73 protein-coding genes and 2 pseudogenes (1 of these 75 running past the window's edge) are annotated in these 115,343 nt (G+C 46.1%); 11 read left to right on the plus strand and 64 right to left on the minus strand.

Annotated elements, in window-relative coordinates:
• The first annotated feature begins 82 nt into the window (after window positions 1–82).
• The 4 genes from MHB72_RS11090 to MHB72_RS11105 all read left to right on the plus strand — a co-directional run bounded on the left by MHB72_RS11090 (window position 83) and on the right by MHB72_RS11105 (window position 3,316).
• Complete coding sequence (locus MHB72_RS11090; protein WP_020451642.1) at window positions 83–454, plus strand: DUF1360 domain-containing protein; 372 nt, start codon at window positions 83–85, stop codon at window positions 452–454.
• 425 nt (window positions 455–879) lie between these two features.
• Complete coding sequence (locus tag MHB72_RS11095) at window positions 880–2,427, plus strand: cellulase family glycosylhydrolase (protein WP_025809984.1); 1,548 nt, start codon at window positions 880–882, stop codon at window positions 2,425–2,427.
• 98 nt (window positions 2,428–2,525) lie between these two features.
• On the plus strand, window positions 2,526–2,783 hold the full coding sequence (locus MHB72_RS11100; protein WP_023857562.1) for a YnfE family protein: 258 nt from the start codon (window positions 2,526–2,528) through the stop codon (window positions 2,781–2,783).
• 26 nt (window positions 2,784–2,809) lie between these two features.
• Entirely contained in the window at window positions 2,810–3,316 is a 507-nt protein-coding gene (locus MHB72_RS11105; protein WP_026579642.1) for a GNAT family N-acetyltransferase, read from the plus strand.
• A gap of 599 nt (window positions 3,317–3,915) precedes the next feature.
• On the opposite strand, the gene MHB72_RS11110 is transcribed toward MHB72_RS11105, so the two are convergent.
• The 15 genes and pseudogenes from MHB72_RS11110 to MHB72_RS11180 form a co-directional block, all read right to left on the minus strand.
• Window positions 3,916–5,052 (minus strand): alpha/beta hydrolase, encoded by a 1,137-nt coding sequence (locus MHB72_RS11110; protein ID WP_095290649.1) that lies wholly within the window; start codon window positions 5,050–5,052, stop codon window positions 3,916–3,918.
• Between the two features lie 357 nt (window positions 5,053–5,409).
• Window positions 5,410–5,967 (minus strand): TetR/AcrR family transcriptional regulator, encoded by a 558-nt coding sequence (locus MHB72_RS11115; protein ID WP_026579640.1) that lies wholly within the window; start codon window positions 5,965–5,967, stop codon window positions 5,410–5,412.
• 21 nt (window positions 5,968–5,988) lie between these two features.
• Window positions 5,989–7,167: an MFS transporter gene (locus MHB72_RS11120; protein WP_216920695.1), complete on the minus strand. Its 1,179-nt coding sequence runs from the start codon at window positions 7,165–7,167 to the stop codon at window positions 5,989–5,991.
• 268 nt (window positions 7,168–7,435) lie between these two features.
• Window positions 7,436–8,842, minus strand: coding sequence for a right-handed parallel beta-helix repeat-containing protein (locus tag MHB72_RS11125; protein ID WP_105978836.1), 1,407 nt, complete (start codon window positions 8,840–8,842; stop codon window positions 7,436–7,438).
• Window positions 8,843–8,979: 137 nt separating this feature from the next.
• Window positions 8,980–10,296: a branched-chain amino acid transport system II carrier protein gene (gene brnQ, locus MHB72_RS11130; protein WP_095290657.1), complete on the minus strand. Its 1,317-nt coding sequence runs from the start codon at window positions 10,294–10,296 to the stop codon at window positions 8,980–8,982.
• A gap of 530 nt (window positions 10,297–10,826) precedes the next feature.
• A pseudogene (locus MHB72_RS11135) lies at window positions 10,827–10,926 on the minus strand (NADP-dependent alcohol dehydrogenase); the annotation flags it as partial.
• A gap of 348 nt (window positions 10,927–11,274) precedes the next feature.
• Window positions 11,275–12,375 (minus strand): MBL fold metallo-hydrolase, encoded by a 1,101-nt coding sequence (locus MHB72_RS11140; protein WP_216920837.1) that lies wholly within the window; start codon window positions 12,373–12,375, stop codon window positions 11,275–11,277.
• Between the two features lie 176 nt (window positions 12,376–12,551).
• A complete protein-coding gene (locus MHB72_RS11145) occupies window positions 12,552–12,959 on the minus strand; it encodes a hypothetical protein (RefSeq protein ID WP_254122147.1) in 408 nt (135 codons plus the stop codon).
• Between the two features lie 102 nt (window positions 12,960–13,061).
• Window positions 13,062–14,135: an enoyl-CoA hydratase/isomerase family protein gene (locus tag MHB72_RS11150; protein ID WP_216920697.1), complete on the minus strand. Its 1,074-nt coding sequence runs from the start codon at window positions 14,133–14,135 to the stop codon at window positions 13,062–13,064.
• Between the two features lie 15 nt (window positions 14,136–14,150).
• On the minus strand, window positions 14,151–14,936 hold the full coding sequence (locus MHB72_RS11155; RefSeq protein ID WP_020451655.1) for an enoyl-CoA hydratase-related protein: 786 nt from the start codon (window positions 14,934–14,936) through the stop codon (window positions 14,151–14,153).
• Window positions 14,937–15,016: 80 nt separating this feature from the next.
• The gene (locus MHB72_RS11160; protein WP_216920699.1) at window positions 15,017–16,471 is read right to left on the minus strand and encodes a CoA-acylating methylmalonate-semialdehyde dehydrogenase; all 1,455 of its coding nucleotides are present in this window, start codon (window positions 16,469–16,471) and stop codon (window positions 15,017–15,019) included.
• An 18-nt stretch (window positions 16,472–16,489) separates the two neighbouring features.
• Window positions 16,490–17,377 (minus strand): NAD(P)-dependent oxidoreductase, encoded by an 888-nt coding sequence (locus MHB72_RS11165; protein ID WP_216920701.1) that lies wholly within the window; start codon window positions 17,375–17,377, stop codon window positions 16,490–16,492.
• Window positions 17,378–17,392: 15 nt separating this feature from the next.
• On the minus strand, window positions 17,393–19,108 hold the full coding sequence (locus tag MHB72_RS11170) for an acyl-CoA dehydrogenase family protein (protein ID WP_216920703.1): 1,716 nt from the start codon (window positions 19,106–19,108) through the stop codon (window positions 17,393–17,395).
• Between the two features lie 462 nt (window positions 19,109–19,570).
• A complete protein-coding gene (manA, locus tag MHB72_RS11175) occupies window positions 19,571–20,527 on the minus strand; it encodes a mannose-6-phosphate isomerase, class I (protein WP_436967735.1) in 957 nt (318 codons plus the stop codon).
• 18 nt (window positions 20,528–20,545) lie between these two features.
• Entirely contained in the window at window positions 20,546–22,489 is a 1,944-nt protein-coding gene (locus MHB72_RS11180) for a PTS fructose transporter subunit IIABC (RefSeq protein ID WP_023857540.1), read from the minus strand.
• 254 nt (window positions 22,490–22,743) lie between these two features.
• Between MHB72_RS11180 and MHB72_RS11185 the strand changes: the two are divergent.
• Both MHB72_RS11185 and MHB72_RS11190 read left to right on the plus strand, forming a co-directional pair.
• A pseudogene (locus MHB72_RS11185) lies at window positions 22,744–22,908 on the plus strand (hypothetical protein); the annotation flags it as partial.
• A 122-nt stretch (window positions 22,909–23,030) separates the two neighbouring features.
• The gene (locus MHB72_RS11190) at window positions 23,031–23,345 is read left to right on the plus strand and encodes a YfzA family protein (protein ID WP_035338672.1); all 315 of its coding nucleotides are present in this window, start codon (window positions 23,031–23,033) and stop codon (window positions 23,343–23,345) included.
• A 571-nt stretch (window positions 23,346–23,916) separates the two neighbouring features.
• Here the strand turns inward: MHB72_RS11190 and MHB72_RS11195 are convergent.
• The 11 genes from MHB72_RS11195 to MHB72_RS11245 all read right to left on the minus strand — a co-directional run bounded on the left by MHB72_RS11195 (window position 23,917) and on the right by MHB72_RS11245 (window position 36,622).
• Window positions 23,917–24,255, minus strand: a complete 339-nt coding sequence (locus MHB72_RS11195) for a hypothetical protein (RefSeq protein ID WP_224146076.1) — start codon at window positions 24,253–24,255, stop codon at window positions 23,917–23,919.
• A 417-nt stretch (window positions 24,256–24,672) separates the two neighbouring features.
• On the minus strand, window positions 24,673–26,616 hold the full coding sequence (locus MHB72_RS11200; RefSeq protein WP_216920706.1) for a BglG family transcription antiterminator: 1,944 nt from the start codon (window positions 26,614–26,616) through the stop codon (window positions 24,673–24,675).
• Window positions 26,617–26,888: 272 nt separating this feature from the next.
• Window positions 26,889–27,545, minus strand: a complete 657-nt coding sequence (locus tag MHB72_RS11205; protein ID WP_216920708.1) for an ABC-2 transporter permease — start codon at window positions 27,543–27,545, stop codon at window positions 26,889–26,891.
• Complete coding sequence (locus MHB72_RS11210; RefSeq protein ID WP_035338678.1) at window positions 27,529–28,407, minus strand: ABC transporter ATP-binding protein; 879 nt, start codon at window positions 28,405–28,407, stop codon at window positions 27,529–27,531. The genes MHB72_RS11205 and MHB72_RS11210 overlap by 17 nt, the downstream gene beginning before the upstream one ends.
• A 2-nt stretch (window positions 28,408–28,409) precedes the next feature.
• Window positions 28,410–28,784, minus strand: coding sequence for a GntR family transcriptional regulator (locus MHB72_RS11215; protein WP_020451666.1), 375 nt, complete (start codon window positions 28,782–28,784; stop codon window positions 28,410–28,412).
• Between the two features lie 297 nt (window positions 28,785–29,081).
• A complete protein-coding gene (locus tag MHB72_RS11220) occupies window positions 29,082–29,954 on the minus strand; it encodes an SDR family oxidoreductase (protein ID WP_373367298.1) in 873 nt (290 codons plus the stop codon).
• A 16-nt stretch (window positions 29,955–29,970) separates the two neighbouring features.
• Window positions 29,971–31,041: a mannonate dehydratase gene (gene uxuA, locus MHB72_RS11225; RefSeq protein ID WP_216920710.1), complete on the minus strand. Its 1,071-nt coding sequence runs from the start codon at window positions 31,039–31,041 to the stop codon at window positions 29,971–29,973.
• Window positions 31,042–31,285: 244 nt separating this feature from the next.
• Entirely contained in the window at window positions 31,286–33,694 is a 2,409-nt protein-coding gene (locus MHB72_RS11230) for a glycoside hydrolase family 31 protein (protein WP_216920712.1), read from the minus strand.
• A gap of 19 nt (window positions 33,695–33,713) precedes the next feature.
• On the minus strand, window positions 33,714–35,009 hold the full coding sequence (locus MHB72_RS11235) for a TRAP transporter large permease (protein WP_023857530.1): 1,296 nt from the start codon (window positions 35,007–35,009) through the stop codon (window positions 33,714–33,716).
• 38 nt (window positions 35,010–35,047) lie between these two features.
• Window positions 35,048–35,563, minus strand: coding sequence for a TRAP transporter small permease (locus tag MHB72_RS11240; protein WP_026579627.1), 516 nt, complete (start codon window positions 35,561–35,563; stop codon window positions 35,048–35,050).
• A 54-nt stretch (window positions 35,564–35,617) separates the two neighbouring features.
• The gene (locus MHB72_RS11245; RefSeq protein WP_026579626.1) at window positions 35,618–36,622 is read right to left on the minus strand and encodes a TRAP transporter substrate-binding protein; all 1,005 of its coding nucleotides are present in this window, start codon (window positions 36,620–36,622) and stop codon (window positions 35,618–35,620) included.
• A gap of 465 nt (window positions 36,623–37,087) precedes the next feature.
• Here MHB72_RS11245 and MHB72_RS11250 point away from each other — a divergent pair, with 465 nt between their 5' ends.
• Window positions 37,088–38,098 (plus strand): LacI family DNA-binding transcriptional regulator, encoded by a 1,011-nt coding sequence (locus MHB72_RS11250; protein WP_023857527.1) that lies wholly within the window; start codon window positions 37,088–37,090, stop codon window positions 38,096–38,098.
• A gap of 255 nt (window positions 38,099–38,353) precedes the next feature.
• On the opposite strand, the gene arsC is transcribed toward MHB72_RS11250, so the two are convergent.
• The 4 genes from arsC to MHB72_RS11270 all read right to left on the minus strand — a co-directional run bounded on the left by arsC (window position 38,354) and on the right by MHB72_RS11270 (window position 41,362).
• Window positions 38,354–38,773 (minus strand): arsenate reductase (thioredoxin), encoded by a 420-nt coding sequence (gene arsC, locus MHB72_RS11255; RefSeq protein WP_023857526.1) that lies wholly within the window; start codon window positions 38,771–38,773, stop codon window positions 38,354–38,356.
• 22 nt (window positions 38,774–38,795) lie between these two features.
• Window positions 38,796–40,091, minus strand: coding sequence for an arsenic transporter (locus MHB72_RS11260; RefSeq protein ID WP_216920714.1), 1,296 nt, complete (start codon window positions 40,089–40,091; stop codon window positions 38,796–38,798).
• A gap of 122 nt (window positions 40,092–40,213) precedes the next feature.
• Window positions 40,214–40,561: an ArsR/SmtB family transcription factor gene (locus tag MHB72_RS11265; RefSeq protein ID WP_025810779.1), complete on the minus strand. Its 348-nt coding sequence runs from the start codon at window positions 40,559–40,561 to the stop codon at window positions 40,214–40,216.
• 207 nt (window positions 40,562–40,768) lie between these two features.
• Window positions 40,769–41,362, minus strand: coding sequence for a YdeI/OmpD-associated family protein (locus MHB72_RS11270; RefSeq protein ID WP_216920716.1), 594 nt, complete (start codon window positions 41,360–41,362; stop codon window positions 40,769–40,771).
• Window positions 41,363–41,485: 123 nt separating this feature from the next.
• On the opposite strand from MHB72_RS11270, the gene MHB72_RS11275 reads away from it, so the two are divergent.
• The gene (locus MHB72_RS11275; protein WP_216920725.1) at window positions 41,486–42,211 is read left to right on the plus strand and encodes an endonuclease/exonuclease/phosphatase family protein; all 726 of its coding nucleotides are present in this window, start codon (window positions 41,486–41,488) and stop codon (window positions 42,209–42,211) included.
• Window positions 42,212–42,233: 22 nt separating this feature from the next.
• Here the strand turns inward: MHB72_RS11275 and MHB72_RS11280 are convergent, their stop codons facing one another.
• The 14 genes from MHB72_RS11280 to MHB72_RS11345 form a co-directional block, all read right to left on the minus strand.
• On the minus strand, window positions 42,234–43,091 hold the full coding sequence (locus MHB72_RS11280; RefSeq protein ID WP_020451679.1) for a RhaT/GlcU family sugar-proton symporter: 858 nt from the start codon (window positions 43,089–43,091) through the stop codon (window positions 42,234–42,236).
• A 140-nt stretch (window positions 43,092–43,231) separates the two neighbouring features.
• Window positions 43,232–44,425: a glycoside hydrolase family 10 protein gene (locus MHB72_RS11285; protein WP_411801282.1), complete on the minus strand. Its 1,194-nt coding sequence runs from the start codon at window positions 44,423–44,425 to the stop codon at window positions 43,232–43,234.
• A gap of 91 nt (window positions 44,426–44,516) precedes the next feature.
• Window positions 44,517–45,719, minus strand: coding sequence for a DHH family phosphoesterase (locus MHB72_RS11290; protein ID WP_216920730.1), 1,203 nt, complete (start codon window positions 45,717–45,719; stop codon window positions 44,517–44,519).
• A 155-nt stretch (window positions 45,720–45,874) separates the two neighbouring features.
• Window positions 45,875–46,633, minus strand: coding sequence for a pyruvate formate-lyase-activating protein (gene pflA, locus MHB72_RS11295; protein ID WP_023857519.1), 759 nt, complete (start codon window positions 46,631–46,633; stop codon window positions 45,875–45,877).
• 60 nt (window positions 46,634–46,693) lie between these two features.
• Entirely contained in the window at window positions 46,694–48,919 is a 2,226-nt protein-coding gene (gene pflB, locus MHB72_RS11300) for a formate C-acetyltransferase (protein WP_216920732.1), read from the minus strand.
• Between the two features lie 275 nt (window positions 48,920–49,194).
• The gene (locus tag MHB72_RS11305) at window positions 49,195–50,694 is read right to left on the minus strand and encodes a glycosyltransferase family 4 protein (RefSeq protein WP_216920734.1); all 1,500 of its coding nucleotides are present in this window, start codon (window positions 50,692–50,694) and stop codon (window positions 49,195–49,197) included.
• Between the two features lie 137 nt (window positions 50,695–50,831).
• Entirely contained in the window at window positions 50,832–52,304 is a 1,473-nt protein-coding gene (dacB, locus tag MHB72_RS11310; RefSeq protein WP_216920736.1) for a D-alanyl-D-alanine carboxypeptidase/D-alanyl-D-alanine endopeptidase, read from the minus strand.
• 63 nt (window positions 52,305–52,367) lie between these two features.
• Window positions 52,368–53,084, minus strand: a complete 717-nt coding sequence (locus MHB72_RS11315; protein WP_103750463.1) for a hypothetical protein — start codon at window positions 53,082–53,084, stop codon at window positions 52,368–52,370.
• A complete protein-coding gene (locus MHB72_RS11320; RefSeq protein WP_145623908.1) occupies window positions 53,081–53,791 on the minus strand; it encodes a fluoroquinolone export ABC transporter permease subunit in 711 nt (236 codons plus the stop codon). Before MHB72_RS11320 ends, MHB72_RS11315 begins: the two co-directional genes overlap by 4 nt.
• Window positions 53,788–54,642: an ABC transporter ATP-binding protein gene (locus tag MHB72_RS11325; protein WP_079289105.1), complete on the minus strand. Its 855-nt coding sequence runs from the start codon at window positions 54,640–54,642 to the stop codon at window positions 53,788–53,790. The genes MHB72_RS11320 and MHB72_RS11325 overlap by 4 nt, the downstream gene beginning before the upstream one ends.
• Window positions 54,635–55,240 carry a TetR/AcrR family transcriptional regulator gene (locus MHB72_RS11330; RefSeq protein WP_023857514.1) on the minus strand — a complete coding sequence of 202 codons (606 nt, stop codon included), beginning with the start codon at window positions 55,238–55,240 and terminating at the stop codon, window positions 54,635–54,637. The genes MHB72_RS11325 and MHB72_RS11330 overlap by 8 nt, the downstream gene beginning before the upstream one ends.
• Before the next feature lie 186 nt (window positions 55,241–55,426).
• Window positions 55,427–56,605: an NAD(P)/FAD-dependent oxidoreductase gene (locus tag MHB72_RS11335; RefSeq protein WP_020451688.1), complete on the minus strand. Its 1,179-nt coding sequence runs from the start codon at window positions 56,603–56,605 to the stop codon at window positions 55,427–55,429.
• A gap of 36 nt (window positions 56,606–56,641) precedes the next feature.
• The gene (locus MHB72_RS11340) at window positions 56,642–57,076 is read right to left on the minus strand and encodes a DUF1641 domain-containing protein (protein WP_020451689.1); all 435 of its coding nucleotides are present in this window, start codon (window positions 57,074–57,076) and stop codon (window positions 56,642–56,644) included.
• A gap of 398 nt (window positions 57,077–57,474) precedes the next feature.
• Window positions 57,475–57,705, minus strand: coding sequence for an excisionase family DNA-binding protein (locus MHB72_RS11345; RefSeq protein ID WP_020451691.1), 231 nt, complete (start codon window positions 57,703–57,705; stop codon window positions 57,475–57,477).
• Window positions 57,706–57,798: 93 nt separating this feature from the next.
• Here MHB72_RS11345 and MHB72_RS11350 point away from each other — a divergent pair, with 93 nt between their 5' ends.
• Window positions 57,799–58,023, plus strand: coding sequence for a hypothetical protein (locus MHB72_RS11350; protein ID WP_020451692.1), 225 nt, complete (start codon window positions 57,799–57,801; stop codon window positions 58,021–58,023).
• Window positions 58,024–58,093: 70 nt separating this feature from the next.
• Here the strand turns inward: MHB72_RS11350 and MHB72_RS11355 are convergent, their stop codons facing one another.
• From MHB72_RS11355 to MHB72_RS11415, 13 genes are all read right to left on the minus strand, one after another.
• Complete coding sequence (locus MHB72_RS11355) at window positions 58,094–60,046, minus strand: AMP-binding protein (RefSeq protein WP_020451693.1); 1,953 nt, start codon at window positions 60,044–60,046, stop codon at window positions 58,094–58,096.
• A 31-nt stretch (window positions 60,047–60,077) separates the two neighbouring features.
• Entirely contained in the window at window positions 60,078–61,607 is a 1,530-nt protein-coding gene (locus MHB72_RS11360; protein WP_216920739.1) for an acyl-CoA carboxylase subunit beta, read from the minus strand.
• Window positions 61,608–61,627: 20 nt separating this feature from the next.
• Complete coding sequence (locus tag MHB72_RS11365) at window positions 61,628–62,410, minus strand: enoyl-CoA hydratase (RefSeq protein WP_023857509.1); 783 nt, start codon at window positions 62,408–62,410, stop codon at window positions 61,628–61,630.
• A gap of 21 nt (window positions 62,411–62,431) precedes the next feature.
• Window positions 62,432–63,343 (minus strand): hydroxymethylglutaryl-CoA lyase, encoded by a 912-nt coding sequence (locus MHB72_RS11370; protein WP_020451696.1) that lies wholly within the window; start codon window positions 63,341–63,343, stop codon window positions 62,432–62,434.
• A 17-nt stretch (window positions 63,344–63,360) separates the two neighbouring features.
• Window positions 63,361–63,573 carry an acetyl-CoA carboxylase biotin carboxyl carrier protein subunit gene (locus MHB72_RS11375; protein WP_216920741.1) on the minus strand — a complete coding sequence of 71 codons (213 nt, stop codon included), beginning with the start codon at window positions 63,571–63,573 and terminating at the stop codon, window positions 63,361–63,363.
• Window positions 63,574–63,590: 17 nt separating this feature from the next.
• The gene (locus MHB72_RS11380; protein ID WP_020451697.1) at window positions 63,591–64,931 is read right to left on the minus strand and encodes an acetyl-CoA carboxylase biotin carboxylase subunit; all 1,341 of its coding nucleotides are present in this window, start codon (window positions 64,929–64,931) and stop codon (window positions 63,591–63,593) included.
• Between the two features lie 238 nt (window positions 64,932–65,169).
• Window positions 65,170–68,973, minus strand: coding sequence for a non-ribosomal peptide synthetase (locus tag MHB72_RS11385; RefSeq protein WP_216920743.1), 3,804 nt, complete (start codon window positions 68,971–68,973; stop codon window positions 65,170–65,172).
• Between the two features lie 17 nt (window positions 68,974–68,990).
• Entirely contained in the window at window positions 68,991–79,781 is a 10,791-nt protein-coding gene (locus MHB72_RS11390; protein WP_216920745.1) for a non-ribosomal peptide synthetase, read from the minus strand.
• Window positions 79,782–79,803: 22 nt separating this feature from the next.
• Window positions 79,804–87,444 (minus strand): non-ribosomal peptide synthetase, encoded by a 7,641-nt coding sequence (locus MHB72_RS11395; protein WP_216920747.1) that lies wholly within the window; start codon window positions 87,442–87,444, stop codon window positions 79,804–79,806.
• Window positions 87,445–87,460: 16 nt separating this feature from the next.
• Complete coding sequence (locus tag MHB72_RS11400) at window positions 87,461–95,155, minus strand: non-ribosomal peptide synthetase (protein ID WP_216920749.1); 7,695 nt, start codon at window positions 95,153–95,155, stop codon at window positions 87,461–87,463.
• Window positions 95,156–95,181: 26 nt separating this feature from the next.
• Entirely contained in the window at window positions 95,182–102,837 is a 7,656-nt protein-coding gene (locus tag MHB72_RS11405; protein ID WP_216920751.1) for a non-ribosomal peptide synthetase, read from the minus strand.
• Window positions 102,838–103,344: 507 nt separating this feature from the next.
• Window positions 103,345–104,982, minus strand: a complete 1,638-nt coding sequence (locus tag MHB72_RS11410) for an AMP-binding protein (protein WP_145685513.1) — start codon at window positions 104,980–104,982, stop codon at window positions 103,345–103,347.
• Window positions 104,983–105,013: 31 nt separating this feature from the next.
• The gene (locus MHB72_RS11415) at window positions 105,014–106,174 is read right to left on the minus strand and encodes an acyl-CoA dehydrogenase family protein (RefSeq protein ID WP_216920753.1); all 1,161 of its coding nucleotides are present in this window, start codon (window positions 106,172–106,174) and stop codon (window positions 105,014–105,016) included.
• Window positions 106,175–106,404: 230 nt separating this feature from the next.
• Here MHB72_RS11415 and MHB72_RS11420 point away from each other — a divergent pair, with 230 nt between their 5' ends.
• Window positions 106,405–106,965, plus strand: a complete 561-nt coding sequence (locus MHB72_RS11420; RefSeq protein WP_020451705.1) for an NAD(P)H-dependent oxidoreductase — start codon at window positions 106,405–106,407, stop codon at window positions 106,963–106,965.
• Between the two features lie 34 nt (window positions 106,966–106,999).
• On the opposite strand, the gene MHB72_RS11425 is transcribed toward MHB72_RS11420, so the two are convergent.
• The 7 genes from MHB72_RS11425 to MHB72_RS11455 all read right to left on the minus strand — a co-directional run bounded on the left by MHB72_RS11425 (window position 107,000) and on the right by MHB72_RS11455 (window position 114,063).
• The gene (locus MHB72_RS11425) at window positions 107,000–107,350 is read right to left on the minus strand and encodes a winged helix-turn-helix transcriptional regulator (protein WP_216920755.1); all 351 of its coding nucleotides are present in this window, start codon (window positions 107,348–107,350) and stop codon (window positions 107,000–107,002) included.
• A gap of 208 nt (window positions 107,351–107,558) precedes the next feature.
• The gene (locus MHB72_RS11430) at window positions 107,559–108,830 is read right to left on the minus strand and encodes a glutamate-5-semialdehyde dehydrogenase (protein ID WP_020451707.1); all 1,272 of its coding nucleotides are present in this window, start codon (window positions 108,828–108,830) and stop codon (window positions 107,559–107,561) included.
• 25 nt (window positions 108,831–108,855) lie between these two features.
• The gene (gene proB / locus MHB72_RS11435) at window positions 108,856–109,977 is read right to left on the minus strand and encodes a glutamate 5-kinase (protein WP_020451708.1); all 1,122 of its coding nucleotides are present in this window, start codon (window positions 109,975–109,977) and stop codon (window positions 108,856–108,858) included.
• A 38-nt stretch (window positions 109,978–110,015) separates the two neighbouring features.
• Window positions 110,016–110,867, minus strand: a complete 852-nt coding sequence (gene proC, locus MHB72_RS11440; RefSeq protein ID WP_075213795.1) for a pyrroline-5-carboxylate reductase — start codon at window positions 110,865–110,867, stop codon at window positions 110,016–110,018.
• Window positions 110,868–111,218: 351 nt separating this feature from the next.
• Window positions 111,219–111,896: a DUF421 domain-containing protein gene (locus MHB72_RS11445; protein ID WP_020451710.1), complete on the minus strand. Its 678-nt coding sequence runs from the start codon at window positions 111,894–111,896 to the stop codon at window positions 111,219–111,221.
• A 302-nt stretch (window positions 111,897–112,198) separates the two neighbouring features.
• A complete protein-coding gene (locus MHB72_RS11450; RefSeq protein WP_023855744.1) occupies window positions 112,199–113,338 on the minus strand; it encodes an inorganic phosphate transporter in 1,140 nt (379 codons plus the stop codon).
• Between the two features lie 14 nt (window positions 113,339–113,352).
• Entirely contained in the window at window positions 113,353–114,063 is a 711-nt protein-coding gene (locus MHB72_RS11455; protein WP_020451712.1) for a phosphoadenylyl-sulfate reductase, read from the minus strand.
• A gap of 611 nt (window positions 114,064–114,674) precedes the next feature.
• On the opposite strand from MHB72_RS11455, the gene MHB72_RS11460 reads away from it, so the two are divergent.
• Window positions 114,675–115,343, plus strand: the 5' portion of a protein-coding gene (locus tag MHB72_RS11460) for a phosphosulfolactate synthase (protein ID WP_020451713.1). It continues 96 nt past the right edge of the window; 669 of the gene's 765 nt are visible here — the first part of the coding sequence; it begins with the start codon at window positions 114,675–114,677; its stop codon lies beyond the right edge, outside the window.

Raw genomic sequence — 115,343 nt, forward strand, 5'->3', positions numbered from 1 at the left:
TCGGGAAAAATGACAGAAAAAGCAATAAGTCAGAAGAAATCGGGAAATAGCTATAGATAACTTTTCATGTTGGAGGCCTGCAATGGAGCATTTATCCTGGCTTACATTTACGATGCTGATTCTCGCCAGTTACCGGCTAACTCATTTGATTGTTTTTGACAAGATCACGGAGTTTATCCGGAAACCGTTCATGAAGAAAAAGCAGACGGTTGATGAACAAGGGCATGTAGAAACGAAAAAAGTGCCGAAATCAAACTTCGGCTATTTGCTGAATTGCTATTGGTGCGCAGGGATATGGTGCGCTTTGATCATTGCTGTCGGGTATCTGATTGTCCCAAAAACGATATTCCCGTTAATTTTAATTTTATCGGTCGCAGGTGGACAGGCGATTCTTGAAACGTTTGTCGGTGTCGCAACAAAACTTGTCAGCTTTTTCTCTGATTTAAAGAAATAAACCATTCCAAGCGGATGGTTTTATTTTTTTGACAATAAAGTGACACAAACAGCAGAGAGAACATGTCCGCTTTGTGAACTTTTTACAGCAATTTTTTCCCGGTTGCCGCATTTTAGGCAGAGGGAAGACATTATTTTGAAGAAGAATCAGGTTTTAAAATTTCGAATTGAGAGAAAAAGGAAGCACAAAGTCCCCGGTCATACTTTTTTAGCTTTTCATCATTAGCATTCAGACCTCCCATTTCATACGAAAAGAGGAAATAGATAGATTTTCAAAACGAAAAAAACGTGAAATATGGTTGATAGACAATCAATGAATAGTTTTTTTACAATCAGTAACGTGCTACAAGCCAAGAAAGGGGTGAAAATGTCTGCCAGAAAGTGTTTTTGGAAAATAACATCATTGGAGGAAAAAGAATGTCATACATGAAACGTTCCATTTCTGTCTTCATCGCCTGCTTCATGGTAGCAGCACTCGGCATCAGCGGTATCATCGCACCTAAAGCGTCTGCCGCTTCTCAAACACCCGTTGCTGTAAACGGACAGCTCACCTTGAAAGGTACGCAGCTCGTCAATCAAAAAGGAAAAGCGGTTCAGCTGAAAGGAATCAGTTCACACGGGCTGCAGTGGTATGGCGATTATGTCAACAAAGACTCGTTAAAATGGCTGAGAGACGACTGGGGCATCAATGTCTTCCGCGCGGCTATGTATACGGGTGAAGGCGGCTATATTGACAATCCGTCGGTTAAAAACAAAGTGAAGGAAGCCGTCGAAGCGGCAAAAGAACTCGGAATCTATGTGATCATCGACTGGCACATACTGAGCGACGGCAATCCAAACCAAAACAAAGCGAAAGCAAAAGAGTTTTTCAACGAAATGTCAAGGCTTTACGGCAAGACGCCAAACGTCATTTTTGAAATTGCCAACGAGCCGAACGGCGATGTCAACTGGAACCGTGACATTAAACCTTACGCTGAAGACATTTTGTCCGTGATCCGCAAAAATTCTCCGAAAAATATTGTGATCGTTGGGACAGGCACTTGGAGCCAAGATGTCAACGATGCGGCGGACAATCAGCTGAAAGACGGCAATGTCATGTACGCGCTCCATTTTTATGCGGGTACGCACGGTCAGTCTTTGCGGGATAAAGCAGACTATGCACTCAGCAAAGGAGCGCCGATTTTCGTCACAGAATGGGGAACGAGCGATGCTTCCGGAAACGGCGGTGTCTACCTCGACCAATCCAGGGAGTGGCTGAAATATTTAGACAGCAAAAAAATCAGCTGGGTAAACTGGAGCTTGTGCGACAAACAAGAGTCGTCAGCTGCTTTAAACTCCGGCGCCTCTAAAAAGGGAGGATGGTCTCAATCCGACTTATCCTCATCAGGTAAATTCGTCAGGGAAAACATCCGCAGCGGATCAAACGGTTCGTCAGGAGACTCTGGATCGGATTCGAAAGGGTCAGATCAAAAAGACCAGAAAAAGGATCAGGATAAACCAGGTCAAGACAGCGGCGCTGCAGCCAACACGATAGCAGTACAATACAGAGCGGGGGACAACAATGTAAACGGCAACCAAATCCGCCCTCAGCTCAACATTAAAAACAACAGCAAAAAAACCGTGTCTTTAAATCGAATCACTGTCCGCTATTGGTATAAAACGAATCACAAAGGACAAAATTTTGACTGCGACTATGCCCAAATCGGCTGCAGCAAAATCACGCACAAATTCGTCCAATTAAAAAAAGCGGTAAACGGAGCAGACACGTATCTTGAAGTAGGATTTAAAAACGGTACATTAGCGCCGGGTGCAAGTACAGGCGAAATCCAGATCCGTCTTCACAATGACAACTGGAGCAATTATGCCCAAAGCGGCGACTATTCATTTTCTTCAGGTTCAAACACGTTTAAAAATACGAAAAAAATCACGTTGTATGAGAATGGAAAACTGATTTGGGGCGCTGAACCTAAATAACGGCACTTTAACGGACACCGAATTTGGTGTCCGTTTTCGTATATATTATAATGGAAGGAATGAGGAATATTTTTGTAAACATGAAAGGAGATGGATGTATGAATGAAACATTGCAGCAATACATGATGCTTGTCAAGGAAAACTACGACACGATCAATGGACCTGATTACGCAGGCAAAGAGGAAGACATTGAAAAGCGAAAAAAACAAATCGAGCTTTACGCCAAAACGCTCCAGCAAGGTTTTTCAACAGATGACGACTATGATGAATTCGCAGATGCCGTGATTAAATGCGCATACGGAGATCTGACAATGGAAGAATTAGAAACGGTTTATCGGGAATTAACGTCTTCATAATCAATAAAATAAGGGGGAGAAGAACCATGAAAGATACGATCATGAAGACAGACCGGATGATTTTGCGAAAAATGAGGCGTGATGACGCCGAAAACCTGCTCGAAATCTTTTCTGACCCGACAGCCATGGAATATTATCCATCGACAAAGAATGAAAAACAGACATTGCAATGGATCGACTGGACACTTGAAAACTATGAAAAACATGGAACCGGCCTGTGGGTTGCCGAACATAAACAAACAGGCGAATTTCTAGGTCAATGCGGCATCGTGCCACAGGAAGTCGAAGGATCGGACGAAATGGAAATCGGCTATTTGTTTAAACGGAGCGTCTGGAAAAACGGCTATGCAACCGAAGCAGCATCAGCATGCAAACAGTATGGATTTGAGGCATTTCACCTGAAAAAAATCGTATCTTTACCTGATGCGAAAAATCTGCCGTCCAGAAAAGTTGCCGAACGAATCGGCATGACTTTAGAAAAAACGATACATAAATGGGGAAAAGAAATTGCCGTATATTCAGTTTATCGATAAAATTTTTATTCTGTCTCACTAACTTGAGTATACTTTGAGATTGAGACAGAATTTCTTTTCAATCCTTAACTTCCGAGAATATATATTATGTAAACTAGAAAAAATGAAGGTCAGGATTATGCAATGTTCCTCCATCAGCTGTACGACACAAAACCCTTGGTTGCATTAGCCCATGAACTACTTTCACTAAACAGTTCTTTGACATAAAATGCAGCCATAATTTCCATTCCTATAACCCATTCTTCGCAAACTCCTTTAACTTACATTGTAATTTTGGCTGGTTCTTTCAACTTTACTTTACTGATTTGAAATGTTCACAACATTATATGTAATATTTCATTGACTTCAACATCAGCATTCACATGTAATGTATTAACTTCATTCCATACATTAAGCATGCAGTTTGCATATTCATTTAGTTTTAATTGGACGCGATTCTCCCAAATCAACACTCATCTCAGTATCTAGACAAAAGCTTGTATCACTTAAAAACAATGCCTGAAATATGAGAGAGCCGATAACCGCGTAATAGGGTTATCGGCTCTGTGTCTGTACGGCTAGCTCTTTGACATGCGTTTATCAGCAACCTCTCGGCTATGTCACTTGTTGCTGGTCTTCTTGATCAAGTCCACGCCATCGTATGCCAGACTTTCCACACTTGCAGCCTTCTGCAGTATGTAATGATCAAAAAAGTTCTTCGTATAGTTTGTAACAAGATTTCGCATCTCCATAGCATCCCGTTCGCCTCTGAGTTCCTCATTAACACTGGTAAACACGATGTCGCAGTAATCTAAATGCGCAACACGATCAACAGAGAAATAATAGGTTTCCATGCTGTTGTTAGCGCCAATGATCGCATTCATATTATAGTTAGGTTCAGAAAACAGTAGCAAAAAGGGTTTCTTCAGGTCGCTGTCGCGAAGGCCGAACGCACCGCTATCCAAGCCAATCCCGCAGGCGAACCGGTCGTCGTCCCGGCAAACAATCGCCGTCGTAGGCCCTCCATAAGAATGTCCGACTATGCCCATGCCGATGTCAAGCAACAATCTGCCCTTAAAGATGGAATTCAGTTCTCCAGAGTCCAGTTTGTAAAGATAATCGGCTACATACCTTACATCTTCTGCCTGTAATTCACTATACTCTGTTAACTTGGCAAGTATCGGCAGTGTAAGCACGTTACGGCACATCTCAATGGCAGTTTCATCGTCAGGCCGCATCTCCATCTTACCAGCCAACGCCAGCATCTCCGGATCTTCAGAAAACGCCATAATGGCATCCGAAAAATCCTTTGATACATTAAACAGGCGCCCATCTTTACGCTTATACATCGTGCTATTCTGATGGCCGATGCTTACCACAACATATCCCATGCTTGCCAAGTCTGTACAGATCACTGTACCCCATTCTGGAGAACCGCCCCCGCCGCATACATAGAATAACACCGGATAGCGCTTTTCCTTCCCGGAGAGAGCAAGGTCGTCGTAACACTGGGTCTTGATATCTATAGAGTAAGCATCCTTCAACGCAGTGAGAAGTGGCTGCTCATCAAGCATTTCGTAGACCTCAGGAAACATGTACGTTGATGCAGTCTTGCCTTCGCTACTGTCGGACGGATAGTACACAAACGCCGTCAGTTCTCTTTTTGAGTGGTCTGATGCCGTGTAATCAAAATCCATCTGGGTTCGACCGACAGTATAGCCGCCAATTGGTTCTGGAAATGCGTCATAAGTTTTCATTTTCTTGTTCCCCCTTAATTAATAAAAGTCAGCAAAGTACTTGCTGAAGATTCAAAGAAAAGCCACAATTTTATATAGACACTTCTTAATGGAGGTAACTTAAAATTAATTTGTTATTATAAAAATGGGGGACGGTAATAGACTAAAGTTAGTGAAATAAGAGCTTCTACAAATGAAATCGAAATGATAATCTTATGATTCACAGGTGATTTTCTAGATATTAACTTTTGACCGATATAGTTTAGGAAATAAAACACAAGAAAGAAGCATACGATTCCAAAAATAACTCCAGACAAGCGGCCTCCCCCCTTCTGCCTTTCAACCATGGATTCCAGCTCTAAATTAAATCAGATGCACCTACAATAGTCCGCGCCAAAAAATATCAAATGATATCTCTAAAGACCGTTCAAATGATTGTTTGTTTTCGTATACCAGTTGAATGTTAAGCCCGTCATAAAGCGTAATAAAGCCTATCGCACATTTCTCCGGCGGACAGTTCACATCCGATTCCTTAAAAACATTCGCTACCCGTTCTTTTAAAGTATGCAGATATAAAAGGTATTGGGCTGAAATAAAATCGCTTACTTCAGCAGGCGCCTTAAAGGACATTGCCTGCAAAAAAGCTACATTTGGCAATGCATGAAAACGGACTTGGGTTTCTTTTAAAAAGTCATATATTTGACTCTTTGCAGGCATATGTTTTCTTGAATCGAAGAATTCGTTGATAAATGAAATTTCCTCTTCCACAATCTCGGGGTATATTTCCATCAGCAGCTCTTTTTTTGACGAAAAATGATAAGCGAGAGATTGTTTTCTGATTCCTAATTCTTGTGCGATATGCGACATTTTGACTCCCTCATATCCCAATTCATTAAATTGGCGAACCGCTGTACGCTTTATATTCTCTCTGGTCAATATACCGTCCTCCCCTATTTTTCAGGCTGTTTTTCTCTTCATGCAGATATATAAAATATATAATAAAAGAAACAGAAGGTACATGAAAATGGCGGTAATATAGATCTCCCGATAGGAATAAACCGTCGCCACCAAACCTAATAATAAGGACCCTCCGCCAATCCCCATATCGAAAAAATTAAAGAACGTTCCCATTGCATCCTCATGTTCATGCTCTTCCACAAGATTGATACACCATGTTTGGATGGCGGGAAAAATTGAGCCGAATCCAAAACCGTAGCATATAGCCGCTGTAAAAAACATTGCATTTGTTTGCGCGAAATATAATATTGACAGCCCTGCTATTGAAAATAGCGAGGCGGGAATAAGGATGGCGGCAGCTCCGTATCGGTCAAATGTTCTGCCGGAAATAAGCCGTATAAAAAAACTGGCTCCTGCAATCAAAAAGAAAAACATCCCGACACTATGAAACCCCTTTTCGATTGCATAGAGCGAAAAGAAAGACATAATTCCAGATGCAGCAATACCAACGAATAAAATAAGTATTGACGGAAACAGTACACGTTTTTCCAATACTTTTAACTTTGCAGTTCCTTTTCCGCCAGTGCCAGTTGTTTCCGGCTGTCTTCGCACGAAAACAGCCATAAGTACCGCCAGCAAAAGAACGGACATCCCGCCTAAAAAAAGTCTTTGAAAATCATAAAGCTCCAGAGCCGCGATACCGATCATCGGTCCAACGGAAACTGCAATTGTCTCACCTACTCCTAAATATCCAATGCCTTCCCCTCTCCGCTCTTTAGGGATAATTTCGGCTGCGATTGTCGCAAAATAGGTCGTCGCCAATCCAAACCCGGCCCCATGTATTAAGCGAATCAATAATAAAACGCTGACATCAGACGCCAGGTAATAGGCTCTTGTTGAGAAAGCGCTGATCACAATTCCTAAAATGAGCAAATATTTTTTATTGAACCGTAAAGCCAATGCCCCTGCAAAAGGACGAACAGCAATTGCAGAGATCATAAAAATACCTGTAACATACCCGACTTGTTTTGCCCCTCCCCCAATAGCCGTCACAAACAAAGGCAATGTCGGCAATAACATTTCAAATACCATAAACAAGAAAGCATTTGCAAACGTCACAAAAACAAATGACAATGACCACATTTTTGCAGTATGTATTTTTTCTACATTCAATTCCATTTGGCTACCTCTCACTCACTGATTTTATTTTCCTTCTTAAGCATTCACTTTAACTGACCACGGTCAGTTTGTAAATATAATTTAAGCTATTAATAAGCAGAATTTAAAAAATAAAACTTGATTAAACTGACTGTTGACAGATAGAAGTTGAGTCGCAAAGGGTATCTTCCAATAAATAAAAAAGCTACTCTCAAAGAGTAGCTTTTGTGGTGCGTGCAGGCATTAAACTTCCATACGCTTCATAAATTAAACCTGTTTTCCTATGAAATTATTTAACGAGCGGCCAAGCCGGTGAAGCCGGATCTAATGTAAAGTCATAAGACGTCTCGTCGCGATACATCGGATCGGCATAAATCGAGTCTTGATCTTGATTTGTCGCATGTTGATACGACGAAAACGAGTCGTATTCATTCTGTTTCCAAATCCACAGACCGTCTTTGCCGGCTTCCTTGTGGTACACGTTATGATTTACTTTATTTCCTTCATTTTTCGTAAAATCGTTTGCGATAAATATTCGCGAATCGCTTGCTGTGATGATGTTCTTTTCAATTTTGTTGCTTTTTGTGTCATACTGGAGCAAAAGCTGTCCGCCGTCCAGCCCCTTTGTATCATTGCGGTAAACAATATTGTGCGCAATAACAGAATGGCTGGTGCCTCCCCGCTTTTGGTCGTATCCGCCGATAGAAATGCCCGTGTACGCATTCTCATACACTTTGTTGTCGGTTATTTGAATATCATCAGCATATTTCCCTTTATGTTCAGACGTTGCTTCTATCCCGATATCGTTGCCGTAGACCGTGTTTTTCTTAATGTCAATGCTTTGTCCTCCGTCAACATAAATTCCGCCCGCAGAGTAATCATCCCCATAGGCGGGATTTCCGTAAGTGGAGTTATTGTAAACCGTGTTGTTTTCTACGATACCGTTGCGCACAAAATCGTTTTGAGCGGCCGTTCCTTCATAACCGATCAGATCAATTCCAATGTTATTATTGTCGCGAACCACATTGCCTCTCACCGTGAAACCGTCAATGTTTCCGTTCAGCACAACCGCTTCACTCGCCCCGAGTGTCAGCTTTTCAACCGTATTGTCCTCGATCTTAATGTCTTTCATGCTGCCGGAGCCATAGACGGCAATCCCGTGGGCATTGCCGTCATCCGCTGTTGTTTTTATATCCCGGACGTGATTGTTTTTAATGGTGATATGACTGCTGGAGCCTGAAACATAAATTCCCATGGCGGTTGCTTCTTCCGATGAAACGGAAAGGTCTTGAATCGTCAGGCCGTTGATTGTGATGTACTGTTGATTGTGAATCTGAATGAGCGGTGTTTCATATTCAGCGTCCTGAATAGATTTTCCGCTGATGACGACTTTTTCATTCTCATAGTTTTGAAATGTGATAGGCTTTTCAGCCGACCCGCTCTCCCTCACATCAAGCGTTTCATGATACGTGCCTTCCCGAATCATAACAGTTGTGCCGGGGACAGCTTTTTTTGCTGCATGTCCCAGAGTTCGAAACGGCTTTTCTTTCGTTCCTTCATTTTGATCATTTCCATCGGGGGAAACATACAAGCTGTTAGCCGGTTCTGCTTCTTTTGCTCCGGTCTTATCGTAAGCAAAAGCGATGATAACAGAAACTAAAATACACGCTGATAAAATAAAATACCATTTTCTCATACTCAGCTCTCTTTTCTTTTCAAAATGGATAAACTAACACCATTATAGAATATCCATTTATGGAAAACCATCGCAAACATTTGAAAGAAAAAGGCAACCCTGTGATCAAAGGGTTGCCTCCATGTTTATGAATTTATTCAGCACTTCCGCAGTCTATGAATAATATAGCCGCCTATTCCTCCTAGAATCGCCGGAAGCACCCATCCTAATCCGATGTCATACATCGGGAGAAACTGATTGAAAAATTGATTAATAGCTGCAATTTTGAGTCCGGCAGCATTCAGGCCGTCAAACAAGCTGATGATAAAGGTCATTATCAGACTGCCTTGATACACTTCCCTCTTCCCTTTAAATAAGGGATGTAAAAATGTTAAGAATATTAAAGAAATCGCAATGGGATACAAAGTTGTTAAAACCGGCATTGAAACGTTAATCAGCTGTGTTAATCCTATATTTGCTACAAGGGTGCTGAACATTGATAGAATGACAGCAATTTTTTTGTAGGAGATGTTTGGAAACAAGCCGTGGAAAAACGAAGAGCATGCTGTGATGAGTCCCACACTTGTTGTCAGACATGCCACTGTGATCATTAAGCCCAAAAAAACGGAACCATATGGTCCGAAATAATAGGATGAAACCTTCGCTAAAACCTCGGCTCCATTTTCTAATAGACCCAGTTTTTCAACGCTGGAAGCCCCCATGTATGAAAGCGCTGAATAGATCAGAGCCAGGAGCGCTGCTGCAATCGCCGTCGATTTTGCACAAACGATCATGAGCTGTTTTTTGGAGACCGCTCCCTTCTCTTTCATGGCGTTCACAATGATGATTCCAAATACAAAAGCGACAAGGGCATCAAGTGTAAAGTAACCTTCTTTGAACCCTTTAAAAAACACGTGTGATGCATATCCTGCAGACGGAGCTTGAAAGCTTCCGATTGGATGAATAATTGCCGTAACGACGAGCAATCCGATAAATGTTAATTTAATAGGAGTTAAAAATTTTCCGATAACATCAATAATTTTAGTTGGATTCAGAGACAGCAAGCAGGCCACCGTGAAAAATAATACGGTAAATATGATTAAGGCGACAGGGCTTGCATCATGAGATAAAAAAGGTTTAACCCCTATTTCAAACGATACATTACCGGATCTGGGAATCGCGAAAAAAGGGCCGATTGCTAAATAGAGAACCGTCGTAAATACAATTCCGAACAATGGATGCACACGACTGGCCAGAGACTGCAAATCATTTTTTCCTGAAAAAACGAATGCGGTAATGGCGAGTAATGGCAATCCGACTCCGGTCACTAAGAATCCTGCATTGGCTGTCCATACATTCTCTCCGGCCATCTGACCAAGCATAGGCGGGAAAATGAGATTTCCTGCACCGAAAAATAATGCAAACAACATTAGTCCTATGATTAGGATAAATGAAAAAGGAATTTTTTTTGCCATCATGAGTCCTCCGATTCGGGTTAAGCTATTAGTGTGTTTGTAGTAGTCAGCAGTGTAGCACGATAAAAATTTCATAAATGAATGTCCTGAATTATCAGTAAATATTAAATAAAAGTACTATCCTACTATAGTAGCTGTTGCTTGTATTGTCAAAGGTTTCGTCTGTATATGCTTTTACTTTGAAATGGATTTACAAGTTTGTTACAACATGTAAAAATAATAACGGAAAGGAAATTCACATGTGGGAGGTTGTGAAATGCCATTAGGGCCTGCAATCATTTCAGTATTAATAGTATTCGGCATCGTATATGTCATCATGAGAGCTGTGAGAAAATCTAATTGATGGCAGAACGTCTCAGCTCTAACTCCCTTGTCGCAAACTGCTCTTTTTCAGAGACCCAAGCCCGCCAATTTCCAAGCGAGACATATAGAATGAAGCTGTATATCCATCCGCTCCGCTTAAATTGCCGGATCATGCGAAAAAAGGCCAGTCAAATAAAATGACTGGCCTATCTGGTATTACATATGATTTACAAAGTGGAGATATCAATCACGAATCGATAACGCACATCGCTGCGAAGTCGCTCATACGCTTCATCTACTTGGTCCGCCTCCGATGACTTCAATCTGATGAGTTTTCCACTCAATACTTCAAAGAAAATCCTGTTGACGTAGAACACTTGTTAAATAGATATTGACAACTACATACAAAGTAGTTTTGATGAGGGAAGCTTCAGTGAGCATGATTTAAGAAATGGCATAAAACTTATCCTTACTGATTCTCCAACCTATTTTATTACTTCAGTGAGCGAAACTCCAATTGATGAAAACAAGTTTCAGGTCAAGGCCAGGACAAAAGAACATAAGCTAAACTTTGCAGCCAAACAAAATAGAGAAAAAGCCGTCTCCAGCCTGCGCTGGAAACGGCTTTTTTTAGAGTTGCAAAGGGTGTGACTTGTATACGGATAAACGGCATGTTTACATATCCCACCAAAAGGATTCGGGAAGCGAGTATTGGCCGTTTAACAGGATTGTTTCACCAATCGCGGGAGCAACCATGTTGGCGCCTTTTTTCTCAGCTTCTTTCAAAGCACGTTCAATCGGCTCTTTCCAGCCATGATAGGCGAGGGTGAACGCGCCCCAGTGAATCAACATCATGTTCTTTCCTTTTACATCTTTGTGGGCCTGTACAGATTGTTCGGGTGTCATATGAATCCCGGACCAGCGTCTGTCATATTGACCGCCCTCCATTAAGGTGATATCAAAAGGGCCGTATTTTTTGCCGATTTCCTTAAAATGTTCATCATATCCCCCGTCACCGCTCGTATAAAAACGCGTATGCTTTCCGAGGATAACCCAGCCGCCCCACAGGGTCGTATTTCGATTCAACAACCCTCTACCCGAAAAGTGTTTGGACGGTGTCAAGGCTATCGTCAAACCTTGAAACTCCGTTTCATCCCACCAATTGAGCTCTGTGATTTTTTCTTTCTCAACTCCCCACCGTATCAAGTGTGCGCTGACTCCGTGGGGAACGAAGAAATGACCGGCCTTTTCCTTCAGTTTTAAGATGGATGGATAATCTAAGTGATCATAATGATCATGTGTGATCAAGACGGCGTCAATCGGCGGCATATCATCGACCATATGCAGGATGTCTTCGCTGTAGCGTCTGCTTCCGATAAATGATACGGGTGAAGCAATTGGCCCCAGCATAGGATCTACGAGTATTTTTTTGCGATCGATGCTCAGTAAAAAAGCGGAATGTCCAAACCACGTTAAACTGTCTTCGTTACTTTTAACTGTGCTCCAATCGATCTTAGAAACAGGGATTTGACCGGAAGGGTTGCGTTCCTTGCCGCCGGAAACAGCGTCTCTCATCATCGAGAAAACGCCGGAGATTCCACCCATATCCATCTTTTCCGGAGTCTGATTGACAAATTTGCCATCTGCATAATTGTCAAAGTTTTGATACAGCTTTTTTTGTTCTGTACTTGGATTTCCCCAAAACACGGGGTGTAAATTGATGAATAACAAAACACCCGCGCAAAATACGATGATAAAAATGAATAAAAACATCATGATTTTTTTCATTGTTCCTTCCTTTTTAGGATGATCTCTTGCTTCCTCTTATTCTACCGATTATACCTGCATCATCGCCAGTGTAACGCTGCTGTGTATGGAATCATACCATCGTAAATGTAAAGAACCCTCCCAATTTGGAGAGTTCTTTTTTATGAGGTAAATGCGTGCCGTAATTATTTGATTTTCACCAATAAAAATGTGTATTTGGTACCCTCCGGCTTGTTTTTCCAATAAATCGTTACCTCCGCATCGCCCTTTTGGCGTCCTTCGTAGTCTACCGAATTTAAGCCCGGATTAGCATATGCGTGAAGAATAAAGGGATCATCGACCGCAACCTCTAAATCGTCGTCCGAAAATTCAATTTGAGGACCGCCATTTATACTGCCGCAATAAAAGTGTGCACGTCCGGAACCGCCAATGCCGACTGTTTCGTCATATACGGTGAGAATATGAGTTGAGCATTCGCTCGGTTTAATGGTACCGACCGATGCGGCATCTACAGAGACGGCATGAAAGGACATCACCGTCGCGAGAGCCACGGCAAGGGACAAGAAATACTTGCTTAATTTTCCGATGTTCATGTTGTCAGCCTCCAACCAAATATTGTTAGTATACATATTCTCCAGATGGAAATATATACCTCTTTCATAAGGCTCTTACAAAAAAAGAGCTGACATTAATCGTCAGCTCCCGCTTTTAAAACCGGACAGATTCAGAGGGTTGAAAAAATGGTCCACCACTTCATCGGTTACATCTGAAACGTGCCGGTACTTGTAGTTCGGCGATTGATCACGGTCGATCAGGACGGACCGGACGCCTTCGAAGAAATCGTCGTGCTTCAAAAAGTTCTTCGCCAGCACCAGATCTGTTGCAAAGCATTCTTCCAATGTTTTTTGACGTCCGTCCGCCAGCTGTTTCAATGTGATTTTCAATGAAAATGGCGCTTTGGAAAGCATCGTTTTTTTCACATTCGAGCTAAAAGTGCTTCCTTCGCTTTCGAGCGATTGAAGGATCTCTTCGAGCTTATCATACTTAAAATGCCGGTCAATCGCTTGCTGATCACGGGCGACCGTGCTTTCTTGGGAGGGCTTCGTTTTCGATTCGCCGATCAGCTGATTGAGCTTTTCTTCAACGTTTACAAGACGCCAATCTGTTTGTTCCACTGTTTGGATCAATCGTTCTAAAGCGCCGCTCTCCATGTAGGCGTCTGCCCCATTGATATACAGCACGTCTGCCGCATGGATGACAGATGCCGTTAATCCAAGATATCTTCCTATGTGTCCCGGAGCTCTGTTTAAAAAATAGGCTGCCCCGACATCCGGAAAGAAACCGATATTCATTTCAGGCATCGCCCATTTTGTCCTCTCCGTGACAATCCGGTGGCTGGCCCCGTATGTCAGGCCGACGCCTCCCCCCATGACGATCCCATCCAAGCAGGCGATGATCGGTTTCGGAAATCGATGGACTGCCATATCGACTTCGTACTCTGTTTCAAAAAAGCACTCGGCTTCTTGCAGGGCCTGTTTTGACGAACGTGCTTCATAGAGTGCCTTAATATCCCCTCCGGCACACAGTCCTTTTTGTCCTGCACCTTTGATGAATACAACAGAAACGTTTTGATCTGTCTCCCACTCGTTTAACTTTTCACCAATCAGACGGACCATGTCGTATGTGAGGGAGTTGAGCGCTTTCGGGCGATTCAAAACAATCGCTGCGGCGCCGTTTTGATTAACGGAAAACAGCACATCATCGGACATCTGGATCCACTCCTTTTATGAATGATGAAAGTTTGGTTTGCGCTTTTCGACAAATGCGTGAATTCCTTCTTTGGCGTCTGAAGTGACAAACAGCTCGGCGAATCTGTTTCGCTCTCTCTCCAGTGCCTGTTCCATGCTTTCAGAGGCGCCCTGTACGACACATTCGACGGCGCGTCTCACGCTGGTCATGCTTTTTCCTTCGATAAAAGACGACGCGACCCCTTCTGCCGTCTTCATCAGTTCCTCCCCCTTTACCGCCATCTGCGCAATTTTCAGCTCTACCGCTTCTTGAGCTGAAAGCGTTCGGCCCGTCAGGATGAGATCGAGTGCTGTCGCTGTATCCGTTATATTGCGAAGCCGCTGTGTACCTCCAAATGCGGGAATCAAGCCGAGCTTTAATTCGGGAAGGCCGAGTGTTGCATCGTCTGATACGATTCTGAAGTGGCAGCTCATTGCGAGTTCCAGGCCTCCGCCAAGAGCCGGTCCGTTTATCGCCGCAATGACGGGCTTATTGGAAGCTTCGATTTCATCACAGAGCGCCTGGCCCCCTTGTGCGAGTGCCAGCCCTTGTTTTTGGTCCCCGAGTTTTGAAACGAATTCTTTTATATCCGCTCCCGCCACAAAAAATCGTCCTTCTCCTGTGACGATGATCGCTTTTGTCTCCTCGTCGCGGGCCAATTCCCGAAAAAGAGAGCGCAATTCGGCGATACAGGAAGAAGAGAGTGTATTTGCCGGCGGATTGTTCAACGTGACGGTCGTGATGCTATGTTCGGTTTTAAGTGTGGCATATTTCAAGTTCAATATGGATCCCTCCCTGTTGAAATAGAAAAGGCCCCTCTGAAAAAATCTGTTGCGCATGAGAGGGAGCCTTATGTTAAGAATTAGAACCAGCGTTCGGTGACGACCTTTTTGCGCGTGTAAAACTGGACGCCATCTTTTCCGTTTGTCCCAAGGTCTCCATAGAAAGAGGCCTTGTTCCCTGCGAAGGAGAAGAATGCCATCGGAGCTGGTACGTTGACATTGACGCCGATCATTCCGGCATCGATTTTGTCGCGGAACTGCTGGGCGCTTTTCCCGCTCGACGTGTAAATGACAGCGCCGTTGGCAAACTTGGATTGATTGGCGAGCTCGATCCCCTCATCAAGGTCTTGCACGCGGACGACGCTCAAGACCGGCGCAAAGATTTCGTCCTGCCAGATTTTCATCTCCGGTGTTACATGATCGAAAATCGTGGCTCCCACAAAATATCCTTCCTGAACATCCGGATTGCGTCCGTCCACGGCGAGTGCGGCTCCCTCTTTTATACCGCTGTCGATATAGTCAAGAACGCGTTCTTTATGAACTTCGCGGATCAGCGGGCCGACAAAGTGATCCTCTGATCTGCCATCCCCTGTCTTCAGCTTCCGTGTTTCAGACACGAGCATTTCCATGAAGTCATCGGCGATGTCATCAACGACCGCCGCGACGGAGCAGGCCATACAGCGTTCTCCGCTGCTTCCGAATGCCGCCCCGATGATGCCTTGAACCGATTTTTCAAGATGACAATCCGGCATCACAATCGCATGGTTTTTTGCGCCGGCCAGAGCCTGAACGCGCTTCCCGTTGGCTGTGCCCGTTTGATACACATATTTTGCGACCGGTTCTGAACCGACGAAGGAGACGGCTTTAATATCATCGTTCTCCAATATTCCGTTTACAACATCCTTTCCTCCATGAACGAGGTTCAGCACACCTTTCGGAAACCCTGCTTCATAAAACAGCTCGACAAGCTTTCCGGCAAGAATAGGAGTGCGTTCCGAAGGTTTCAGGACGAACGTGTTTCCGCAAGCAATGGCGAGCGGAAACATCCACAGAGGAACCATCATTGGAAAGTTAAACGGCGTAATACCGGCGACGACCCCCAAAGGATAGCGCCAAATCGATCCGTCGATGCCCCCAGCTATCGCGGGCAGGGATTCTCCCATCATTAAAGTAGGTGTGGCTGTCGCAAGCTCAACAACTTCGATTCCGCGCTGCACTTCGCCTCGGGCGTCTTTCAACGTTTTGCCGTTTTCTGTCGTAATGATGTCTGCCAATTGTTCTTTTCGCTCTTGAAGAAGCTGTAAATATTTGTATAAAAGTCTCGTCCGATTGGGGACAGGCACAAGTGACCAGGTCTGATAAGCGTGTTTGGCAGCCTGCACGGCACGATCTACATCCGCTCTCACAGATAGGGGCGCATAAGCGATGACGTTTCCGTTTGCAGGATTGACGACTTCTTCAGCTTCCGTACCTGAGGAATTCACCCACTCCCCGTCGATATGGTTCATTATTTTCTTGGCATTCGTTGTGATCATGTGCTTTCTCACCTCTCCTTACCGATAAGTTGTCTTCTGTTCGCTTATTTTTTTGTATAAAACAGACATATCTTTTTCACCGTATCCATTTTGATTAGCTTCTTCATAGATGCCGAAGAGAATCTTGCTCACCGGCAGTTCAACCTCATTTTTCTCAGCCAAATCCAGTGCAAAGCCAAGGTCTTTCAGCAGCAGCTTCAAAGAAAAGCCAGGTTCATAGTTTTCATTCGCTATGAAACTTTTATAGTTGCGCTCATAGATTCGGCTCTGCCCATAGCTGACGTTCAGCATCTCAAACAATTTTTCGAGATCGAGATTGCTGTTTTTGGCAAGATGCAAGGCTTCACTGACGCCGGCTGTATAAAAACCGATTAAGAGGTTGTTGATCAGCTTCGTATTCGTTCCGCTGTCGATGTTTTCGTTCACATGAAAAATATTCTTGCCCAATACGTTGAAAATAGGCAATGCTTTATCAAAAACAGACTTCGGCCCCCCGACCATAAAGGTAAGCGTCCGGTTGACCGCTCCGATTACACCGCCGCTGACCGGCGCCGCAAGAAAATCAATTCCTTTGCTTTTCGCTTCCTCTGCAATCCGGATATTCAGTTCAGGAGCGACCGTGCTTGTATCAATCAGAAGGACGCCTGGTTCAGCCAGGTGTACGAGCCCCTTTTTCCCCAGAAAAACCTCCTCTGCAGCTTTTGATGAAGGAAGGCTTGTCAGGATGGCATCACACTCTTTTACCATCTTTTCAACTGAAATCCCGATCGTTCCCCCTGCATGATGCAAGGCCAATTCAGCTTCTTTGTTAAGGTCCGTTCCATATACCGCAAAGTTCTCCTGAAGCAAATTTTTCGACATGGGCAGACCCATGTTGCCCAAACCGATAAACCCGATTTTTTTCAAACGGTTTCCCTCCGATCACACCGTATATTTTTCATGAGCGGCTATTTTCTCTGCGATTTCGCGTTTTTGAGCAAACAGATTGCTGAAAAGGGGCAAAGTAAGGCTGTGAACCTCTTCCAATTCGAGCTTTCTTTCAGCTTCATCAGATTCTATGCCTGATAAGGCGGTTACCGCCATCTCTTCGATTTTGCGGAAGCCTTCTTCACAAATAACGTTCGTCATCATTTCTTTCAACCGTGCTTTTTCGCTTCCGTATCTTTTGGTTGCCTTTTCGGTCCGGAGGGCGGCGGATTCCATCACATAGAGTTCTTTTTGCATGTCGGCGAGAATCCGCGCGTATTCCTGCTCCTTTTGAATGTTCACGTGGGAGCGTTTAAGCGCTTTTAATGTTTTGCCGAAAAGCCTGTTGGACAGCTGAATAAACCGCCGGTTTCGGTTTTCCCCGCTGCTTAATTGAGCTTCCGGCTCTGAGATGCCGTTTTGCTTCACTTCTTTCATCATCAGTTTGGCGATCGTCAAACGGTTAATCTCGTTTGTCCCTTCGAAAATCCGGCTGATCCTCGCGTCCCGGTACAAACGTTCGACTTCGTACTCCTGCATGTATCCGTAGCCGCCATGAATCTGTACCGCCTCGTCTGCATTTCGGTCGAGTATTTCGGAGCAGTGAACTTTATTGATCGCGCATTCGGATGCATAGTTTGTGAGTTTTCTCAGTCTGTCGTCTAATGGCTCAGCCGAATTTAAAACATGGTCCAGGCAGTCTGCCGTTCTGTAAGCAGCGCTTTCGGCGCCGAAAATCGAAATTGCCATGTCGGCAATCTTTTCTTGAATCATTGAAAAACCGATGATCGGTATGTTAAATTGTTTGCGCTGTTTGGCGTAGCTAACGGCAAGGTTCAATGCTTGCTTTGCCATTCCAATGTTCGAAAACGCGAGCTTTAAGCGGGCCATGTTTAAAATGTTCAAAGCGACGTGATGACCTTTCCCGACATGACCCAAAACATTGTCGTTTGGCACCTCGACTTCTTCGAGGATTAAGGTTGCCGTCGAAGACCCTTTGATTCCCATCTTCTTCTCTTCAGGTCCGATGGAAACACCTTTAAACGAACGTTCGACGATAAATGCTGTCATGCCTTCCGCCGTTTTTGCAAAGACAACATATACATCAGCTACTTGCGCGTTCGTAATCCACTGTTTTTCCCCGTTTAAAACCCAGGCTGTTCCTTCCCCATTCAAGACGGCCGTCGTTTTTGCGTTTAAAGCATCTGAGCCTGCGCCCGGCTCTGTCAGAGCATATGCTCCGATCCATTCGCCCGATGCCAGTTTCGGAAGGTATTTTCGTTTTTGTTCTTCTGTTCCATAATAAATATACGGCAATGTCCCGACGCCCGCATGAATATTAAAGGAGACGCTGAACGATCCGCCGGCTCCCATTTTCTCTGCTACTAACCCGGAAAGCTTCTTGCTGAGTGAAAGGCCACCGTATTCCTCAGGAACTTCGATACTGAGCAATCCGAGCTCTCCCGCTTTTTGAAACAATTTTTTCACGCTTTCGTGATCCTGCTGATCGATCGATTCAAGAAGGGGCATGACTTCATTTTTGACAAATGATTCTGTCGTTTTTGAAATCAGTTGATCTTCCTCTGTGAAATCTTCCGGCGTAAATCCTTCAGCAGCCGATTCGTGTTGAGAAATCAAGGGTTCATTCCATCGAATTTTTGCTTTCCCCATTGCTTTCCTCCTCGCTTCCGCTAAAAAGAGTGATAAACTGAGATAAAAAGACGATGAATCCGCTTACATTTTACCTGATACGAATCATCGTCTCCTTTTCTCATCCAGATAAGGACCAACCAATTATGAAGGGCACGGTTGTTTCGGTCATTTAGCAGGCTTTTCTTCTGCCTGTCGCCGGAACACAGCCCTGCTTTTTTGTTTCATGAAGCAACTGTTCCGCGAAAAGCTCCGGGCAGTGCAGCTGATGTGTAAGTTATGAAGCTTTTAATATCAGCTTATCAAATAATTGGAAGATTTCCAAATGTTTTTTTGGTTTACTCTATTTTACTTGTGAAAGCTTGGGAATATGCATTGTCCGCCTTGTGGCGAACGCGTTTTGGCAAGCCGGCATGCTTTTTTTGAAAAAATAAAACAGACCATCGTTTTGATGGTCTGTTTAGAAAGTGTACCGTTGATGGCTTATTCATTTGACAGGCTTGAGACGATACATTCTGCACGGCCGGCGATTGTAAATTCTCCAAAGCCCGCAGGCAACAGTATGTGATCTCCTTTTTTAAAAGAAAAGTCGTTGCCGCAAGACGCATTGATCTGCCCTTCCCCTTCTATGATGCTGACAAGAAGAAACGGTTTATCCTGTTTGAAACAGGCTGATCCTTTTACATCCCATTTTGCTACTGAGAAATAAGGACACTCAATCAGTGCGGCAGTCTTGACATTACCCGATGTTTCATATTGAACGTCTTCGCGGCCAGGCGAAGAGGGGACGTCGATCACTTCTATGCTTTTTTGCAAATGGAGCTCGCGCAGATTTCCTTCAGCATCTTTTCTGTCATAATCATATAGTCTGTAGGTTGTGTCTGAATTCTGCTGCGTCTCCAAAATCAAAATACCTTTTCCGATCGCATGGACGGTTCCGCTCGGTACATAGAAGAAATCTCCCGGCTTCACTTTGACGCGGCGCAAGAGCTCGTTCCATTTCCCGTGTTCGATCATTGAGACCAGTTCTTCCCGCGTTTTGGCATGGTGGCCGTAAATGATCTCCGCATCTTCTTTACAATCCATGATATACCAGCATTCCGTTTTTCCAAGCTCCCCGTTTTCGTGCAGTTTTGCATATTCATCGTTTGGATGCACTTGTACGGATAGGTCTTGGTCGGCGTCCAAAATTTTTGTCAGAAGAGGAAAGCGGTCTCCCTTTATATGTCCGAATAAATGGCGATGTTCATTCCATAATTCGCTGAGTGTGAGCCCTTTATACATGCCGTTTTTCACGACGCTTTGCCCATTTTGATGGGCGGCGAAAGCCCAGCACTCCCCCGTTTGTTCGGATGGAATCTCGTAGCCGAAAGAGGCTAAAGCTGTGCCGCCCCAAATTCTTTCTTTAAAAACAGGCTCGAAAAATAATGGTTCAGTCATGACGGGCATCCTCCTTTTTTAGATGATTTCATCCAGAAGTTTGTATGCTTCTACTTTTGTTTGAGCAGAGAGAAGCTTGTCCCTGTAGGTGTCATCCATCAGTTTTCGGGAGAGCATTTGCAGAAGCTTCAGATGCTCGTTTCCCCCGCTTTCTTTCGGGACGGCGATCATAAAGATCAGTTTGGCGTCAGTTCCGTCAAGACTCTTCCAGTCGACGCCCGAACGTTTGATGCCGAATGCTACACTCGGCTTCTTGACGGCGTCAGACTTCCCGTGCGGGATCGCGATGTTCATGCCGATTGCCGTTGTCCCCTCTAATTCGCGGTTCATGATCGCTTGTTTAAATTCGCTTTCCGAATGCAGTGCACCTTTACGGGACAATTTTTGAATCATTTCATCGATAATGTCGTCTCTCGTATCCCCTGATAAATGAGGTTCGATCAAATCTGTATCAATGATGTCTGTGAGCTTTTTAATTTCCGGTATTTCGGATTTTTTGCTTTCCGCTTTTATTTCGATGTTCGGCTGCGGAATGTCATGAACTGCAGCAGTCTCACTTGCCCCTGCAGGAGCGGCTGCGACCTCTTTTTTGAGTACATTGACCAAAAGAGCGGTGACCAGGGATCCGGCAATAACGGCGATGAAGAACATCAACACATGATCGACAGCGCCAAGCACTGCTACAATCGGTCCGCCGTGGGCGACTCTGTCCCCAACATTACCGATCATGGCGATCACAGAACCAGTCATTGAACCCGCCATAATACTTGGTATGACGCGAAGCGGGTCCTGTGCAGCAAACGGTATGGCACCTTCAGTAATACCGAATAACCCCATTGTAAATGCTGCTTTTCCCATTTCTCTTTCTTGCGCCTGAAATTTTCTTTTTCCTAAAAACGTTGCGATGCCAAGCCCGATCGGAGGAATACAAATGGCGACGGCGATCGGACCCATAATTTCATAGTTTCCTTCACCGATCATGGCTGAACCAAACAGGAATGCCACTTTATTGACGGGGCCGCCCATATCAAACGAAATCATCGCCCCTAAAATTAATGCCAGAAGAATCGAACTTGAGCCCTGCATACCAGCCAGCCAAACCGTCAAAGATTCAAAGATTTGCGCGACAGGCGCGCCGATCAGCAATACGAATGCCAAGCCGACAATAAGCGAGGAAACCACCGGTATGATGATGATCGGCATGATCGGCTGAATGGCTTTTGGCACTTTTAATTTTTTGATGGCCAGCGCCGCATATCCGGCTAAAAAGCCCGCGATAATGCCGCCGAGGAACCCCGCACCGCTTCCGCTGCCGTAAAAGCTTCCTGTCGCTGCGATGTATCCGCCGATCATCCCTGGCACAAGCCCCGGTTTATCGGCGATGCTGTAGGCAATATAACCGGCTAAAATCGGGATCATGAATGAGAATGAGGCAGCCCCGATTTGCTCAATCGTTTTCCAAAAAGATTCATCAGGAATCACTAACCCTTTCGGCGTTTTTTCACCTCCAAGCGTCAGTGCGACCGCAATCAATAATCCGCCGACGACGATGAAAGGAACCATAAATGATACACCGTTCATTAAATGCCGGTAAATCGGATTTTGTTTTTTCTCAGTTTGAGCTGAGGCTTCCGTTTTCGCAGCCGGCCGATAGACAGGTATATCGCCGCTGATCGCTTTTTGTATTAATTCTTCCGGTTTTCGGATGCCTTCCTGAACACCGACAGCCAGAAGTTTTTTCCCGATAAAACGGTCTTTGTTGACCGAGCGGTCTGCGGCTATGATAATCGCGTCTGCCTCGCGGATTTCCTGCTCGGTCAGCTCATTTTCCACCCCGATGCCGCCTTGTGTTTCGACTTTCATTTGAACACCCATTCGGTCGGCCGCTTTTTGCAAATTTTCCGCAGCCATATACGTGTGGGCAATTCCGTTTGGACATGATGTAATCGCTAACAGTTTCATGCGAAATCCTCCTTCTGAAACTAAAGTAGTGAGCAGCTCTTGTCATTACTTTATAATAAAAACGTGTGTGTAAAAGCGTTGTTTTTTACCGCATGTTCCGGAAAAACCGGCTTTTTTAAAAAAAACGGACTGCAATAAGGGGCGACTTGTAACACTTGGGACTGATTGTGAAAATGTGCCGTATTGCAACAATTGGGGACTGAAATTTTTCGAAGAGGTGTAAAGTGAGGACATTCCTCTTTAATGAAGGATATCTCGAAATCAAGAAAATCAAGGTTGAACTTGTCAGCAAATCCATTGCTGAACACGAAGATGTTTCCACTACAATGAAAAACTATGATCTTCGAATCAAATATTTATGTAAAATCACTCTTTTATTCAAAAACCAAGATCCCTTTCTTGAGGGGTTTTGCTTTTGAGTGAAATGTAAAAAAGAAGGTATTTCCTCCTATCATGTCAAGAGGATTAAATTTTGAAACTTATTCTTTAATTTTCCGTATATCAATATAAAAATGGTATCTAATGCGGGGGGGAATATTCGTTGGCTGAAAAGCAAAAAAGGGTTCCATTTTTGAAAAAATATTGGGTTTCTCAAATTGGTGTATTTTTATTGTCACAGATAATTTTTATTACATTTGAAACAACAGGATGGATACCTAATTATAGAGAGATTGATGGAACACTATTTGGGAGAATTACGGAATCGTCAATTTTTAAAGAATGGTTTACTTTTTATGAAACACCACAATTAAATTTACTTACTGTCTTTTTTGGCGTCTTCTTTCTTGTGCCAGGAATAATAAGTGCATTAAAAAACGTATTTTCGCCTAGACACTATAGTAATAGCTCTAAATAACCGTGATTAAAAATAAATATGGTTGATTAAAATGAATAAATTTGAGAGGGGTTTTGCTTAGACTACTGGGTGCGATACTTCAATAAAGAGGTATCTATAATGTCTGACATTAAATAAGAAACCCATATTATTAAGGGTTCCAATAAATATCTTGACTTTTAATAAAATACCTCGACTTAGACGGTTTGATTTACATACAATAATACTTGGTATCGCAAGGATGAAAGAAATCGAGGAGTCTTTTGACAATTCGAAGACAGTTCCCTGTTTTATAGCGGCAACTGTGTTTTATGCGTACTCAAGTTTTCAATTTTTATACAGATGATGAAAAATTTCAATTGATCTGTATCCAGGCTTTATTTTCTTCGTGTTTATATTCGTTATTAAAAATGGAAGTGATCATCGATCACGAGCAGCACAATATAGGAGCTACTTGAACAGATGAAATCGGAGAAAGAAAAGGCATCCTAATGGATGTCTCTTTTATTTTGAAATTGAAGGGGGGTGAAAATTGCAGAAACCGGAAATGATTCTGCCAGGATGGAACAAAAAAAGCAGGCCGTCCACCTGCTTAATCTGTCTTAGTTTTCTTCCATCTACTCTTAACAATCACCATGAACAAAATGTAAATCAATACAACGATGATATTATACTTAGGGTCAATTTTTAAAAAGAAAGTATTAAAAGTCATCACTAGAAGCATGAGGAGTGTTGTAATCCACCATACAAACTCATATTCTTTATCACCCTTCTCTTGGCTCTTTTTATGTTTAACCAGGTCAAAAATCAAACAAGCAGTCATAAGAACCACTAAAACAGTTGTTGTCACAGCAGACGAAAAATTTTCTCTAATAGTACTCATTATTATTCCAAACAGAGCACCACCTAAAAAAACCAAAAGAATTCTCATAAAATATCATGCCCTTCTTAATTTCTATTAAAAAATATTTAGGTATATCCAAAGAAGGTTTATATTTAAGCAGATGAGCGAACGACTCCCGTTGGATTGAAAGTCTCCAAGTGTTTACTCTATTGTTAAATTATACCAGAAGAGATGGATGTTAAACAGATCATTGAGATTGGTGGGTTAAACGAGCCCCTTCTGATTTACGAGAAACAGTTATTACGAACTAAAAAAGAGCAGTTTGCTCTCGATTGGATAAATTCCCCAGTGTATTTATCTGGATTCTTGCTCAGTTCAGCAATACAAAAAAGAATAGGATAAGCAGAACTGGTCACTGTTCACCTATCCCATTCTGTTGTCATTTATCAAATGCATATCGATATTTTCTTGAATTTTAATGAAGGTCAAGGCAGCGCCCCGCCTTTAATAATCCAAATAAGATAAAAATGTCATGACATTTGTTTCTTTCGTCAGCTTTTGGATGAAAGCAGGCTGCTCGCTCAAGCTGGACAGCTCTTGAAACAATTGTTTTGTCATGTTTTGATCCTCGTGTTTGACAGCCAGCATAAAGACGAGCGATACTTTTTCAGAGCCCCAGTCAAGCGGCTCTTTTAATGTGGCGATCGCAATGGCTGATTGTTTAATCAATTTGGCGTTCGCGTGAGGAATGGCGATGCCCGCTCCGATGTTTGTCGCCGACATTTTTTCTCTCATGACTGCCTGTACAGCATATTCTTTTTCTACATAGCCTTTCTCGTATAAAGCCATCGCCAGCTGTTCAATCAGCTTGTAGCGGTGTTCTGATTCTTGCTGCAGGAAGACGAGGAAAGGAGTTGTGTCATTCAGCACTTTAAACGTTTTTTGTATTTGCCGGGACGATTCACCGAGCTGATCCATAAAAGCGCTGAGCTTTTTCTCATCGGCCGACTCGAGCAGCGGAGATATAACGATATGGGGAATTGATAAATCCTCCAGGCTGACCGTTGATATGACAAGATCGATATCTTCATGTCGTGCAGTATAGTCCGCCAAATCAGCTTTTGCGATGCAGTCCATCACGGCAATTTGGTAGAATTTCCGTTCAATTTTTGTCCGCAGCAGCTGTGACATCCCGATGCCCATATGACAGACAATGATCGCTTTTTTATGCTTGTCTTTTCCATAGCTGAAGCGCTCGATCGCCGCTTGGAAATGCAATGTCAGATAGGCGGCTTCTTCCTCGGGAATCGAAAGTGAAAACGTTTGGTTGATGTCTTCAAGAACATCAATGACAGTATGAAACAGATATGGGTACATTTTTTTGATATCGTTGAGCATCGGATTTGATACGGAAAGGTCATAGCTCAGCCGGTTTAAAACGGTATTAAGGTGAATTTTCAATCCGTTAATCAAAACCCGGTTCTCGCGGAAATCCATCATTTTCAACTCTGAGACACGCCGAATTAAATATTCGACAACCTTTGGAAGCAAAGGGTTTTCCAGTCCGTTCTCCCCTTCTTTCCCAAATGGATAACGAACTTTGCCGCCTAATATATGCAATGTTAAATAGACGGCCTCTTCTTCAGGAAAGCGGATCGCAAAAACAGCTTCCAGCCGTTTTAAACAAGCAAACGTCCACTGAAATTCTTTTTTCTTTTTGACTGCATCTATTTCTTCCGGAGAAATGGTAATCGGCTGTTTCATTTTGATGCGGCGAATCATCAGCAGTGTATGCAACAGTAAATTTTCGAACGTTTCATCAGTGAAATATAAAGAATGTCGCTTTTGCAATGATCTGATTTCGCTTTTAACAAATTCCACTTCATGGCTTAAAAATTGGCTTTTAATAAATCGGCTTGTAAACTCCGGGTTATCAATCAACTCCGAGATGCGCGCCAGCGCTTTTCTCTTATTTTTTTCACTTCCTTCGATCTTTAAACCGAGGCGCTGCTTGGACACAAGAGTGAGGCCAAACCGCTGGAGCCAAACTTCGATTTGATTCAAATCCCTTTTAATGGAAGACTTATTCAAGAAGTGCTCGGCAGCCATTTCTTTTGCAGAAACCGGCTTTGGATTCATTAATAACTGATAAGCGATTTGCAGCATCCTTTCTTCATCGGATTGCTGCTGTGCGGCGTGATGTTCGGTATATAACTGCCGGCTTAAACGGACCCTTTCATGATCTTCAATATTCAAATAAACGCCCAGTCCCGGTTTGCGAATCAATTGAGCATCAGAGTGCTGATTGAGATAATCTTCAATCGTTTTTAGATCATTTCTGATCGTTTTTTCAGAACACTTTACCCTGTCTGCGAAATCTTGTACGACTAAATAGTCTTCAGGTTCAGATAACAACAGATTCAGAATGTCTTTTTGCCTTGTATTCATTTCTCTCTCACCTGTTTTTCTATCCTTCCCTAAAAAGAAATGATAGTATAAGTATACTACAAACGTAACCGTTTACATTATACAGTGAAATAAAAGGGCCAAAAGTTTCGTTTTTTACCGAAACTTCCGGAAAAAATGCTTTTATCAACACGGAAATTTTTCTTTTATAGGAATTTTTTATAATAGATGATAGTGGGAGGAAAGTAAAACAGCCGTACGGTTCTAAGCAACGAAAAAAGGATCAGCGAAAGCTCCTCCCGCTGATCCTTAAACTAAAATTCTCTTTTATTATAAAAGCTGAGCGATATCGCATATGAAACAGAAATCATCACGAGCAGTACGCCAACCAAAAGGATGAATGTGCCCGCATTTGACATTTCACTCAGAAAAGCCGTTAATTTTTGACTTAGTGCAAGGTTTTCCCCCGCATTTATAAATTTAAAAAAGGCCGTCCCTCCAAATATAATGACGAAAAATATGATGATATTGGCCATTTTGGACTTCAAATAGCCGTACTTAAAAATCAGCGGAAATGAGATCGAGCTAAATAAAGTGACAGCCACAACAGCACCCATGACGCCTGAAAGTGTCAATGGGAAATCAAGCGGCAAGTGCAGCATTTGTCCGATTGCATTGATCAAAGAATAGAAGAGAATGGCATAAGCCGCATAGACATAAACCGATACATATTTTGATAAGACGATGATGTTTCTTTTAATGGGCAAGCTGATCAGGATTTTATCACTGTTGTTTTTGTCTTCTAAGGAGCTTGCGCCTAATGCCAGCTGATATGTGACAGCCAAAACCGCCACTGTATATCCGACGAGCTCAAGCTGTGACAATGTAAAAGTAAAAAATATCATCAATAACAGCGATAGTTTCATTGCTCTTTTCTGCATTAAAATATCCTTTTTAATAAGATGATACATGTTGATCACTCCTGCCGGTTGAAAATACCAAAATATCCTCCAAAGTCGGTTTTTCGATCATGACCGAATCCCCGAAATGCTGAACGACTCCCCGCTTATCTTTGGAGAGCGCTTCGAAGCCATAGCTGTTTTTCTTAATGCCGATTAAGGCGTCTTCGTTTCCTTTATGCAGCGTATCGAGGTCTCCTTTTACAATGCAGTACTCCTCCAACAGCTCATCCTTTGTTTTGCTCAGCACGAGCCGGCCGTTATGAATGAAAGTGATATAGTCCGCTACTTTTTCTAAATCAGAGGTAATATGCGTCGAAAAGAAAATCGACTTGTTTTCATCCTGCAGCAATGTTTGCAGCACGTCGAGGAGCTCCGATCTGACAAGAGGATCGAGTCCTGATGTCGGTTCATCCATGATCAATAATTCGGCATGATGGGAAAGCGCGACCGCCAATGAGAATTTCATCTTCATTCCTTTTGACAAGTTTTTGATCTGCCTGTTTAAAGGGAGCTGGAAGTCTTTTGCGTACCGCTGAAAAACAGCCTCATCCCATTTTTTGTAAAACGGTCTGATGATTCCTTTCATTTCGTTCGGTGTCAGTTCTTCGTAAAAATGATTTTCATCGTATACAAAGCCGATCCTCTGCTTGATTTCGATATTGTGCTTTTCATTGTCGAGACCGAAAATGCTGATGTCCCCTTCGTCTTTTTTGATCAGGTTCATGATCAGCTTGATGGTCGTGCTTTTTCCGGCTCCGTTCGGGCCGATAAAGCCCATAATATATCCTTTTTCAAGCGAGAAGTTGATGTTTTTTAAAGAGAAATCTTGATAATGTTTTGATACATTTTTTAATTCCAGTATGCTGGTCATTTTTACCACTCCTCATAAACCAGTTTGAGCATCTCTTGAAGTTCCTCGTATGTAAAGCCGATTTGTTTCGCTTCAGTGACGGCTTCTGCTATGTGTTCTTCGATCAATTTGACTTTTGTTTCTCGAAGCACGTCTTTGTTGATCGCTGCGACATACGAGCCCTTTCCCGCGACTGTGACGATAAACCCTTCTCTCTCCAGTTCGTCATAGGCTCTTTTTGTTGTAATTACGCTGATTTTAAGCTCTTTGGCCAGGTTTCTGATCGATGGGAGCGCCTCTGACTCCGAGAGTTCTCCCTTGACGATTTGATCTTTTAATTGGTTGACGATCTGCAAATAAATCGGTTCATCCGATGAATTTGAAATGATGATATTCAATGCATGACATCCCTCTATTCGTTATAACTGTATATATACAATATAAACAGTTATAACACCTTTGTCAAACAATAACAAAACAATACATATTAGCAGCGGAAAACCTCCTGCTTCCTGCACGGCGGTAGTGATTCGGTAATATTGATGAAATAAGGAAGCAGATCATACAATTGTTTATCTTCTTGCCTGTAAAAAGGAAAAATTGAATTAATAAATCCCAATTTCTCAATGTGGCACAGAGAAATTGGGATTTTTTCAGTGTTGAAAATCAGCTTTTTGAAGCAATACCTCTCTTAGTTATACTCCAGAATAGGCGGAGAACCCTCCATCGACCGGTATGATGGTTCCAGTTACAAATCGCGAGGCTTTATCGCTTACCAACCATAATAACGTTCCGATTAGATCTTCCGGAACCCCAAATCTATCCAACGGCGTCTGGTTGATAATTTTTTGTGCTCGCTCCGTATATGTTCCGTCTTCATTGAGCAATAGGCTCCTATTTTGGGCGGTAAGAAAAAAGCCTGGGGCAATGGCATTGACACGAATTCCGACTTTTGACATATGCACAGCAAGCCATTGGGTAAAGTTACTGACGGCCGCTTTTGCACCGCTGTAGGCGGGAATTTTCGTCAGCGGCGTATTGGCGTTCATGGATGAGATGTTAACGATCACATTTCCGTCGTGATCAGCCATGTCTTTTGCAAATACTTGAGTGGTTAACAGTGTGCCAAGAAAGTTTACATCAAATACAGACCTTACTCCCTCTATTTCTAAATCAAAAAACGTAGTCAATTCTTTAGTATTCAAGTCTTTTTTATATAAATATTCTTTATCTGTTGTTCCCATTGGATGGTTGCCGCCTGCACCGTTAATTAGAATATTGCATCTGCCGAATGTTCTGTTAATGAGTTGTTTCGCTTGTTCAAGGCTTTGTTTATCAAGGACGTTTGCTGTAACGGCAAGTGCTTCGCCTCCGTTTTCTTGGATCTCTTTCGCTACTCTGTCTGCCGATTCAGCTCTTCGGCTGACTACTGCTACTTTTGCACCGCATTGAGCTATTGCTTTAGCGAAACAGCTGCATAAAATGCCGCCTCCACCTGTCACTACAGCCACCTTATCTTTCAAGTTGACATGAAAAGGAATCTGCACATTCATCCCTCGTCTCTGCATTTTAGTTAGTGCTTGTTCATTTATTGCATTCAAAGGCTATCCGCTTCTTTTCTTTCGTCAATGTTTCCCACATTCCATTTAAATACACTGCACCCAGCGCACGGTCATATAAACCATAACCCGGTTTACCGGCCTCTCCCCAAATCATTCTTCCATGATCCGGTCTGGCTGGTCCGGCAAAATCTATATCTCTTAATGCTCTTACGATTTCATACATATCTAAAGAACCGTCTTCTGAACGGTGGGAGGATTCTTGAAATGACTTTTCTCCGATGATCTTAATGTTTCTCAGGTGCACAAAGTTGACTTTTCCTTTTTTTCCGAAATAACGAATCAATTCCGGAATATCATTTGTTGAATTCACACCCAGTGACCCGCTGCATAAACACAAACCGTTAAAGGAGCTGTCATAGAGATTAATCAATCGCTCCAAATTCTCTTTGTTCGTTATGATTCGAGGCAGTCCAAAGATAGGCCATGGCGGATCATCCGGGTGAATCGCCATTTTGACTTGTTCATTTTCTGCCGCCGGTATAACCGCTTTAATAAAATACGAAAGATTTTCCCATAAATCCTCTTCCGTAATGTGCTGATATTGTTGAAAAAGATTCTTTAGCTGTCCATCTTCATAGCTTGTGTCCCAACCGGGAAGTTTTAGTTCACCATGTAATGGATTCATTTGTCTAACTTTTTTTTCTTCATAAATTAATGCTGTAGAACCGTCTTCTAGTGCATAGTCTAAAGAAGAACGAGTCCAGTCAAATACAGGCATGAAATTGTAACAAACGATTTTAACTCCCGCTTTTGCCAAGTTGCGTATCGTCGTTTTATAGTTTTCAATATATTGATCTCTTGTCGGAAGACCTAATTTAATATCTTCATGGACAGGTACACTTTCAATGACACTTAACGATAGACCATGATTTTCAATTTTTTCTTTTAACTCTACAATTTTCTCATAAGGCCATGCTTCCCCTACAGGAATATCATAAATGGCCGAAACAATTCCAGTAACGCCGGGAATTTGGCGAATATACTCTAATGTGACCGGGTCGCTGTCTCCGTACCATCGAAACGTCATTTGCATGGTTCTCCCATCCTCTTCCCTCTTATTATTTAACATTCGATATCATCATTTCGCATGACAATAACAATATATTGGAGCGGTTTTTTTCAAAAGAATTTGCCGATTAGTATCCGCTTACATAAATTTTCATGATCATGATTCATGTGTCGTGCTAGATGACAAAATTCAGCTGGCCGGGATGTAACCGCGGACAAAGATTCTTGCTCGATTAATGGAAACATCATCATCATGTGGCCTTAATCTTTTAATCACACGGCAAACTGTAAGAAAACGCTCCGTTCTTGCTTTCCAGCTCTGTGCCATTTACGATCAGTTTTCTCTTTTCTCCATTTGGTACGTGAAAAGTGAGTTGATCATACGATAACTCGTATGTTCCTTCCTTTTGTATTGAAAGATTGATCCCGTCTTCTGTTGTCTCCATATCGACATGTATAAAGGCAAATGTACGAGTATATTCATTTGTTAACCCATCATCTTCATACAAACGATAAGTCGATTTTCCTTTTCCTTTGAATGGGAATAACAAAAATCCTCTTTCATCTTGGTTCTTTGTTTGGAATGTCACTTTTGCACCATTTACCGGAACCATCGCTCCCGCTTTCGCTAATAGCGGAGTATAATGTAATGGTGCCGGCAGAACGACTGTCTTCCCTCCTTCATACCATGTTCCCGTATGGAAATCATACCAGCCTTTTTCATGGTTCGGTAAATATACCTCCCGCTCCGTCATTCCTTTTTCGACGACAGATGCAACCAGCAAAGATTCACCAAGTATAAATTCATCGTTCTCTTCAAATGTTTTCTCATCATGTTCAAAATCATAAAATGTCGGTCGAATGATCGGCTGATAATGTTCGTGCGCATCATATAGCGCGGTGTAAATGTAAGGGATGATCTTATGTCTAAACTTAATGAGTTCACGGATTTCATCGATTGTTTCAGGAAACATCCATGGTTCATTAACTGTCCCGTCATCGTTCCACGAATGAATGGTAAATCTCGGATGCATGATGCCGTTTTGAATCCATCTTACGAATAGCTCCGGTTCAGGGGCCGGTCCTGAAAATCCGCCGACATCATGGCCGAAATTGTAAATGCCTGATAAACTTAGACCGATGCCTGTTTTAATGTTAAATTTTAATGTTTTCCAGCTTGTTCGGTTGTCACCGGTCCAAGTTTGTGCATAACGGTGCATGCCGGGACATCCGGATCTTGAGATCAGGTACGGGCGTAATTCCGGGTTGTATTCTAGCTGAGCTTCGAAAGACGCTTTCATCATCAAAAGCGGATGAAGCGCGCGGATCAGTTCAAACTCCACTTCTTTGCCGAAGCCGTGACACTTGGCGTTTTGACTCCATATTTCAAACTCGTTATTATCGTTCCAAGTTGAATCAATTCCGTATTCCAACAGCTTTTCTGTTATTTGAGCCTTCCACCAGTCGAACGTTTGGCGCTTCGTGAAGTCTAAATAAGCTCCGATATCATCCCAAAATTGGGCCATTTCCGGTTTTTGTGTTTCTCTGTTTACAATGAACATGTCTTTTTCTTGTAGTTCATCAAAGTACGGATGATCCTTTAGCAAACACGGTTTAATGTTGGCGCATAAACGGACGTCCTTCTCATGGAAGTGTTGCACCATCTCTTTTGGAGCAGGGATTTTGATCTCATCCCAGTTAAAGACATAACGTTTGTCACCGATAGATGTGTATCCTGACGATAATTGAAACGAATCGCATAACATATCATGTTCTTCACAAAGACGAACGAAGTTTTTTAATTGTTCCTGTGCATTTGGCGCATCGGTATAGCTCATCGTAGAGCCTGAATAGCCCAGGCTCCATTTTGGCGGCAAGATCGTTTTGCCTGTCAGCCAAGAGAATGTTTCGACTACATCTTTTATTTTCGGACCGGCTATGAAGTAGTAGTCTAAATCCCCCTTTTCAGCCTGATAATAGCGGTACAGTCCATGATAGTTATCAAGCTCTGAACCCATATCAAAAATGGAAGCTGATAGATTATCATAGAACATTCCATAGGAGATGCCTGTTTTCTTATGACGTGTAATATAGAATGGGATATGCTTGTATAGCGGATCTGACCACTCTGCGTCGTACCCCATCGCATCGATATTTAACATCCGGTAGCGTTTCCCGTGTTTATCGACGTTTCCCGTTTTCTCGCCAAATCCAAAATATTGTTCCTGGACATCGCGTTGTAAATAATGGTATACGTCCTTTCCAAAAGCCCCTTCAAAATTATACCCTTGTGTTTGCCGATCGTTTGCAACATTGATCCATTCAGAACCATTGTGATAAAACCAGCTGATTCTAAAGCCGTTCAATTGAACATGAAGCTTGACCTTACCGGTTTTCACGATAAAAACATCTTTGACTTGCTGGAATTCGTATTGAGGCAATGTAAATCCGCTCATGTCTAAACGATGGCGTCCCTCCCATGGCACATCGATCTGTCCAGGCGCGACACTCCACGTTTTTTCAAGCGTTAACGCTTCTTCCTCCGTCAGTAAAATCCGAATTATATCTTCTTCAAGAATGAATATTTTCGCATGTGCATGACCGTCATTTAAATGAAAATGCAGCACATTTTTCTCTTCTTTCATAAATGTAAACATGTAGGTTTCTTTAATTGACATTAAATAGACGCCTCCTGTCTTAAAGTCCAAATAATTGAGGCAGCATTAAGCTGATTTGTGGAATGTAGGTAACAATTAAAAGGACGATCATGATCGCAGCATAAAATGGCAGAATCGGTTTAACCACTCGTTCAATATCAACTTTACCTATGCTGCAGCCCACAAACAGAGCACTTCCCACAGGAGGAGTGATATTGCCGATACAAAGGTTAAATACAATCATAATTCCAAAATGCACGGGATCCATGCCAAAGCTTTGAACAATTGGCAGAAAGATTGGAGTGAAAATTAATACAGCCGGAGTGATGTCCATAAATGTACCGATTATTAATAAGATGATATTCATCAACAGCAAGATCAAAATTGGGTTATCTGTAATCCCTAGAATTCCATTGCTGATTGCCGTCGGTATGCCTGTAAACGCCATGACCAATGAGAGCATCGTTGATGTCCCAACCAAAAACATAATAACGGCTGTGATTTCTACCGTTTCCAGCAGCATTTGGGGGAGCTGTTTCCATTTCAATGTCCTATAAAAGTGCGATAACAATAAGGAATAAGCCACCGCTATTGCCGCTCCTTCAGTTGCTGTAAAAACACCGGCGATAATACCCCCGATTACGATTACAATGAGCAACAGGCTTGGAATCGCATCGAGCAGCACTTTAAAACCTTGACTAATCGTAATTTTTGGCGCAACAGGGTACTTTTTCTTTTTTGCAATCATACAGGCGACAACCATCGTAGCCAGCCCCCACAAGATTCCGGGCAAATAGCCCGCCATAAATAAAGCGGCTACAGATGTTCCGCCGCTGACTAATGAGAAAATGATCAAAAGACCGCTAGGCGGAATAAGCAAACCAGTTGGTGCAGAAGCAATATTTACTGCGGCAGAGTAAGTCCGGTCATATCCTTCTTTTTCTTGCAGCGGCGACATGACCCCGCCGATTGCCGCCGCCGCAGCTACAGACGAACCGGAAATGGAACCGAATAACATGTTTCCGACAACATTTGTATGGGCCAGAGAACCGGGCAGCCTGCCGCTGATCAATTTTGCGAAGTTAATGAGCCGCATTGCAATACCGCCATTATTCATAATAATGCCTGATAAAATGAAGAACGGTACCGCTAATAAAGCAAAGCTGTCGATTCCAGTGACCATTTTTTGCGCCGAAGTGAAAATGGCAACATCAAAAGGAAAAATGGTAAGCATTGTTACAATGGATGCCGCCGCAATACTTACAGAAATCGGAACGCCGAGAAACAACAATATGAAGAATACTGCCGATAAAATGAGACCTGCTGCTATGGCCATATCATTTCACCTCTTTTTTAGTTTTCAAAAAGCCTCAGTCACATCTTTGCTGCTTTTTTTACATCATCACCTGACTTTTGTTTTGAATTGAATTCATGTAAAGATTCATATAAACCGGCCAAGTTGTATCCAATGATGAGTATGCCTGCAACAGGAAGTGATAGATAAACAAATCCCACCGGTATCCCTAATGCTGCTGAAGATTGCTCCATTGTGGTGATCACTGCTTTCGAACCTCCTAAGACCAACACAATCAGAGCAAAAGCAATCAAAAGAATCTGAATGAAAGTATGAACGAAAACAGCTGCTTTTATTGGAAGTTTTCGAACGATAAATTCTATCGCCAAGTGCTTTTTTTTCCAAAATGCATAGGCACCGCCCAACATAGAGATCCATATCAGTGAATAGCGTAAAAATTCTTCTGAAAACGTACTGGGAGAATTTAGTACATATCGCGTAAATACTTGCCATATCGCAACCAAAACCATGATGGCCATTAGTGTGCAAGTCAAACATTCAATCGTTTTATTCACTGCTTTTTTTAAAGCTAGCATATACATCCCCCCTTATCGAAACATATTCGAGTCCCTCATTCATCCAGAGTCATTTTACTTTTTTAGCTTTCGCACAATTTTCCTATAGTATTTTCCGATCAATTCTTTTTTGGCAAACTCATCATGAAGCGGGCTTACCGCTTCCCGGAATGGAGTCTTGTCTGGTTTGTGGAACTTCACTCCCATTTCCTTTGCCTTCTTAACCGCATTTTCAGTTTCTTCAGCCCAAACGATTTTGTGATACTCAGTAGATTCTTTCGCCGCTTCGATCACCGCATGCTGCTGCTCTTCGCTTAATTGATCCTTTTTGTCCAAATTCATGATTAAAATATCCGGAACGATCGCATGTTCTGAGTATGAATATTCTTTTGCCACTTCCCCGTGATTGCTGCTTGTTAAAGCCATTTCGTTGTTTTCGGTGCCATCGATTACACTTGACTGCAATGCTGTATACACTTCTCCATAAGCCATTGGAGTAGGTGCTCCACCCATGAGTTCCACCATTCGAATCGCTGTAGCACTCGGCTGCACCCGAATTTTTAAACCTTTAAGGTCATTTGGGTGCATAATCGGTTTGTTCTTTGTGTAAAAGTTCCGTGAACCGGCATCATAGTAGGTTAATCCAATAAAACCTATGTTTTTCGTTGTATCATACATTTCTTTTGCAATATCACTGTCCATGGCTTCATAGAAATGATGTTTGCTGTCAAATAAATAAGGCAGGCTGAAGATGGAGTAGACCTCTGAAAAACTTTCTAAAGCGCTCGCACTTACTTTAGCCAGATCGACAGCCCCGGTTTGTGTCAATTCAATCACTTCACGCTCTGAACCGAGCTGAGCATTTGGATACAATTGTACTTTAACGGTGCCATTGGTTTTCTTTTCTACGTCTTTTGAAAATTTGAGTAAAGACTTGTGGACGGGGTGCTCCTCATTATGGTTGTGAGCAAGCCGTAACGTTACGGTTTTATCGGTGCCTATTACATCGCTGCTTTTACATCCCGTAAGCATCCCAAAGATTAAAGCGCATACAAAAAACACGGATAGCATTTTTCTCATGAACTACCCTCCTTGAATCTCATGACCGTTGCATTCTAAGCAATGATTGATTGCGATTCATGATTTCTTTCATCGTCATATTTTTTGATAGCGTTTACAATTTCGCTCAAATAGTGAACGAATAAGTAAAATTATTGCATTGTATGTTTCGGTTTATCCCCTGAATCCCGTTTCCGATAATGTTCAGTAACAATTTGTGTAATATTTTATCGGTGCAAGACATTAGATGATCGTCTTTCTCACCCTTCCCCTCCTTTACAATAAGTTTAACAACGTTGTTAAAAATAAACGTTGCTTCATCATCCGAAAAACTCCTTTAACAACGTTGTTATTTTATTCGGAAGATGTATATGATTGTTATTTCATGATGTATCATTTATAATAACAACGTTGTTATTTATTATCATAAAATTATTTTCGAAAATTTGCAATAATATATTTTTAAGGATTTTTTGGAGGTCCAAAATGACTGTAACTATTAAAGACATCGCCCACGCTTCCGGAGTAAGCTATTCAACAGTCTCAAAGGCTTTAAGAAACAGCCCTCTTGTAAAACCGGATACAAAGAAAAAGGTCTTGCAAGTTGCCGAACAATTAGGGTATACTCCGAATTTTGCAGCGAGAAGCTTGGCATCTAAAAAAAGTCAAACGATCGGACTTGTCTGGCCTACAATTGAAAGAATCGCTTTATCGGCACTTGTTACAAAAATAAATGAAGTAGTCGAAAAGAACAGCTATTCAATGATTTTATCCGTTAACAGAGCTAAAGAGGCAGTGGAATTGTTCAAGAGTTTTCGCGTGGATGGGATCATGATTTTTGAAGAAGGCGGCGAAACTCAGCTTAGTGATGATACTGGATTAACGATTCCTATCTTATCTTACGGAGTGTCAGGTGAACATACACATCCTATTATCGATGTCAATCATAAAAAAGCAATTTACAAAGCCGTTGCGTATCTGTATCAACTTGGCCACAAAAACATTAGCTACGTCGGCGACCTTTCCCCTGCCGATAAGCGTCAGATTGAAAAAAGCAAAGGGTTTGAAGAGGTTATGATGGAAGCCGGTTTAAAGTTAAGTCGAAACAGTATTTTAAATACTAATGGGTTAAGCTGGTATAACGGTTACACCGCTGCGAAAAAACTGTTACAACAAACCTCAAAACCTACAGCTATTATTAGCGGAAGCTACGATATCAGTGTAGGGATTTTACGAGCCGTAAAGGAACAACAGCTCAGCATACCCGAAGACCTATCTTTAATTTCTTATGATAATATTCCTCAAATGGCAAGCCTTGAAACCCCGCTGACGAGCGTAGGGGTTCCAATCGATCAATTGGCTCACAAAATGGTCGATTCTCTGCTGTCTCTTATTCGTGAGCCGGGCTCAATACCATTAACTCAAAAAATGGACCCTGAATTAAACGTCAGAATGTCATGCGCTTCTCCAGCAGTTTTAGGTAAAGAAAACAATTAACATTTAAAACGAGTCTTTCAGGTCATCTTTTCTTATTAAAGTGAAAAATCCCCGGCCTGGGGGTTTTTTAGTGTTTGCCGGGAATCCCTTGGTACTCATTCAGCCTCTGGCAATGGATCTTACAGAATTTCTCGGTAAATTGATTTTTGAATTTTTACATGAACGGCCGCATGCCTTTTGGTACGTTCTTTCTTTATCAAAAATAGATGTTTCTAAAAAATACAAAGCTCAGGTAACAATACCTGAGCTTTGTATTTATTCGCCTGTCTCCGCAAAACGCTTGACCCGCTCTCCAATTTCATCGCGTACACGCTGAAAGAATGCCCATTTTTCTTCTTCTGTCCCTTCTGCTTTGGCGGGATCGTCAAAACCCCAATGCTCGCGCTTGACGTGCGGCGGTGTCATCGGGCATTTATCAGCCGCGTCCCCGCACAGCGTAATGACGAGGTCTGCGTTGTGTAAGATATCGGGATCAATGATATCGGACGTCTGCTCAGAAATATCGATGCCTGCTTCTCGCATGGCTTTGACCGCGTTCGGGTTTAAACCGTGCGCTTCAATCCCTGCACTGTAGACGTTCCACTCGTCTCCGAGGTGTTTCTTCGCCCAGCCCTCAGCCATTTGGCTGCGGCAAGAGTTGCCTGTGCATAAAAAATAGATGGTCTTTTTTGACATTTGTCATCGTCTCCTATCATGTTTAATGGATGATCAACAGCCACACATAAAGTCCGGCAAGCGTGATGAACAGGGTTGGAATGGTCAAAATGACACCTGTTTTAAAATAGGTTCCCCAAGAAATCTTTACGCCTTTCAGTGAAAGGACGTGAAGCCACAATAGCGTCGCCAAGGAGCCGATTGGCGTGATTTTCGGACCGAGATCAGAGCCGATGACATTAGCGTAAATCAGCGCTTCTCTGAGAATCCCGTGTGTGTCGGTATTGTGAATCGCAAGCGCATCAATCATCACCGTCGGCATATTGTTCATAAGTGAAGACAGAATGGCTGCGATAAAGCCCATTCCGATTGTTCCGATAAACAGCCCTTGATCGCTGACGGTCTGTATGACCTGTGAGAGAACGTCCGTTAAGCCGGCATTTCTCAAACCATATACGACGACATACATCCCTAGTGAAAAGAAAACAATCGCCCAAGGCGCTCCCTTCAGCACTTTCTTCGTTTGTACCGCGGGGCTGTTTTTCGCTGTGAATAAGAAAATGACGGCGATCGCACCTGCGATGATTGAGACGGGGATTGAAAACAGTTCGCTCATAAAGTAACCGCCCAACAGAACCGCTAATATCAGCCATGACAAACGGAATATTTTCCTGTCTTTAATCGCCTCTGCCGGCTGTTTTACATTTGTCATGTCATAATGCCGCGGAATGCTTTTTTTGAAAAACAAAAAAAGCACGATCATGCTTGCGATGAGGGAAAACAGGTTAGGAACTATCATTCTTGTTGCATATTCGATAAATCCGATGTTGAAAAAGTCGGCTGAGACAATATTGACAAGGTTGCTGACAACAAGCGGCAGCGATGTCGTATCCGCGATAAATCCGCTTGCGATAATAAAAGGAAAAACGAGCTTTTCTTGAAAATGTAACGCGCGTACCATGGCGAGGACGATCGGCGTCAAAATTAAAGCTGCTCCGTCATTGGCAAACAGAGCCGCTACTACGGCTCCGAGCAGGGAAACATAGACGAACATCCGAATGCCGTTTCCTTTCGCTGCCTTGGCCATGTGCAGGGCGGCCCACTCGAAAAATCCGATTTCATCAAGAATCAGGGAGATGATGATGATCGCGACAAAAGCCAAAGTCGCATTCCATACGATTCCCGTCACATCTAATACATCCTGAAAATTGACGACCCCGGCAATTAAAGCCAGCGCCGCACCTCCGCAGGCCGACCAGCCGATGGATAGATTTTTCGGCTGCCAAATGACAAGCGTGAGGGTCAGCAGAAAAATCAAAATGGCTAAGACTGTCGTCATCGCGTGTACGCCTCCTTCATAGGTTTCCTCTCCGGACACATCTTATAATAAAATCGTTATATAAGTCAATGCTTATATAAAAAGTGAAATGAAAAAGAGGGAACCGTCCTCCCTCTGCTTTTTTATTGGCACGAAACGGGTCTTTCTTTTCTTTTAACGGTTTGGAGAACCTCATCATGTTCATCGATCTGATTGAGAATGGCAAGGACCAATTCGCGCTCCGGAAAGTCGTCATGAAGCGAATAAAAACGCCATTGCTCCCTTCTTTCTTCCTTGATCATATTTGCACTTTTCAGCTTTCGTAAATGCTGGCTTATGGCGGGCTGGCTTGTTTCAAACATATCGACAAGCTGGCAGACGCAATATGGTTTCTCCTGGAGCAGTTTCAGAATCAAGAGCCGGGTAGAGTCGCTCAATATCTTCATGCAGCTCACCGTGCTTTTCGAATCAAGCTTCGTTTGTACGGTCATGACATTCCCTCCAATCTCAGGCGCTTTGCAGCCGGTATATTGCCTCCATTATATAAATGTCTTTTTATATAATCAAGCGGTGATCATCAAGGTATGGATCTCGTGCCATTCGAAAAATTGAGCGGCCCTTCACTAATCAATTCACCGCTTCTTCGGCCATATGGTTATGATTCGCCTCTCTCATGAAAACGGTAGTTGCGAAATAGACTAGTCATTCAATCCCTTTCCATCAAGAATTTGCTTTGTATATTTTTCAATCCTCGATTCTCGGGTTTTGGATTGTTTTGGTTTAGAAAAATAAAGAATATATGCTCTTTGCCGTCCCGGCGTCAATTTTTCAAAAGCCGTTTTTAAAGCCGGGATTTCAGCGAATTTTTTTTGCAGTTCTTCAGGAATCGTATATTCCGCAGCCTTTTTAAACTCTACTTCAAGACCGGCTTTTTCCACTTCAATCGCTTCATTTATGTAAGCTTTCAAGATGGTTTCCATTTCAGCTATTTCTTGTACATTGGTGAATCGAATCTGCCGCGCGGCTTGTACATTCTCCGTTTGCTGGATGAGAATCCCGTTGGGGTCCTTTAACAAGGCGCCTTTGTGAAACAAGAGCGCACAATATTCTTTAAATCCATGGATTAATACGATGTTTTTATTCTCGAACGTATAACAAGGATGTTTCCACTTGAAATCTTCGTTCAGCTCACAGTCAAGAACGATTTGACGCAGCTTCTCAAACTCTCCCTTCCACTTCTCGGCTTTGCTTAAAAATTCATCAACCTTTGGATTCGTTCTGCTATTTGTCATCAAGGAACACTCCTCTTTATATCATAATGTCATTTTAACCTAATCTCGTTCCGCCGACAGCAGAAATATTTTAATCGTTCCGGAGGTACAATATGCTTAGCTTAAAGAAGAGGCGGGTTGATTATGAAATTTGGCATCATGACATTTAATATCCATCATGGAAAAGGAAGGGACCGTCGCGTTGATTTAGAGAGAACAGCCGGTGTGATCGCCGAGAGCGGCTGCGACATCGTCGGCCTTAATGAAGTAGATCAGCATTTCTCCAATAGAAGCGATTACGAAGACCAAATCGGATCGTTAGCAGAACAATTGAACATGCACTATGCGTACTGCCCCTCCCTTTCATTGAGTTCCGGTGATTCTTCAGTGAACAGGCAATACGGGAACGCTCTCTTAACGCGTTTTCCGATTGTGAAAGAACGGCATCATTCATTCAACTTTGTCAAAGGGCTGATCGAAGGAAGGTCTCTTCTTGAGGCTGATGTCCGGATCGGTGATCGGCTCCTTCGCGTTTTTGTTACGCATTTGAGCCTGAATCCGTGGCTTCACGGCAAGCAGACGGATTTTTTAATCGAGAGGGTTCAAGAGAGCGATCTGCCAGTGATCGTCATGGGAGACTTTAATATGAAGCCTCATTCACGGGGATGGACAAAGGTCGCGGAGAAACTGGCCGACCTGTGGGATGAAAGACAATACGGACAGGGATTCACGCACCCTTCGCACCGCCCGAGACGACGCTTGGACTACATCTTCCTCAGCCGGTCTTTTCATGTGTCAGCGGCTGAAGTTGTCGCCGTTGATCCGAACGCTTCCGACCACCTGCCGCTTAAGGGCATCGTCACATATTAAAGGACGGCTTTAGAAGCCGTCCTTAAGCTTTTGCAATGCCCAGCAAAACGCCGGCTGCGACGATTAATATAATGCCGATGGCGATACCGATCAGCTGCCGCTTCGTTTTCTTTTCGCCGAGCAAAATAATGCCGCCGAGCGTTGAGATGACGATTCCCATTTGCGATAGCGAAAAACTGGTCGCTACGCCGACCCGCGGCTGGGAAATGAATAAAAACATGTTTCCGGCTGCCCAAATTAAACCTGGAATGATATTTTTGATGACGTAAAAATTAAACGGCTTATGCCTGAATGTCAAGATCAAGCCGCCGGCTACCATGCCGATAGCCTGAGGAAAAAGAGCCGCCCAGCCGCTGACATCGAAAAGCCGTACGACGACGACATACACGAGATAGCCGAATGTGGAAATCAGCAAAATCACGATTCCCTTTTTCATGTCGCCGGTTTTTTCCTCCGATTTTTGGCTGCGGTCTTCCAGCGATGTCAGCACGATTCCCACGATGATGAAAATCAGCGCCAGAATCCCGAGAACAATCGAGATTGTCGTCGCCCACTCGCGAAAAACAAGCACGCCGAACAAAGAAGTGGATACAAGCTGAAGTCCCGTTGAGATCGGCATCGTTTTAGACACGCCGATCAACTTGATGCTTTTCAGTTGATTGGTCTGACCGAGCGCCCAAAATAGTCCGGAGACGACGCCGACGGCAAATATACGGGGAGATAATTCAGGCTGGACGACGAAGTAGATTCCGATTGAAAAAATTAAAGCGCCAAATGTCGTACCGAGCACCTGGCTGTACGGTCCGCCCCCAAGCTTTACATTAAAGAGCACAATGCTTCCCCAGAAAATCGCTGGTAAAATCGCTAAGAAAATGTCCATTTGATTTAAACCTTTCTTTCCTTGTTTTTATCTATTAAGGTGCTCTATTCATGCGATTTTTAACACAAAAAATCCATTTTGAACATTGTCAAAATGGATTGGTACTGTTACCGGCGGCCGTATCACTAAAATATCAGTTTTCACTGTTTGCTGTTTACGCTGTCAAGCCAAGGCATACCGGGAATAGCTGCCGGTTTTTTGTACAAGTCCTGGATCAGCCTGTCTTTTATGCCGAGCGGGTTCCGGTTTAAATCTTTCAGGCTGAAATGGATGCTTCCCATCACATTTGAGGCGCGGTTTAAGGCAATCTGGCGCGGATATTCTTCAGGATCTGACCAGGAGGGATCTGAGTTTTGATTGATTTTATAGGCTGCTTGTCCGATGTATAAATGAACGGGGCGTTGGCTGACTTCATTTTTCCACCAGTCTACTAAAATGTCGTAGGAAGCCGGGGCAAAGCCGATGCTCCAGTAGATTTGCGGGGCGATGTAATCGATGTATCCCTGCCTGATCCATTCCCTCGTGTCAGCATAAAGGTCGTCATAGTTTGTCATTCCGGCGGCTGTATTCGATCCCGTCGGATCATCTGCTATATTGCGCCATACACCAAAGGGGCTGATTCCAAATTTGACCGATGCTCTTTCTTTTTTGACGGCGGCGTTGATCTGTTTGACAAGCTGGTTGACGTTGTCCCTCCGCCAATCTTCAATATTTGAAAAACGGTCCTTTCCATATTGTTCATACGTGCTCAAGTCGGGAAATTCGACGCCCGCAATTTTATACGGATAAAAATAGTCATCCATATGAACGGCGTCGACTTGGTAATTCTTGACGACCTCTGCTATGCCTTGGACAATGAATTCCTGTGCCTCAGGAATGCCGGGATTGTAATACAGCTGTCTGCCGTAGGCAACGACCCAATCGGGGTGCATTCTAGCCGGGTGATCCTGTGAGAGCCTGTTCAAATCCGTATGATTCATCGTGATCCGATAAGGGTTGAACCATGCATGAAATTCAAGCTTTCTTCGGTGGGTTTCTTCGAGCAAAAATGACAGCGGATCGTAGCCGGGGTCTTTTCCTTGAACGCCTGTTAAGTATTCCGACCACGGCCCGTATGCGGAAGGATAAAACGCATCCGCCGCCGGCTTAATTTGAACGACAACTGCGTTCATCCCCATGGCTGTCACAGCATCCAAAAGCTTCACATATTCTGTTTTTTGCTCTTCGATTGTCAGCCCTTTTTTCGAAGGCCAGTCAATGTTTGTGACGGTGGCGATCCACACGGCCCGAAATTCTTTTGTTTCGCAGCTTGTGTTCTTTTCTTTCATGAACATCTCCCCTTTTGGAAAAATCGGAACTTTCTGTTATTATATGCCAGCTGTTCTTTTTTGTATATGAAAAAACAGGCCAAGACTGTCGAAGTCTTTAGCCTGTCGTTTGGATCGCCTGTTTGACCTGCTGCATCAAATATTGGACAAACGCTTCATCCCTTGCGAGCCATGCAGCATAATTTCTTTTAATAAACCGTTCTGCCTCTTCGAATGAAGTAAATGTCTCATGCTGAGTCACGCCGTTTACTTGAATGTTCCAGCCGTGTTCTCCAGGAAAGAGAAAAAACCGGTCTTCGTCCCTGTTGATATAAAGGCTGCCGTTGTCCGACTCTTTTACATTATAGACGTTTTTAAAGGCATCCGCTCTCAAGGGCTCCAGCGGAAACGGTTCAGTCACATACAGCTTGAATGCTTCATCTGTCAGCGGGCACCCCGCTGCCTTGGCATGGCCGCCTCCGCCGAACGTGCCGGCGATTTCTGATACATCTGTTTCATCATGGATGGTGCGAAGGCTCACTTTTTTGCCGCCCATATTTAAGATGGCGATATAGTCAAGGTGCGGATACGTTTTTCCGAGTTCGTTCCCTACTTCGGAATGATAGGATTCCGCATGCACGATGCCGACGCAGTGTGCATTGATGAAGGTCTGAACGATTTCCCGCCGTTTCCTGCGGATATATCGTTCAATTTTTTCTTCTTCCATATCCAAGATTTTTTCTTCGAATTCATCAAATGAAAACGCGTCGCTTTCTTTAAGGCGCCGGACCATTTTTTCCTCAAATTCGTCAATGGAGACCATAAAAAACAGGTCATTCAGGCGCTTTGCTTCGAGCGCGTCCGTCTGTTCCCATTCCCATGTATCATAGAGGCGTACGAGTTCGACAAACTGATCCATCGCTTTTGTCTCTTGAATGTGGCCGTTGTCTATTAAGTATTCATAAAAAAGAGAAGTCGCTGAAGCGAGCCTGCCGTCCTCATATTGAACTTTTACCATGCCCCAAGAGCGTTCATTCAAATGAAGCGCAGTTTTGTGGTGGTCGATGAGTTTGACCTTTCCGCCCGCTTCAGCATATTGGTCCAGCCTTTCTTCATTTTCTTGATGAACGGACAAGTCCGTAATAAACAGGCCTTCATGCTGTTTTTCTTTTCCTTTTGTCCGTTCCAGAAAACGTCCGACTTGCATATCAAGTCCGGTGACCGAATTGTAGCGGACCTCGACCCGTTCGCCAAAGGCCACCTTTGCGAGAATTCCGCAGCCGACTCCATCCAAGTCGTTGTGAGAATACAAATGATACATGCTTCCCGCCCACCTTGCTGTTTTATTGTCGGCCTGCCGCAGCAGGCGCATCTTTCTCATCTTACTATTGTAAAAAAAGGGATTTTTTATACGGTTGTGCGGTAAGACAAAAAGGACAGCTTTTTGTTGGAAAAAGTCTGTCCGGTTAAAAGGGTTTATGTTTCTTGCAGCATGGCTCCGCCTTGCAAGTGGGCGGTGAGTAGTCTGTATGCGTTTTCGGCCCTGGCGGCACTTGGCGGTTCAACCCCTTTTAATGGATAATCCAGGCCAAGCGCTTCCCACTTGTAGACGCCGAGTTTGTGATAAGGAAGAACCTCCACCTTCTGAACGTTCCCCAGCGTGCCGATAAACGTGCCGAGGGCTGCTAAATCGTCATCGATATCAGAGATCCCCGGAACCAGTACATGGCGGATCCAGACGGGGACTTGATGATCAGCGAGAAACCGGGCAAAATCCAATATGTGGTCATTCGGCATTCCTGTCAGGTTGATATGTTTTTTCCTGTTGATATGCTTGAGATCAAGCAAAACAAGGTCTGTATACTGGATCAGCTCTTTGATCTGCTCTTGAAATGCCGGCGCCGCCGAATAGCATCCGCCGGACGAATCGAGCGCCGTGTGTATGCCATGGCTTTTACAGGCTTTGAACAGCTCGATTAAAAATGGCAGTTGTAAAAGCGGCTCGCCTCCGCTAACGGTGATGCCTCCGCCTGATGATTGAATAAACGGGAGATATTGCTGGACATCCTGAACGATTTCGGAAACCGTCATTTGTTTTCCGGTTCCGATTTCCCATGTATCAGCATTATGGCAAAATTGACAGCGCATCAGGCAGCCTTGTGTGAAGACGACATATCTGATGCCCGGACCGTCAACGGTGCCGAATGTTTCGATCGAATGAATATTTCCATCCATGATGAAGATCACCTCTTTTTATGGGGCGGAGCGCCTCGGCCGCGCTCCGCTTTATGCTCGTTACATCGATTCATGGAAGGTACGGCTGATAACGTCTAACTGCTGTTCTTTCGTCAGCTTAATAAAGTTGACCGCATAGCCTGAGACGCGAATCGTTAACTGCGGATATTCCTCCGGATGTTCCATGGCGTCGAGCAATGTTTCTCTGTTAAATACGTTTACATTTAAGTGATGCCCTGTTTTTGCGGCGTAACCGTCAAGGATGCTTGATAAATTGACGGCGCGGCTCTCTTCGTCTTTGCCAAGCGCTTTCGGGACGATCGAAAAGGTGTTGGATATGCCGTCGAGCGCATAGCTGTAAGGCAGCTTTGCCACTGAAGACAGCGATGCAAGCGTTCCTTTAGTATCGCGGCCGTGCATCGGATTCGCGCCTGGAGCAAACGGTTCTCCCGCCCGGCGTCCATCCGGCGTATTTCCGGTTTTCTTGCCGTAAACGACGTTTGACGTGATCGTTAAAATTGACATGGTATGAACAGACTGGCGATATGTCTGGTGCTTGCGCAGTTTTTTCATAAAGCGCTTGACAATGTCAACGGCGATCGCGTCGACGCGGTCATCATTATTTCCGTACTTAGGAAAGTCGCCTTCTGTTTCAAAATCGACGGCAATGCCGTTTTCATCGCGGACAACATTGACTTTGGCATATTTGATAGCGCTTAACGAATCGGCCACAACGCTCAAGCCGGCGATCCCGGTGGCCATCGTCCGCAAAATGTCCGTGTCGTGCAGCGCCATTTCAATTCTTTCATAGCAATATTTATCATGCATGTAGTGAATGACATTGAGCGTATTGATGTACAAGCCTGCAAGCCATTCCATCGTCTGATCGAATTTATGCATGACCTCGTCATAGTCCAGCACATCGGAAGCAACCGGAGGCATTTCCGGACCGACTTGCATTTTATGCTTTTCGTCTTTTCCGCCATTAATCGCATATAAAAGCGCTTTCGCCAAGTTGGCGCGTGCTCCGAAGAACTGCATTTGTTTGCCGATTGCCATTGCCGATACACAGCAGGCGATGCCGTAGTCATCCCCGTATTCAGGACGCATGATATCGTCATTTTCGTATTGAATCGAGCTCGTTTTAATCGACATTTTGGCACAGTAGTTTTTAAACTTTTGCGGCAGCCTGACAGACCAAAGGACGGTTAAATTTGGTTCCGGCGCCGGACCTAAATTGTCAAGCGTATGCAGGAAACGGAACGAGTTTTTCGTGACGAGTGCGCGTCCGTCGTGCGCTATTCCGCCGATTGATTCTGTCACCCACGTCGGATCGCCGCTGAACAGCTCATTGTAGTCAGGTGTGCGTGCAAATTTGACCAAGCGCAGCTTCATGACAAAATGGTCGACAAGCTCTTGGGCCTCCTGTTCTATTAATGCGCCCGTTTTCAAATCTCTTTCGATGTATATATCAAGGAACGTGGACACGCGGCCAAGGCTCATTGCTGCTCCATTTTGCTCTTTAATGGCAGCCAAATAGGCAAAATACAGCCATTGAAATGCTTCTCTTGCATTCGCCGCAGGCTCGGAAATGTCAAAGCCATAACTTGCTGCAAGTGCTTTAAGTTCATTCAATGCCCGGATTTGTTCTGACAATTCTTCACGAAGGCGGATGTTTTCTTCAGACATCACGCGAGAGGTGCCGGCCGCATCTTTTTTCTTTTCATCGATCAGGAAGTCCACGCCGTAAAGCGCCACTCTCCGGTAATCGCCGATGATGCGCCCGCGCCCGTAAGCATCAGGCAGTCCGGTAATGATTCCGACCTTTCGGGCGAGTTTCATTTCGTCCGTATACGCGTCAAACACGCCTTGGTTATGGGTTTTGCGGTAATCGGTAAAGATTCTTTCCACTTCTTCATTCAATTCAAAACCATAGGATTCACATGCTTGTTTCGCCATGCGAATGCCGCCGAAAGGCTGAAGCGACCGTTTAAACGGCTCATCGGTTTGAACGCCGACGACTTTTTCCAAGTCTTTGTCCAAATAGCCGGGACCGTGCGAGGTAATCGTTGAGACGATCTCTGTATCCATATCGAGGACGCCTCCGTTTTCACGCTCTTTTTTTGTCAAGTCCATTACGTGATCCCATAATGCCGATGTAGCTTCCGTCGGAGGTTCGAGAAACGATTCGTCACCTTGATATGGCTCAAAGTTCGAGAGAATAAAATCGCGGACATTGACTTCTTTTTGCCAAACGTTTGTGGTGAAACCTTTCCATTGTTCCATTTAAATCCCCCTCTTTTCAAGTTGAAATGATATAACAGTTGTTGCATTTATATCTTATGTTTAATATAACAGTTTTGAATGTGATAAAAATCACATATTTTGTGAAATAGTTAACAAATTTAAGAAAGTTCTTTGAACATCGCGTTTTTCCTAATATAGGATGTTGTTTGAAGCAATTTTCTTATTTGAATCTGTATTATAATAAAGACAAATAAAACGAAAACTGTTATATAAAAAACCGGCTAAACAGCCGGCTTGCACAGAAGTATTTATCATCAGTCGAGGGATACGAACTGATTGCCGAATGCTTCGATAGTGCTTTTCAAGACATAGCTGCCTCGGGGGAGCTGGTGAAATTCATAGCACCCTTTCGAATCGACCGCTTTTGTCTGCAGTAAAACGCCTGACAAATCATAAACATGAATGTAATGGTCCTCTTTTTTAAGTTGGCTTTTGAGATGTTCCGGGATTTCCCCGGCAATCGTGTACTCCGCTTCTGACGTTTTCTTTTCACCGATTTGTTCGAGGATTTCCAGGTCCAGCCCCTGCTCTTTTCGATGATTTTTGCAGGACCGCACTGCTCTTTTTTGTGTCTCGAATGTTTGATACAGGTTTTCGATCGACCTCATGTGAAAGCTGATATCCCAATGTTTCATAGCTTTTTGAAACGCTTGGCGCCCCAATTTTTGCCGGGTTTTGTCATCGTCGAGCAGCAGGCGCAGCTTTTCAGTAAGCGCTTCGCTGTCTGCCGGGGGAACAAGCAATCCGTTCGCACCGTCATCAATGATTTCTTTTACCCCGCCTACGTTTGCCGCCAGCACAGGTTTTGCGGAGAACTGCCCTTCCAGGATGACGAGCGGAAATGTATCGTGAAGCGACGGCAAAACAATGACATCACTAATATTCATTAAGTCGGGTATATCTTTTCGCTTTCCGAGAAAAGAGACCGCCGACGCGATACCGAGCTTTTCGGACAGGCTTTGCAGAGTTTCGAGCTCCGGACCCTCGCCTGCGAGAAGGCAGTGAAAATCATCCCTTTCGCACCGCAGTTTATAAAGCGCTTCGATCAAATAGCGGTGTCCTTTCACCGGAACGAGCCGCGCCGGACAGAGAATGATCTTTTTTCCTTGATGCGGGAGGCTTTTAGGGAGATTATTTTTCTTTTCGATAAAGGGTGTTTTTACAATTCCATACGGGATGACTCGGATGTTCGAAGGCGTCACACCAATTTGAATCAGCTCGTGTTTCAGCCATTCGCACGGAACGGCCACAACGTCTCCAGACATTGCGCCCAAACATTCTTCGATTTTCATGTATTGCTGTTCCTGGCCGCTTTTCTCGTCAAATTCCCCGGTAATCTTTGCTTCATGATATTTAAAGTTATGGAGGGACACGATTAAAGGCGTGTGCTGAGGTTTGGAACGGGCCAGTGCTCTTGCCGTCATAAAATCGTGGCAGTGGATCAAATCATACTTCTTAAGATCAAACTGTTTAACAGCTTGTTCCAAACTGTAGCGCTCCATTTCACGCCAATATATCCACAGGGGATATTTTTCGGTATAAGCTGTTTGAAGACGGTGAATCAGCTCATGTTTTAACCGGTGTTTATCGGCCGGCTGCTGATCGGCGACCTGAATGTTGAGCCATCGGGTATCGTGCGACATTAAATCGACAGAATGCCCTTCTCCTTCCAAGCTTTTTCTAAGGATATCAATATAGGTAGACGGGCCGTTTGTATGTGGAGAGTATCGATAATAAGCCAGCAAAATGTTCATATATTTCCCCCTGCCTGCTGTTAAACTTATAGAAAATGAAATCTCTTAGCATTATATGGCCTCAGCTGAAAAAAGTACGAAGTGAATGGAAAGCCTTTTCAATAAAGAAAACCCATTGCCTTAAGCAATGGGAGCTGTCATGAAGAAGCTAATATTTGAACGATTTTATCTTCAATATCCTTTCCTTTTTCATCATCCACGAGCTGATTGAGAAGAATGGAGAAAATCAATGTCTCGCCGCTTGCAGTATCGATATAGCCCGATAAGGTACTGACGGTTGAAAGAGAGCCTGTTTTCGCTCTGACTTTGCCTTTTAGAGCCGGGTCTTTCAGCCGGTTTCTTAATGTGCCGCCGACCATTCTGTCGCTTTCTCCCGCAACCGGGAGTGAACGGGTAAACGACGGAAACCATTTCTCTTCTTGAACGGAATACAATAGCTTTGTGATCTGGTCGGCAGAAATCAAATTGATATGCGAGATGCCTGAGCCGTCTCTGAGAACGATCTTCTCTGTGTCCATTCCAAATCCCTGCAGTTCTTTATTCAACACTTCCAGACCTTGATCCCAGCTTCCTTCACGGCTCGCGGCTTTTCCCATTTCCTTGATCAGTGTTTCGCCATGGCCGTTGTTGCTGAGCTTCATAAAGGGGATCATCAGCTCTGAAAGCGGCATGGATTGATGTGCGGTGATGCGGCGCGCTTTTTTTGGCGCTTTGCCGGTTTTAGTCTCTCCCAGGATTCGAATGCCTTGTTGCTGTAAAGCCTGTTTAAATAAATCGAGTGCATATTCTGACGACTCCCAAACCGCAACCCATTGTCTGACCCTTGAAGCGCCTTGTGGAATCGTCCCTTTGATTTGGATGGTATTTCCGCCGTGTTCCCTTTTAATCGTGATATCTTTTTTTCCGTCTACAGCAACGGTCTTGGCACCGTTTTCGATTTTGACATGATTAGTTTGCGGAGTAAGCGATACAACGGGTTTTTTCCCGGTTTTGCCGTCAGGATTCACGTCGATGATGACCGTTCCGGCATCATAGTCTTCGTTTGGCGAAGCTGTTAAAGCCGAGATCTGCGCTCCGTAGTATGCGTCTTCATCGCTCCAGGAAAGGTCTGGAGAGTAGCGGACCTCATCATACCAGGAATCATCGCCGACCAAGTCTCCCCGGATGACAGTGATCCCTTGTTTTCGGAGTGCCTTGGCCATTTGCTGAAAATCGGCTTTCAAAAGCGTCGGATCGCCTTTTCCTTTTAGATAAAGGCTGCCTTTGAGTGTGCTCGCAGATCGTGCGCCGTCTGTCATCACCTCTGTGGGAAAGGTATAGTCCTCACCCAGGACGGAAAAGGCAGCTGCTGCCGTTAAAAGCTTCAGATTGGACGCCGGTCTCATCCGTGTATCGCTCATATGGCCGTATATCATTTTCCCGCTTTCCGCGGACCTGACGCTGATGCCTGCGAGCGCTCCTTTTAAATCAGGCTCGGTCTTTAACAGCTGATCGATTTGCTCTTTGAGCCCGGCGCCTTTTTCCCCGGCGGCCAAGCCGTCTATGCTGCCGGCCAACGTCAATACAAAGATCATCATCATACACAGACAAAGCTTCATATTTTTCTTCATAGAATATCCCGCCTCCCGCTGATGGTTTTAATACTTTATTGCAAAACGCGGCGGGATATACTCCTATTGATCGGTTTTCACCAAAAACCTCCGGTATAAAAGCAGCAGTATCATTACATGCAGCACAACTCCGATGAACCCGAAAACGAAAACAAGCCCTTCATGAGAAGTTCCTGCCAAGTACGTTTTCGCTGTCCAGTAGGTCGGCGTGAAAACGCCGAAAAGCTGCCACGGCAAAGGAATAAAATAAACCGCGGCCGGCATGAAAGTGAGCAGGCTGAACCCTTTCATTAAAGCGAGCCCTTCCACTTTGTTCGAAGCGTAAGCGGCTAAAAGCAGCGTGTAAATCGGGGCTTCAAGCGTGACCATGATCAGGATGAACAAAAGGTACACAGAGCCGGGCGCCATTAAACCGCCGGATGCAAACAGCAAAATGCTGTAGCAAAAAGTCAGCGCCATTGGCAGGATGAGGCGTATCAAGACATATCCGCGCTTCGACAAGGGCGTCACGGCAAAATACTGAATCATATTTTCGTCGCGCTCATCAAGCAGGATAAACCCCGACATGATACCGAGAATCAGGGGGATGAAAAGCATGGCAAAGCTCATGATCAAATGACGGTATGGGGTGATATTGAATGCCGCCAGTTCCGCTGACAAAGGAATGCCAGCGGCTGTCACGATGATGAGCAGAAAAGGCGCCAGACCGTAAAAAGCAAGCATTGAATCACGTTTGATCTGTTTCATATCTCCGCGTATCAGCTGAATGATTTTCATCATCGTGTATCACCTCCGCCAAGCTTTAATGTGATGAACGTTTGAAGTGAATGCCTCGCCCAGAAATACGCGGCTCCGTTCCACAACAAGAGAGTGGAAATCGCGTAGACGAGCTCCCACTGCTGAAGGCCGGTAAAGGCGGAACCTAACAGCATTAATGAGGCCTTTGACGGCAGAGCGTAAAACAGCGGGCTGCTCCAAATGCCCGCTGTTTCAAACAAAGGCAGAACGAACACAAAGGTGCTCAAAGAAGACAAAAAGAAAAATCCGTTTAAGGTTTCACACCGCACCGCCAAACCTAAGCCGATCATCGTGAAGAAAAATGAAGTGCACAGCACGCCGCAAGCGAACAAACCGGAATTTGTTCCATAGCCAAACACACTGCTGTGGATGAAAATGCTCGATCCGAGAGACAAAACGGATAAAGACGCCGTTTTGGAAAGAATATACTCACTCGCACTTAGCGGCGTTACAAACAGGCTGTCATGGATGTTTTGCCCTTTCTCCAGTAAAACAAGACCCCCGATGAAGAAAAACCCCAGGAAGCTCGGGTCTGAAAACGTCAAGGCAATGTTCGCCGCCTCCCTGTAATCAGCTGGAAGAAACTGCAACACAGCGATATACACCGCGCTGATCAGCAAATAGGCATAATAAAAACCGTGCTTGAACTGAAGTTTGATATCATGGGAAATCGCTGATAAGATCCTCAACTTAAACGCCTCCCCGTCACATCGATAAAGATGTCTTCAAGCGATGCTTCTTGGGAATGAATGGTTTCCACAGGGTGCTCCTTGATCAAGTTCAAAAATTCCGGGCTGCTGCCGATCTGATCAAGGTCGAATTGAGCAGTTTCCAGCTGCCTGCGGCTGCGGTACTCCACTTTTACGTGCCTTTTTCCTTTTTGCACTTTTAAGGCGCGTGGAGAATCAATCAAAGCCACCCTGCCGTCAACGATGAAAGCTACGCGGTCGCAGATTTCTTCAGCTGTTTGCATGTGGTGCGTTGTGATCAGGATCGTCTTCCCTTCCGCCTTTTTGTTCAGGATAAGCTGTTTTAATTTTTTGGCATGCACGGGATCGAGCCCCGAGGTCGGTTCGTCTAGAAATAAAAGATCAGGCTGATTGATCAGGGCTCTCAAAAAATTCAGCCTCATTTTCATGCCTTTTGAGTAAGCGGATACCTTTGTCCGGCCGTACTCTTCAAGACCCGTTAAAGCGAGCAGCGTTTCCGGCTCCTCGGTTTCAGATGCATACAAGGAACGGAACAAATTTAAGTTTTCCAGTGCCGTTAATCGTTGATAGAAATTCGGAAATTCAAAGGCGACGCCGATTTTCTCATAAAAGGAGCTGTCGGCTTGACTCAATTCTTTCCCCATCACAGAAACCCGGCCTTCATATTGCTTTAAAATACCGATTAATATTTTTTGAATCGTGCTTTTTCCAGCGCCGGACGGGCCGAGAAATCCAAAAATTTCACCCTTTTGAATCGAAAAGTCGATTCCTTTCAATACGGGCGTTTTTTGTCCGGGGTATGTGAAGCGAAGCCCGCTGACTTCAATCATGGGATGCATCCTCCTTGGCCGAAAGCCCCTGTCCGATCAATTCGATAAGCAAATCCATCGTTTCGTCGTAGCGGTCTTCCCCAATATTTGTTTTTTGAAAGGATAAAAGAACAATGGCGCGAATCACACTGACGATCGTCTCCGGTTTTTTTCTGACAAGCCAGCCTTTTTCCTGGCCCATTTCAATTAAAGGCTTGAAAAAATCTTCGTCGCTGTCGAAATGCGCCTGCAGCTTTTCTTCGGGGAGTTTGCGGAAGAGTGTCTCGAGTAAGTTGTCATCGTAAACTTGGCGAATGTACGGGTTATCTTCCACCACCGCCAATGCTTCACGCAAAAACTGTGCAAATGTTTTCCCGCTTTCAGAAAATGATGCCTCAAGCTGGGCGCGGATCTTACTTTCTTCCTGCTGCAAAATCTCAAAATAAAGCTCCTCTTTCGAGTCGAAAAATGTATAAAATGAGCCTTGGGCAATTCCGGCCGAGGCTGTTAGCTCACCAACGCTCGTTTTTTTCAATCCAAGCTGCGCAAAAAGCTCTCTTCCGCTTTGCACTAAAGCTGAGCGTATCGCTTCCTTTTCTTTTTCGGTAAATTTCGGCATGTCAGTCTCTCCTTGTTTTATAAACATATGAATATTTTTATTTTATATTCATATAATGCGATGAGACCGTCTTTTTGTCAATGCATTTTGGTTCAAATTTACCACAATATTTTCATTTGCCCGTCAAATTTAAAGCAAAAAAAAGCACCACTTATAGTTTAAACTATAAGTAGCGCTTCATTTCCATTAATAAGCAAGGCTGAACAGACCTTTAATATGAGTCAGATAACGGACGTTGCTCGCTTCTTTCATCAATGAAGCAGGCAGGCCTTTAAGAGATGTACTGTTCGCGCCGATAACGGCAACTGCATCTTTGCGGCCAAGGCTTGCAAGCGTGCCCGAGTTGACAGGGCTGAACGTTTCCATTGATTTGTTTTCTAAGTATGCATACAGGTTGTAGCCGATCAGCTCGCCCATTTGCCAAGCGATTTGTGCTGTCGGAGGGTACGGACGGCCATCCGGACCGAAGACAACGGCGCTGTCTCCTGCAACAAATACGTCTTCATGTGATGTGGATTGAAGGAAATCGTTTACAGTTGCGCGTCCGCGGTTCACTTCAAGACCTGACTCGCCGATCAGCGGATTGCCTTGAACACCGCCGGTCCAGACAAATGTATTTGTGACGATTTTTTGCCCGTCTTTCAAATCAACAACGTTTCCTTCTACATTTGTGACAGGCAGTCCTGTCAAGAATTCAACGCCGCGTTTTTCAAGGCTCTTTGTCGCACGTTCGATCAGCTCATCCGGAAGAACCGGCAGGATTTTCGGACCGGCTTCAACAAGCTTCAGCTTGATTTCTTTCGGATCGACACCGTAGCTTCTCGCAAGGTTCGGCATGATATCGGCGAGTTCACCGACAAGCTCGACGCCTGTTAGTCCGCCGCCGCCGATTAGGATCGTAGCATCCGCTTCGTTTTTCGTTTTAGCGTATTCGCGCACGCGCTCTTCAACATGCTTGAAGATCTTGTTTGCATCGTTTGCAGATTTGAGCACCATGCTGTTTTCTTGAAGGCCAGGAATGCCGAAGTAAGCAGTGACAGAACCAAGACCGACGACAAGCGCGTCATACGTCAGGGTAGAGCCGTCAGAAAGAGCGACTTCTTTTTTGTCAACTGAGAACGAGTTGACTTTGGCGATTTTAAGATCGATGTCTTTTCCTTTGAAAAGCTTTGCAAGCGGCATCGCAATGGCCTGTTCTGACACGTTGCCCGCAGCAAGGCGATGCAGTTCTGTGATGATTTGATGTGTCGGGTATTGGTTAACAACTGTGATTTTTGCTTCTTCTTTTGTGTAGTGTTTGCGAACTGTTAAAGCAGACAGTAATCCGCCGTAACCAGCGCCTAAAATGACGATATGTTTTGACATCGTGAATCCTCCGTCCTTATTCTGAATGTATAGTGATTATTTTTGTTTTTCGCGTTCTGACATGATTTGCAGGTAGCTTTGAACAAAGCGGAACATCTTTTGGGCCTGCGGATCTTTAAGCATTTTCAGCAAACCGAAAAGTCCGATGACTTCATTGCTTTCGTCAGCGCGGTCTTTTGCTTCAATGGCGGTAGCCGCGATTTCTTTTGCCGTATCTTTGACAGGCTCAAGAATTTCTGTGATGGCACCGACCGTATCATTTTTTAATACTTCATCAGTTGCAACGGATTGTGCGAAATCGTAAGACTTTGTCAAAATGTTGACCAGTTCTGTCAGCTTTGGAAGCTGGTCGACTAAAACAGTCAAAGACTCCTGTACTTCAGGTTTTAGCAGTTGATCGATAAGATCGCGTTGGCTTTGGCTTACAGATTCGTTTGTTTGATCAGCTGTTTGATCGATTGTTTCCGGCATAACCAATTCTCCTTTTCAATAAGCGATGTGCTGTTTTTTGAAGGAACCCCTTTTTCACAGTTTGTGAATTTGTGCACAAACAAGTCCGCAAAAAGGTTCTCCCCTTTTGTGTTTGTTTTGCTGTTTTCAGTCTGGAATTCCCGAAAACCCGCAATCTCAAAACACGCTGTATTTTTTACTACTAAATGATAACACTTTTTGAACAAAAAATGAACGTGATTGTTTCGGAAATGAAATAAAATCATAGAAAACTTTATATATAGGGCTTCTTTCATCCCTTTCATTTCCTATATTGTGTCTTTTTTTACGAAACGTCCCATTCACACGTCATGATAGAGTCGTGCGAACATTTTCTAGAAACGCACCTAGTTTACATAATGTAATTATCGTTATCTTGGTTAATCTTCATCTTTAACATCCGGATCTTCGGGGATGGGTTCGTTCAGAACGGATTCCGCCCACTCTTTATACTTTTCCATCTGTTCCATATGGGTATTGAATTGATCTTTGTTGATTAAATGCTGCTGTCCGTCGAAGACGGTGCGAATTTTCTTTTCTCTCACAAGCTGTTCAACATATGCTTCTGAAAGCGTTAAATATTCTGCGGTTTCCTTTATCGTCAAGTACATGTTTTAGTTCCTCTCGTTTTGATTTAGGCGAACGTTGCGATTTTAGGATCATACGATAAGATATATCAGTTTAGATGATGGAGGCCTATTTCTATGTATTCAAAATGGAATTCTGAAACGTCTTATCCGCCTTCAGCCCCGCACATGCACACCGGCCAATCTTCTCAGCAGATGAATCAAAGGCTGAAAAATCTCGAAGATCAAATGGAATTGCTGATCAAACTCATGGAATGCAACAATCAGCTGCTGCGTTCAATTGAAGAGCAGCAAAACCGCGTCTGCGCGGCCGGCGGAGGTTCGGTTATCGTCAGAATGTGAGTTTTTGGTCTTAAAATAAAAAGAGGAAGGACGTGTCCTTCTTCTTTGTCTCCAAGCCTTATCCAGTATACTACAGATTTTTTTGCGCTGAAAGGCCGGCAATTTCATCGTATGTTTGACGATTTTCCAATGTTGACAAATCGCCTGCCGGCTCGTTCAAATAGGCAGCTCTGATCAGCCGTCTCATCACTTTTGCATTTCTCGTCTTCGGCAGACCGCTGACAAAGTAAACCGCTTTTGGCTTGATCGCTTTACCGATCGCGTCAGAGGCGAGGTTCAGCAAATCATCTTTTAGTTTTTCCGACGGCTTTTCCGACTGTGTGAGGACGACAAAGCAGACGGCAGCCTGACCTTTGAGCTGATCCGGAACGCCGATAACGCCTGCTTCCGCCACCGCTGGATGGCCGACCAGTACGGACTCTATTTCGGCGGGCCCGATCCTTTTCCCAGCAGTATTGATCACATCATCAGAACGTCCGCTGATCGTCCAGTAGCCGTTTTCATCACGTTTTGCCCAATCGCCGTGCACCCAGACGTCAGTCCAGCGGCTCCAATATGCTTTTTCATATCTGGACGGCTCCTTCCAAAAACCATTCGTCATGCCGACCCACGGCTTTGTCAGGACAAGCTCCCCGACTTCATTGACGACTTCCTCCCCTTTTTCGTTGAAGACATTGGCCGCCATGCCAGGCAGAGGCGAATTAAACGTCATCGGCGTGATCGGCCGCAGGAGCACATTGCCCAAAATGCCGCCTGAAATTTCCGTTCCTCCTGAATAATTAAAAATAGGAATCCGCTCTTTTCCAGCATGGCGGAACAGCCATATCCACGGTTCATAATTCCAAGGTTCTCCCGTTGAGCCGATTGCCTTCAGACTGCTCAGGTCGCATTGAAGAAGAAAATTTTCGCCGTGCTGCATCAGTGAGCGAATGAGCGTCGGAGAGACGCCGAGATGCGACACCTGGTGTCTGCTGACAAGCTCCCACAGCCGACTCGGGGCCGGGAAATCCGGTGCTCCGTCATACAGCAAAACTGCCGCTCCGTTTATGAGCCCCCCGAATATTAAAAACGGTCCCATCATCCAGCCCATGTCTGTAAACCAGAAAAACGTGTCCCCTTGTTTGACATCCATCCCGAAGCCCGCATCAAATGCAGCTTTCAGCGGAAAACCGGCGTGGGTATGAACCGCTCCCTTCGGCTGTCCTGTCGTGCCTGATGTGTAAAGCAGCATGAGCGGATCTGAACTGTCCATTTCTTCTGTCATCTGGAGAGGATCGCTTTTCATCAATTCATTCCAGTCTATATCTCTCTTATGATTCCAATCTTGTTCGCCATCGTGAAGCCGGCAGACGACAACTTTTTGGACAGTGGGGGCGCGGTCTGCTGCTTTGTCAGCTTCTTTCTTCATACAGACCTTCTTTCCCCTTCGCAAAAAGGCATCTGCCGTGACAAGAATTTTTGCTCCGGCAGCGCTGAGTCTCGCGGCTGCCGCATGGGCCCCGTAGCCTGAAAAAACCGGGGAGAATACCGCGCCGATTTTAGCGGCGGCAAGCATGGCGATGACCGTTTGCGGGATCATCGGCATGTAAATCGCAATGACATCCCCTTTTGATATGCCTTGTTTTTTAAAGCCTGCTGCCGCACGGGCGACTTTTTGATGTAAAGAAGAATAGGTGATCCGTTCTGTTTTTCCGTCTTCACTTTCCCAGATGAGGGCTGTCCTCTCGGCCGCATCAGGCTGTCGGGACCATTTTTCCACGGCGCTGCAAACGGCATTTAAGCGTCCGCCGGAAAACCATTTCGGCCATTTTATGCCTTTATCGAGATTCAATGTTTGGCTGTACCGCTTGTACCAGCTGATGCCGAGCGCTTTTTCGGCCTCTTCCCAGAACCAGGCGATATCGTCTGTACTTGCTTTCAAAAAATCATCATAGTCGGAAAAACCGAGAGCTGTCATCCATTGAAACAGCCGGGTCGCTTTTACAAATTCCGGATCAGGCTGCCAAACCGCTTTTTCGGCCATACCGTTTCCCCCCTTTTCGTTTCATTGGCCTTTAGACGGGATAAACAGGATGCTTCCGTTCCGTAAATATCATGTATTTGGTCATATATGCATTCAGCCGTTTGATGAGTTCCGTACGAAGCGAATCGGCCGGAATGACCCCGTCGACAATCATTTCTGAAGCAAGCCGGTAAATGTCTATGTCTTTTTGGTACTCTTCCCGTTTTTCGGCAATGAAGGCGGACCGCTCTTCTTCAGGCAATTGTGCGATTTTTTTGGCATAAACGGCATTTACCGCTGCTTCCGGACCCATCACAGCAATCTGAGCCGTAGGCAGCGCCAGACAGCAGTCAGGCTCAAAGGCCGGTCCCGCCATCGCATACAAGCCTGCGCCATAAGCTTTCCTGACGATGACGGATATTTTCGGCACGGTTGCTTCGGCCATCGCTGAGATCATTTTCGCACCGTGTCTGATAATACCCGCCCTCTCGACTTTTGTTCCGATCATAAAGCCGGGGATATCAGCCAGAAACAGCAGCGGGATATGATAGGCATCGCACAAATTGATAAACTTTGCGGCTTTGTCTGCCGAATCGTGAAACAACACACCGCCTTTGACCCGCGGCTGATTGGCGATGATGCCGACAGGCTGCCCGTGAATCCTCGCCAAACCGGTAATCAGCTCTGGCGCGAACAATTTTTTGATCTCATAAAAAGACGCTTCATCAATGATCCGGTCGATTAAATCCATCATTTGAAACGGTGCGTTTTGGTTTTTCGGAATGATCTCCTCCAACGGCCGGTCAAACGGACGAGCGGGTTTTGCTTCAATGACAGGCGCTTTTTCGGTGTAGTTCGGCGGAAAGTAGGAAAGATACCGGCGCGCCGACTTGATCGCATCTTCTTCCGTTTCGGCAAGAATGTCTCCGCAGCCTGAAACAGAACAGTGCATTCGCGCTCCGCCCATTTCTTCAAGCGACACTTTTTCGCCGATCACCATTTCCGCCATGCGCGGCGAGCCTAAATACATCGAGGCGTTACCTTCGACCATGATAACGATATCGCAAAAAGCCGGTATGTAGGCGCCGCCTGCCGCTGAAGGACCGAACAAAAGACAGATTTGCGGGATGCGCCCGGATAATTTGACTTGCTGATAAAAAATCCGCCCTGCTCCTCTTCGCCCCGGAAACATGTCAACTTGATCCGTAATCCTTGCGCCTGCTGAATCGACCAAATAAAGAAGCGGACAATTCAGCTTTTCGGCTGTTTCCTGGATGCGGATGATTTTTTCGACGGTTCTCGCTCCCCATGATCCTGCTTTCACCGTTGAATCATTAGCCATGACGCAAACGGTTCGGCCGCCGACTTTTCCGATTCCCGTGACGACTCCGTCTGCCGGAAGCCCGTCTGCCATGCAATTGGCAAAAAAAGCGTCCTCAAGGTCGAGGCCTTCGTCAAGCAGTAGCTTTAATCGGTCTCTGACAAATAATTTTCCTTTTTTCTCATTAGCTTCATGGTATTTTTGCGCTCCGCCTTCCTGAATCCGGCGAATGCGTTCATACAATTCCTTTTCGGCCGGCATCGGCTGTCCCCCCGTTCGTTTTATTCTCCCGTATAATACGGCTTCCGCTTTTCTGTAAAAGCTTTCAGCCCTTCTGTTCTGTCTTTCGTCGGAATCGTCAGCTCGTAGGCTTTTTGTTCTATCGCGAGTCCAGTTTCGATATCTGTCTCAAGCCCTTGATTGATAGCGAACTTCGCCTGTCTGACGGCAACCGGTCCGTTCGCCGCAATGTTCGCTGCGATATTTTCGGTTGTTTCCTTTAACTTTTGAAGCGGAACGACATGTTCAACTAGGCTGATCTTTTGCGCTTCTTCGGCGCTGATGCGGCAGCCGGTATAGATCATTTCTTTTGCCTTTCCCCTGCCGATCAAGCGGGGCAGCCGCTGTGTTCCCCCTGCCCCGGGAATGATCGCGAGCGTTGTTTCGGGGAGGCCGAGTTCAATATGTTCGGCTGCGATCCTGATGTCGCACGCCAATGCAAGCTCCAGCCCCCCTCCCAAAGCGCTTCCGTTTAATGAAGCGATGACGGGCTGCGGCAGTTTTTCCGTCTGGCTGACCACTTGTTGAATCATGGAAACGGCCTGCTTCGCTTCTGTGGGGCTCATGCGGGCTCTTTCCTTTAAATCGGCACCTGCACAAAACGTCCTGTTCCCTACTCCCGTTATAATGACACAGCGGACGGTCGGGTTTGAACGGATATCGCGAAGGATATGCTGAAGGTCGTCGAGAAGTCCGAGCGAGAGGGCATTTGCAGCTTGCGGTCTGTTCAACGTCAACACGGCGACCGCCTGCTCGTTTATGGAATAAAGAACATTGGGCTCCATTCGGTCTTCCTCCTCCTCAATCTATGAAAAGCAATTCTTTGATTTCGCCGCCTGCAAATTTCGGCTTGGTAGCTCTCTCCCGGTTTTGTCTTCGATCCATTTGGCAGCTGAAAGCAGCTTGCTGAGATCAACTCCGGTTTCGATGCCCATCTGGGCGCACATGTAAATCAAATCATCAGTTGCCGCATTTCCCGTGGCTCCAGGGGCATAAGGACAGCCGCCCAGCCCGCCGCATGATGCGTCAAATACGGTGATTCCCATATCCATCGCTGTGATCATGTTGGCGAGCGCCATCCCTCTCGTATCATGAAAATGAAGGGCGAAACTCTCTTTCGGAAAGCGTTTTAAAAGTACGTCAAGCACCTTTTGAACTTGCACGGGATTCGCTGCGCCGATTGTATCTCCGAGAGAAAGTTCGTCGATGCCCATGTCGAACAACGCATCACAGAGGCGTATGATTTGTTCTAATGGCACATGATGCTCATAAGGACAGCCAAATACGGTGGACAGGTAGGCTCTAGTGGTGAGGCCTGCTTGTTTTGCTGTCCCGGTGACTTCCTGCAAGACTGGAAGCGTTTCTCCGATCGATTTGTTAATATTTTTCCGGTTGTGTGTCTCGCTTGCCGACATAAAAACAGAAGCTTCATCGATCCCTCCTTCGAGAGCCCGTTCCAGCCCTTTTCGGTTCGGAATGAGGGCTGCGTAGGTGACGCCCGGCTTCCGGTTAATGCCTTTGGCGACGTCAAGGGCATCAGACAGTGCAGGAATCCATTTAGGATGAACGAATGAAGTGATTTCGATATATGAAAGCCCTGTTTGGGAAAGCATGTCGATCCAGGTTATTTTATCGGCTGTCGAGAGTGCGGTTTCTTCATTTTGCAGACCGTCGCGCGGCCCGACTTCTTTAATGAAAATTTTCTTCGGTACATTCATTTGCCATCCTCCAGACCTTATTGAAGCTCCAATAAGACATCTCCTTCATCGGCAAAATCACCTTCGTTTTTTCTGACGGTTTTGACGGTGCCGGCCGTTTCGGCGACAATCGGAATCTCCATTTTCATCGATTCTAAAATGGCGACTTCCTGCCCTTTTTCGATTTCGTCTCCTGCTTTCACTAATATTTTCCACACGTTTCCCGCCATATTGGTGACAACAGTATTCATGGCACGCCTCCTTAATTTCATTTTGACTGATAACGACTGATAAAATCGGTTTGGACCCCGCCTTTTCGGAATTCGTCAGAACGTACGATGTCTTCAAGCAACGGAATATTTGTCTTAATGCCTTTCACTTGATATTGTGAGAGCGCTTCGGCCAATGTGCGGATGGCTTCATCTCTGCTATTTCCTTTGACGATCATCTTGGCGATCATCGGGTCGTAATACGGGGTAATGTTCATACCTGGGGCTGCTGCGCATTCATGACGGACATTCGGGTGCTCAGGCAGCTTTAGGTCAGTGATCCGTCCCGGCGAAGGGAAAAATGTTTTCGGATCTTCGGCACAGATTCTGACTTCGATCGCATGTCCGTCACGCCGAATGTCTTTCTGCTTATACGGAAGCGCTTTGCCTGCTGCGATATTGAGCTGTTCTTCGACAATGTCGAGCCCTGTAATTTCCTCTGTCACCGGGTGTTCGACCTGCAGGCGGGTATTCATCTCGAGAAAATAAAAATGATTCTTGCTGTCTACTAAAAACTCGATTGTCCCGGCGTTGGCATAGCCGATCGACAGCGCGGCTTTCACGGCCGCTTCACCGAGCTTCGCGCGCATGTTTTCATCGAATAACGGAGCAGGTGCTTCTTCGATGATTTTTTGCTGGCGTCTCTGAATCGAACAGTCCCGTTCCCAAAGATAGACGGCATTTCCGTATTCGTCTGTTAAAATCTGAATCTCGATATGTCTTGCATCTTCGATATATTTCTCGATGTACATAGCCCCGTCTCCGAAAAAATCGGCGGCTCGTTTTTGGCTGCCTTCATATGCTTTTGCTAATTCGCCTTCATTGCGAATCAGCTGCATTCCGATGCCTCCGCCTCCAAAAGAAGCCTTGAGCATCACGGGATAGCCGATGGATTCGGCAAGAGCCTTGGCTTCATTCAGACCGGCCAAGCTTTTTGTCACGCCGGGAACGACGGGAATCCCGGCTTGTTCCATCGCTAGCCTTGCTTCAATTTTGCTCCCCATTTTGGCGATCACATCGGACGGCGGACCGATAAACGTGATATTTTCCTGCAGGCATCTTTCGGCAAAACGGCTGTTCTCGGAAAGCAGGCCGTATCCCGGGTGGATGGCACAGACCCCCGCTTTTTTAGCGGTTTCGATGATTTTTTCGATATTTAAATAGCTTTCACTGACCCGCGGTTTGCCGATCAGCCAGGCTTCATCTGCAGCTTTAACGTGCAGGGACTCAGCATCCGCTTCAGAGTAGACGGCAGCTGTCTGAATACCGAGCCGTTTACAAGTTCGGATGATCCGAAGTGCGATTTCGCCACGATTGGCGATAAGCAATTTTTGAAACAAAAAAATGCCCCCTTTCATATTCAAAAGTGTCTGAAATAGAATTTGAAAGCGCCTTCATTTATTTATTGTGCGAATTCGAAAGTGAAGTAGCTTATCCTGTTTCCTGCCATAGGTTCAGCCAGGTCTTGTCTGTTCTTTACAGCTTATGATGATTTGAAAGAAAAAAGTCCTAAAGCTTAAGAAATCGCTTTAGAACTCTCAATGTTTTGGCTCGGGCCTGTTGGTGTTTGGACGGCTTTTACCGAGAATGCTCTGCATGTTTGCCGCTGTTTGTGAGGATATGTTGAATGATCTCGGCGTTTTTTGACAGAAAGGCAGTTTCGAACATATCCTGATGCGGCCCGGCTCCTTTATACTCTTGATAGTTTCTTGTTGTGGCGTCGGCCCATTTTTGCAATATGAATCTGTCAATTTGATCCGTCTGAATGCCGGCTTCAATAAAGTGGATGTTTGCGTTGATTTGGCCGCCATTGATTAATTGTGCCCAATATTTTTGATAGTTTGCCGTCTTTTTGATGACTGCTTCCCTGAGGTGAGCGGGAACATGTTCTGCCGAGGTGCTGCTTGGCTGTGGCGGCAATGCTTGTTTCTTTTGATATGCATCGACAATAATGAGATCGCTGACCTCCAAACCACGGTTTTCCATTTCTTTTACAGTCTCAAATGCCGTGTTGCCTCCCGCTGAATATCCCAGCAGGATATAAGGACCCCGAGGCTGTTTTTGGATGATGTTGTTCACGTATTGTTCCATACGGCTGTCTTCTTCAATAAAGTTAAATCCGTACACAGTCGCTTTGCCGTTTAGCTTGGCAGCAAGATCTTTATAAAATATCCCGAAGCCCGAAATGGGAGGAAAGCAGAAAAGGTTCACTCCGGTCGGCGGATTCAGTCTGCTGACATGCTGTACGGCCGAGGCGCGCAGCTCATGTGAAAACAGCTTTTCGGCCAATTGTTCAATTGTTGGATTCTCGAATAATAATTCAATCGGAATATCGATCCCCTGGCTGTTTTTCAGCTGGTGAATGACTTGAAGAGCTTTTAGCGAATGACCGCCAAGTTCGAAAAAGTCATCTTTAATACCGAGCTCCTTCACGCCAAGGATAGGTTTCCATATGTCAATCAGTTCTTTTTCGACCCAGTTTCTTGGCGGCACAATCTGTTTCAAAGCCGTTTTTTGATCAGGTGCAGGCAGCGCGCGGCGGTCGATTTTGCCGTTTGCCGAAAGAGGCATGCGGTCCATTTTAACCCAATCATGAGGAATCATATAGTCGGGAAGCTGCCTTGATAGTAATGAACGGATCGTTTTTTCCTCTGTTTGATCATCGCTTACATAATATGCGATAAGGAATGCTTCTTCGTTTTTTTCTACAATGATGACAGCGGCTTCTTGAACGCCTTCAATCTCGATGAGCCGCGCTTCTATTTCAGCCGGTTCAGTTCGTTTGCCGCGAATTTTGATTTGCCGGTCCATCCGGCTGATATATTCCAAGTTGCCGTCTGGCAGCCAGCGCGCCAGATCGCCGGTTTTGTACATTTTTTCCCCTGGTTGAAACGGATGCTCTACAAATGCTTGACTCGTCAAATCAGGTCTGTGCAAATATCCTTTTGCAACCCCATCGCCGCCGACGCAAAGTTCGCCGGGAACGCCGATCGGCGCGAGCTGACCGCTCTCGTCAACAATAAAGGCATTTGAATTGCTGATCGGTTTTCCGATGGGAATCGCTTGTGAAAAATCTTGCTTGACTTCATAAAATGTAGAGAATGTTGTATTTTCCGTCGGACCATATATGTTATAAAGCTTCAGGTTTGGGCACTGATGTCTGACCGTATTCATCAGTGCAGGCGTCAAAGCTTCCCCGCCGACATATAAAGTGGAGAGCCCTGAAAACATGTCCGGCTGGGCTTGTGCCAGCTGGTTAAAGAGAGCCGTTGTTAAAAACAGCACTGTGATATCATGGTGAAGCAAATAGCTGCCAAAACGGGCAGGAGTCAACATCGTCGAGCGGTCGATAACATGAAGAGATGCTCCTTTCAGGAGCGCTCCGAATATTTCAAATGTGATGGCGTCAAAGCCCAGTGAACCGGTTAAGATTAATCGGTCATTTGTATCGGCTGATGTGTAATTGCTGTTTGAGATCAGTGATACGACATTGCGGTGCGAAATCATTACGCCCTTTGGTTTGCCTGTCGAACCTGATGTATACATGATATAAGCCAAATCATCCGGACGCGTATTTATGTTGATAGCGCTGACAGGTGCCAATTTCGCTTCCTTGGATATCAACACTTTTTTCGGAAAATCAATGTTCGTCTTGAGTCCTTTCTGAACGGCCAATACGTCCGCCCCGCTTTCTTTCAGCATGCAGCTGATCCGTTCAGGCGGCAGTTCGGCATCGAGCGGGAGATAGGCGCCGCCTGCTTTCAAAACGGCAAGAACTCCGATGATGAATTCAGGTGAATGCTCTGCTAAAATGCCGGCAATTCCGTTTTTCTTTAAGCCTTGTTCTTGGAAGATACGGGCCCATGCAGTGGATGTTTGATCCAGCTCTCGGTATGTCATCGTCAAGCCGCCGGCATGTAGTGCGATATGCTCCGGCGTTTTCTCTACTTGATTGGAAAACAAGTCAGTGATTGTTTTGTTCGTATCGTAATCTGTTTTTGTATCGTTGAATTCCCCGATGATCCGGGCTTTTTCGTCAGGCGCGATCATCGGCAGCCTGGAGGCGGGGATATCGGTGTCCTCCGCCGCTCTTCGCAAAGCTTCCAGCAGGTGGCCCCTCACACAGTCAATCCATGATTCATCATAAACGTTTGCATTGTAGATGAACTTGATGACAAGTTCATCATCCGGGGCAATCATGAGGTTGAAGTTGTAGCCTGATTGCTCCGACACTTTTACATTTTCGATCTGAAGCGGTGATTCGGCGCGGTTTGCCGAGTCTTGCATTTGCTGCAAAGGGTAGTTTTCAAAAACGAAAATATGGTCAATCGCATGCTGTTTGAAAGTGATTTGCGACTGAATGTCAGCCAATGGATAAAAGTTGAACATGTCTTGAGCGAGCCTTTCTTTTTGGGAGCGGCGAAGCAGCTCTGAAAAGGTTTCATTTTCGCTCTCGGTCTTGATTCGAACCGGCACAGTATTGATAAATAAACCGATGATCTTCTCAACACCCGGAATCACGGAAGGACGGCCGGAAACGACAGAGCCGAACACGACATCATCTGTCCGGTTATAGCGCTGAAGCATTAAGCCCCACACGGTTTGTATGAGAGTGGCGAGTGTGGCTCCATGCTGTTTGGCGATTGTTTTGAGTCTGGCTGTCAACTTTCGGTCTAATGAAAACATCAGCTCTTTCTGCCGATATCCCTTTTCAGCAGGTTTTGCAGACACTTTCGGAAGACCTGTTGGCGCATTGAAGTCTGTCAAGTAGTTCTTCCAATATTCCTTGGCTTTGTCTTTGTCCTGATCATACAACCAGGAAATATATGCGCTGTATGGCTGAACAGGATCTAAAGGCACAGATTCACCCGTATAGATGGCTTCGTACAACTGCATAAATTCTTGCAGCACGATCCCGAGACACCAGCCGTCCATTAAAATGTGGTGATGGCTCCATACACATACGTGTTGTTCCGGCGCCGTTTTGAACAGAGAAATACGCATCAGCATATCTTTTTGCAGATTGAAGCCTTTCTGCCGATCCCGCTCTTTAAACTGGCTGATATATGCGGTTTGATCGGTCTCCGGCATTTCGGTCAAGTCTTCAGCATGCAACTGAAAGGATCGATCGCGTAAAACGACCTGGCGCGGTTCTTTCAGCCCGGCAACATGAGGCAAAAAAACCGTTCTGAAAATATCGTGGCGGTCAATGATCGATTGGACACTTTGTTGAAACCAGTCTAAATGGAGCTGACCCCTTATTGTGAAGACGGACTGTTCAATATATGCGGTTCCTTCGTCTTGCAGGAAAGAATGAAAAAGCATTCCTTCCTGCATGTGGCTTAAAGGATAAATGTTTTGGATTTTTTGTGTATGATCCATTGTTTCCCTCCGCTCGTTTAATGAAATCCGAGTAAGTCGGTTATATTTTTAAAAGCTTCCTCGGTCAGCTCGCGATCATCAAAGTCGCTGACGGTCTTCTCTGTTTCAGTTTTGCCGAGGCAATGGTTCATCAGCTTTCTGAGATAGTACTGACAATCTTGGGAAAGCCGCTCAATGGTTTCTTTTTGAAAACGCCCTGTTTCATATGTCATGTTAACGGTCAGTTTGCCTTCGGCTACGAGTGCGCTGATATCCAGCGACTGTTCACGCTTCCAAGTGCCGGTGATATCTTCGCCGCCCCCCAAAGGAGAAAGTGTAAATGCATCAAGCTGTTCTGTTTCGGTTTGCGCACGGTTTCCGATTTCAAATTGTCCTAAATAGTTAAAGGTGATATCAGGTGCTTTGCCGAATTTGATCTTTGCTTTTTCAGGCGGTGTCATATATTTGAGAACACCGTATCCAAATCCTTTATCAGGTATCCGCCTTAACGTGTCTTTTGTTATTTTTAATGCGCGGATCATATATTCTTCATGATGGTCATCCCATGTATTGGGTTCAAGTTGAAGCAATACTGGATATATGGAAGTAAACCACCCTACAGTTCGGCTGATATCGTGATATGCCGCCTCAGATTGACGGCCATGCCCTTCAAGCGCGATTTTTAGCGCCTTTTGCGGCACCCATTGCCATATAGCGAGTACCGCTGACGCCAATAGCAGGTCTTGGGTATCCGTATTGTAAGCATTGTGCACATCTTTTAGAATCGCGTCTGTTTCTTGTTGAGCTAAAGTAAATGATACGGTGTTACGTTTTTTCAAAGCGGTTTTGTCGATATGTGTCTGATCTTTTGGCAGTGCAACTGTTTCATGTTGTTCGATGGCGCGCCAATAGTCTGCTTGCTGTAATAACTGCCGGCTTTCTGCATACTTGGCTAATTGCTCGGTATATGTCTGGAATGATGCGGTTTTTGGCGGGAGTGCTATGTCATCTCCGCGAATCGCCTGCTCATAGACGGATGCCAAGTCTTCCAGGATAATCCGCCATGATATGCCGTCGACGGCCAAGTGATGGATAGCAAGAAACAGGTCATCTCCTTCGCTTGAGCGGAAAAGCCCGACTTGCACCAGCGGCCCGTTTTCCAAGTCCATTGCTTTTTGCAGCTCACGAACTTGGTGTTTGATAATGTGTTCATGATCTTTTGGTTCGCCGGCCAGATTGAAGATTCGCAAGTTGTAAAGCTGGTCCTCTCCGATGTTCGCTGGACGATTGTACAGGCGCAAGTTCCCTTGTTCATCTTTGGCGCATATGAGCCTGAGTGCATCGTGATGGACGGTTATCGCTTTTAGCGTTTTCCTCAATGCATCTTCATCTAACGGATTTGACCGATGCAGCATAACCGACTGATTAAAATGGTGGGCTTCTTTTATATCTTGAGACAGGAACCATTTTTGCACCGGTGACCATGTCATCTCGCCTTCTACAGATGCTTGGCTGATCGGTTGTTGTGATAAACGGACGTATGGCGCCAATTCTTGGATTGTCGGATGGCTGAAGATATCTTTTACGGCCAATTGCTTTCCTGATTGATGCAATCTCGCGGAGACTTGCAATGCCTTAATGGAATCTCCGCCAAGCTCAAAAAATGATTCATCAATTCCGATCTTGTCCACACCGAGCACCCCGCGCCAGATGGCAGCCAATTCTTTTTCAATATCAGTGGCCGGAGCCGTAAATGTTTGCCTAGTCTCTCCCTTGTGCGGGATCTTTGCCAGTGCGGGCTTATTCAGCTTCCCGTTTGGCATGGTAGGCAATGCATCAAGCGTTTGGAAAAACGCCGGTACCATGTAAGACGGCACTTTTTTGGCCAAAGCTTTGCGCACCATGCCGCAATCTGCGCCGTCTTCAACAACGATATAAGCGCACAGTTCCTTATGACCTGCTGCGGTAACAGAATCCACCACTGCCGCTTCTTTTACTACGGCAAGGCCGGAGAGTGCCGCTTCCACTTCTTTTATCTCGATTCGGTAGCCTCTGATTTTGACTTGTTCATCCATTCTGCCGACATACTGCAATGTGCCGTCCGGCAGCCATTTCGCCAAATCCCCCGTCCGATACATGCGCTGATCTGGATGGAACGGATCTTGAACGAAAGATTTTGCCGTTTGCTCAGGAAGATTGATATATCCTCTTGCAAGCCCCGGTCCTGTAATGCAAAGTTCTCCGGTGACACCAATAGGCTGCAAGTGATCTCCTTTTAAAATATAAACATTTGTATAGCCGATCGGCCGGCCGATCGTGATGTTTTCTTCTCGTTTCAATCTTCTGGCCGCAGTGGCCGTGATGCTGCTCTCTGTCGGCCCGTATTCATTGGAAATTTCTATGTCAGGGCGGAGCGAGAAACTGCGCTCCAGCAAATTCGGTTCAATCGCTTCGCCTCCTAATGTGACAAGTCGCAGTGTTTGTACATCTTCCGGCTGCAATACGTCAAGCAGTGTCCGGTATAGAATCGGAACGAGATTCATATGCGTAATGCCGTAATCGGCTAGATATTGTTTAATAGCGAGAATGTCTTTCGCTTCTTCCTCAGCCGGGATAACGGTCTGCACTCCTGATATAAGCGGCGCAAACATACTTGTGACAAATGCGTCAAAAGAAAATGAGGAAAGCTGAAGCGCGATATCATGATCATGAAATTCATAAAAAGCACTGCGCCACTGAACTGTATAAGCGACTCCTCTGTGTTCCACCATGACGCCTTTTGGCTTGCCCGTCGTACCTGATGTATAAATGATATAGGCCAAATGATCAGGCCCGGAAGCAGTTAGAATAGGTGAGGTGTCCTGTTCCTGTACATCTTCAATCAGAAGCACTTCGCCTTTAAAACCATCAGGTACTTGATGAATTGTTTTTTTATCGGTGATTAGCAGTTTAGCTCCGCTGTCGGCTAATACATATTGTTTGCGCTCGTCCGGATATCCAAGATCAATTGGGACATAGGCGCCCCCTGCTTTCCAGGTTCCGAGAACGGCTGCGATCAAGCCTGTTGATTTAGGAATCATAATACCTACAGTGAGATCCGGACCAATCCCTTGATTTTGCAATGTTCTCGCTATTTTGTTGGACCATTCGTCTAATTCTTGATAAGTGAGCACCCCTTCCCGAGTGATGAGTGCAGTTGCACTCGGCGATTTTGCCGCCTGACGGGCGAATAATTCGTGAACGGTTATGTTAGGGCCGTGTTGTTCCGGCATCCTGTTAAAGTTTGTCATCAGCAGCTGTTGTTCTTTAGCTGTCAGCATGCTGATGGCAGGCAACGCTGTCTGCGGTGCGTGGACAATGTGCTGAAGCATTGTCGTGAAATGTGATGCCCAGCGTTCGATCGTATCTTGTTTAAATAAAGATGATGCATATTCAAACCGAAAGTGTATGCGTTCATCCCCTTCTGAAACTTGCAGCGTCAGATCAAACTTCGCCCCAGTCTGAGGCATATCGGCAGGCTGAATATGCAGTCCATCCAGGAAAAGCTCTTGGCGATCCATATTTTGTACGACAAGCATAGCGTCAAACAACGGATTGCGGCTCATATCACGGACGACATCAAGCCGGTCGACAAGCTCCTCAAACGGATAATCCTGATGTTCAAATGCCTCAAGTGCCGTTTCGCGGACCTCTCTTAAGAAATCGCTGAAACATTTGTTTTCTGCCGGCTGCGTTCTGATCGCCAATGTGTTGACAAACATGCCGATGACAGGTTCTAAGTCTTTGTGCGGCCTTCCGGCGATCGGCGAACCGATGATGATATCCTCCTGTCCGCTGAGCCGGGAAAGAAGCGTGCTGTACGCGGCGAGAAGAACCATATACAGGGTGCATCCGTTGTCGCGGGCGATCTTGTAAAGGCCGGATGAAGTGTCCGCATCAAGTGAAAAGGACACATGATCTCCGGCAAAGCTTCGCACCGCCGGGCGGGCGTTGTCGGCTGGAAGCTCCAGCACCGGCAGCTCTCCGTCGAGCTGCTTCAGCCAATAGGCTTCCTGTCTGTTGTACGCCTCTCCTTGTTTGAATGCCTGTTGCCAGACAGCGTAGTCTTTATATTGAATCCGCAGCGAGGCAAGCATCCGGTTGGCGTACAGCTCGCTGAATTCGCTGATTAAGGTGCCGACAGACACCCCGTCGGAAATGATGTGATGCATGTCCACCAACAACAGGTGGCTCTCCTCCGCCTCCTTCACAAGAGCGGCGCGGAAAAGCGGCGCTTCTTGAAGCCGGAACGGACGGACAAAGTCTTCAGCCGCGGCCAATTCCATCAGCTGAAACGGGACATCATCATGAATGCGTTGAACAGGCTCGCCGTCTGCCCCGGTTTCAAACGACGTCCTGAGCGATTCGTGGCGGCGGATCAGCTGCCTGAATACTTCATCAAGCCGGGCGCGGTCGAGCGGTCCTGTCAGCTTAAGCGCCGCCGGCATATTGTAGCCGACACCGCCGTCTTCCAGCTGCTGAAGCACATACATCCGCTTTTGCGCCGAGGACACCGGATAGGTGTCCTGTTTGTCCGCCGGTTCAATCGCCGCATGCGGGCTTTCATCCAATTCCTGAATCACGGCTGCGAGCTCTTCCAGTGTCGGCTTGGCGAAAATCTCCTTCAGCGGCACCTGCACGCCAAACGCTTTGGCGATGCGGGAGACGAGCGCTGTCGCTTTCAGCGAGTGGCCGCCTTGTTCGAAAAAGTGGTCGCGAATGCCGGCAGGGCCGTATTTCAGCACCTCTTCCCAAAGCTTGGCGAGCTTCATTTCCGTGATGGTTTGCGGCGCGGTGTAAGCGCGTCGTTCAGCCGCTCCGTCGGGAGCGGGCAGCGCCTTGCGGTCAAGCTTTCCGCTCGGAGTGACAGGCCACTCACGCATCTCGATGAAGGCTGAAGGCATCATATAGGCCGGCAGGCGTTTGCGCAGCTCTGTCCTTACAGTCTGTTGGTCCTGACCTTCAATATAGGCGCAAAGCTCGGTTTCCTCCCCTTCTGTCCGGGCGATAACCGCCGCTTCCCGCACGCCGTCGATCTGGCGAAGCACCGCTTCGACTTCCCCCGGTTCGATCCGGTAGCCGCGGATTTTCACTTGACCGTCCATGCGGCCCAGCCATTCAACGGTGCCGTCCGGGAGCCATCTCGCCAGATCGCCCGTTTGATACATGCGTTCCCCTGAATAAAAGGGGTCATCGAGAAACCGTTCTTCTGTCAGCTCCGGACGGTTCAAGTAGCCCCTTGCGACGCCCGCGCCTGCGATATACAGTTCCCCTCGACAGCCGAACGGGAGAAGCTGCCGTTTTTTATTTAAAATATAGAGTCTCATATTGTGTCCTGATCGGCCGATCGGGACATGGTCAAGTGTTTTCCTTTTAGGGACATCAAAGTATGCCGCTTCTACCGTCGCTTCCGTCGGTCCGTAGGAATTTGTCAATTCCACCCTCGGCAGAAGCTCATGAAAACGGGAGACGAGGTGCGCCCACAGCTGCTCGCCGCCTGCAAAGACTCTTTTTAAATGTCTGATGTCGGCCGGTTTTTTTCTTTGATTCATATATTCCAAGAATGAGTGAAGCATAGAAGGGACAAAATGGGCGGCTGTAACTTCCTTTTCCTCCAGCGCTTTTAAGATGATTTCAGGATCTTTTTCCCCTCCTTGAGGAAGCAGATAAACAGAAGCCCCGGCGAATGGCCACCAGAACAGCTCCCATATTGAAGCATCAAACGAGTAAGACGTTTTATGCAGAATGATGTCCGAGTCGTTAAGTGAGTAGCGGGTTTGCAGTGAGTATAAAAAATTGACCGCGGACCTGTGTTCCACCATGACGCCTTTTGGGCGTCCCGTTGAGCCAGATGTATAGATGATATAGGCCAAGGCATCGGGCGGTACCGGGAGATTCGGATTGACTGCCGCTTCTCCGTGATTCTCGCGCCCGCCATCTAGCGGCAAAATGGTTCCCTCAAACATCGATGGATTAGATTCTGCAAGCAAGGTCTTTGCGCCGCTGTCCTTCATTAAAAAACGGATTCGTTCTTCAGGATAGTCAGGGTCGATCGGCACGTAAGCAGCTCCCGCTTTTAAAATGCCATAAATTCCAATCAGCATATCTGGTGAACGTCTCCCCATCACGGCAATCACATCTTCCTGTTGAATACCGAGGCCAATTAGCTTCCATGCAATTTGATTGGCCCGTTCATTCAGTTCTCTGTAGGAGATGGAGACGCCATCCGCCAAAACGGCCGGACGATCAGGCGTCTTTTCTGCCTGCTGCTCGAGCTGATGATGAAGCGGCTGATCCAGTGGGAAATCGATTTTTTGCATCGGGCTGAGGTTTTGCAGAAGTGCGCTTTCTTCCTTTTTCGAAAGGATTGACAAATGGTCCAGTTCCAGCTCCGGATGCTGTGCAGCGTTTTTAGCCAACGTTTTAAAAAAATCGGCCCATTTTTGAATCGTTTTCCGTTCAAACAAATCTGTACTGTATTCAAACTGACAATATATTTGTCCGCCGCTTTCGGCCATGTACAGTGACAGGTCGAATTTAGAAATCGGGTGGCTGATATCTTTCTGCCGAAACTCAAGCCCCTCCATCGACAATTGTTGCCGCTCCATATTTTGCAGTGCAAACGTTGTATCAAAGAGCGGATTTCGGCTCATCTCCCGCTGAACGCCGAGGCGGTCAACCAGCTCCTCTAACGGATAGTCCTGGTGTTCATAGGCTTCTAGCGCTGTTTCTCGAATGTCCTGTAAATATTGTTTGAAAGATATTCCGCTCACCGGACGTGTTCGAAAAGCCAATGTGTTCACAAACATTCCGAGCACGGATTCCAGGTCAGCATGCGGTCTGCCCGCGATCGGCGAACCGACAATGATCTCTTCCTGCCCGCTTAGCCGTGATAATAAAACGGTGTATATCCCAAGAAGCGTCATATACAGTGTGCATCTGTTTTCTCCTGCGAGCTGTTGTAAACGTGATGTAAGATCCTGACTGATCTCGAACGTAACCCGGTCACCTGCAAAGCTTTTTGCCGGGGGCCGCGGTTTGTCCGTCGGCAATTCGAGCACTGGCAGCTCACCGGCCAGTTGTTTGAGCCAATACGATTCTTGCCGTTTGTATATGTCGCTTGTTTTGAATGTTTCTTGCCATGCTGCATAGTCTTTGTATTGAATGCGCAACGGAGCCAGTTCAAGTCCTTTATACAGCTCGCTGAATTCCTGCATGAGCAATTGGATGGAGACACCGTCTGAAATAATATGGTGCATGTCCACTAAAAGCAGATATCGTCCTTTTTCAATGGTCGCTAAGCCCGCCCTGAAAAGCGGAGCCTTTCCAAGATCAAACGGCCGGATAAATGATTCAGATGAAGATTCGTTTGAAAAAGCAAACGGCACCTTTTCATGAATCCGCTGCACCGGCTCGCCGTCGTCTCCTGCTTCGAATGATGTCCTAAGGGGTTCATGCCGGCGGATCAGTTCGCGAAATACAGCTTCCACCCTCTGTTGATCGAGCTCGCCTGTCAGCTCCAAAACGGCCGGAATGTTGTAGCTGACTCCTCCGCCATCAAGCTGGTGCAGAACATACATCCGTTTTTGTGCGGAAGAAACCGGATTTGTCTCCTTCTTCTCTATTTGCTGAATCGAAGCAAACGGGTTTTCTTCCGCTTCACTGATGACTGCTGCCAACCCTTCTACGGTCGGATGGGCAAAGACATCACTTAACGGAATCTGAACGTTCCATTCTTTGGCGATGCGAGAGATGAGCGATGTTGCTTTTAAAGAATGGCCGCCCAGTTCAAAAAAGTTGTCGCGGATGCCGACCGGCCCCCTTTTCAGTAGACCTTCCCAAAGCTGTGAAAGCCTGAGCTCGTTCAAATTGCGAGGTGCGGCGTATGACTGATGCGATGCGGATGATGTCGGTTCTGGGAGGGCGCTTTTATCGACTTTTCCATTTGCTGTAAGCGGAATCGCTGGCACAGCAGTCCATTTTACTGGCATCATGTAGTCAGGGATGGCGTCGGCCAAATCATGACGCAATGCAGAAGGGTCGATCGGTTTCCGTGTGCTGTAGTATGCGCACAATTCATGTTCCCCTTCACTGTCTTTTTGAACCAGGACAACCGCTTCCTTAACAGCAGGATGATTTGCCAATGTCACCTCTATTTCCTTAGGTTCGACCCGGTAGCCCCTGATTTTCACTTGATCATCCGTCCGGCCGATATAGTCCATTTGTCCGTCTGCACGAAGCCTTGCTATATCTCCTGTTCGATACATGACGGCTCCCGCTCTGAATGGATCGGGCAAAAATTTCTGTTTTGTCAAGATTGGATTATTGACATATCCTCTCCCGACGCTCGCGCCTGATATATAAAGCTCTCCTGCTACACCGCAGGGCTGAAGTCGTTTGTATTTGTCAAGGATATACAAGGCGTTATGGCTGATCGGTTTTCCGATCGGCGGAGAATCCGGGATGTCGCCCTCAGGATGAATGGTGCATGTCGAGACGACATGGGTTTCCGCCGGGCCGTAATGATTATGCAAGTGTATGCCGTGCCGCTTGAGCAATGCCTTAAAAATATGCGAGACCGTCAATTGCTCCCCCGCAGTGATGACATGCTTCACACAGTTTGGAAAGTGGTTCGCATAGTGTTCCTCATTAAAAAGCATCTTCACAAAAGCCGTCGGGAAAAAGACGACTTCTGTTCGCTGTGTATTGATCAACAAAAACAACTGAGCTGGGTCGCGCTTGATTGATTCAGGCGCGATGCAAAGCGTGCCGCCGCTAAGCAAAGTTGTAAACAATTCTTGATAGCAGACGTCAAACGCACAAGATGCATACTGGAGCACATTTGTTTTGAAATCAATACGTGAGTTTTCAAATTGGTCATGAAGCAAATTGGCCATATTTCGATGTTCAAATAAAACACCCTTCGGCTTCCCCGTTGTTCCAGATGTATACATGATGTAAAGCAAATCTTCCGCAGTGTTTACCGTCTCGACATTGCTTCCGTCGCTTTCCGCATCTGCTTCTTCTATGAATGTCACAGATCGTTTTGTTGCGGCTGACTTTGCTAAAGCCGCCACATGATGCTGTGATACTATGTGCTGACAGCCGCTGTTTTCTATGCAATAGCGAATGCGTTCGGCAGGATGGCTCAGGTCAATCGGAACAAATGCCGCGCCCGCTTTTAAAATGCCGAGTACTCCCGCCGCTAATGCGGGAGAACGTTCGACCATGATCGCGACCGGCTCCTGGCGTTTGACACCCCGTTTTCGGAGAAGGCGTGCAAGTTTGTTGGCCATTTCATTCAGCTCTTTATAAGTGATCGACTGCCCTTCATAGTGAATTGCTTTTTCATCAGGGGATTGTGCCGCCTGACGTTCGAACATCGACTGGATCGTTTCATATTCACGCTGTTTAGTCTCTATTTTCAACGTGCTGAGCAGGTCTTTTTGTTCCTGCTGTGTTGTGATCGTCAATTCCTCCGGGGTCAAATTCGGATTTTCCAGCACTTGTGCGATGATATGCTGCAAATGGCCTTTGACGCTTTCGATGAAAGAACGTTCATGAATGCCGGAATCAAATCTCATTTTGAGATGAATGTTTTCACCTGGTGCTACCATGAGATAAAAGCTGTAGTTGGTCTCGTCTTCCATGTTGAAATCATGAATGCGAAACAGATCCTCTGCATCTTGTCCACTGTTCAGCAGTGCGATTTCTTTTTCAACAGGATAATTTTCAAAAACAAGAATATGGTCGATTAAGCCTTGTTTGACGGCGGATTCCGCCTGTATCTCATAGAGCGGGTGGTAGCTGTACGGCTGCCCATTGAGCGCATCTTTTTGCACTTGTTTAATCAGTTTCACAAAAGGCACTTTTGTACCGGTAACACGCACCGGTACCGTATTAATGAAAAGGCCGATCATCCGCTCTATCCCTGCAATTTCAGCCGGCCTGCCGGAAATAACCGAACCGAAAACCGCATCATCCGTCTGGTTATAAGCTTGCAGCAACATTCCCCAAAGCGTGTGAAAAATGGTGCTCAATGTGACTTCTTCCTTTGCGGCCAGCTCTTTCAGCTTATCCGTAACTGTTTTAGAAAGGGAAAATGTGACTTCTTCTTGTCTGCTTTTGGCGCCCGCTTTTTTTTGCTGCGGCAGCCGGCTCTGTTGGTCATATCCTTCAAGATAACCCTCCCAGTACCGGGCGGCGGCTTCTTTGTCCTGCTCCATCAGCCATTGAATATAGCTCCCGTAAGGCACAGCAGGCTCAAGCTTTAATGGTGTTTGGTGCAAATGGGAAGCGTATATATGGAAAAACTCCTTCAGGACAATCCCGAGGCACCAGCCGTCCATAATGATGTGATGGAAGCTCCATATGCATGTAAATTCGCGTTCCCCTGTTTTAAAAAGAATGACGCGCATCAATCCATCTTTTTGCAAATGAAATCCTTTGGCTCTGTCTGTTTTTTTGACGTCATCGATCAATCTAAGCTGGCCGGATCGATCCAAATGAGTCAGATCTTTTTCTTCAACGGTGATCGTCCGTTCTTTTAAGACGACCTGCTGCGGAACGGATACATTTTGACTGATAAAAATCGTTCTGAAAATATCGTGCCGGGCGCACAGAGCAGTGATGCTTTTCTGAAAAATGTCTGTGTCAACCTTTCCTGTCATTGAAAATGAGGCTTGTTCGACGTATGCCTGTGTGTCCTTGTTAAGAAGGGTGTGAAATAGCATGCCTTCCTGCATATAAGAAAGCGGATAAATATCCTGAATCTCATGTTTTTTTGTCATATTTTTTCCCTGCCTCCTGTTCCTACAGTTCCTCGACAAAGCTCGCAATATTGTCCAAATCTTCCGCTGTTAACGATTGGCTGCTAAAATCGCTGACCGTTTTCTCTGTTTCTTGTTTATGTGCGCAATGTTTGATGATTTGGTGCAAATTATGTTTCACCATGTGCAGCAGCTGTTTCATTGTTGTTTTATGGAACCGGCTTGGCGGATAGCTCAAATTGAAATGCAGCTGATTTTGCCTTACCATGGCGCTCATTTCCAGCGTTTGCTCACGCTGCCATGTAGGTGTAATGTCTTTCCCGCTTGCAAGCCCCGAAAAGCTGAACTTTTGTTGGCGTTCTGTATCATTGAATTGCCCTAAATAATTAAAACCGATTTCAGGCGCTTTGCTGAACTGGATTGTTTTGTTTTCAGAGGATGTTAAATATTTCAAAATGCCGTATCCCATTCCTTTGTCCGGTATTCTGCCGAGTGTATCTTTGACTGTTTTCACTGCCAGCCCCAACTCGCCTTCGACTGCATGTAAATCAATCAACACAGGATATATTGTGGTAAACCAGCCGACTGTCCGGCTGATATCCAATTCAGGAAGGGTGTGATCTCTCCCATGTCCTTCCATCGCGATCCGCAGTTTCCTCTCTCCCATCCAATCACACAGGGCTAATGATGCTGCCGTCAGCAGAATATCCTGGGTGTCTGTGTTGTAGGCGTTGTTAACCTTGTGGATTAAAACGTGTGTGTCTTCTTCGGAAAGGGTAAAGCTTTCCGTTTTCCGAATGTTGTCCGCAGCGCTATGCGGTTTTTCACAAGAAAGTAAAGCGGCTTTTTCTTTTTCAACAGTGCGCCAATACGATTGTTCGCGAATGACCTTGCTGCTCTCTGCGTATTCGGCAAGCCGGTTTGCGAAATATTGGTATGAGTCCGTTTTCCGCGGAAGCTGAACCGGTTGTCCTGCGGCCGCCTGACTGTATGCTGCCGATAAATCCTCAAGCAAAATCCGCCATGAGACCCCGTCGACGACCAAATGATGAATGGTGAGAAATAAATAAGTTCCCGACATTGTGTTGAACAAGCCTGCTTTTAGCAGTGGGCCTGTTTGCAAATGGATACTGCGCTGCAAATCAGCGACTTCGTCTTCAATCAGCTTCTCCCATTGTGCCGTTTTAGAAAGGTCTCTTATGTTCAGGCTGTAAAGTTCTCCATGAATTCCCCTGTTAAATTGCTGCAGCTGGCCGCCGTCATCGATGATTGTCATGCGGAGGGCATCATGATGGATGACAAGATGCTGTAAAGCTGTTCGAAGCGGCTGTTCCTGAAATCCTTCTGAGCTATGAAGCATGACAGATTGGTTGAAATGCTGCCTCTTTTCGATATGCTGTGCGAGGAACCAGCGCTGAACGGGCGTCCAAGGTACTTCTCCTTCAATCGGCCGCTGATCTATATTTCTCTCAGTCTTGCGGATGAGAGGCGCGGCTTCTTTAATAGTTGGATGGCGGAATAAGTCGCCTGCCGTGATTTTCAAGTCAAACCGTCCAAGGCGCGCAGATACTTGGAGGGCTTTAATCGAATCGCCTCCCAGTTCAAAAAACGAATCCTCAATCCCGACTTTTTCAACGCCGAGCACCTCTTGCCAGATCACGGCAAGCCGTTCCTCCAGCTGGTTGCGCGGAGGGGCGTATGCTGTGTTGATTGCTGTGGTCTCCGGCTCAGGCAGCGCTCTTCTGTCGAGCTTTCCGTTTTGTGTCAGAGGCAAGGCGGCAAGCTCAACCAAATGCGCCGGGATCATAAACCCGGGCAATTGCTGAGAAAGAAGGGATCTGACTTTCTCGATATTCATTTCCGCTTGCAGACTCATATAGGCAAGGAGTTCTTTATGTCCTGAGGGACCGGTTCGCACGATGACGGCGGCTTCTTTGACACCGTCAATCTGCCGCAATGCTGCTTCAATTTCTCCCAGCTCAATCCTGTAGCCGCGAATTTTTACTTGATCATCCATCCGGCCGATATATTCAATCGACCCATCCTTCAGCCAGCGGGCCAAATCACCGGTCCGGTACATTCGTTCACCAGGTGTGAAGGGATTTGGCACAAATTTTTCTTTCGTCAGTTCAGGTCTCCCGAAGTAGCCTCTGGCTAGCCCGTCCCCGCCAACGCATAATTCTCCGATGACACCCATAGGCTGCAATCTCCCGCGGCTGTTGACAATATAAGCGGTTGAATTAGCGATTGGGCGGCCGATCGGAATGGAATGCTTATACTCGTGTTCAATCCGGAAGCACGTTGAGAATGTTGTGTTTTCCGTTGGGCCGTAGCCATTCCATAGCGCGAGATCCGGCGCCGCGTTGCGAACGCGATTGACATGGTTTGGCGACAGGGCTTCTCCGCCGAGAATCAATCTGGACAGGTCGGAAAATGTTCGTTCATTTTGTTCTGATAATTGATTAAATAAGGATGATGTCAGCCATAAAGTCGTGATGCCGTTCTGCTGTATGAATGTCTTGAGCCGATCGGAATCTAAATAAGTTTCCTTGTCACTGATGTATAAACAAGCACCGTTTAATAGCGGTCCGAATACTTCAAATGTCATCGCGTCAAATCCCAATGACGCTGTCAATAAAATCCTGTCTTCAGGTGAAAATGCCATATCGCTGTTTTTTACGAGACGGACGACGCCGCGCTGTTCAACCATTACGCCTTTTGGCGTGCCGGTTGATCCGGATGTATACATGATATAAGCGAGAGAATCAGGACCGCCCTGCTGTTCGGGATTGTTTGCTGAAATGCCGGCCTCAAGCTGGATGTCTTCTATGAATAACCGTTTTCCTGCCATATGAGATTCTAATCGATCTGATTGGAGGAGCATCACAGCATTGCTGTCAGACAACATCCATTCCAGCCGTTCTGTCGGCATGTCTTCAGTGACGGGAAGATAGGCTCCGCCGGCTTTTAAAATACCTAGAATTCCGACCGCAAGTTCAGGGGTGCGACTTGTTAATAGTGCGACAACACTTTCTGAACCGACGCCATTTGCTCGAAGCGCAGCGGCTATTCTGTTGGCGCGTTCGTTTAGTTCACGGTAAGTCAAGGTTTGCCTGTCATATATAACGGCCGGGGCGTGAGGTGTTTTGGCTGCTTGATATTCAAATAAACGGCTGATCGTTTCGTGTTTCGGGTAGTCTTGTTTTGTCTGATTAAATGTGTGAATGAATGAGCTTGTCTCATGTTCATCTAATACATGGATATCTCCGAGATGAATGTTCTGATGTTCGATCACATGATGGAGAATATGAATATAGTAGGAAAGCCATTTCTTGATCGTTTGTTTTTGATAGATGTCTGTATTGAATTCAACATCAAAACGGATTGTCTCTTGATCTTCTTCAGCTGCATAAAGAGTCATATCAAACTTAGAGACTTTATGGGCGTCATGAGCTATAGTCGTCAAATGCAAGTCATGCAGAGTCAGTGATTCCCGCTCCATATTTTGCAGAGCGAACATAACGTCAAACAACGGATTGCGGCTCATATCACGGACGACATCAAGCCTGTCGACAAGCTCCTCAAACGGATAATCCTGATGTTCGAACGCCTCAAGCGCCGTTTCGCGGACCTCCTTTAAGAAATCGCTGAAACATTTGTTTTCTGCCGGCTGCGTTCTGATCGCCAATGTGTTGACAAACATGCCGATGACAGGTTCTAAGTCTTTGTGCGGCCTTCCGGCGATCGGCGAACCGATGATGATGTCCTCCTGTCCGCTGAGACGGGCAAGAAGCGTGCTGTACGCGGCGAGAAGAACCATATACAGGGTGCAGCCGTTGTCGCGGGCGATCTTGTAAAGGCCGGCTGTTGTTTTCGCATCAAGCGTGCGGGACACTGTATCACCCGCAAAGCTTCGCACCGCCGAGCGGGCGTTGTCGGCCGGAAGCTCCAGTACCGGCAGCTCTCCGTCGAGCTGCTTCAGCCAATAGGCTTCCTGTCTGTTGTACCCCTCCCCTTGTTTGAATGCCTGTTGCCAGACAGCGTAGTCTTTATATTGAATCCGCAGCGGGTGAAGCGTCCGGCTGGCGTACAGCTCGCTGAATTCGCGGATTAAGGTGCCGACAGACACCCCGTCGGAAATGATGTGATGCATGTCTACCAACAACAGGTGGCTCTCCTCCGCTTCCTTCACAAGAGCGGCGCGGAAAAGCGGCGCTTCTTGAAGCCGGAACGGACGGACAAAGTCTTCAGCCGCGGCCAATTCCATCAGCTGAAACGGGACATCATCATGGATGCGCTGGACAGGCTCGCCGTCTGCCCCTGTTTCAAACGACGTCCTGAGCGATTCGTGGCGGCGGATCAGCTGCCTGAATACTTCATCAAGCCGCGCGCGGTCGAGCGGACCTGTCAGCTTAAGCGCAGCCGGCATATTGTAGCCGACACCGCCGTCTTCCAGCTGCTGAAGGACATACATCCGCTTTTGCGCCGAGGACACCGGGTAGGTGTCCTGTATTTCCGCCGGTTCAATCGCCGCATATGGGCTCTCATCCAATTCCTGAATCACGGCGGCGAGCTCTTCCAGTGTCGGCTTGGCAAAGATCTCCTTCAGCGGCACTTGCACGCCAAAGGCTTTGGCAATGCGGGAGACAAGCGCTGTCGCTTTCAGCGAGTGGCCGCCTTGTTCGAAAAAGTGGTCGCGAGTGCCGGCAGGGCCGTATTTCAGCACCTCTTCCCAAAGCTTGGCGAGCTTCATTTCCGTGATGGTTTGCGGCGCGGTGTAAGCGCGTCGTTCAGCCGCTCCGTCGGGAGCGGGCAGCGCCTTGCGGTCAAGCTTTCCGCTCGGTGTGACAGGCCACTCACGCATCTCGATGAATGATGAAGGCATCATGTAGGCCGGCAGGCGTTTGCCCAGTTCTGTCCTTGCGGTCTTTTGATCCTGACCTTCAATATAGGCGCAAAGCTCGGTTTCCTCCCCTTCTGTCCGGGCGACAACCGCCGCTTCCCGCACGCCGTCGATCTGGCGAAGCGCCGCTTCGACTTCTCCCGGTTCGATTCGGTAGCCGCGGATTTTCACTTGGCCGTCCATGCGGCCCAGCCATTCAACGGTGCCATCCGGGAGCCATCTCGCCAGATCGCCCGTTTGATACATGCGTTCCCCTCGATAAAACGGGTCATCGAGAAACCGTTCTTCTGTCAGCTCCGGACGGTTCAAGTAGCCCCTTGCGACGCCCGCGCCTGCGATATACAGTTCTCCGGCCACCCCTATGGGCTGGACAGCTTTCTCACTGTCTAAAATATAAAGACGGGCTCCCGGTACAGGTTTTCCGATCGGAAGCCGCATCCGTTCCCTGTTTTTTTCGTGTTCGTACCGAAAAAATGCGGCATCCACCGTAGCTTCTGTCGGCCCGTAGCCGTGAATGACCGCAGTCTCCGGCAAAGACCGGGCAAATCGGGCGGCTGTCTGGGGAGCGAGCGCTTCACCTCCGGCGAATACGCGTTTCAAGGTTTTCGCAAGGCTTGTCCTTTTCTCCTCTGTTTCCATCTCGACCTGGTCTAAAAAGCTGTTGGCCATCGCCGGGATAAAATGCGCCGTTGTCACCCCTTCATTGACGAAGGCTTCTGTCATTAAAGCGGGATCCTTCTCCCAGCCCTGCGGAAGCAAATACATGGAGGCGCCGGGAATCATCCACCAAAACAACTGCCAGATCGAAGCATCAAATGAAAACGATGACTTGAGCACGATGACATCATCTTCAGTTAATGGGAACTGGCGCTGCATCCCGGACAAAAAGGCGGCAGCCTGTCGGTGCTCAACCGCGACGCCCTTCGGTGTCCCGGTTGAACCGGATGTATAGATGACATAGGCGAGTGAGCCGCCATCTGTATGAACGCAAACCGATTCGGTCTCCGCTGTCTCCGCTTGAAACGATGACAGGTTGACTTCAAGCGTCTCACCGGCAAAACCGGAGACGGACAAACCCGGCCCTGTGACGAGAAGCTTGGCGCCGCTGTCGGCGAGCATGTATCTGAGCCGTTCTTCAGGATAGTCTGGATCAAGCGGCACGTAAGCGCCGCCGGCTTTCAAAACAGCCAGCACCGCGATCACCATCTCCGGTGAACGGTCGGCGAGGACGCCGACCACACTTTCTTTGGCAACGCCTTTTTTCTTCAACCGGACAGCGAGCTGATTGGTATACTGATCAAGCTCTCGATATGTTAAGGTACCGCCGGAAAAACGAAGCGCCGGCATGTTCGGCGACAGAGCTGCACGGCGGGTGAAAAAACCATGCAGCGTCGGCGCCAAAGGTGCAGCGGGCTCTGTTTGATTGAATTCGTACAGCATCTTTTTGGCAGTCTCTTCGCCAAGCAATGCAATTTGTGCGATTTGTTGATTGGGATCAGCGATGACAGAGCCTATAATATGGCGTAAATACAGTTCGATTTTTTTCATCATGGCTGGATCATACAGTCCGATATCAAAATTTATGCGAATATAAAGCGAGCTTCCCGGAATGATTTTAATGCTGCATCCATAGTTGGTAACTTCCTCCATATCGAAATCATCGACTGTGAAATCGAATGCATCAGCTTGATTCAGACTTTCAATTTCGCGCTGGGCCGGTATGTTTTCAAATACGACAATATGGTCAAACAGCTCATGTTTCAGCGTGCTTTGCGCCTGAATATCATATAAAGGATAATAACTGTACGCTTCCGCTTTCAGTGACTCCTGCTGCAAGTGGCTGACCAATGTCAAAAAGGACTCCGGCCCGCTTTTGACCCGGACGGGAATGGTGTTAATGAAAAGCCCGACCATTTTTTCTACGTCCTCAAGATCAGACGGCCTCCCGGAAATAACGGAGCCGAAGACTGCGTCATCACAGCGGTTGATCTTTTGCAGAATGATTCCCCATAATGCCTGAAAAACCGTATTCAGCGTCGCGCCTGCTTGCAAGGCCAATTTTCGCAGCCCTTCAGTCTGTTCTTTAGATAGGGTAAATGCCATCTGCTCAAGCTTTCCTTTTGAGGATGATGATGTTTTGGGCAGTGATGCGGTTTGTTTGACATCGATAAGCCTTGTTTTCCAAAAGGCTTCAGCTTCTTTTCGATCCTGTCGCATCAGCCATTTAATATACTTGCTGAATGGCTGAACCGGTTCAAAATCAGGAAGCTGCCCTTTTCCTAAAGCCTTGTAAATCGCAAGAAATTCTTTCATCACAATACCAAAGCACCAGCCATCCATTAAAATGTGATGATGGCTCCAAATACAATGATATTGTTCGTGCGCCCTTTTTAAGATAGATACTCTCATAAGAGGGTCTGTTTGCAGATCAAATCCTTTTTTCTTGTCGTCATGTTCGAATTGATCGACAAATGTTTCTTTAGCCGCCTCGTCCAGATGAGAAATATCAACAAATTGAAGGCGGCTTTGCCGCTCTTTTAACACGACTTGGCGCGGTTTTGCCACATTTTTGTGTATAAACGCAGTGCGGAAAATATCATAGCGTTCAATCAGCGCGTCTAAACTTTTTTGAAACCGTTCTGTATCAAGCGAGCCGTTTATCGTAAATGATGCCTGTTCAAAGTAGGCTCTAGATTCCTGATCCAATAGCGAGTGAAACAGCATGCCCTCCTGCATAAAAGATAAAGGATAGATATCTTGTATTTCCGGTTGCTGCACCATCAGCGACTCTCCTTTTCTATAATTTATTGACAGCTCCCATAATGTCGCTTAGTTCCTCCAAAGTTAAATCTTCATCAGTGAAGTCTGTTGCACTTTTTTCATGGTTTTCTTTTTCTGTGCAATGCTTGATGATCGTTTTGAGAAAAAATTGAACATGGTCTGCTAGAGCTTGTACTGTTTCTTTCTCATATTGAAGCCGGTTGTAGACAAAGTGCATGACGAGACATTCTGAAGATATGGCGCCGCTGATATCGAGAAGATGAGGCCGCTCCCAATCCGGACTGATCTCATGCCCCGCTTTGACGGGAGAAACGCGAAATCCGCTCGACTTGATATCTTCGTCAAACTGTCCCAAATAGTTAAAGCTGATGTCGGGACGCTGGAAATCTTCAGGTTCCCACATGCCGCCGATGTATTTCAGCACCCCGTAGCCAACGCCCTTATACGGAATACGGCGCAGCATGTCTTTTGTCCGCTTGATGTGGTAGCCGAAACGCTCATGATCATCTGCGGACTCCGGAAGGCTTGCATCGAGTAAAACAGGATAAATCGAGGTAAACCAGCCGACCGTCCGGCTGATATCGATATCCTCCAAATGCGCTTCTCTTCCATGGCCTTCTAAGCTGATTTTGAATCGATCATTGCCGGTCCATTTGTGAAGCGCAAGACCTAACGCGGCGAGTAATATGTCATTTGTATCTGTCGTATACGGCTTGTTTACAGCCGTTAACAGACGCTCTGTTTCTTGTTTTGTCAGCCGAATGTCTATGGTGTCTGTATCTTGCAGCAGATTCGTAATGGTTTCGGCATCTTTCGGAAGCGGTTCAACTCTTGTTTTTTCCCTTTCAGTCCAGTAATCTATTTCCCGTAATAGCTGTCGGCTTGTTGCGTAATCAGTCAGCCGCTTGGCATAGGTTTGATAGGAATCTGTCTTTTCCGGAAGCACGATTTCTTTTCCCGCCAGGGCCTGTTTGTATCCGGCGGTTAAATCTTCGAAGAGGATGCGCCATGATACTCCGTCGATGACAAGGTGATGAATCACAAGCAGCAAATGATCGCCGTCCGATCCGCGAAAAACGCCGGCTGCAACAAGCGGCCCTGTCTGAAGCTGAATCGATTTCTGAATATGTTCCGCGGCCCTTTCAATCATCACATGCTCTTGAGCTAATGATCCTGCTTCTCTTACATCAAGCAGTTCAAACGAAAACAGCTCCTCTTTGGCAAGCTCTTCGGCTCTGTTGTACTGTGTTAAAACTCCGTCTTGATATCCGCATACCATCCGCAATGCGTCATGATGGACCACGATATGGGCGAGCGTTTTTTGCAGAGCTGTTTCATCAAATCGCGCGGAACTGTGCAGCATGACAGATTGATGAAAGTGATCGTGTGACAAAGATTGTGAGAAAAACCAGTGCTGTACAGGCGTCAGCGGCACTTCGCCGTTGACGGGCGCTTGATCAATCTCGCGCCGGACTTTCGTTACCCGCTTTGACAGCTCGCCAAGCGTCTGATGTTTAAACAGCTCGCGAACCGTTGTTTCATAGCCTCGCTGCTTTAGCCTTGCGCATACTTGCAGCGCTTTAATAGAATCTCCGCCAAGGTGAAAGAAATGGGCGTTCACACCGAGCCCCTCCATTCCTAAGAGCTCTTCCCAAATCTCAGCCATCATCTGTTCAATATCGTTTCTTGGGCTTATATCTTCACCTGCGCCCTGATTGGCCGCCGGTTCTGGCAGCGCATTTTCGTCGAGCTTGCCGTTAGCTGTCAGTGGCAGTTCATCAACCTGTATGATCCGCGCGGGTATCATGTATTCCGGGAGGAGCGTTCTGAGAGATGTACGAATCTCTGCTTCATTCAGGCTTTGCGCCGTTACCGCATATCCATAGATCGATTGCTGTCCGTCTTTGTCATTTCTTGTTATGACTGCTGCTTCCTTGATTGGAGGCAGTTCTTGAAGGGCGCTTCTGATTTCTCCCAACTCAATCCGGTATCCTCTGATCTTCACTTGCGCATCTTTTCTGCCGACATATTCCAGCTCGCCGTTTGGCATCCTTTTGACGATGTCTCCCGTACGATACAGGCGCTGACCTCCGACATATGGATTTGTGATGAATCGGGAAGCGGTCAGCTCTTCACTGTTGATATAGCCTCTTGCGACTCCGGCGCCTGCGATATACAGTTCTCCCGGCACACCGACAGGCTGCAGGTTCATATAGGCGTCCGCGACATAGGCTTGTAGGGTTGCCAGAGGTTTTCCGATATTGCTTTTATTGTGTTTCATATCGGTTCGAGTCAGCTTTTTATACGTGGCGTGCACCGTTATTTCGGTAATGCCGTACATATTGATGAGATCCGTTTCTGGATACTTCTCAATCCAGTTCATCAGCATCCCGGGCTGCAGGGCTTCTCCCCCGAAGATGACATAGCGGAGCTGTAAGCGGTCCGAATGCCTTAATTCTTCATCGATAAGCCCGTGAAAAGCTGTAGGCGTCTGGTTTAGCACAGTCACGCCTTCTTTTTGTAAAAGCCGCCGGTAGACATGGGGATCGCGGGCGGTTTCTTTCGGGACAATGACAATTTTTCCGCCGTGTAAAAGAGCGCCGAATATTTCCCAAACCGAGAAGTCGAAACAATAGGAATGGAACAGTGTCCAGACGTCCCGGGATCCGAATGAAAAAGGCAGCTCGTCATGTTTGATCAGGCTGACCACATTGCGGTGTTCAATCACTACACCTTTTGGCTTTCCTGTTGTTCCTGATGTGTAGATCACATATGCCGGCTGTTCGGCTGATATCGGCTGGCGCCGCCTTTTCGCTGCGGCTTTTTCTGCCTCGTCAATATATAAAACAGGTATGTCTATAGGTTCTTCCCATTGTTGTCCGGATTGAGTAAGCAGCAGTTTGGCCCCGCTGTCATTCAGCATAAAGCGGATCCGTTCAGCTGGATAATCAGGGTCGATCGGCAAATAGGCGCCTCCCGCTTTTAAGATGCCGAGAATCCCAACCAGCATATCGAGTGAACGGTCTGTCATTAAACCGACCACTTGCCCTGAACCGACACCATGTTCATTCAACACAGCAGCTGTCCGTTCAGCCTTTTCATCAAGATCCCGGTAAGACAGCTGCCGATCATCGATCACGGCGGCTATTTGATCCGGAGCGGCCATTGCCTGTTTTTCAAATAGACTCGCGATGTTCTCTTGTCTCGGGTATTCAGCCGTTTCTCCTGCAGCATTGATCAGCATGTTTTGTTCTTTCGGAGTCAGCATTTGCATGTCGGACAGTTTCATGTCGTGATTGGCCGACATGCTGCCGATTAGCGCTTTAAAATGATCAGACCAGCGCGCGACCGTTGCCTTTTCAAATAAGGCGGTACTGTACTCAAAATGACAGCTGATCGTACCGTCATCTTGTTCTTCGGCATGCAAAGTCAAATCAAACTTTGACGAGTGATGCGGCAGTTTATGTGATAAAAGCGTCAGTTCCGGTAATTCCACCTTGAAATCATCGCTGTTTTCAAGCACCAGCATAGCGTCAAAAAGCGGGTTGCGGTTCACTTCTCGTGGGGCGTCAAGGTGTTGGACGAGCTCCTCAAACGGATAATATTGGTTGTCAACAGCCTCAAGTGTCAGTGTTTTGATCTCTTTCAAATATGTACGGACTGTTTTATTCCCTTCAGGCTTGCTTCGCATCGCCATTGTATTCACGAACATCCCGATCACGCCATCAAGTTCTGCGCGTTCTCGGCCATGTGCCGGCGAACCGATGACAATATCCTCTTGGCCGCTCAGTTTAGAAAGAAAGACTGAGAAGCCAGCCAGCAACACCATATATAACGTTGAACCGGTCTCATCCATTAACTGGCGCAGCTTTGCCCCTGTTTCCCTGTCAATATGCGTGGTCAAAGTGTCTCCGCTAAAATCGGGGAGAAGCGGCCGTTTTTGATCAAGCGGCAAGTCCAGCACCGGCAACGTTCCCTTCAGCACTTCCAGCCAGTACTGTTTTTGGCTGCCGAATGCCCCGGCTGAAAACTGTTCATTTTGCCATACAGCGAAATCTTTATATTGCAGTGTCAATGGAGGCAGCTCTTTCCCGCTGTAAATGGCCGAGAATTCACGAATAAACGTGCTCATTGACATACCGTCAGCAATGAGATGATGCATATCAAGCAGGAAGAAATGCCGGTCTTTGTTCAACGCGGCTAAGCAGACTCTGATCAGCGGAGCTCTTTCAAGATCAAACGGCTGAACGAACGATTCCAACACTTCATTGAGCGATTTCTCGGATTGGATGTGCAACTCTGTCCACTTCACTTCGGCAGATGATACGACTTTTTGCATCGGCTCCCCGTCCTGTAAAACAAACGAAGTGCGCAGCGCTTCATGTCTGTCGATTAATGTTGCAAAAGTTTCTTTCAATCGCTTTCGGTTCAGTGTTCCGCAGAGTTCCAAGCAAGCGGGCATGTTGTAGCTTGTACTGTCTTTTGCCAGCTGATGCAGGGCATAGAGCCTTTTTTGCGCGAAAGACAAAGGATACAGATTTTTTTCCGGCGCCGGTTTTATCTCCGGACGGGTCTCACTTTTGACCCGATCTATTGCAGAAGCCATGCTGGCAATCGTCGGATATGAAAAGACTTCGCGAATCGGCAGCTGAACATTAAGCCGCTGATAGATTTTTGAGACAAGCGCCGCCGCTTTAAGAGATTGACCGCCCAATTGGAAGAAATCATCATGTATGCTAATCCGCTCCCGCTTCAACACGTCTTGCCAAATCGACATAAGCTCTGTTTCCAGCAAAGTGCGGGGCGCTTTCGGCATGACGTCTGTCCCGCCTGAATGTGCCGGTTCCGGGAGACCGGAGCGATCCAGCTTTCCGCTCGTTGTAAGCGGCATTTTGGGCAGTATTGTAAAGCTGTCAGGCATCATATAGGCCGGCAATTTCCCGGCAAGGGCTCTATGCAGGTCCAAGCGCTCTGTTTCCTTTTGCAACACAACATAAGCCGCAAGCTCCTGTTCTCCATCTGCTGTGGTGCGTACGAGTGCCGCCGCGTCTTTTACCCCGGAAATACCGCGAAGTGCGGATTCAATTTCTCCTAGTTCTATTCTGAATCCTCTGACTTTTACTTGGTGATCCAGGCGTCCAAGGTATTCGATCGTTCCATCCGGCAAAAAGCGCGCCTTATCCCCTGTCCTGTACAGCCGTTCTCCTTCATGAAAGGGATGGGCGGTAAAGGCTTGATCTGTCAATTCCTTTTGCTGAAAGTACCCTTCAGCAAGGCCTTTTCCTGAAATGCATAATTCACCGACAGCACCGATCGGCTGAAGGAGGTTCCCGTGCATAATATAGACAGATGTATTATCAACCGGCCGTCCGATTGTCAATCGCTCGCTTTTCTGAAGATTCCGCAGCACCGTCGTTGACACGCTGTTTTCTGTCGGTCCGTATTCGTTTATCAGTTCGGCGTTGCTGCAAATCTCGCGGCTTACGGTGATTAAATCAGGTGTCACGGCTTCCCCGGCGAATGTCACAGCCCGGAGTGTTTCCGCGTCTGTTTTTGTCAAGGTCTCCAGCAGTACGCGGTATAAGGAAGGAACGAAGAGCAGATGGCTGACGCCGTGTTGGGCGATAAGCTGTTTCATAGCCACGACATCTTTTGCATCATCTTCATCGGTCAGCAAGACGCAGGAGCCTGACAGAAGCGGTGTGAACAGACCTGTTATTGACCCGTCAAACACATATGAAAAGAGATGGAGCGCGATATCGCGGTCTGTCATGCTGTATTCTTCCCGTCTCCATTGCAATGTATTGGAAATGCTTCTGTGGCTGACGAGCACCCCTTTGGGCTGCCCCGTTGTCCCTGATGTATAAATGATGTAGGCCCAATTTTCGCTGTCTGACTGTGCTGAAAGAGCGGCTTTTGGTTCCGCGTCTGTTTCTTCAATTGTGACAATCTTCCCTTTGTAATCCGCAGGGATAAAAGGGAGCAGTTCATGTTGCGTAACGAGCCATTTGGCTTGACTGTCGCGTAAGAGAAACGAGAGCCGCTCAGGCGGATGATCCGGATCAAGCGGCATATACGCACTGCCCGATTTCCAGATGCCGAGAAGAGCTGCGACAGTTTCTTTTGAGCGGCGCAGCATAACAGCTGCAACTTGATTTGGACCTGCGCCTTCTTTCCTTAGCGCACGAGCGATTTGATTAGCTCGCTCATCTAATTCACGGTAGCTCCAGCTTGTTTCATTGAATCTGAGCGCCTCTTGTTTCGGTGTTTTGGCGGCCTGCTCTTCAAACAGCTCATAAACTGTTTGATCCGGATAAGTTCGCTGTTTGCCGTGAAAGGAATGAATCAGTTTTTTTTCAGCGAGTGGCACGGGATCAATGCTTGTGATCAATTGATCGGGATCTGATAGTATACAATCGATCACTTCTTTTACATGCCCTTGAAGCCGAAGTATGTCGGTTTGATCATAGACCTCGGCGTTATAGCTGAATTTTATGTAAAAGGTCTCACCGGGAACAATGACAATATTCAAGTCGTAATTGGTTTCCTCTGACGTGGAAAAATGATCAAGATGAAGAGCGTTTTCCTCCGATTCTTCCCAGCCGTTAACCTCTTTCTGCATTTGGACGGGATAATTTTCAAATACAAGGATATGATTGACCAGGTCTTTGTTTAAGCCGCTCTCGTTTTGAATCTCATAGAGAGGATAATAGCCGTGATCTTCACAAGTCAGGATGTCTTTTTGCACCTGTTTGGCGAGTGAAGAAAATGACATACCCGCAGAAGAGCGAATCCGGACAGGCACCGTGTTAATGAACAGTCCGGCCATTGATTCGATCCCGTCAATGGCGGAAGGCCTCCCTGAAACAACTGCGCCGAATACAGCGTCATCAGTCGCGTTGTAGCGGTGCAGAAGCAAGCCCCATATACTTGTAAACAATGTGTTTAACGTCACGCCCAATCGCCTTGCTAAATCGGAAAGTTTTTCAACCGTTTCCGGCTTGAGTGAGAATTGAAGGTGACTCGGTGTATAAACGCCTTCTGTTGTTTTGCTTTTTGAACCGGGGACAGAGACAGGCTCCCCGTACCCTTCCAAATAATCGGACCAGAAGGCAGCTGTTTTTTCTCTACTCTGACCGCGAAGCCAAGTCATGTATGTGCTGTAAGGCGCCGGCTTCCCAAGGTGGAAAGGCCGGCCGTTTCTTAGAGCGTAGTACATATGGAAAAAATCTTGCAGCACAATACCTAAGCTCCATCCATCCATCATGATGTGGTGGTGGGTCCAGACGCATGTATGTCGTTTTTCTCCTGTTTGATACAGGGTCAGCCGCATTAATGGGCCTTTTTGCAGGTCGAACCGTTGAAGCCGATCTGCTTGTTTGCAGCTATTTATCAACGTATTCTGTTGTTCAGCCGTCAAGGCAGAAATATCCTCCGTCTGAACAGCTACTTTTCGGTGTGATAGAACGACTTGCTGCGGCCCGTCCAGATCAGGCACCTCTTTTATATAAATCGTTCTGAAAATGTCGTAACGTTCAATCAATAGATCCAGACTCTTCTGAAATGAATCCAGACACAAATCACCGCTGATGGTGAAGGAAATTTGTTCAATATAGGCGTTTGAATCAGGGTGAAGCAGTGAATGAAACAGCATTCCTTCCTGCATATACGACAATGGATAAATATCTTGAATCTCTGTCTCTTGCGCCATGAATGCCACACACCTTTCCGGCGAAATTAAAGTTCTTTTACGAGATTGGCAATACTTTCGAATGAAGCGGAAGTCAATTGTTTATTGCTGAAATCGCTCAATGTTTTTTCTCGTTTTTTCTTGGCGGAACAATGCTCAATGACCTCACAAAGGCGGTCATAGAAGCCATCCATAAATGTTTCAATCGTACGCCTGGAAAAGACGTCGGTATAGACAGTTTGAATATCAAGCCGCTGATTGACGACCATTGCATTAATGTCCAAATCAAATTCTCTCGGCCGCTCTTCTGCAATGTTGTGGCGCGGCTGATAAGGAGACATCCGCATCATTCCTTCGAGACCGTCGAACTGTCCGAGATAGTTAAAGCAGATTTCAGGTTCACGGTGCTGAATACGTTGGGACGATTGCAAAAGCCCGTATCCGGTTCCTTGGTTCGGCACGCGTCTCATCATGTCTTTCACGTTTTTTATACGGCAAGCGGTTTTTTCGCTTGAATTGTCCGGTGCACTCATGTCCAGAAGAACCGGATAAATCGAGGTGAACCATCCTACAGTTCTGGAAATATCAATGTCCGGAACATGTCCTTCCCTGCCATGTCCCTCAACACTGACAAGGAAATGCTCACGTTTCGTCCAATCGGCAAGCGCCATTCCCAAGGCCGCCAGCATCAGTTCATTCACCTCTGTGCCGTATGCCTGTTTTGTCTGAAACAGCAGCTGGTTTGTCAGTTTCACGCTTAACATGCGCGAAGCGATGAGTGCCGTTTTTTGCAGCCTGTCCGCATTCCTATGACCGTCTTTTGGTAATGCGGTCGTTTCAAAAGATATCGCATGCTCCCAATATGCCGCTTCCTCAAGCAGTTCGTTGCTTGTTGACAATGGATGCAGCCTGTTTGCATATGTTACGTAAGAATCGCTTTTCTGCGGCAATTTAATTTTTCTGTCTGCTAAAGCTTGCTGATAAGCTGTTTGTAAATCTTCAAGCAAAATTCTCCATGACACACCATCCACAATCAGATGATGAATGGCGATCAGCAGATGGTCTGCATCCCGCAATCTGAACAATCCAATGTGACAAAGGAGTCCTTCGTCCAAACGCATTGCCCGCTGTATTCGTTTTTCCTCCGCTTCTATGCGTTCGGCAATCTGCGTCTCATCGGCGAGGTCTATGGTCTTAAAGCTGAATCCATCCTCATCCGTTTGACTGATTCCGCGATTATATTGAAGGATGCGTCCGTTATCGTCTTTTTTAAACATCATCCGCAAGGCGTCATGATGCTTGATTAAAGCGGATACGGCCCGGCGTAGTGCAGTCTCGTCCAATCTTTTTTCACTTGTGAGCATGACTGCTTGATTGTAATGATGTTCAAAGGCGCCAGGATAGGCAAAAAACCTTTGCTGTACAGGTGTTAGACTGGCATTCCCTTCAACAGGTCCCTGATCGGCAATTGATACGGTCGGAGTCAGGTGACTCGCCAGTTCTTCAATGGTCGGAAATTGAAATAAATCCCGAATCGTCATATCCCATCCTTCAGCGGCAAGACGAGCCGACACTTGCAGCGCTTTTATGGAGTCTCCCCCCAGCTGAAAGAAAGAGTCGGTGATGCCGGCTTGCCGTACATGGAGCACATCCTCCCAAATCCGGCATAGCAATGCTTGTTTTTCATTTTGCGGGGCATGGTAAGTTTCCAGGGGCTGAACATGTGCAGCAGGCAAAGCGTCTTTATTCAATTTTCCGTTAAATGTAAGCGGCATTTTCTCTAAACCGACAAAATGGGCTGGAATCATGTAAGCCGGAAGCCTTTTTGCCAAATCTAAACGCAAATCGATGATGTCTGTTTCTTTAGGAACGACGTATGCCGCCAAATAGGTTTTCCCTTCAATATCTTTTTGAATGGCGACTACCGCTTCTTTGACATGCTCGTTCTTCAAAAGCGCATTTTCTATTTCTTCGAGCTCAATTCTGTAGCCCTTTATTTTGACTTGTTGATCAAGACGCCCATAAAGACGGAGGGTGCCGTCAGGAAGCCAGCAGGCCTGATCTCCGGTTTGATACAGCGGCCGACCTTGCGCTAATGGATCGCTGAATTTGGCTTTTGTCAATTCAGCTTTTTGCCAATAGCCTTTGGCCACGCCTTCTCCCCCAATAAAAAGTTCTCCCGGGACGCCGATGGGCTGAACTTGTTTGTTCTTGTTGAGAACATACATTTGTACATTTGGGAGCGGAATGCCGATCGGTACAAAATCGTGATAAGGCTCTTTACTCATCGTGATTTCATAATAGCTTGAATCAATGGTCGCCTCTGTTACACCGTAGCTGTTGATGATCCGCATCTCTTTTCCGAATCGTTCATTTAATGTGTAAAAATCCTTTGCACTGACAATATCTGAGCCCAGAATCAGCACCTTTAGGCTCGGTAATCGATATTTCCGCCGGTAAACATATTCCATAAAGGGAACAATCAGGGCTGGTGTCGATTCCATTAATGTAATCTGCTGTTGATTCATCAGCTTACATAACAGTTCGGGCTCAATTCGGACATCATCCGGGCAAATCACAAGCGTTCCCCCGTCTAAGAATGCCCGAGCTATGTCTCCTGAAAAGACATCAAACGAGAAACTGGCCATTTGCAGCACTCTCGCCGGTGTGCGGTCAAGCTCATAGATGCTTCGCCAAGCAAGCGCTGCATGTGTGAAATTGCGATGTCTGACTTCAACTCCTTTTGGCACTCCTGTTGTTCCCGAAGTATAGATGACATAGGCAGTATCTTTTGGAGTTGCTGTTGAAACCATATTTTCCTCGTGCAGGCCATTATGTTCATGGTCAAGCTGGATGCAAGGCATACTGCCATCTGTCAAAAGTGAAGCGATATCTATATATTCAGCCTGGGCCAGTAGCGCAGATGCTTCGCTGTCTTTTAATAAAAACCGAATTCTTTCTTCTGGATAATGGGAATCTATCGGGATATACGCTCCTCCCGCTTTCAGCACGGCCAAAACACCTATGATGGCTTCAATCGAACGATTGGCCAAAATCGCAACTCGTTTTCCAGGACCGATTCCGGCTGTTTGAAGCGTCCGCGCCAGTCGATTGGCGCGACCATTCAATTGGTGATAGCTGATCTGTTTCGAGCCCTCAATGACTGCGATTTTCTGAGGATTATTCGCTGTTGTTTCTTCAAACAGTTCGTGAAACACTGCTGTTCGTTCTGGAAGTTGAAGGTGTTTGTGATTAAATTCAACAAGAATTTGGTATTGATCTTCATCGTTCAGAAGATTGAAGCGTGCAAGATCTGTCTCGGGCTGATGGGCGATATGGCGCAAAAGTACAAGCAAATGTTTCATCCAGCGCTCGATGGTTGTTTTTAAGAAAAGATCGGTGCTGAATTCCATGTCGAGACGGATATTCCCGTTAGATTCGCAAGCGGTCAATGTAAGGTCAAAAATAGATACTTGATGGGCAAATGTTTGAACGCGATTGACTTGAAGGCCGGCTAATTGCATATCGTGCTGTTCCATGTTTTGCAAAATAAACATGGCGTCAAACAGCGGATTGCGGCTCATATCACGGACGACATCGAGCCGGTCGACAAGCTCCTCAAACGGATAATCCTGATGTTCGAACGCCTCAAGCGCCGTTTCGCGGACCTCCCTTAAAAAATCGCTGAAACATTTGTTTTCTGCCGGATGCGTTCTGATCGCCAATGTGTTGACAAACATGCCGATGACAGGTTCTAAGTCTTTGTGCGGCCTTCCGGCGATCGGCGAACCGATGATGATGTCCTCCTGTCCGCTGAGACGGGCAAGAAGCGTGCTGTACGCGGCGAGAAGAACCATATACAGGGTGCAACCGTTGTCGCGGGTGATCTTGTATAGGCCGGCTGTTGTTTTCGCATCAAGCGTGCGGGACACTGTATCACCCGCAAAGCTTCGCACCGCCGGGCGGGCGTTGTCGGCCGGAAGCTCCAGCACCGGCAGCTCTCCGTCGAGCTGCTTCAGCCAATAGGCTTCCTGTCTGTTGTACGCCTCTCCTTGTTTGAATGCCTGTTGCCAGACGGCGTAGTCTTTATATTGAATCCGCAGCGGGGCAAGCATCCGGTTGGCGTACAGCTCGCTGAATTCGCGGATTAAGGTGCCGACAGACACCCCGTCGGAAATGATGTGATGCATGTCCACCAACAACAGGTGGCTCTCCTCCGCTTCCTTCACAAGAGCGGCGCGGAAAAGCGGCGCTTCTTGAAGTCGAAACGGACGGACAAAGTCTTCAGCCGCGGCCAACTCCATCAGCTGAAACGGGACATCATCATGGATGCGCTGGACAGGCTCGCAGTCTGCTCCAGTTTCAAACGACGTCCTGAGCGATTCGTGGCGGCGGATCAGCTGCCTGAATACTTCATCAAGCCGGGCGCGGTCGAGCGGTCCTGTCAGCTTAAGCGCCGCCGGCATATTGTAGCCGACACCGCCGTCTTCCAGCTGCTGAAGGACATACATCCGCTTTTGCGCCGAGGACACCGGGTAGGTGTCCTGTTTTTCTGCCGGTTCAATCGCCGCATGCGGGCTTTCATCCAATTCCTGAATCACGGCGGCGAGCTCTTCCAGTGTCGGCTTGGCGAAAATCTCCTTCAGCGGCACTTGCACGCCAAACGCTTTGGCGATGCGGGAGACGAGCGCAGTCGCTTTCAGCGAGTGGCCGCCTTGTTCGAAAAAGTGGTCGCGAATGCCGGCAGGGCCGTATTTCAGCACCTCTTCCCAAAGCTTGGCGAGCTTCATTTCCGTGATGGTTTGCGGCGCGGTGTAAGCGCGTCGTTCAGCCGCTCCGTCGGGAGCGGGCAGCGCCTTGCGGTCAAGCTTTCCGCTCGGTGTGACAGGCCAGTCACGCATCTCGATGAATGATGAAGGCATCATATAGGCCGGCAGGCGTTTGCCTAGTTCTGTCCTTGCGGTCTTTTGATCCTGACCTTCAATATAGGCGCAAAGCTCGGTTTCCTCCCCTTCTGTCCGGGCGACAACCGCCGCTTCCCGCACGCCGTCGATCTGGCGAAGCGCCGCTTCGACTTCTCCCGGTTCGATTCGGTAGCCGCGGATTTTCACTTGGCCGTCCATACGGCCCAGCCATTCAACGGTGCCGTCCGGGAGCCATCTCGCCAGATCGCCCGTTTGATACATGCGTTCCCCTCGATAAAACGGGTCATCGAGAAACCGTTCTTCTGTCAGCTCCGGACGGTTCAAATAGCCCCTTGCGACACCCGCGCCTGCGATATACAGTTCTCCGGCCACCCCTATGGGCTGGACAGCTTTCTCACTGTCTAAAATATAAAGACGGGCTCCCGGTACAGGTTTTCCGATCGGAAGCCGCATCCGTTCCCTGTCTTTTTCGTGGTCGTACCGAAAAAATGCGACATCCACCGTAGCTTCTGTCGGCCCGTAGCCGTGAATGACCGCAGTCTCCGGCAAAGACCGGGCAAATCGGGCGGCTGTCTGGGGAGCGAGCGCTTCACCTCCGGCGAATACGCGTTTCAAGGTTTTCGCAAGGCTTGTCCTTTTCTCCTCTGTTTCCATCTCGACCTGGTCTAAAAAGCTGTTGGCCATCGCCGGGATAAAATGCGCCGTCGTCACTCCTTCTTTTGTGAAGGCCTCTGTCATCAAAGCGGGATCCTTCTCCCAGCCCTGCGGAAGCAAATACATGGAGGCGCCGGGAATCATCCACCAAAACAACTGCCAGATCGAAGCATCAAATGAAAACGATGACTTGAGCACGATGACATCATCTTCAGTTAATGGGAACTGGCGCTGCATCCCGGACAAAAAGGCGGCAGCCTGTCGGTGCTCAACCGCGACGCCCTTCGGTGTCCCGGTTGAACCGGATGTATAGATGACATAGGCGAGTGAGCCGCCATCTGTATGAACGCAAACCGATTCGGTCTCCGCTGTCTCCGCTTGAAACGATGACAGGTTGACTTCAAGCGTCTCACCGGCAAAACCGGAGACGGACAAACCCGGCCCTGTGACGAGAAGCCGGGCGCCACTGTCAGCGAGCATATATCTGAGCCGTTCTTCAGGATAGTCTGGATCAAGCGGCACGTAAGCGCCGCCGGCTTTCAAAACAGCCAGCACCGCGATCACCATCTCCGGTGAACGGTCGGCGAGCACGCCGACCACACTTTCTTTGGCAACGCCTTTTTTCTTCAACCGGACAGCGAGCTGATTGGTATACTGATCAAGCTCTCGATATGTTAAGGTACCGCCGGAAAAACGAACCGCCGGCATGTTCGGCGACAGAGCTGCACGGCGGGTGAAAAAGCTATGCAGCGTCGGCGCCAAAGGTTTGACGGAATCTGTTTGGTTAAAAGCAGACAAAATCCGTTCCTTTTCGTTGGACTCTACCATATCGATGTTTTTAATCGGCTGGTCCGGCTTCTCAAGCGCCTTCTCCAAAACGGTTAAAAGATGGGATTGAATCCGTTTGATGTTATGTTCAGTAAACATAGCGGTTTGATAATCAAAATTTAACTGTATGATACCGGTATCAAGGCGCTCTTTAATTGAAACAGACAGCTGATTTGCAGTGCGCCCGCTGAAATACATGGCCGTTTCATATTCAAATCCATCCGCTTGTTGCCATTGAAGCGGCTGATACTGTATGGAAGTGACAATTAAATTTTGCAGATCACCATGCTGATGCCTTAATTCGTTCATCAGCAGATTGTAGGGATATTTTTGATGACGCATGACTGAAAGCTGTTCTTTCCCGATGCTTGTGACAAATGAAAGAACATCACAATCCGTATCAACTTCCATTCTGATTGGCAGTGTGCTCACAAACATACCGAGCATGTCTTTTTCCAGCCTGGAGGCGCGGTTTCCGTAATAGGTCCCAATCACAATATCCTTGCTGGATGTCATTCTGCTGATGCATATGTAAAACGAAGCCATAAACAGAGAAAGAATGCTAATTTGATGCTTTTCGCAAAAGTGTCGGATTGATTCTGCCAAGGGATGTGAAAGAGTCAGGGTTTCTCTTAAAGCGGCGGTGCTTTGTTGTTGAGGCAAGGCTTTTTCTGTTAGTGGGAAATGTTCTGGAATGGTGTGGTAGGTGTTTGTCCAAAATAAACGGTCTTTTTCAAACCGGGAAGATTGCAAGTATTGCTTCTCTTTTTCGATATAGGTGAGATAGGAAGGTTCATGATGTTGAGGTAAGGGTTCATTCCGAATCATTTTTTGATACATCTCAATCAGTTGATTGCCTAGCAGATTAAGAGAAATACCGTCCATTATGATATGGTGGAATTTTGCATAGAGCCAAACTTCTTCGCTCGAAATCGCCAGCAGGGTGAATTGATAAAGCGGTGAATGAAACAGCTTAAACGGAATCGAAGTCTGATCGTCAATCCACTTATTCCGTTCGGACTTGCCGGCCTTTGTCAAATCAATGGTCTCTATGGAAAGCGAGCGATGTTCAGCGAGATAAAGATCAGGCTCTTCCCCTTTCCCTTCTGTCAGCTGAAAATGAAGTGAATCATGCCGGGAAACTGAAAAATCCAAAGCCCGCCGCAGCACATCAAGGTCAATAGCGCCCCTGAATTTGACACAGGCTGCAAGATTGCAGATACTTGTACCCGGATCGAGCAGCTCGGTAAACCATACTCTCCTTTGAGCATGGGTCAAAGTGTAGGTTGTGTTCAATGGAACCCCTCCATTTCAAATATAAGAGAATAAAAAAGTAAAATAATTACAGGTTATATGACAATATATGGCTAAATCATACGTATGAGAATCATTGTAATACAAATTCGATAAAATACAACAATGTTTACAATAAATTCAATAATTTTTTAGAAAATGGTTATTTTATCTCATCTACAAAATTCTTGTCTTTACTGCTCATAACATAAGAAAAGCTCTAAAGCGGAGAAAATATCACGATGTTTATACCATTTTATTCAAAAAACAGAGCTGGAATTCCACGCACTCCGAGCGGAAATGGAAATAAATTGTCATCATTTATTCGTAAAAAATATCATCTCACGTGTTTTTGAAAAATCTCATAAAAAAACTGTACCTTAACCAATTAAGATACAGTTTTGCTTCACTTTCAAAAGCTTTAGGCTACACGGTATCCGTTTACATGTGCGGATGATCCGTTTAACAAAAGAGTCCCTCATTTTAGTTCGTCGCACTTGCAAGAGAAAATTACAATTGAAAATGTTCAAGCGCTTGCTCCCTTAATTTAAATTTCTGCACTTTTCCCGATGCCGTCATCGGGAACTCTTCGACAAATGCGATATAGCGCGGAATCTTATAACGGGCGATTTTACCTTTGCAGTATTCTTTTAATTCGTCAGCTGTCATGGATGCTCCGCTTTTCAGTTTGATCCAGGCCGATATCTCTTCACCGAATGTTTCGTCAGGCACACCGACAATTTGGACGTCGAGAATGTTGGGATGCTTGTATAAAAACTCTTCTATTTCCCGCGGGTATATGTTTTCTCCGCCTCGGATGATCATGTCTTTTAATCTCCCGGTAATCCGGCAGTAGCCTTCTTCATCCATTACGGCTAAATCACCTGTATGCAAAAATCCGTCCTCATCAATCACCGCTGCCGTGTCCTCAGAATTTTTGTAATAGCCTTTCATGACATGGTAGCCGCGTGTGCACAGCTCGCCTTGAACGCCTCTTGCAACCTCCTGATTTGTGCCCGGTTCAGTTATTTTGACTTCAACATTCGGCAAGGCGCGCCCTACGGTTTCGACCCTTCTTTTGAGCGAATCGTTGACCCTCGTCTGGGTAATGACCGGTGATGCTTCTGTCTGTCCGTATGCAATCGTTATTTCAGACATCCCCATGTTATTGATCACTTTTTTCATAACTTCAATCGGACAGTTTGAACCGGCCATGATACCCGTTCTTAAAGAAGACAAGTCATATGATGCAAAATCTTGATCATTCAGTTCGGCAATGAACATGGTCGGTACACCGTGCAGCGCCGTGCATTTTTCCGTTTCGACAGCGGAAAGCACTTCTTTTGGATTGAATTCTTGCACCGGCACCATCGTCGCACCGGCGGTGACGCAAGCGAGAGTTCCCAGCACGCATCCAAAGCAGTGAAAAAAGGGTACGGGGATGCACATTCTGTCTTTTCTCGATAAATTCATGCATTCCGCAATATTTGCCGCGTTGTTTGCCAAATTGGAATGAGTGAGCATCACGCCTTTTGGAAAGCCTGTCGTACCTGATGTATATTGCATATTGATGACATCATGCTCTTTGAGTCGTTCCATCCTGTGATCAAGCGCTTTTTCGCTTACCGAACCGGAGAGCTTTAATATGTCATCCCAAAGGTACATGCCGGGATGCCTTTTATCTCCCATCAAAATAATATTTTTTAAGAAAGGCAGTCTTTCAGATGCGAGCTTACCCGGTTCCGACTCCTTCAATTCAGGAATCAGTTTGTAAAGGATATCAATGTAAGAAGTGCCCCGGTATGATTCCATTAAAATGAGTGTTGTGGCATCTGACTGTTTCAGCACATATTCAAGCTCTGATAATTGATAGTTCGTGTTGACTGTGACAAGCACCGCGCCCGTTTTTGCCGAGGCAAACTGGGCGGTGAGCCATTCCGGAGTATTGGAAGCCCAAATTGCGACATGTTCACCTTTTTCAATACCGAGCGCCATCAGTCCTTTTGCGACTTTTCTGCACAACTGGTCAAATTGCCGGTACGTATAACGGAGACGGCGATCCGGATAGACGACAGCCTCGTGATCAGGTGCGTTTGCCGCGGTTTTCTCCAACAATTTTCCGATAGTCAAATGGAGCAGCTCTGCCAACGTTGTCCCTCCCTTCTCCCGGAAAGCGTTTTCATTTTGCCGCTTGTTTGCCTATGCCGAGCTGCCTTGCGATGACGAGCCGTTGAATTTCTGAAGTTCCTTCACCGATTTCCATTAATTTGGCATCCCGCAGCATCCGCTCGACTCCGTACTCTTTCATATACCCGTATCCTCCGTGTATTTGAATGGACTGATTACATGTCCTGAACGCCATCTCTGAGGCATAAAGCTTGGCGAAAGCCGCTTCCTTTGTAAACGGCCGGCCTTGATCTTTCAGCCATGCGGCCTTCAGCACCATATTGCGGGCAAGCTCAATTTCCATGGCCATGTCGGCAAGCTTGAACTGAATCGCCTGGAAATAGGAGATGGGCCGGCCGAATTGTTTTCGTTCGTGTGCGTATGCAAGCGCGGCCTCAAATGCGCCTTGAGCGATACCGACGGCCAGCGCGGCGATCGAAATTCTGCCCCCGTCAAGTGTATTGAGAAACTGTTTAAACCCTTTTTCCGGGCTTCCCAACAGATTTTGTTTTGGAACGCGGACATTGTCCAAGATGAGCTGCGATGTATTGGAGCCGCGGACACCCATTTTGTCATATTCGCTATTAATGGTGAAGCCTTCCGAATCTGTCGGAACGATGATGGCGGAGATGATGTTTTTTCCGTTGTCATCTTTTCCGGTGACGGCGGTGACGATGACGGTCCGGGCATATCCGGCATTGGTGATCCAGCATTTCTCCCCGCTGATCACATAGCTGTCCCCTTCCGAGCGGGCTTTTGTCCGGGTGCCGCCCGCATCTGATCCTGCATTCGGTTCGGTCAGCCCGAACGCTCCGAGCGCCCGGCCCGTCGCAAGTGGCACGAGATATTCTTGTTTTTGTTCTTCGGTGCCGAAATAATAAATCGGTGCAGCCCCGAGCGATACAGCCGCAGCATAGCTTAGACCGGTGCTCCCGCACGCTTTGCCGATTTCTTCGACGCTAAGCGCATAGGAAATCGTATCCCCGCCTGACCCGCCGTAGCATTCCGGAAACGGAATCCCCAAGAGGCCGAGCTCCCCCATTTTTTTAAATGTCTCAACCGGAAATTCTCCCGTCCTGTCAACATGTTCGGCATGCGGTGCAATTTCCTGTTTCGCAAAATCTCTGGCGAGTTCGCGAACCATTTGCTGTTCTCTGGTTAGTTCAAAATTCATAAAGTGACCCCCTTTTTGGATCGTCAAATTCCTTAGGCAGCAGAGCTTTGTAACATTATATTAAAAAAGTGCATTTTTCATGCCAGAGGATTTTGGACAGGCAAAATCGGACCGTTTGATGACAACTGATACTTACCTTTATGTAAGTACCTGAACCAAAAGTGCATACTTACAAATTCGCAGTGTGAACTTTATAATCAAGATGAAAACAATCCGAAGGAGGAAAATATTTGAAAACACTGATTATCGTTGCACATCCAAGTTTAGAAACATCAGTTATCAATAAGCGCTGGGTAGAGGAGCTCAAAAAATATCCGGAAAAGTATACGGTTCACGAATTGTCCGACGTATATCCGGATGGAAACATTGACGCGGAAAAAGAACAAAAATTGGTGGAAGCGCACGGCAATCTTGTTTTTCAATTCCCTATCTATTGGTTTAACTGTCCGCCTCTTCTTAAAAAATGGCTTGATGATGTATTGGCTTACGGATGGGCTTATGGTTCAAATGGAGGTGATCGATTAAAAAATCGTAAAGTGGCATTAGGTGTATCCGCCGGAATTAAAGAAGAAGATTATGGTGAAAACGGAAGGTACCGCTATACGCTTGAACAAATATTAGTTCCATTTGAAACGACATTCCGATATTGTCATGCAGACTATCGTTCATTTTTTGCGTTTTACGGCAAGGAAAATGAGCCCGGCGGAAATGAGGAAGAAGCGACCGGGCCGGGAGCGGGAGAATTGGAGAAAAGCGCCCGGGATTATTTGCGTTTTATTGACAATCTTTAAGTTTTGCGGAAATCATTCCGGTTGAAACAGGCTGTCAGCCCAGCCTGTTTTTCTCTCCCCACTCACACATCATATTGAACAAAGGTAAGAGAGAACGTCCGCGTTCAGATAATGAATACTCCACCTTTGGGGGAATTTGGGGAAATTCCTTACGTATAATAAGGCCGTCTGCCTCCAGCTCTTTTAACATGATGTTCAGCGTTTTGAAGGAAATGGTGCCGATGCTTCGCTTCAGCTCATTATGCCGCATCACTTCGCGTTCAGACAGCCAATATAGAATGATTATTTTATATTTGCCGCTTATCAATGACAACGTATATCCAAAACCGGTGTTTTTAAGATCCACACCGGTCGGAACGCAGGTTTTTCCGGTTGGGGGTTGCATAACGTACACTCTCCTTCTGAATCCTATATCATAGATCATTATGTAATTTGATTGAAAGGATGTAAAGGAAGGATTTTAAAGGATGCTTAAAGAAAAACCACAGCGCCGTATGTTTTCCGTGATACGGCGGATGCAGCCGTAAGAAAAAACTGCACCTCAAGATTGTCAGGTGACAATTGAGGTGCAGTTTCAATGCAAGTTTTTTTATTTATCTTCTGATATGGCCGTCGCCTCTCATGATATATTTGCATGTGGTCAATTCTTTCAGACCCATAGGTCCGCGGGCGTGAAGCTTCTGTGTAGAAATCCCGATTTCCGCGCCGAAGCCGAGTGCGCCGCCGTCGGTGAACCGGGTTGAGGCATTGTGATACAGTGCTGCCGCATCAACGGTATTCAGAAAAGCCTTGGCTGTTTTCGGATTTTCGGTGATAATCGCTTCTGAATGCTTTGTTCCGTATGTTTCGATATGATCGCAGGCTTCTTCAAGACTTGCTGCGACTTTAACCGCGAGATCAAGGCTTAAATATTCGTTCTGCCAATCGGCTTCCCCCGCTGGTATCGCGCCTGGAATCCATTGAACCGCCTTTTCGTCCCCGTGAACTTGAATACCGTGTTCGTTTAAAGCATTGATAAGCGCTGCACTGTTTTCCTCAAGCCATTTTTCGTGAACGATCAGCGTTTCAAGCGCATTGCAGACGGCGGGGCGGTCTGTTTTCGCATTGATCATGACATTGATTGCTTTTTCAGGGTCTGCTTCCCGGTCGATATAGATGTGACAGTTGCCGACTCCCGTCTCAAGAACGGGAACGGTTGCGTTCTCAACGACTTCCTGAATGAGGGCACCGCCTCCCCGGGGGATGAGTACATCGATATGCTCTTTCATCTTGAAGAGCTGCTTCGTGGCGCTTCGGTCCGTGCTTTCGATAAATTGAACAGCATCGCGGGGAATGTCTGTCGTTTCCAGCGCTTGGTGCATGACCGATACGATCGCTGTATTCGAATGAATGGCGGAAGAGCCGCCTTTCAAAACGATCGCATTGCCCGATTTTAGAGCGAGCCCGGTCGCATCGACAGTCACATTCGGACGCGCTTCATAGATCATGCCGATGACGCCGAGAGGAACGCTGACTTTTTCCGCCTTTAGCCCGTTGTCGAGCGTCCAGCTTGATAGCGTTTCTCCGACCGGATCATCCAGTTCCGCGACTTCCAGCAGTCCATCGGCAAAATCCAGTACCCTGTCTTCATTGAGCGACAGGCGGTCGATGTAGGCTGCATCATAGCCTTTTTTTCGTCCCGCTTCAATATCTTTGGCATTTTCAGTGAGAATATAGCTCATGTTTTGTTTCAGGTGTTCGGCCAGTGTAGCAAGCGCCTCGTTCTTGTCTTTTTCAGTTGTCAGCCGCAAAGATTTTGCAGCTGTTTTTGCCTTTATCGCTTTTTCTTCGATTTGTGCCCTGATGTTCTCGCTTGTCGCCGTCATGTCAATTCCTCCTTTGATTTGTTTTTTAAAGCGGAACGGATAGCTCTAAATGACAGACAAACGCTTCTCTGTCAACGACAGCCTGTGAGGAAGCGGCTGTTTCCTGATTCGTATCCTTCTTCCATTTACGAAGCTGGGATGAGGAAAAGTTGACGACGCCGAGGCCGATTTCCTCTCCTTCCTGATCAAGGATTCGAACGACGGAACCGTTGCTGAAACGGCCGTTAATTTCGTAAATACTAGAAGGATACAGGCTTTTTTTACGGTCGATAATAAACTCTTTGCTTTCGTTGTGGACGATGATGTCTCCTTCAGGTCCAGAGTTAAATGCTATCCATTGCTTTTTATGGTTGAGTGTGTGTGAATCGTCATTCGGAATAAAATACGTTCCCCTCGCAGTCCCGCTGATTGCTTCTTGCAACAGACCGGAGGTGTCTGCACGCCCTAAAAATCCTTTGATGCCTGAAGCCATTGTAATTTTAAAAGCGTCCAGTTTCGACTTCATGCCGCCTGTTCCGACTTCGCTTCCGGCATCCCCTGCTGAAGCTTCTATCTCCGGCGTGATTTCATTTACTTCCCGGACGAGTGCGGCGTCCGGCGTTTTTCGCGGATTCGCGTCATAAAGGCCGTCTATATCAGAGAGGATGGTCAGCAGGTTAGCGTCGATCAGACCCGCCACTTTAGCAGAAAGCGTATCATTGTCTCCGAATTTGAGCCGGTTGACGGTAACTGTGTCATTTTCGTTGATGATCGGAATAATGCCGCGTTTCAACAGAACATTCATCGTATTTCTCACATTGTTGTACCGTTTTTCATCTGAAAAATCGCTTTTTGTGATTAATATTTGTGAAGCGATATAGCCATGGGATAAAAAGAGCTTGGAATACGCTTCGATTAGTAAGCCCTGGCCGACAGATGCGGATGCTTGTTTTTCAGGCAATGTATCCGGCCTGTTAATGAAGCCAAGTTTCCGGTATCCGGCCGCCACAGCGCCAGATGAAACGAGGAGGACTTCGTGCCCTTCATCTTTGAGGCGGACGATCTGCTCAACGAGCTTTTCGAGCTTTTTGCTGCTGATTTCGCCGTGAAGACTTGTTAAAGAACTGCTTCCCACTTTGACAACTACCCTCTGTTGATTAGAGGTCATTTTATCACTCCTGTAGTATTTTTCTTCGTTACGGGTGCTTACTTTGCTGCGACTAATTGTTCAAGTTCGAGACTGATGGTTTTGGATCGTTTTGCGGCTTGTTTGACCGCCTGTTCGATCGCTTCGCCTCCGCCGCTTTCCTCCAAGGCCTTTAAACCGGCGGCAGTCGTACCGTTAGGGGAAGTGATGTTGTCTTTGAGAACAGCTGTATCTTCAGGGCTTTCCAACAGCATTTTGGCGGCGCCTAACAATGTCTGCGCGCCGATTTCCCTCGTTAGTTTTTGGCTTAATCCAGCCTCGGCTCCCGCTTTTTCGATGTGCTCCATTAAATAATAAAAGTAAGCAGGCCCGCTGCCGGCAATGCCGGTGAAAATGTCCATTTTGCTTTCTTCGATGGAATAGACTTCTCCCATGCATTGAAGCAGTTGTTTCGCGGTTTTTGACAGATCGGCTGTTACATGGCTGCCTTCGGCCATGGCGGTTGCAGATGCGCCGATTGCACTTGAGGTGTTAGGCATGATTCGGATGACAGGCTGCATGCCGTGCAGCTCGTTTTCAATAAATGAAATTGATATGCCAGCTAAAACTGACACGATAAGCTGATGGGGTTGAATATGCGGTTTCATGGAAGTAAGAGCACTCTCTGCATCTTTCGGCTTCATCGCCAAGATGAAGCAATCGATGTTCTGATAGTCAAGTTCTTCTTTTCTGACGCCTCGTATTCCATATTTCTGCTGGAGTTCTTCTAAACGCCGGTGGTTCGTGTGGTTTGTAACATAGATTTGCGAAGCAGGCAGTTTTTTGGATTGAACGATGCCTGAGATCATTCCCTCTGCCATTGATCCTGCCCCTATAAAAGCTACGTTTTTTTGATTAAAGATCTTTAACATCTCCCTTTGTTCGCATTTCTGTTCGTATTTTTTCGAACACGGTTAGTATATTAACACTTTAGATATTTATGTCAAGTTTGCGTGTTTTGATTGGACAGCGCAGGTCATGTGAAAAATGGAGATTTTTGAAGAAAAAAGGAAAAGAAAAAGAGGCTGAAAGCAGATTTTTCAGCTTCAATTGCACCTTTTGTCGTTTGTCTTTCCTCCATTTGAAGGCCGTTTGAATGATTTAACGGAATTTTTTAGAGATTGACAGCCTTTCGGACCGGTAAAAAAGTACGATCCTTTAGCCGTGTGAGCGCAAATAGAAAAGCGCGGGCTCGAAGCTTGTCGAACCCGCGCTTGCCAATATCAATAGGTTGTAACGTAAAGCTGCCCCTCATCGCCGCGCCATTCCGCATAAAGCACCTCTTGATACTGTGTAATACCTTGACTTGATAATTGATTTTGCAGCCAAAGCTCGTCAAAGCCGGCTTCATGCAGATTGTTCTTTTCGAGCTCGCCGTCGAGGATTAACGGCACCGGGAGCTGAACCGGTTTGTAAGGGATGTTTAAGTCTTCTTTTGTCGGCATCCCGTATTTGTGTTTTGGCAGGACGCTAAGCGAACCGTCTGTTTCAAGGATGGCATATTGAATCTCGTTTAAGGAAAAACAGCCTTTTTCACGTGCCAATGTCTGCAGCTGGTTCAGGTCCAATTTATTTTTTTTGAGGGCATTATAATCGATTTTTCCTTTATTGATCACAATACTTGGCCTGCCCTCGAGAAAACCTCTGATGTTTTGCACTTTTTGTGATAAAACTTCTATTGAATAGATTAGAATGGCCCAAACGAGGATGGCGAAAAGGACTTTCCAGATGGTGACATCCTGATCGAAAATCGCGTTTCCAACCATTTCCCCCAATATTAAAGCGGAAATAAAATCAAACGGCGTAATTTGGGCAAATTGGGTTTTCCCCAGAATTTTCGTCATCAGAAATAAAGCTGCAAACCCTATCGTCAGTTCGACTACCAAGTGTACATATTCCATCAAGGTTCCCTCCCGAATCTCTCTCTTCATTGTTAACAATCGGGATGTAGTTTAAACCAGAGGAATACTTTTCCTGAGAAAAAGGGCCATCTGCTGCGCCGCGCCTTCTGCCAATCCATTGGTATTCTTCAAAAAATAGCGGCGTCGTGCCAACCTCTTCTTCGATCATACGGCTGAGAAGTGCCGTTCCGCTCATGACTTCTCACGATCAGGCAATGAAACAGATAAAGCTGCACGAGCGCCTTTTTTAAATCCGGCTGATTCCGGGCCTTAGTCCCAATCATCCAAAACAGGCGGCCCGGTTAACTAAAGTCCCTCCATGCGGCAGGTTCTCTTTTACGCCCTCTTCCTCCAACGATCGACTTTACATGATCCCTGTTTCTTCGGACATCTGATTGTTTCTGCCTGGCATGTTTCATAAGGCTTACAGATCCAAGAGTGGCAAGAAAAACACATAAAACAACTGCAACTGAATATAAATCAAAATCGAGAAAGATTTTCACGAGACTATACGAAATGACAAGTGAAAAAACCGGTGAAACAACCCATACTTTCATTAACTTCAAAATAACGCTTTTACGAAAAATTGCCCTTCCCTTTTCAGAAAGGCCAATCCCAATGATGCTGCAAGTCGTAATCTGGGTTTGCGGCACGGGAATGCCAAATAGCGAAGCGCCGATGACTAGGGACGCACCGAGTCCGGAAACACATGACCCTTGCAAAAGCGAAAACTCGGTGATTTTTTTCCCATTCGTCTCAATGACTCTGCTTCCAAGGCAAATGGCTCCGATAGCCACGAACAGTCCCCCAAGAAACGTTCCGCTGCTGACTGACAAGAGGCCTGCTCCAACGAGAGGTCCGACGGAATTCGCGACATTGTTCATTCCCGCCGAAAAGGCTTCTAAAAACCCGGTTAAAATCACTAGTGCGGTGAGCAGCCGCGCCCATTTTTGCTGTTTAAGCCACCGCAGCCTCTTCTCGGCTTTTTTCAGCAATTGTCCAATGAAAAAAGCGAGAAAAAAAGCGGCAATCGGAATGATCAGCCAATACATGACGATCACCAACAGCTTATCGGTAAATACCGCTTGAAATGCGACGCCGACCCCGACAATCGAGCCGACCGTCACCTCGCTGGTTGAAAGGGGAATCCCCGCGATGTTTGCAATAAACAGCGAAATCGCAGATGCTCCGAGGATAATCACGACAATATGCACATTGAGAATAGACGTGGGGATAATGCCTGAACCGATTGTTTTCACAACCTCTCCTCCGCCTATCATGGCGCCCAAAAATACACCGATTCCGCTGATCCACAAGGCCGCCTGCCTTTTCCGGACGGCACCTGCGCCATACGCTATTCCCATTGAAGCTGCTGCTCCGCTCGCTCCTATGTTCATGGCAAAAAACAAAGCGATAATGAATGCCAAAATGGTAATCGTCATCTTTTACCCAGCTCCTACCGGAATTGATGCAGCCCGCATTCTGTTTTTTCCTGACGGGCCCACCTTCCCGCTCTTAAATTGCCGCCGTCTGCCACGGGAGACGTACACACCTCACAGCCGATGCTCGGATAATCTTGATCATGAAGCTTGTGATACGTCAGCTGATTCAGCTTAATGTAAGTCCAGACATCTTCCCATGTCCAGTGAATAAGGGGGCAGATTTTAATCAGTTTAAAATTGTCGTCCTTGTTGATATAACGGACATGTTTCCGTGTTTCCGACTGCTCCCGCCTCAGCCCGGTCATCCATGCCTCCATACCTGACAGATGCTCTCTGAGCGGCTCGATCTTGCGAAGGCGGCAGCAATGGTCCGGATGGCGTTTCCAAAGTTCGCTGCCATAGCGTTTTTCCTGTTCTTCAAGCGAGAGGCCGGGTTTTAAAAAGCGAATCGACAGACCGGGATAGCGATCTTTCACTTCATTGATAAGTTCATATGTTTCCGGAAAATGCAGTCCTGTATCTAAAAACACGATGTCCGCTTCTTTCACAACTTTTGAAATCAAGTCGATCAAAACGATTCCTTCCGCGCCGAAACTGCAGGCATAAACAATTTTTTGATACGTGCTGTACGCCCATTTCAAAACGTCCATCTCGCCGCTGAAGGTATCCATCACCTCTTCAGAAGCTTTTTCATTCCATGTGTGATACGTTAAAACATCGTTCATCGATTTTCCCCCAATACGTCCTAAAGGTTAGTTTTCTTACCCCCTGATACGAAACATGAACTGAAAGAACATATAGGCAGATTATTCACTTTTTAAACTAAATGTGATCTGGAAATTGTTATGATTTCAGCAATTTTGTGAATATCTGAAAGACCCGGCGCGCCAAATTGAAATAAACCGATTCCTATCAGTCAATCATTACATCTGTCTTGCGGCATTAAAATAAAAACTGGCGGTGAGAGATCCGGATTTGATATACTGATATATTTTCTAAGATTAAGTAAGGGCTTCGCGTATCTGTCGCGGGCCTTCTTTTTACGTCAGTTTTCATTGTGAAGAACTAGTGAGGAACCATATGAAAGGACGGCGAATATACTTACTTTGACTTCACAAAATGGATAGATACCTAGTTGAGAAGCAAGTCAGGAGATGAGAGGCTAACATGCTGCCTAATGGGAGGTGGACGAAGATCACTCCTTGCCGAACGGCAACACATGAATGGGAGAAACGATAAACGGGAAAAGGTGAATTCTTATTGTGACAGCTGAATAATGGCCGACAGACATTTACCTAAAAGTATGAAAGATACAGCAGATTGTGAGGGGTAATCAATGATTTCATCTGAACTGATACTGCCCGACAGGCAGCTTAAACCAAGATTAAAAGGGATCACCATCCTGATTGATAACGGGGTTCCCTTGAACTTTTTTAAAGATACGATTCACGGAGCGGCAGATTATATAGATTTTGTGAAATTTGGATGGGGAACATCTTTAATTACGAAATATTTGGTTGAGAAAATCGATTGTCTGAAGCAAAATGACGTTCAATTCTTTTTTGGCGGAACGTTGTTTGAGAAGTTTTTAAGCCAGGATAAAATTGAAGATTACTATCGCTACTGCAAATTATATGGATGTCGTTATGTGGAAATATCAAACGGAACGGTCCGTCTCTCTAATAAAGATAAAGCAAGCTTTATTTCCGATTTTTCGAAAGAGTTTCACGTGTTCAGCGAAGTCGGCAGCAAAGACAGCGCCCTCAGCAGTGAGCTCGAGTCAGCCGAATGGATCGATTACATCCTCGAAGATCTTGAAGCCGGAGCCGAGAAAGTGATCACGGAAACGAGGGAAAGCGGCACGAGCGGGCTGTGCAAAAGCGATGGAGAAATGCGGTCCCAGCTTATTGAGGAGATCCTTCATTCCGGCATCGCTTCAAGGGATTTAATTTTTGAAGCGCCGACGAAACAGCTGCAGACGTGTTTCATTGAAAAAATCGGTCCT

Source organism: Bacillus sp. FSL K6-1284, from assembly GCF_038002625.1.
Classification (GTDB): Bacteria; Bacillota; Bacilli; order Bacillales; family Bacillaceae; genus Bacillus; species Bacillus paralicheniformis.

What these genes read in the sequence shown, in the direction of transcription:
- MHB72_RS11090 (WP_020451642.1), top strand. Translation starts at nt 83, where the DNA reads ATGGAGCATTTATCCTGGCTTACATTTACGATGCTGATTCTCGCCAGT.
- MHB72_RS11095 (WP_025809984.1), top strand. Translation starts at nt 880, where the DNA reads ATGAAACGTTCCATTTCTGTCTTCATCGCCTGCTTCATGGTAGCAGCA.
- MHB72_RS11100 (WP_023857562.1), top strand. Translation starts at nt 2,526, where the DNA reads ATGAATGAAACATTGCAGCAATACATGATGCTTGTCAAGGAAAACTAC.
- MHB72_RS11105 (WP_026579642.1), top strand. Translation starts at nt 2,810, where the DNA reads ATGAAAGATACGATCATGAAGACAGACCGGATGATTTTGCGAAAAATG.
- MHB72_RS11110 (WP_095290649.1), bottom strand. Translation starts at nt 5,052, where the DNA reads ATGAAAACTTATGACGCATTTCCAGAACCAATTGGCGGCTATACTGTC.
- MHB72_RS11120 (WP_216920695.1), bottom strand. Translation starts at nt 7,167, where the DNA reads ATGGAATTGAATGTAGAAAAAATACATACTGCAAAAATGTGGTCATTG.
- MHB72_RS11125 (WP_105978836.1), bottom strand. Translation starts at nt 8,842, where the DNA reads ATGAGAAAATGGTATTTTATTTTATCAGCGTGTATTTTAGTTTCTGTT.
- brnQ (WP_095290657.1), bottom strand. Translation starts at nt 10,296, where the DNA reads ATGGCAAAAAAAATTCCTTTTTCATTTATCCTAATCATAGGACTAATG.
- MHB72_RS11140 (WP_216920837.1), bottom strand. Translation starts at nt 12,375, where the DNA reads ATGATGTTTTTATTCATTTTTATCATCGTATTTTGCGCGGGTGTTTTG.
- MHB72_RS11145 (WP_254122147.1), bottom strand. Translation starts at nt 12,959, where the DNA reads ATGAACATCGGAAAATTAAGCAAGTATTTCTTGTCCCTTGCCGTGGCT.
- MHB72_RS11150 (WP_216920697.1), bottom strand. Translation starts at nt 14,135, where the DNA reads ATGTCCGATGATGTGCTGTTTTCCGTTAATCAAAACGGCGCCGCAGCG.
- MHB72_RS11160 (WP_216920699.1), bottom strand. Translation starts at nt 16,471, where the DNA reads ATGATCACAACGAATGCCAAGAAAATAATGAACCATATCGACGGGGAG.
- MHB72_RS11170 (WP_216920703.1), bottom strand. Translation starts at nt 19,108, where the DNA reads ATGGGGAAAGCAAAAATTCGATGGAATGAACCCTTGATTTCTCAACAC.
- manA (WP_436967735.1), bottom strand. Translation starts at nt 20,527, where the DNA reads ATGACTGAACCATTATTTTTCGAGCCTGTTTTTAAAGAAAGAATTTGG.
- MHB72_RS11180 (WP_023857540.1), bottom strand. Translation starts at nt 22,489, where the DNA reads ATGAAACTGTTAGCGATTACATCATGTCCAAACGGAATTGCCCACACG.
- MHB72_RS11195 (WP_224146076.1), bottom strand. Translation starts at nt 24,255, where the DNA reads ATGAGAATTCTTTTGGTTTTTTTAGGTGGTGCTCTGTTTGGAATAATA.
- MHB72_RS11200 (WP_216920706.1), bottom strand. Translation starts at nt 26,616, where the DNA reads ATGAATACAAGGCAAAAAGACATTCTGAATCTGTTGTTATCTGAACCT.
- MHB72_RS11205 (WP_216920708.1), bottom strand. Translation starts at nt 27,545, where the DNA reads ATGTATCATCTTATTAAAAAGGATATTTTAATGCAGAAAAGAGCAATG.
- MHB72_RS11210 (WP_035338678.1), bottom strand. Translation starts at nt 28,407, where the DNA reads ATGACCAGCATACTGGAATTAAAAAATGTATCAAAACATTATCAAGAT.
- MHB72_RS11220 (WP_373367298.1), bottom strand. Translation starts at nt 29,954, where the DNA reads ATGCAGAGACGAGGGATGAATGTGCAGATTCCTTTTCATGTCAACTTG.
- uxuA (WP_216920710.1), bottom strand. Translation starts at nt 31,041, where the DNA reads ATGCAAATGACGTTTCGATGGTACGGAGACAGCGACCCGGTCACATTA.
- MHB72_RS11230 (WP_216920712.1), bottom strand. Translation starts at nt 33,694, where the DNA reads ATGTCAATTAAAGAAACCTACATGTTTACATTTATGAAAGAAGAGAAA.
- MHB72_RS11235 (WP_023857530.1), bottom strand. Translation starts at nt 35,009, where the DNA reads ATGGCCATAGCAGCAGGTCTCATTTTATCGGCAGTATTCTTCATATTG.
- MHB72_RS11240 (WP_026579627.1), bottom strand. Translation starts at nt 35,563, where the DNA reads ATGCTAGCTTTAAAAAAAGCAGTGAATAAAACGATTGAATGTTTGACT.
- MHB72_RS11245 (WP_026579626.1), bottom strand. Translation starts at nt 36,622, where the DNA reads ATGAGAAAAATGCTATCCGTGTTTTTTGTATGCGCTTTAATCTTTGGG.
- MHB72_RS11250 (WP_023857527.1), top strand. Translation starts at nt 37,088, where the DNA reads ATGACTGTAACTATTAAAGACATCGCCCACGCTTCCGGAGTAAGCTAT.
- arsC (WP_023857526.1), bottom strand. Translation starts at nt 38,773, where the DNA reads ATGTCAAAAAAGACCATCTATTTTTTATGCACAGGCAACTCTTGCCGC.
- MHB72_RS11260 (WP_216920714.1), bottom strand. Translation starts at nt 40,091, where the DNA reads ATGACGACAGTCTTAGCCATTTTGATTTTTCTGCTGACCCTCACGCTT.
- MHB72_RS11265 (WP_025810779.1), bottom strand. Translation starts at nt 40,561, where the DNA reads ATGACCGTACAAACGAAGCTTGATTCGAAAAGCACGGTGAGCTGCATG.
- MHB72_RS11270 (WP_216920716.1), bottom strand. Translation starts at nt 41,362, where the DNA reads ATGACAAATAGCAGAACGAATCCAAAGGTTGATGAATTTTTAAGCAAA.
- MHB72_RS11275 (WP_216920725.1), top strand. Translation starts at nt 41,486, where the DNA reads ATGAAATTTGGCATCATGACATTTAATATCCATCATGGAAAAGGAAGG.
- MHB72_RS11280 (WP_020451679.1), bottom strand. Translation starts at nt 43,091, where the DNA reads ATGGACATTTTCTTAGCGATTTTACCAGCGATTTTCTGGGGAAGCATT.
- MHB72_RS11285 (WP_411801282.1), bottom strand. Translation starts at nt 44,425, where the DNA reads ATGTTCATGAAAGAAAAGAACACAAGCTGCGAAACAAAAGAATTTCGG.
- MHB72_RS11290 (WP_216920730.1), bottom strand. Translation starts at nt 45,719, where the DNA reads ATGTATCATTTGTATTCTCACAACGACTTGGATGGAGTCGGCTGCGGA.
- pflA (WP_023857519.1), bottom strand. Translation starts at nt 46,633, where the DNA reads ATGGATGGAAATATTCATTCGATCGAAACATTCGGCACCGTTGACGGT.
- pflB (WP_216920732.1), bottom strand. Translation starts at nt 48,919, where the DNA reads ATGGAACAATGGAAAGGTTTCACCACAAACGTTTGGCAAAAAGAAGTC.
- MHB72_RS11305 (WP_216920734.1), bottom strand. Translation starts at nt 50,694, where the DNA reads ATGAACATTTTGCTGGCTTATTATCGATACTCTCCACATACAAACGGC.
- dacB (WP_216920736.1), bottom strand. Translation starts at nt 52,304, where the DNA reads ATGAAGAAAAATATGAAGCTTTGTCTGTGTATGATGATGATCTTTGTA.
- MHB72_RS11315 (WP_103750463.1), bottom strand. Translation starts at nt 53,084, where the DNA reads ATGATGAAAATCATTCAGCTGATACGCGGAGATATGAAACAGATCAAA.
- MHB72_RS11325 (WP_079289105.1), bottom strand. Translation starts at nt 54,642, where the DNA reads ATGATTGAAGTCAGCGGGCTTCGCTTCACATACCCCGGACAAAAAACG.
- MHB72_RS11330 (WP_023857514.1), bottom strand. Translation starts at nt 55,240, where the DNA reads ATGCCGAAATTTACCGAAAAAGAAAAGGAAGCGATACGCTCAGCTTTA.
- MHB72_RS11335 (WP_020451688.1), bottom strand. Translation starts at nt 56,605, where the DNA reads ATGTCAAAACATATCGTCATTTTAGGCGCTGGTTACGGCGGATTACTG.
- MHB72_RS11340 (WP_020451689.1), bottom strand. Translation starts at nt 57,076, where the DNA reads ATGCCGGAAACAATCGATCAAACAGCTGATCAAACAAACGAATCTGTA.
- MHB72_RS11345 (WP_020451691.1), bottom strand. Translation starts at nt 57,705, where the DNA reads ATGTACTTGACGATAAAGGAAACCGCAGAATATTTAACGCTTTCAGAA.
- MHB72_RS11350 (WP_020451692.1), top strand. Translation starts at nt 57,799, where the DNA reads ATGTATTCAAAATGGAATTCTGAAACGTCTTATCCGCCTTCAGCCCCG.
- MHB72_RS11355 (WP_020451693.1), bottom strand. Translation starts at nt 60,046, where the DNA reads ATGGCCGAAAAAGCGGTTTGGCAGCCTGATCCGGAATTTGTAAAAGCG.
- MHB72_RS11360 (WP_216920739.1), bottom strand. Translation starts at nt 61,607, where the DNA reads ATGCCGGCCGAAAAGGAATTGTATGAACGCATTCGCCGGATTCAGGAA.
- MHB72_RS11365 (WP_023857509.1), bottom strand. Translation starts at nt 62,410, where the DNA reads ATGGAGCCCAATGTTCTTTATTCCATAAACGAGCAGGCGGTCGCCGTG.
- MHB72_RS11370 (WP_020451696.1), bottom strand. Translation starts at nt 63,343, where the DNA reads ATGAATGTACCGAAGAAAATTTTCATTAAAGAAGTCGGGCCGCGCGAC.
- MHB72_RS11375 (WP_216920741.1), bottom strand. Translation starts at nt 63,573, where the DNA reads ATGAATACTGTTGTCACCAATATGGCGGGAAACGTGTGGAAAATATTA.
- MHB72_RS11385 (WP_216920743.1), bottom strand. Translation starts at nt 68,973, where the DNA reads ATGGATCATACACAAAAAATCCAAAACATTTATCCTTTAAGCCACATG.
- MHB72_RS11390 (WP_216920745.1), bottom strand. Translation starts at nt 79,781, where the DNA reads ATGACAAAAAAACATGAGATTCAGGATATTTATCCGCTTTCTTATATG.
- MHB72_RS11395 (WP_216920747.1), bottom strand. Translation starts at nt 87,444, where the DNA reads ATGGTGCAGCAACCGGAAATACAAGATATCTATCCTTTATCTTTTATG.
- MHB72_RS11400 (WP_216920749.1), bottom strand. Translation starts at nt 95,155, where the DNA reads ATGGCGCAAGAGACAGAGATTCAAGATATTTATCCATTGTCGTATATG.
- MHB72_RS11415 (WP_216920753.1), bottom strand. Translation starts at nt 106,174, where the DNA reads ATGAATTTTGAACTAACCAGAGAACAGCAAATGGTTCGCGAACTCGCC.
- MHB72_RS11425 (WP_216920755.1), bottom strand. Translation starts at nt 107,350, where the DNA reads ATGCAACCCCCAACCGGAAAAACCTGCGTTCCGACCGGTGTGGATCTT.
- MHB72_RS11430 (WP_020451707.1), bottom strand. Translation starts at nt 108,830, where the DNA reads ATGACGGCGACAAGCGAGAACATCAGGGCACAAATCGAAGAAAAAGCG.
- proB (WP_020451708.1), bottom strand. Translation starts at nt 109,977, where the DNA reads ATGACCTCTAATCAACAGAGGGTAGTTGTCAAAGTGGGAAGCAGTTCT.
- proC (WP_075213795.1), bottom strand. Translation starts at nt 110,867, where the DNA reads ATGTTAAAGATCTTTAATCAAAAAAACGTAGCTTTTATAGGGGCAGGA.
- MHB72_RS11445 (WP_020451710.1), bottom strand. Translation starts at nt 111,896, where the DNA reads ATGGAATATGTACACTTGGTAGTCGAACTGACGATAGGGTTTGCAGCT.
- MHB72_RS11450 (WP_023855744.1), bottom strand. Translation starts at nt 113,338, where the DNA reads ATGACGATTACCATTTTGGCATTCATTATCGCTTTGTTTTTTGCCATG.
- MHB72_RS11455 (WP_020451712.1), bottom strand. Translation starts at nt 114,063, where the DNA reads ATGAACGATGTTTTAACGTATCACACATGGAATGAAAAAGCTTCTGAA.